Origin of the sequence: Granulosicoccus antarcticus IMCC3135, assembly GCF_002215215.1 — a bacterium.
Lineage (GTDB): Bacteria > Pseudomonadota > Gammaproteobacteria > Granulosicoccales > Granulosicoccaceae > Granulosicoccus > Granulosicoccus antarcticus.
The window spans coordinates 6,380,356-6,495,698 of record NZ_CP018632.1; the positions used below are offsets into that span (position 1 = coordinate 6,380,356).

Below are 115,343 nucleotides of genomic sequence, written 5' to 3' on the forward strand. Positions count from 1 at the left end.
ACGACAGGCAGGTAGCACAAGGGTTTAACCAGCGCATCATGATCGATTGCAGTCACGCCAATAGCCAGAAGGATCACAAGCGCCAGATTGAGGTTGTTACTGATGTCGCTGCACGTCTGTCCTCCGAGGCCAGCATGATTGCGGGCGTGATGATCGAAAGCCACCTGGTGGAAGGCAAGCAGTCCATCGGCTCGCCCGAGTCCCTGAACTACGGACAGAGCATTACCGATGCCTGCCTGGGCTGGGAAGACACCGAACGAACACTGGAAATACTGGCAGAGGCATCCAGTCGCCTACAGCATTAATTGATGTCGTTGGACGATGTGTGACAGATTCCAGAGCCTGCTCAGCAGGATCAGCATCGGTCACACATCGTTCAATCACGACTGCGCTGCACCATGAAGACGGCCAACAGAATCAGGCCGGCACCCAGCCATGCCACACCCGGCAGTCTCTCCCCCAGAAACAGATAACCTGCCAGGGCTGCAAAAACGGTTTCCATCGACAGAATGATGGAGGCTCGGGGTGCAGGCACACTTTGCATGGCAATCGCCATCAAGCCAAAGGTGAATGCGCTGGAAAGCACACCCACATACAGGATGGGCACAAGCGCAGCCCGGATGGCCTGGTATTCGATAACCTCAAGAATACTGGCTGCCAGCAGCCCCAGTACAGCAACCACAACAAACTGGACGCAGGTATAGCTCAGCGGCTGAGCATGTCTGGACGATTGTCCGGATACGATAATCAGGCAAGCCCAGAATACTGACGAGCAGGCGACCAGAATATCGCCGCGGCTGAACGAGGCAAGCGCCCCGCCACTCAAACCCCAGACGCCCAGAAACGCCAGGCCAACTGATATCCAGGTAACCCTGCCCGGACGCTGACGTCGCACAATCCAGAAAAGAAACGGGGTAACCACCACATACAGAGCGGTCAGGAATCCGGTGTTGGTAATGCTGGCAGTCACCAATCCCGTCTGCTGGGTAGAGCCTGCCAGAAAGAAGATCACACCTGCCAGCAAACCAAACGGGACGATACTGCGCTGGAAAAAGCCCGCGCCAGCGACAGCATCAGGAACCCCATCATGAACTCTGCGATGACATATCCGACGTTGCTCAACAAACGCAAATGGCAGCAGAGCCAAGGCTGCCACCGCACCCCGTATGCCTAAAAACAGCAAAGGTCCCATCTGCAACATGGCGATTTTCTGATAATAGAATGCGACACCCCAGATGAAGGCTGCCAGCAGGATCAACAGATCACCGCGGGTTCTATCGCTCATGGAGCCCAGTCACCGTCTTCAGTCAGACAGCTTCTGCCAGGCGGCATCCGCATCCACCTTGTAAGTCGCCCAGTTACCATCGTTCCATCGATCACGCCCCTGACCTGCATAGAACAGATACAGCTTGTCTTCGAAAATCTCCCAATGCGTGCCATCGGTCTTTACCAGACCTTCACCCAGACTCAAGGCATTGGCACAAAAACCATTGTAGGCGGGAGAATACTTGCCAGGATCAGCCTTGAACAGCTCACTGCTTTCCTGAGATTCAAAACGCCATTTAGCGCCCTTGTATTCTACCGTGTAGCGTTTAGCCCCTTCAACCGCTGCAGCCTGAGGCTCTCGTTGCAACTGCTGGTACGCCACCGTGTCATGCCCATCGATAGCGACACCACCAAAGCGAGATTTTGAAACCGGTTCGGCCGCCGCTACCAGCGTTGACATCAGTACTGAAAAAACCAGCAAAAGTTGCGCTACTGGACGGCTGTATCGAGCAACATTCGAAATCATGGCAACTCCTTCCGTTTGACGAAACTGGAGCTCCAGGGCTCCTTGAACAACAACTCAGCCGTTTGACCAGCCCCTGATTGACCGCCCCCAGCTGTATTAGTTCGAATACCGTCCCTGGCCATAGCTCCCTCTCAGACTGCTCGAATCACCCATTCATCTCAGCTGCCAGGCCTTGCCCACACCGCTGTGTCATGAAAAACTGCGCCACCATCAGGCTGTGCCGGCTCACTACTGACCAGCGTGTTGATTCCCAGACCTCCTGCAAAATACCGGTTTGGCCACAGGCTTTCAACGACAACCGTGCCCGGCTGCACCCCATCAAACGCCATGGCCTCCAGACTCACCTCGCCCTGATCGTTACCCAGCGTTACCAGCGCACCGTCTTCAATGCCGTAGCAGGCCATATCGTCCGGATGCAACCTGGCCAATGGTTTCTTTTCCATACGACGACTCGACGGAGTTTCGGTGAAACTTGAATTCAGAAACTGTCTGGCAGGAGCTGCCACCAGTCGCAGCGGACACGCCTCTGTCGCCGAATCAATCACGGCCCAGTGATCAGGAAACGCCGGCATACCCTCGGTATTGTTGCCCACAGAGGACCAGTCAGGCGAAAAATGGAATCGTTTGTCAGGAGTGCCGAAGCCATTGAGAAAATTGGCATCGCGGAACGAGGCATGAGCACAGTCCAGCCCACCACTGGCGAGCACCGCATCAAAGTCGGGCAGACCCGATGACAACAACATGTCGTTGATCAGTTCCCGCTCGCTGAGCTGAAAACCGGCATGCGACAGTCCCAGCCGTTCAGCCAGTGCCTGCATCAGGGCATGATTGCTGCGGCATTCGCCCGGAGCGTCGATCAGCTTCTGACCAATTTGCAGATGCGTATGACCACTGGCCGTGTAGATATCATCGTGCTCGAGAAACATGGTTGCGGGTAGAACGATATCGGCATATTCAGCCGTTTCAGTCATGAACTGCTCGTGCACAACGCTAAACAGGTCATCACGTGCCAGCCCTTGCAGCACCAGGCGTGTTTCCGGTGCAACCACCGCCGGATTGGTGTTTTGAATGAACAGGGCTTCAATAGCAGGCCCACCCTGCAGATCTGCAGCATTGCCCGTCAGCACTCGGCCAATACGGGATTGGTCAATCGCTCGTGTGTCAGGGACAATATCCAGGCCCTGGATTTTTGTTCTGTCCAGCTTGTAGATACTCGAATTACCATACAAGGCCCCACCCCCTTCATACTGCCAGGCACCGCTCACCGCCGGCAGGCAAGTGACGGCGTGCAGATTGACCGCGCCATTGCGTGAGCGGGAAAAACCGTAGCCGATACGCAGGAAGGATTTTTTCGTGCGACCGTAGAGTCGGGCAAATTCGACGATCTGTTCAACCGGCAAACCGGTAATTTCAGCAGCCCAGGCCGGTGTGCGAGTCGCAAGATGCTGCCGCAGATCATCAGCTTTTGCGGTGTAGGCCGCCATATAGGCCTGATCGGCCAGCCCTTCTTCGAACAGGACATGCATGACTGCGCAGGCCAGAGCCCCGTCAGTACCAGGCTTCAGCATCAGGTGCAGGTCAGCCTTGTCTGCCGTTTTCGTGCGATAAGGGTCAACAACCACGAATTTGGCGCCATTGAGCCGTTTCGCCTGCGAGACATGGTGCATCACGTTGACCTGTGTGCTCACAGGATTACCGCCCCAGACCACGATCAGATCGCTCTGATGCATCAGGCGTGCATCACTACCACTCTTGACCCCGGCTCCGGCCTTGAATCCGGCATCCGCAACAGACACACAATAAGTTGAATGCTGCCGTGAGGTGCCATAGGCATGTCGAAACCGGTCCAGTCCGTCGCGCTGCACCAGTCCCATGGTACCGGCGTAGTGAAATGGCCAGATGGCTTCAGCACCGCTGTTCTTGCGGATACGCTCAAAGCGTTCGCAAATGGTGTCCAGCGCATCATCCCAACTGATAGCCTCAAAGCCTGCCGAAGAGGACTTGCTCCCTTTGCGTCGCAGTGGCTTCATCAATCGATCCGGATGATGCACGCGTTCGGCATAGCGAGACACTTTTGCGCAGATCACACCCTGTGTGTAGCTGTGATCCTTGGCACCATAGATACGACCGATGGTGCTCTGGGATACCACTTCCACATCCAGCGCACAGACACTGGGACAGTCATGTGGGCAGACACTGCGCATACGGGTAGTCATGAGGCAATCAAGTATTCAAATTAGTGAAAACTAAAAAATGAGGCTCACATTCAGCTTATCGACCTGCCATCGCATCGAATGTCATAGCTTGTGAGCTGTATCCCATAGTGCCAGTGTTACCCAGCCGATGCAGGGGTTCTCGTGTCCAAAGACACATCTTTCGACAGCGAGGTTTCAGTCCATCTGGTACTTTACGCAGCTATCGACTCCACGGGATGTGTCATCACACACCTTATGAAACGAACTCTTTATTCAGGGCAGAACCTGCCCCTTCCAACACGAGCTGACAAGCTCATGTCTGGCCGCTGGCTGATCGGCGCTCTGCTGAGCGTGATTCTGGTGCTAAATGGCTGCAGTGACGGCGGTGTTGTCATCGACAATGCAGATTCAGGCAGCAACCCGGGCAGTAGCTCAGGTGGCAGCTCGGGCAGCGGTAATGGTGACGGTACGCCCACCGGCGGTGACCTGTCAGAACCTGATGGTGGCGGACCGACTGGTGAATTGCCACCCGTGACCAGCGTCTCCAACCTGGATCCGGATGACGTTGAGGCCTCACGCCTGCTCGCACAGGCCACCTTTGGCGCCACCCTGGCGGATATCGCCACTGTAAAAGAATCAGGCTTTGAGGAGTGGATTGACGAGCAGATAAGCCTGCCGGTTTCTCTGACAGAGCCCTACACACGGGCAAACAGCAACGGCAGCAGCGGCGCGGAACGTCATGAAGTCTGGTGGAACAATGTTTTAGAGCAACCTGACCAGCTACGCCAGCGAGTCGCCTTCGCATTGAGCGAAATATTCGTGGTCTCCGACCTGGACTATCTGCTGGCCAACAATCAGTGGGGCATGGCCAGTTATTACGACATGCTCAGCCGCAACGCATTCGGCAATTATCGTGACTTGCTCGAAGATGTGACCCTGCATCCGGTGATGGGTGTATTTCTGAGCATGGTCCGTAATGAAAAAGCCAACGTGGAGGAGAACATTCGTCCTGATGAGAACTACGCACGCGAAGTGTTGCAATTGTTCTCAATCGGTCTCTACGAACTGAATAACCGCGGAGAAGCTCTGCCACTGGCCAGTCCGGTACCCGCCTATTCGCAGGATCAGGTAGAGGAATTTGCGCGCGTTTTCACGGGCTGGAATTACGATCTGGTGACTTCCTGGGAGACTATAAACCTGGGCGGTGGCGATACCTTTACGACCCCCATGGTCCCTGACGAACGATTTCACGACACGGGCAGCAAAAATTTGCTTAACGGTGCCGTTGCACCCGCAGGGCTCAACGTACGCGAGGACATGGCCTTCGCACTCGATAACATTTTCCAGCACGCGAATGTGGGTGTACTGATCTCCAAACAATTGATCCAGCGTCTGGTCACCAGCAATCCCACACCTGACTATGTAGAGCGTGTCGTCACTGTCTTCAACGACAACGGCGCCGGAGAGCGAGGCGATCTGGCCGCTGTCGTCAAGGCCATCTTGCTGGACGATGAAGCCCGCAATGGCTATCTGGACAATCCTGATTTCGGCAAACTGCGTGAACCGGTCGTGCGACTGGCCCATCTCTGGCGTGCACTCGATGGCACCCCCGGCCCATTAGCCGATGACGTACACAACACACCTGATTTCACACTGAACCGCGTTGATGAAATGACCGGTCAGGAAGTCATGCAAGCACCTTCAGTCTTCAATTTTTTCGATCCGGACCACCCGGTCGTACCCTCGGGCACCACGCTATCGCCCGAACTGCAAATCATGACTGAAGCCAATCTGGCGGCCACCCACAACAACTATCACCATCAGGTATACCGCTTCAATGACCGCTCGGATCTGAGTGATGACAACCCGCGTGTGACCGTTATCAATCTGCAGCCTCTGGTCGATCTGGCAGCGGATCCGGACAAACTGCTCGACTGGTACAACCTGGTTCTGTTCGGTGGTTCGATGCCTGACACCATGCGCCAGACCCTGTTCGATTACATCGGCAACCTGGGCTCCGATGATGCAGGTCGCTTCGCCGCCGTTCAGGACTCATTGTTCATGCTACTGGTCGCACCTCAATACCACCTACAGCGCTAGTCTCATGCCACTCTTTGAACCTCTTGAACTCATGAGCAAAAACCTCAGGCTCAACACCGAACGCCAGGACTCACAACATGCGTAATCCGATCGATAAAGAAAAACGCCGATTGCTGAAAACTCTGGCAGCTCTGCCACTGGGTGCGGGTGTATCCATGATGGCGGGCAACGGCCGGGCCAATGCGGCAACTTGTGATGATGCCAGGTCACTCGTCTGCATTTTTCTCGCAGGTGGTGCTGACTCCTTCAATATGTTCGTGCCCGGTGGCAGTAGCTACACCGACTACCGCAACTCACGCAACGAACTGTCAGTCGCAGAGTCAGATTTGCTGACAGTCAGTGATGCGCAACAGGGGGAGTTCGGCTTCAACGCAATGTTGCCCAACCTTGAACGCTTGTATAGCGATAATCGACTCGCAGTACTGAGTAATACCGGCACACTGATTCAACCCACTACCAAGGACGACTACCTGGGAACCGTGGCCTTGCCACAATCGCTGTTTGCACATAACACGCAGCAGAAACTGTGGCAGACAGGCGCTGGTATCGTCAATGGCAGCAATGCCTTTGGCTGGGGTGGTGCAATCAGCACTCATGCGGCCAACTGCAATGGCAACATCGCCGTCGCACCGGCCTTCTCCATGAGCGGCAGCACCGACTGGCTGGCTTCGGCCGATACCAACTACGTCACCCTCAACGCCGATGTCGCTGTACAACGAATGTTTGGTTACGACAACATCAGTGACTGGATTCCACCAGCCAGACTCAGCAATGTTGGTCGCACGCTCAACGAGCTGGTGGCACAGGGCCAGGACAGCGGCAACCCACTGATCATGCGCGCCATTGCCAATGCCGTGGGACGAGCCTCGGATGCAACCGCATCATTGTATACAGCCCTGGAAGCCAACCCTTTGCCACAGATGCAGTACAACGGCAGTAACAAGCTTGCCAAGCAGTTGCACCTGGTAGCAAGGCTGATTGCCTCACGTGAGGAGCTGGGGATGCAGAAACAGGTATTTTTCGTGATGATGGGCGGCTGGGATACCCATTCTGATCAGGTAGAGCGCATGCCGGATCTGCTGGAGGGTCTGAACGAGGCGATTGGCAGCTTTCAGGACACCATCGATGGCATCAATATGGCCAACAGTGTCACCTCCTTTACCGCCTCGGATTTTGGACGCACCCTGACCAGTAACGGCAATGGTACAGACCATGGCTGGGGTGGTCACAGCTTCGTCTTCGGTGGTGCCGTGGACGGTGGCCGCGTCATTGGTGATACACCTGACTATTCTGCCAGCAACAATCCTGACGATGCCGGTGAGGATGATGGCAGTTTTGCCGGTCGTCTGATTCCGAAAATTTCTGTCAATCAATACGCCGCCACCCTGTCACGCTGGATGGGAGTATCGGAAGCCGAGTTGAGCGAGGCCCTGCCCGATCTTCAAAACTTCGCAGAAACAGATCTGGGCTTCATGCAAAGCTGATTGAACTCATGCCGCCCCCTGTGGCTACACAGGGAGTCGGCATGCATTGCATTTAGAAAAAGTCCGGGATTCAGCTATCCCAGAGCACATTTTCCTTAACCGCAGCCGCCGCCTCGAGAAGCTCAACCAATGGGCCAGCACGGGTATGCAAGGCAACGGGCATCTCTTCCTCATCATCGGAGAAACCGTCATGGGGATCGTTGCTCGATGCTGGCGCTGAAGAACCTGCCTCTTCAGCCTCCAACTTTGCCAATGCTTCGTGTAAAGTTTCCAGAGCTTTCGGAACATCCGCGGCGAGTATCGCACCGGGCACATTGCCGCTCTGGCCCATCAATTTCAGCAGAGCTACAGCTGGCTCTCCGAACATGGTGATATCAGAATATGCGCTTGTCTTGAAGGTTACTAGCACGATGACCTCATTTAGGAAAACCCAATAGTGGCCGACTTTAACACACACGTTTTTGGTGCAGCAGCCGTTGTTAGCCTGGGGGCAACCTGTTGTACCAAACTGCTGTCTCTGGGCATGACCGACGGACTCATGCTGACCGTTGCTGGCATGGTCGGAGGCATCTTGCCCGACATCGATCTTAAACAGTCGCAGCCTTCGCGCGCCCTGTTCTCGGGACTTGGCACCATTGCCGCGCTTGCCTGGTTATTTGCCAACGTTGATGCATTTACCGGACTGGAACTCTGGCTGGGAGCCATTACCGTCTTCTTGCTGGTGCGTTTTCCACTGTGGTGGATGTTTCATTCAATTACCAAGCATCGCGGCATTCTGCACTCTCAGATTGCAGCCATCATGGCTGGCGTGCTCATGAGTGCCGCCGCCTGGCAGCTTCTGGAGAGCAACGAGTTGCAAAGCTGGTTGCTGGGAATATTCATGACACTGGGTTACCTGATCCATCTGATACTGGACGAGCTATACAGTGTCGATTTTACCGGCGTTCGTGTTCGTCGCTCTTTTGGCAGTGCGATGAAGCCTCTGGACATGCAGCAACTGCCCGCCAGTTGCCTGGTTATCTTCATCACACTGGTTGCCTGGTTCTGGACAGCTCCCTACGACACAGCATGGCAACAGTGGCAGGCACTGTATACCGACTGGCGCCCTGCACTGATACCTCACTGGATCTGGAACAACCTCTAAAAGGGCCCCTCTGCTTACAGTTTGATGTTGAGACGTTCAAGCAGCTCAAGCGTGATTCCACCACGATCAATGCCTTCTGCTGTCTGGTATTGCTCCATCGCCTTGAGAGTGCCCTGGCCTACGATGCCATCCGCAGGGCCTGGATCATAACCTTCAGTCTTCAGTGCACTTTGCAGTGAGCTTATGATCTCTTCCGTCATATTGACTTTACACAGAACCTGTTTCCACTCGACCTGTGCCGGAGCGATTTGAACCTGCCGACTGATCGACTTGGTTTTCTCAGGCATCGAGATGCGACGTTCCGTCGCCGGTGTTGCCAATCGTTGTACCGCGATGGTCTCGGATACTGCCGGGATCTCCGATATCACGCTCTTGGCCGGCTCGCTGACCACTTCGCGATCCACAGTAACAAACTCTGCAGGGCGTTCAGTCAGGCAGATTTCACGACCGGTAGCAATCGCACTCTTGTCAGCATCTTCGCCCTTGGCCAACCAGAAAAACCGGGCTTCGGCCGACAACACCTGTTTTGTGATCGTCGTATATTCAGCTGGAATGTCCACCATCTTCTCGGCGGCAGGGCTGACCAGGCGTTGCACCTGAACCGTCTGGTATTCAGCAGGAACGTTAACGGTTTGGGTGGTTGCAGGTTTTACCAGCACTGTCTTTGTCAGCTCCTCATAACGTGCAGGAACCTCAACCAGACATAACACGTCGCCGGTGGCATTCGCTACCTGCTCAATGACACCACAATCCTCTTTCCAGACACTGCGGGCAGGCTCCACCATTACAGATTCGGTCTCTGCTTTGAAGATCGCCGGTACATCAACGATGACGCTGGAGGCCTCCTTGATCAACACCTGCTCTTCATCCGTTTCAAACACAGCAGGCTCAATCTCAATAACTTGAGTGGCCTCCTTGATCAGCACTTGCTCGGACTCGGCTGTGTACTGCGCCGGCGTGACATACTCGACAAAGCAACTATCAGGCTCGACCGCATCGGTATCAATGCCCGACGCTGCAAGTTGTGCAATCGCTTCGGGGTTGATCGGCAAACTGTTGCCACCCACCTGCGTGGTCCAGCTCAGCGTGGCCGCGCGCACCTGCAGCTGCTCGACTTCTCTGGCGAAGACTGTTGGCGTCACCGTGATCTGTTGTGACGCTTCCTTGACGACTACGCTCTGATTAACAGCTTCAAAGCTTGCAGCATCTGTCTCGATACGCTCAGCAGCCTCCTGAACGACCAGATCTTCACTGCTCGTTTCAAAGCGTGCCGGCGTAATGACCTTGGCATAGCATTCACCCGGCTTGGCATCAGGCAGAGTAAGACTGTTGTCGAATTGTTGAGCCGTTGCAGGCAGAGCCACAAAACAACTACCCAATACGCCCAACAGGGACAATGTCAATTTACGCACAATGAAATACCTCAATTGTTCGAAAGCACTGCCTCTCGGCACAAGCGCAATTGTCGTATGCCCAGCAACATTATTCAATGCTTCTGTAAGTTAGCTCAGCAGTTAAATCCGAAAGCTCGACTATTTCGCAACAATCGCCCCTGAAATTCTCCGACGTCGATTGACACCGACGATTGCCAGCACCGCCAATAACCATGTTAACGCACCACCACCGTTACCGCCGGTAACGACTTCTGTAGGCTCTGTAGGCTCCACCGGGGTAGTCGGGTCAGTGGGCTCTGTCGGATTCGTCGGTTCAACCGGCTCAGTAGGCTCGACAGACTGAGGTGTCAATGGCTCAGGATCCTCGGAGTCGTTCAGGCCATCATCGTCCGTGTCTGATTTCAGCGGATCAGTTCCAGCGATGATCTCTTCACTATCACTGAGTCCATCCGAATCAGAATCGGCCACATTGATGTCCGTACCTCGCTCCACCTCGTCAGCATCAGCCAGGCCATCGTCGTCCGAATCGCGCTTCAGTGGGTCAGATTCCCATATCAAGACCTCAGCACCGTCCCCCAGACCATCCTCATCCGTGTCCACAATCACCGGGCTGGTGCCATGGGTATTTATTTCCTCACCATCACTCAGGCCGTCATCATCGGAGTCCACCTGATTCGGATCGCTGCCGGCATCCACTTCATCACCGTCGTTAGCCCCATCCCCGTCGCTATCAGGGTCCAGAGGATCGGTATTGTAGATTGAGGTCTCAGCAACATCGATCAGGCCATCACCGTCCGAATCCGTGTCCGTGCCCAGCTCGAGCATTTCATGTGAATCCATCTCACCACCACCGCCAGTCACATTGCTGCCAGCGACCAGATGCCACTGCGAACCAATAACAGCACCACCACCACTGTGTCGCCCGGTATTGAGCGACTTGAGACTGCGCCAACTGTCTGCTGTCACATCGTAGGCTTCGGTGGTACTCAGCGCCTCACTGCTGGTGTTGATCTCGCCACCCGCTACCAGCACCTCGTTGCCGGCAGCGGCGGCCAGGGCGCCGGCTCGCACCGTGGGTATGTCTTTTCCAACGCTCCAGGTATTGGTCGAAAAGTTGTAAATATCCGTCGCCTTTACAGCGTTCGTGAAGGGGTTGGGTTGCTCGGTGGTTCTACCAGCTGCCGCCACCAGCCGACCATCGACAACAACCGCTGCGAAATGATCTCGCGCATGCGGTGCGTTTGGCAGAATGTCCCAATCCTTGCTGACCGGATCATAGCGATCAAACCAGTTCACAGCTCCCCCGGCATGCCCCTTGGTATTGCCGCCCAGCACATAGATTTCCCCATCGAAAACCACGGCGGCAGCAGAACCCCGGACACGCCCCGAGGGCATTGTGCCGTCCGTTGACCATGTCTCAGTAACGGTATCGAACACATATATAGTCGAAACACTGGGCTCATCCGGATAGCAGCAGGTGAAGGCGGCGAGTGCATATATCTTCGAACCGATGGCGACGGGCTGAAAATGGTGCAACTCCATTGGCGGATCGCCAATAACCCGCCACCGATTGCTTACCGGGTCATACACTTCCACCGGTCGAGCCGAGCGCCCCCCCAACAGGTAGTAAAGCCCGTCCACCACCACAGCGGCCGCCTCGTGTCGATCGACGGCCGTACTGTCATCACTGGTCGTGACAATTTGCCAGGGGGTATCGGCACTGGTGGCTGCCAGCCCCTCCGCACAATGCAAAGACGAAGCAAGCAGTAGCCACAATGGCATGAGACGGAACAGGGGCATGATTCACGTTTGCGGGGTATCAGCCCCCCACGTTGCAATAAACCGGCCTGCCGATCACTTCAGATCAGATCAAGCCTCAGCTAATTGCCTGACCAGACCAGCCAAACGATCGATACCTGCATCGATACGATCCTCGGGAATGGAGGAGAACCCCAGGCGACAAAAATTGCCTGGCCCTTCTCGACTGGCAAAGTAATGATCACCGGCATTGATCACGATGCCGTTTTCGGCAGCCAGGACTTCCAGCTCCTGCGCCGAGACATTGGCCGGCAACTGGACCCAGAACGAGGATCCTCCGAAAGTCGGTGTTGAGGCAGAGAAAACCTCATGCCGCTTCAAGGCCTGCTCCATGACCTGCCAGCGGGCCTTGAAGGATTGAGTCAGACGCAGCAAAGCCGAATCATGGTGTCCCAGTGACAGAAAATGGGCAACCGTGCGCTGGTTATTGGTCGGCGGATGACGGTACATCAGTCGACGCAAGGCACGCGCCTGACGGATGAACTTCTTCGGCCCCACCATGAATCCGACACGCAAACCCGGCGCCAGAGTCTTGGACAGACTACCGACATAGATAACCCGGTGCTCGGTATCCAGACTTTTCAAAGCCGGGGTCGGCTTGCCGACAAAATTGAGCTCGCTCTCATAGTCGTCCTCGACGATGGTGACATCGTGCAGAGCAGCCTCGCTCAACAGCTTTTTACGCGACTCCAGAGGCATGGTTGCGGTGGTCGGACACTGGTGGCTGGGAGTGACGTAGATCATCTTGCAGCCACCTAGCCGTTCATCGGTCACAACACCCTGCTCACCCACTGGAAACAGGACTTTATGCTCGGTGAACAGTCTGAAAATATTTCTTGCATCGACATAACACGGATCTTCCAACCCCACAGTGCTTTCACTATTGAGCAACAGCTGGGCGATGAGAAACAGTGCATTCTGTGCACCTGTCGTAATGAGAATCTCGTCCTTGTCAGCCCACACGCCCCGGCGCGGCAGGACACGCGTATGTATCTGCTCAATCAGCAGATCATCATCGTGATCCACCCGGTCCTGAGTCCAGCGACTGATGGCATCAACACGCAAAGACAATCGACAGGCTTCTCTCCAGTCATTGACTGGGAACAGAGATGAATCCGTCTGCCCGTAGATAAAGGGAAATTCGAACTGTCGCCAGTTCAATGGCCGATTGATGCTGCGCCGATCAAGCACGTCCAGCACGACTTCCGGCCCTTGATCATGGTTGGCAAGTTCGCCATCCAGCAGTGCAGCACCCTCAGCGGGCCTGGGTGTATCCACACGACCGTCAAGGATTTCCGGATTGACAAAATAGCCTCGTCGCTCGTGCGATATCAGGTAATGCTCATCAATCAGATGCTGATAGGCCAGCACGACGGTATTGCGTGCAACGCCAAGCTGGCGAGATAGCTCACGCGACGATGGCAGCGGAATATCCACTGGAATACGGCTGTCAAGAATGGCTTTGACCAAGGCCTGTCGCAATTGCGCCTGAAGGCTTTGATCATCATCAGAGTCCAGCCTGATCAGCTGATACCACATGGGTTTGTCGTGTGCTCTACCCACGTGACTGCTCTCCGCTTGCATCCAGATCCGCCAGTTCGAACTTCAATTCATCGACAGAATCTGGCAGTTCTGACTCGGCCAGAGCCGGAATGTCCAGCTCTCTGGACAACGGGCTGCTCAAGCCATTGGGATTACGCGGTGATACTCGCGAGCTTCCATCCGCTCTGGAACGTGGAGCTGGAGACTGAGTGCCGCGTTTGGCCACAGGCTCGACGATGCGCTTCTGCAGCACCGGAAGTTCATTGATACCGGACCAGGCATCGGGTTTGTTCTTGGCCAATTCAAGCTCTCTGGACTTGTTGGATTTATAACTTGCAAAATCACGTTTCAGACGAATCTGCTGCTCCTCATAGGAGGACACTTGAGACTCCAACGTCTGGATACGTTGCGCCTGCAATTGTGAATGCAGCTCCAGCGCGGCTTCACGCTTCAAAGCTTTATGTGCCTGTTCGGTCGCCCGGACTTGCGTACCGCGCTGATCGGCGAGCATGGCTTGCACCGATAGCAGCTCGGTTTCAGCGGTGGTCTGCTTTCTGGCAAGCTCCGAACGCATGCCATTGATTGCACGACCTGCTCGTCCCTTGGTGCGCAGAACCGCAATGCAATAGCCCATGAAGGCGCCTAGCAGCGTAGCTCCCACCAGGTAGATCAACAGAGATATAGGTGTATCGACCATCATTAACGAACTTCCTCTGCAGACACTTTGACATGATATGTGCCTTCCGACAAATCTTCGCCGGATTCGATGAGAATTTGAAACCGCTCTTTCTCTAACCCTCGATTGATCAGGTAGGAGGCAATTGCACGGCCACGATCACGACTCAACAGGCCATTCTTCGCCGTTGTATCGTACTCATTGCTCGCAACCGATACCAGTACAGGGACCTCAGAGCGGAGATAGAGTACGTTGAAGATATCATCGAGCACCCGTTCCGTTTCGCGCGACAGCGTCACAGAATTGGCCGCAAATTTCATCTGTAAAGACAGTTCATCCAAGACCACCAACTCACGATCTTTACCGCGAGCGTTATCACGCTGCTGCCTGGCAAGCGCTGCGATCCTGGAAGCCTCGGCGGCGGCCGCTCGTCGAGCTTCTTCTTCAATTCTGGCTTTTTCATTGGCGAGCCTGGCCTGCGTTAACGCTTCAGCCTCAGCAGCAACCCTGGCCTGCTCCGCCGCCGCCTCAGCCTCTGCCGCCACTCTGGCCTGCTCCGCCGCCGCTTCAGCCTCAGCCGTAACCCTGGCCTGCTCTGCTGCCGCTTCAGCTTCAGCCGCAACCCTGGCCTGCTCTGCTGCCGCTTCAGCCTCAGCCGCGACCCTGGCCTGCTCTGCTGCCGCTTCAGCCGCAACCCTGGCCTGCTCTGTCGCCGCTGCCTCAGCAAGCCGCCTGGACTCTTGCTCAACCAGTTCCTTGGCCTTGAGCGCTGCCAATCTGGTCTCTTCTGTTGCAATCTTGCGACGTTCAGCCGCCTTGCTCTGCGCTTCCAGACGCACTTGCTCTTCCGCTTCGAGTGCTATCCGTGCCAGCTCCGCCTCGGCAGCTAACCGCGCCTGCTCTGTCGCTTCAGACTGTCTGGATGCCTCCTCAGCTTCAAGCTGTTGCAATCGGAGCTGCTCCTGACTCAGCTCTGCCTGCTCGGATGCCTTGCTCGATTCAGAAGCTGCCCCAAAGTCGGTGGCAACAAAAGCCCAGGCAGACAGCGCTACCCACAAAATCGCGGCAAATGCCAGCATCAGCCAGGTGCTGCGAGTTCGGGTAAATGCGTCGTATCTGGTTTCGCTATTCATCAATACATCAGGTTGGCTGGCAATTAGCTTGTTTGACTCTGACAACACAACTGAGAAGAAGCCAGCAATTTGACTAAACGGGGCACAGTCTCATTTTTCAACGCGACCACTTTGAGAGCAAGACCACGGACATTCTGAACCAGCCCCATAAGATGCACATCTCACCTGACAAGTCCGTTGGACACCCTGCCATGTACAACTTCACAAGGACCTTCACAGCTCGATTACCGGTCGTCCTGTTACTCATGAACGTGTCCGCCTGCGGCTGGGTAGATTCTACCGGAGTGCAAGGCACAACAGTACCCGTGACTCTGCGCAATGCTCAGCCAGTCGCCGTTATTGAAGGGACCTCGCTGACCGCACCGCTAGCCGGGGAAGGCACCGAGCTACGTAACTGGAGTTGGAGGATTGAGGAAAGCGATGCCAGAGGCAGCTGTGCCAGCATCAGCGACTTTGATGAGAACCTGTCGACAACTTCTTTGAACGATGCCTGCAGCCAGGAAGGCGGCGACTGTGCAGTTCTGATGGAAGAGTCGGTCGATGAAAATAATGCTACCCAATTCAAACTCACCATGCCTGCCTTGCGCTCGCCTGTGGCCCTGAACTATCGGCTCAGCGCCGTGCGGGACGATGGAGCGATCGTGGAGCGCCAGCAATTGCTGTGTGGCTTGTCGGTCAACGAGGCTCCCATTGCCAATGATGACAGCTACCTGGTCATGCTGAACAATCTGCTGGTCATCAACCCTTCCGACAACAACAACTTGCTGGCCAATGACAGCGACGATGACGATATAAGAAACACTCAACTAACCGTAACCGGAATCACGCAGGCGCCCCAGCATGCCTCCCAGTTTTCATTCGACCAACAGGGCGGCTTCATCTATGCCCTTGCCGAGTCTGCACCGGTATCCACCAATGGCTATACCGAGGACAGTTTCGTGTACAGCATTTCGGATGGGCTTCATGAAACTCAAGCCAGCGCCGTGATTCGTATCGTCGCCGGTAATACCTTGCCTGTGCAGCTCCAGAAAATCCCCGATCTGTCTATCGACGCCGCCCGCACATCTTCAACTGCGCAAGCACAGCAATTCGATCTGTCGCAGTATTTTATCGACATTGATGGCGACTCACTGAGCTTTACCATCCTCAATGATCAACTGCCCTCTTCGGGCAGCGTCACACTCGACACGGACGGACAACTACACACACTGGCAAGCCTTCAGGATATCGGTAGCTACCGCCTGGACATCAATGTCAGTGATGGTATCGACTCCATCAGCGACGCATTCATATTGCAGATATTCGAGCCTGAACAACTGGCCCGCAATCACAGCCCTGATGTGATCGACATCAGCAACAAGACGGTGAAAAACTCTTTCAGCTACGACGTCAGCGGCTTTTTCTCAGATTCGGATGGTGATGAACTGACGTTCAGCGCCACCGGATTACCCGAGGATGTGACCATTAGCACCAACGGCATCATCAGCGGCGAGTCGAGCAAGGATAATCGCGGTAAGTGGATCATTCGAGTCAGCGCCGATGATGGCAATGGTGGAACGGTCGAAGATGGCTTTCAGTTGCAGATCAAGTGATCTGCAGCAGACTCAGTGCCTGGGCGTGGAGCTGTCTGGATCCCGCCGCCACAACGTAGCCGCCATCCACGGCACTGTTACCTTCCCAGTTACTGACAACGCCACCGGCTGCCTCGATCAACGGGATGAGCGCCAGAATATCGTAGGGCTTCAGATCACAGTCCAGAACTACATCGACATGACCTGCTGCCAACATGGCATAGGCGTAGCAATCGCCACCGTAGCGAGTCAGTCGAGCAGTTTCGCGAACCCGCTGAAAAGCCGCCTTTGATTCAGCTGTGTCGAACATATCCGGCGTCGTGCAGTACATTGTCGCCTGCTCCAGAGTCACGTTTTTTCGAGTCTGCAAACTGTGCAGCCCATCTCTGGCCAGCAGATTCGCCTGTGATCCAATCGCCGTATAACGCTCCGCCATGAACGGCTGATCCATCAACCCCAGAATGGCATCGCGCCCGTTGAACAGGCCGATCAAAGTCCCCCACAAAGGCATGCCACTCATGAAGGCCCGTGTGCCATCGATAGGATCCACAACCCAGGTCAGCCCACTGCCGCCGGCAATAGCGGCATGTTCCTCACCATGGAAACCGATATCAGGAAAATCAACCTTCAGGCTTGCACGTATGGCCAGTTCCGCCAGGCGATCTGCCTCGGTAACCGGGTCAAAGGCATGCTCACCGGCCTTGTTCACCACGTTCATATCACTGCGAAAATAGCGCAATGTGACATCCGCAGCGGCATCTGCAGCCCTCTGGGCAGCAGCGAGCAATAGCATCAGTTTCTCGTCGGAAACAGCCACGGGGGAGCTTTTGATCAGACTCATAATTCAGTACAACTCGCATAGGTCACAGGGAACTACCTGAGATAGCCTTAAGTGGAAATAACCTGGCAATGATAAGCATAATCCGATAAGTCGGACAAAGGCAGTACCTGTTATCCGGTAGCCAGTAAATCGCCTTCAATTGCCGCTCTCATCGGCCGATACAACAGAGCCAGATTGTTTTTTCAGGACTACCGCCAATGTAAACAATGTTAGCCGATAGCCAGATTTCCTTGATTTGCCTGAGCCTGACGCCTATACCTGTTTGCCGCTGATCATATTCTTCTACATGACTTCACTTTACTCAATATTCCGACCCACCCGCGTCGGCCTGACGATGATGATCGCCAGCTTTCCTTTTCTGGAAGGCTGCGCCCATATCAACGTCACGCAGATTGCCTACGAAATGTTGCGTCAGGAAGACTGCAAGATGAACCAGTTGGAAAGTTTCTGTACTCGCACCTTTGCGCGTGAGTATCAGGAGTATGAACTTGTCAGGCAAGAATTCATCAGGAATCAGACGCAACGTGCGTGGCGAGTCAAGCGAGACGAGCCTACACTAACGGCCTATTCTGACTACTTCTAAACTGCTTTCATGATTGACGTCTCAGGCCCCGCACTACTAGCGCGTATCATCGCCCATCGTGGCGCTTCAGGCAATGCTCCAGAGAACACTCTGGCAGCACTCTCCCTGGCTGCTGATGAGGGCGCAAGCTGCGTCGAAATCGATGTATCCATCAGTGCCGACCATATCCCCTTCGTGCATCACGATGACACCCTTGAGCGTTGCACAACCGGCACCGGCTTATTGTGTGACAGCAACGCTGCAGACCTGGACCAGCTGGATGCCAGCAAGGGTATGGCGAATTTTATCGGCGAACCCCTGCCCAGGCTCAGTGCCGTGTTTGATCTGCTTGAAGCTCGCGGAATGGGCCTGAATCTGGAAATCAAACCTCGCAAGGGACTGGAAAAAGAAACGGTTGAAGCCATCTGCTCTCTGGTAGGAAAAAGCTGGCCCAGCCACTTGCCGCTGGTCTTTTCAAGCTTCAGCAGACTTTCACTGGAGCTGGCCAGAGATCGATTACCCCAAACTCCACGCGGATTGCTGGTAGGCGGCATACCATCAAACTGGCAATCGCTCATGAGCGAACTTGAATGCCGCAACATCCACTGCGATGGGAATGCCTTGACGCCTGAACAGGCTGCAGAATTACTAGCCGCCAATGTGGGCATATTCTGTTACACGATCAATGACGTTGATCGGGCACGCATGCTTCTGGAGATGGGAGTTCATGGCGTGATTACCGACTTTCCGAAGCGTCTAGCAAGCTATCTGGATACTTGAACTGACGCGCTGGAATTCTTTTCGGCTCATCAAGCGCCAAAGCCTCCAGCACCTCTGACCAAACCAGCTGCCAGCAACAACCGTGCGAAAAGCGATCAAATTGAAACCCGCTCGCCTGCGATTGACGCATGATGAATGGGCGTACAAGCGGTGGGGGTATCACCGCATCACGCCCTCCAAGCAGATGCCATTGCCAGACACTTTTGCGTAAATCCGGCTGCTTTACCGGGTTAAGGGAGCTGAACAAAGGCGTGTAACCGTGATGTCTGGTCCAGGCCTGCGTATCCAGGTTACCCGCTATTGTCACTATCCGTGTCACATCAGGCAGCCTGGCGGCCAACAGCATAGCCAGCGCCCCACCACCACTGTGACCAAACAGCCACAGTTCGCTCGCCTGGTGACGACGCTGTAAATCATTCAAGCCCGAAGCCATACTCTCAATGACAGCCGGCGAGTAACGGCCGGAGGTCCACAATGCATTCGTGCAAGGCTTCTCCATCGAGGTACCGTTATAGCAAGGCCGCCCCAGGTAGACCGACGGCTGCCGATCCAGCTTCATCAACTCCAGCATCAATGGTCGGCGTGGCGTGGGATCGGCCATGATGAAGACACGGTGTCGCCATGGTGAGCCATCACCTTCCAGATAGACGTGCAATATGGAATTGTCAGCATTTGCAGGGAAACCCGCAACAGCTTGCCGATTCTTGTAGACCAGCAGCTTGTAGCCTGCCGCATTGACCGTCTCGCGCGAAAAACCCTGCTCCTGTGCCAGTTTATTCAGATTTCCAGCCGGGGTTGCACAGGCTTGCAATGCCAGGCAGACAAGCATCAGGCAAGCATAGCGGGCACTCGCTGAGACCTTGAAGCCAAGCCATTCACACAGAGCGCGTGCAAACATCATGCATTACTCGCCATTGCAGGTTATTCAGGGAAATTCGACTAGTGTGACTGCGCCGCAACAAACACGCCACCAACACCCGCCTTCAGGTTCAACCACTATACTGTAGCCAGATCCCCTCTGGAGTGAGATATTCGTGAACAAGTCATGGCTTGCAGCCGGCGCCGTGGTCATTGTCCTGAGCCTCTGGATGGCATCTGGTCTGCTCAAGCCCGATGATTCGGGAATAGCAGAAAATGACAAGACTGACCCCTTGATGACTGTTGAGGTACAGCTTGTCGAGTTGGCAAGAATGGCTCGAGAAATCTCGTTACAGGGCCAGCTTGAACCCGTTCAGTATTTGCAGCTCAAGGCGGAGACCCACGGCAAAGTGGAAAATCTGCCCATCAGCAAGGGCGTTCGAGTCAACGCCGGTGACATTATCGTGCAACTTGATCAAGGCAACCGGCAGAACATGCTGACGGAAGCCAGCGCACGCGTCAAATCGGCACGCAGCGAACAGGAAGCGGCAGCATCGCTGCGCCGCCAGCGACTCCAGTCCAAAGTGCAGTCCGAGCAAAGCGAAGCAGCACTGGAGTCCGCGCTTGCGCAACTACGTTCGATCGAACTGGATATCAGTTACACCGCTATCAAGGCACCGTTTGCAGCCGTTCTCAACGCATTGCCAGTGGACAAGGGCGCTTTGGTAGAACGCGGCGATGTGGTTGCCGAACTGGTGGATGACAGCGCCTTTGATGTCACCGCCAGAGCCTCGCAGAATGTATTGGCCAAGCTGACAGTCGGACAAAGTGTCAGCATCAGACTGATCACCGGAGAAATACTACCCGGCACCCTGACGTTCATCTCCTCGGTCGCCGATGCTCAGACCCGCACCTTTCTGGTAGAAGCACGCGTAAGCAACACCAACGGTGCGACAGCCGCTGGCATCAGCGCATCTCTGACGATCCCCATCGAACAGGTGGAAGCCGCCTTCATCTCACCCTCTGCCCTGTCGCTGGGCCTGGATGGCGAACTGGGTGTCAAGGCTGTGGATGAGGACAACCGAGTCCTGTTTCTGCCGATCAAGCTGGTCAGCACCGACATCGACGGCGCCTGGGTCAGTGGCATTCCTGCCGGCACCCGAATCATCACACTGGGCCAGGGCTTCGTCAGTGTTGACGAACAGGTAAACCCACAAGAAGTTGCAGGTGCAAGTGCGGCTGCAAGCGAGGATGCAAGAGCAGCTTCATCTGCGGATGCACCCACAGATGAAGCTGTTGATACGGACAAGGCTCAGCCAGCTTCTGACGGAAACAGCTGATATGTACGCTCTCATCGATGCCGCATTTGATCGTAATCGCACGGTCATCATGCTGATGATTTTCCTGATGGCCAGCGGTATCGTTGCCTATCGCAGCATTCCCAAGGAATCCGAGCCTGACGTGCCGATCCCCATCATCTATGTGTCCATGTCACACGATGGCATCTCACCAGACGATGCCGAACGATTGCTGGTGCGCCCCATGGAGACAGAGCTACAAAGCATCAGTGGCCTGAAAGAGATGAGCAGCACAGCAAGCGAAGGTCATGCATCGGTGTTGCTCGAATTCGATGCAGGCTTCAACGGTGACACAGCCCTTGCCGATGTGCGGGAACGTGTCGACATGGCCAAGTCCAAGCTACCGGCCGCCACCGACGAGCCCACCGTTAACGAGGTCAACATCGCCTTGTTTCCGGTACTCAACATCAGCCTCTCAGGCCCCATGCCCGAACGCACGCTGATCAGCATTGCCCGCGCCTTGCAAGACAAGCTGGAAGCCCTGCCCGGTGTACTGGAAGCCGATATCGCCGGCGAGCGCGAAGAGGTGCTCGAGATCGTGGTCGACCCACTGGTCATGGAAAGCTATCAGCTGGACTTCGACTCACTGTTCGGGCTTATCAGAAACAACAATCTGCTGGTGGCGGCAGGCGCTATCGATACCGGCGTCGGGCGCATGGTGCTGAAGGTGCCAGGAGTCATCGAAAACATTGAAGATGTCATGAAGCTGCCGGTGAAGGTCACAGAAACCTCCGTCGTAACCTTCGGTGACGTGGCCACCATTCGCCGAACCTACAAAGACCCGACAAGCTTTGCCAGGCTGGATGGCCAGCCGACTCTGGTACTTGAGATATCCAAACGTCTGGGCGCCAATATCATCGAAACCATCGACGAGGTGCGCGCGATTGTCGAACAGGAACGTCAAAGGCTGCCATCAACATTGGTGGTCGGCTTTCATCAGGACAAGTCGGAAGAGACACAAATCATGCTCACCGATCTGCAGAACAACGTCATTTCTGGTGTTGTGCTGGTCATGATCGTCATCATGGCAACTCTGGGAATTCGTTCATCGATCCTTGTCGGCCTGGCCATACCCGGATCGTTCCTGACCGGCATTCTGGTGATCTACGCCATGGGCTACACCATGAACGTGATCGTACTGTTCAGCCTCATACTGGTGGTTGGCATGCTGGTTGACGGTGCCATCATCGTCTCCGAGCTGGCCGACCGGAATATCGATGCCGGCATGAGCACTGCGGATGCCTACGCCAATGCCAGCAAGCGCATGTCCTGGCCCGTCATCGCCTCCACTTTTACCACCCTCGCCGTTTTCTTCCCGTTGCTGTTCTGGCCAGGCCTGATCGGTCAGTTCATGCGCTACATGCCCATCACGGTTATCAGCTGCCTGCTGGCCTCGCTGGCCATGGCGCTCATCTTCATACCGGTTATCGGCAAGTTCATCGGTCGCAAGAACCTGCAAAACACAGATACTGCAACGGCATCACAGGGCCACGAAGATCGGCTGAATCCTGACAAGCATGCCATTGCACAGCTTCTGGAGCGCACTGAAGGCTTCAAATCACGCTACCTGAGGGTGTTGCATACACTACTACTCAAACCGGTAACAACACTACTCTCGGTGCTCGCCTTCACTATCGCCAGTTATGCCCTGTATGGCGTACTGGGCAAGGGCGTGGATTTTTTCCCCAGTGTTGAGCCTGAATCCATGGCCATTCAGGTACATGCCCGTGGCGATCTGTCGATCTACGAAAAAGACAGGATTCTGAAACGGGTAGAAAAGCGATTATTCAATCGCGATGAAATCGAATCGGTCTACACACGCACCGGCACATCCGGCCAGGATGATGGCGGTGACATCATCGGTACCATCACGCTGGAACTCACCGACTGGGACCAGCGCAGGAAGGCAGCCGATATCACCACCGAGCTGCGCGCCGAACTGAGTGACATTGCGGGCATCCAGGTGGAATTCGCCGCCAATGAAGGCGGACCCGATGGTGGCGGCAAACCGATCAACATCCAGCTCAGTGCACCAGCCGACAAGCTTGACGGTGCCGTGAATACCTTGCGCGACATCATGCGCAAACAGGGCAACTTTGTTGATATCGGCGACAACAGGGCCCTTCCAGGTGTGGAGTGGCGCCTGCAGGTAGACCGTGAAGAGGCGGCTCGCTATGGTGCTGATGTCGCTTTGATCGGCAATGCCATCCAGTTGATAACCACCGGCATTCGCCTCGCCGGCTACCGCCCCGACAACGCCACCGATGAGCTGGATATCAGAGTTCGCTACCCTCTGGCGCAGCGCAACCTTGACCAGATCTCCCAGCTTCGGGTGCCTACCAGTCGCGGCATGATTCCCATATCCAACTTTGTAACGACTACCCCGGCACCCAAGACTGGCGTCATCAAGCGTGCTGATGGCCGACGTGTCATCACGGTGGATGCCGACGTAGCCGAAGGCAGCCTTGCCGATACGGAACTCAAGACTTTGCAAGAGTCGCTACTGGCGCAGGCTAACGATCCTGAGATCAATGTCGTATTCAAGGGTGAGGCTGAAGAGCAACAGGAAACCATGACGTTTCTGCTGTCAGCTTTCGTCTCGGCCATTTTCCTGATGACGCTGATACTGGTCACACAATTCAACAGCCTGTATCAGGCCTTTCTGGTACTCACCGCCATCCTGTTCTCGACCTCCGGCGTGCTGATCGGCCTGATGATTACCGGACAGACCTTTGGCATCGTCATGGTAGGCATCGGCATCATTGCCCTGGCTGGCATTGTGGTGAACAACAACATCGTATTGATTGACACCTACAACAGCTTCATTCGCCAGGGGGCACCAGCTATTCAGGCAGCCCTGATCACAGGCTCGATCAGAGCGCGCCCTGTCCTGCTGACAGCCGTCACCACCATACTGGGGCTGGTGCCCATGGTCTTTGCCATGAACGTGGACCTGATCGACCGTGAGCTTACGTTTGGCGCCCCCTCAACACAATGGTGGACACAACTATCCAGTGCCATTGCCGGAGGCCTGGCTTTCACGACATTGCTGACTTTGTTTCTGACACCTTGCCTGCTGGTACTGGGAGAGCGGGTATCGGAGTCACGGGCACGACGCAAGCAATCCAGACTCATCAAGAAGGCAGCCATCGCGGCACCGGCCAAAGGATGATCTTGTAAGCGGATCGTGAAAGGAAGGCTCGAGCACAGGAGCAGCTCATGGGCCTTCCTCACGCAATGTTCCTGAAGAACAGAATGGTGAAAAAGCCAGAGTCTGGCAAGTACAAGATTGGTTGAGGGTGAGCGTCAGACCTGTAGTAATACAGGTTGATAAACGATAGTGGCTCGAGAGTAATGGTGACGCTTTATCATCGTTGCGCAGATCACTTTGATTACTACGTGATCTGCGTAAATCGCAACGAAAGATGGCGTCCCCTAGGGGACTCGAACCCCTGTTACCGCCGTGAAAGGGCGGTGTCCTAGGCCACTAGACGAAGGGGACGCTGTGTTGCCGGTGTTACCCGACGCCTTCGAAGGACCGTAGTATACGCAAAAAAAAGAGGCTGTGTGCATTTGTTGTGAAAAAAATCAGAATTCTTTTGAATCATCGTTCTCGCAGACAACCTCAGCCGCGATGGCACGTACCTGATTAGGCCCCAGCTCACTCGCTACGCGCAGTGCCTCGCCGGCTCTGGCCAGTACCGAAACAGCATCATCGGCCTCACTCAATTCAGTGACACCCGCATTCGCTGTCAGAACAAACTGCACATTGTCGAAACTGACACAGTGATCCACCACCTGCCGCAAACGCTCTGCCAGTATCAGAGCTCCCTCCAGATCAGTCTGGTTGAGCAGGATGCAGAAGTTATCGTCATCGCTGCGAAAGATCAGATCGCTCTGGCGCAGTCGACCACTCAGAGTGGTGGCAACCGAAAGCCATGCATCCTTGCCAACGGCTTCGCCATGATCCGATGCAATCGAATCCAGATAATCAACTGAGAGCAGGATCACAGACAAGGGCTGCTCAACCCGACGCACCAGCCGGATCTCTCTGGGCAGCATATCGTCCAGCGCCAGCTGATTGCGCAGCCCGGTCGCAGGATCGGTTGTTACCTTCATGATGGCTTTGTGATGCTCAAGAGCATTGTCCAGCGGATACACAAGACTTTCCGCCAAACGTTCAGCGTCGCGTGCGTCACGTGCCGTGAAGGCCCTGGAGCGCATCAGGATGACTTCACCCAATGAGTGCTCACCCAGCTTCAATTCGAAGCGTTGACGGTGCTGACGACTGAATCCGAGCATGATATCCACGCCGCGATCAGCGGCCAGATATTGCAACCCGTCAAATTTTACGAAACTCTGCCCTTCCGTCAGCAGACATTCGAACAAGCGTTCGAGGTCCAGCTTGCGAAATAGCAAGGCGTTGAACTCAAGTTGCTTCAACTGAGTATCCAGGCGCTGTTGGCTCAGGATATCGGATGGGGTTACTGCGGTCTGCTTCGAACTGAGAGCGATCATGAAAACCACGTCAGGATAGAGGATTCAGGGAAGCATAATCCTGCAAGCAGTGGACCAAAAAAGAACTGGACTATTCACAAAAATGAACTACCCCGTTACACCAACGACCGCATTCAGGTAGAGAACCACTCCCAGAGCGGCCAGGGTAATTCCCAATAATGACCACGGCAGCACACTTTGTGACATGGGCGGCGGCGGCGCCTGCCATTCGTCACGCAGTTGTTGCGGCACCGGGTCGGGAAAGGTTCGACGCTCTTGTTTGACAACGGTGTCACTGCGGCGCTCATCTTCGCCTTCGCGCACTTTCAGAAATGTATTCCAGCCATCGTCTGACTGTAGATTCAGGAGTTCTTCGGGAATCAGTTCGGGCACCTGCGTTACCGGCTCCCAGAGTTCGCCGTCGCGGCTGACACGATCGGTATTCCTGACGCGCCCCAGCAGCAAAAAACGTCCGACTTCTGTCGTCGAAAAGGGACCCTGAACGCGGGAGCCTTTCTGCACATACCATTGAGATTCATCAGTGACCATAATAGTGACCTACTTCATTGTCCATTCAGTCATGCGTGCCTTCAGGCGAACCAGAGCCTGACCATGAATCTGACAAACCCTCGATTCACTGACGCCCAGAATATCGCCGATTTCTCGAAGATTCAGATCATCATCGTAGTACAGCGACATGACGAGTGCTTCACGCTCAGGTAAGTTCTTGATCGACATTGCCAGAGCTTCGCGAAAGGATTGATACTCGACCTGGTCGCCTGGACTGGCCTCGGCACTTTGCGGCAAAGCGATCGTCTCGCCGGTATGCTCATCAGGTTGATCGAAGCTGAATATATGAGCAGCCGAACTTTCAGTGAGTATCAGATGATAGGCCGACAGCGCGATGCCCAGTTTATCGGCAACCACTTTCGCCTTGGCCTCACGTCCACTGCCTTGTTCGATGTCACGTAACACCTCGGCAGCTTCGCGCGACTTGCGATGCACCGAGCGAGGCGTCCAGTCCGAACGACGTATTTCGTCAAGCATGGCCCCCCGTACCCGGATCCCGGCATAGGTCTCAAAGCTTGCGCCCTGCGACTTGTCGTAATGTTTGTGTGCCTCCAGCAGGCCGATCATCCCGGCCTGTATCAAGTCTTCGGCCTGAACACTGGGAGGCAGGCGATTCATCAGATGAAACGCTATTCGCTTGACCAGATTGGCGTTGGCGGCAACGACCCCATCCGGATCAACCGTGGTAACTTCGTTGTACATCGCGTGTGCATTCATACGGACTCTTCTCTCACCGTGTACCGTCGGCGACTTCAATAAGTCGCTCTACGAAAAATTCGATATGCCCACAGGGCGTCTGAGGCTGTGGCCAGCGTGCGACTCTGGTTGCAAGCTTGCGAAATGCCAGTGCGGAGGCTGAGCGAGGAAATGCTTCGACAACCGCGCGTTGCTGGCGAACCGCCTGCTTCAAATGTGTATCAAGCGGAATAGACCCGCAATAATCGAGCAGGACATCCAGGTGTTTATCTGTCAGATCACTCAGAGCCGCATAAAGATCCAGGCCATGACGAGAACTTTCAGTTTTGTTAGCCACCACTCGAAAACGTCTGACGTGGCAACGTTCGTGTAACGCCCGTATGGTAGAAAAGGCGTCCTGTAATGCTGGTGGCTCATCAACGACCACTATGATGACTTCCCTGACAGCGCGACAGAAGCTCACAACACTCTCTGAGAGCCCCGTAGCAATATCCACTATCAATGTGTCAGCCTCGGTGGGCAACTCACTGAAAAGCCCGATAAGGCCTGCGTGCTGGACATTCGACAGATGTGACATACCCACAGCACCACTGGCACTGGGTATGACAGAGACACCGACAGGCCCCTGCAGAACCACCTCGTCAAGCTGGCAAGTTCCTGCGAATACGTCGATCAGGGTATGTGTGGGACGCAAGTTCAGAAGACGATCAATGTTGCCCAGCTCAAGGTCGCCATCGACCAGCAGGACTTCATGATCAACCACTCCCAGTGCCGCAGCCAGATTGACTGCCACGTTGGACTTGCCAACACCACCTTTGCCACCGGCAACGGCGATCGTCTGCACCGGCCGACGGTGCTGTGACAGCTGTGGTGGTAGCTGGAAATTCACCGGGCAATAACCCGCAAGGTGGACTGGTAAGAGATCAACGCTAACTTCCTCGACAGTTCGTGTCGACATCAGCCCAGTGGCAGGATGACATAACGACACGGTTTCAAGCTGTCTGGGAGCAAGTCTCGAACCACCAAGAGCCAGCTAACCGTCAGTCTCGGCACTGGCAAGGGGTAAATGATGCGTTTTGGGAAGCATCCCTCAAATTGGATGTGAACCAGCACCTATCCTGTGAGGCCTGATTCTCGGATCGCTACTGCTGGCATGGAGCGTAGATGGCAGCTACATACAGTACTGAACCGGCAACCGAGGTGGTCCCAGAGCTGTTAGCCGGAAACCCGACGCAGCTCTGGTACCGCCTTTGTCAGACTTACGACACCTCTTCGGGGCGTTGAATGCTGTACTTGCGCATTTTCTCGACCAACGTGGTGCGTCGGATCTTCAACCGGTTCGCAGCGTGAGCCACCACCCCGGAACATTCATCCAGCGCCTGTTCGATCAGACTGATTTCGATATCAGTCAGGTGCTGCTTCAGATCGATACCTTCACGCGGCAGTCTTGGCTTGTTGTTCAAAGGCACAGCCGGCATCCCTGAGACCATCGGCAGAACACTGGCCGTGCTCGTCGTGGCGCTGGTAGTGCTGACATCCGAGTCAGCCTGACTATCATTATGAGCACGTCCATGAGGTGCCATCTTGGGTGGTAGATCACCCGCATCGACAACGCCATAGGGATGCAGGATCGTCAGCCTTTCCATCAGATTGGCAAGTTCACGCACATTACCCGGCCAGTCATAGTTGCACAGTGCCATCAGCGCGGCAGGCGTCAACCGTACCGAGGACTTCTTCTCGTGCTCCAGACGGGTGATCAGCTCATTGACCAGCAGTGGCAGATCCTCGGCACGGCTGCTCAATGGTGGCATCTCGATGGGGAATACATTCAGTCGATAAAAAAGATCCTCGCGAAAGCGCCCATCTTCGATGAGTACTTCCAGATCGCGATGGGTTGCCGCCACGATGCGCACATCACTCTTGATGCTCTTGTTACTGCCAACACGTTCAAATGAACGTTCCTGGATCACTCTCAACAGCTTTACCTGCATGGCCAGAGGCATGTCACCGATCTCGTCAAGAAAGATGGTACCGCCTTCTGCCATTTCGAAACGACCCTGACGAGCGCCAACAGCACCGGTGAAGGATCCTTTTTCATGACCGAACAGTTCGCTCTCCAGCAACTCGCCGGGAATAGCCCCGCAGTTAATGGGGACAAAGGGCTTGTTGCGCCGGTTCGAGTAGTAGTGAATGTTACGCGCCACCACTTCCTTACCGGTACCAGACTCGCCCAGTATCAGAACGGTTGCTTCAGTGGGAGCAACCTGGTCGATCATCTTGCGAACTCGCTGCACAGACCGGCTGTTGCCGACCAGAGAGCGGAACAGTTCGGGGTTCTGCGTGCCCTCCTTCGCCGGTGCGGCCGAATTGGCCGGACCACGCACTTTGGAGCGATGCAGGATGTCGGACAAGGTCGCAAAACGAACCGGGGATTTCAGACAACCCACAAAATGGGTATCGATCTCCTCTTGCGATATATCGGCCGGCTGGCTGCCCAGTAGCAGCACCAGTGGTGGGAAGTTCTCATGGCTGGCGCGCAGCTTTTCCGCCCACGGGACGATGCCATGGAAATTGGCCACGAGTATGGAGGCGTAGTCTGACAGGTCACCCATGCTGTCAAGCAGCTCTGGTGAACTAAGCGATTTCGCTTCGTACTCGATGAACTCCAACTGGTGTGAGAGACGTTGGGCATTGTCAGCGTCCTGATCCAGAATCAGGATTTTTCGGATTTCTTTTCTTGCACTCATTTTGACGCTCTCCGCATTGCGGCCGTGTCGAAGTTTAAAAAGGACTCCCAGAGGATAGAAGACAGTTTACAGAAGACAAAGAATTGACGAGCAAATCACAGCTTTTCGCAACCATTGACACCCGTCAGGACGCCGTCGGTTTTTTGTCAGCAATGGCGTAATTCAGATCGGTTCAAGCTTTTCATTGAACTTAATGGCCCTGGCTCCGATTATGACCTCATGCTTTGTGACCTGTCCGTGTGTCCAGCAATTTGGGGTTACATAATAAAACGACCACGCCGATCCCTTGGTTTATCCGGCCTAGATACGGACAGACTGAACGGTTTCAAGTACATACCCGTCTACGAAACCGTTCTTTCCAGTCAGAATCCGGACGGCTAAACATAAAAACTAGAATAATCCGGCTAGTCATCGGCAGAGGTGCTGGCCAAAGGATTGCGAAGAGGACGAACAAAATGGCTCTATCCAAGAGCGGAAAGTCGAGCAGTAATGTCTCGAAACTGGATGATGCACGAAAGAAGCGCTCAAAATCAGGCCCGTCGACCAAGTCGACTGCAGCACAAAAAGAAGAAGAGCCCCCCCAACTCGCTGATACGGAGGTAAAGAAACCGGTTGCAAAGGCCAAAACCAGCAGCAAACCCAAGGTCAGTAATCGGCGCTTCGACACCGTCAAGGTCGAACGGCTGAAATCCGAAATTGCCAGTGGCACCTATCAAATCAACTTCCTCAACGTCGCTGACAAGTTCATCGAGCACGAACGTTACGCCTGAGACTGACCCCGCATACAAGCCCAGCTCAAACAGAGCGCCGTGCCCCACCGGGCAGGGCCTCGACGGCGTTCTGAAACTAATTGTCTGCGTGGTAGTCTCTAAACTGTTCTAGCCACTGCCTTTGAGCTCTGAATCATGAAATACGCGCGTGCTGTCGTCTCCTGGGCCATCGCTTTATGGATGTGCTATGTCTTTTTGAGCTCTCTGCCCTACAAGTTCACTCAGCACCCGGACACCCAGCACATATTCGGCACCATCGGAGACTGGTTAGGCACGTTCCTCGGCACGGGTATCGGCAATTTGTTCACTGAACTGGGGGGGTATGTCATCGGTAGTTTCGAATTACTGACTTCCATCGTATTACTGCTACCCGCCTTGTTGTGGGTCATATCCCGCCTGAACGGCTCCTTCTTCGGCGTAACCCGCCGCAGATTTCACATGATAGGTGGGCTGATGGCCTCTGCTGTCATGGCCGGTGCCGCCTTCTTCCACCTGGTATCACCATTGGGAGTGGAGGTGCTGCACGAGGGGAAAAGTGATGGCGGCAGCCTGTTCTATGCAGCCGTCTCCATTCTAGTGCTCGGTCTGGTGTTGTTTGCCATCAATCGGGGCTGGACTGACGACGATAAATTCTCTCAGCTCTGAACTGCAAGCTGCCCGCTCACCTCATTGACGGGCAGACTTATCTCTTGTCTGTCGTTGCGGCCTTATTGCTGTCGTCTCCCTGTCCGCCCATATCAACTGATCTCAGCCGGCTTTCTCTGGTCGGCTGCATCTGACTATGTGTGGCCAGTGGATTGGCTCCGCAGTCCACCACCTCGGCGACCAGCTTGAGCCTCACCTGGCGGCCACTGACATCCCTCACACCCATGATGTACTCGCTCTTGACATTACCCTGAGCAATGGCTTCAAACAATGGGGGGATGCGCAATGCCAGGCGCTCCAGAAAATCTTGTTGCTGCTTGTTCATGGTCAGATAACTGTTGTTACATACAGTGTTTCTGGCCAGACTACAGCAATTCTCATGCTCAGAGGTTTACGTGTGGCCTCACGATACCCCCAGTCATTGAGGATACGAGCGCTCAGAGAGTCAATCCGCCTGCGTACTCAACAGGGGATCAAACGAGCCTTCAGCCAGACGGTTCCTGATGGATGACTGGAAGGCATCCAGCACCAGGCTTCGCTCCAGACTGCGCCGGAAGATGATGCCCGAATCAAACCCCACCTCGGCGATGTCTGTACTGATGATCTGCAGATCAAAACCGGGCATCAGCGTTATGAAGGTACTTGGCAAAAAAGCCAGATAATTGCCATTGTTCAGCAGATTCAGCGCAGCGAGCATCGAATCGCAGAATACGACAGCCTCCTTGCGTTGCCCGGTTGCCGCCTGGACCTTGTCCATGAGCATGCCCAAATAGGCTCGATCGCTCATATAGGAGACCCAGGGGTAATCCAGCAGCGGATCCAGTCGAGCCAGCGGCCTGGACAGGATCGGATGCCCCTTGCGTGCGACCACATTCAACCGTGTACCGAACAATGGCTGGCTAACCAGAAACGAGGGCATTTTCTCGGTTTTCTGAAAACCACCACAATAGATATCCAGCCCGCCATTATCCAGCTCTTCGAGGGCTACCGTGAACTTCATGGAGCTGAGCTGTATCTGCAAGTCCGGATAAAGCTCGTGCATGTCGACGATCACCTGAGGCAGGATAGTTGACATCCAGACGGGAGCCCCTGCCAACCGTATCAGCCCCATTCCACCTCCGCTCAGAGCCGTCAGGTCGTCCTCTGCCAGTTGGCACTCGCGTAACAAATGACGGGCATGCTGGCAGGCTCGCTCACCAAATGGCGTCAGTCGGAGTCCACGAGGATGGCGTTCGAACAACTGTACATTCCATTCCTCCTCGAGTAGACGAATGGAACGCGACAGAGCCGGTTGCGTCAATGACAGCATTTCTGCCGCAGCGTGCACAGTACCGCAATCGGCAATGGCAACCAGCCTTCGCAGTGCCTGGAGATTGGCAAACATCAACAAACCTTTATGTAAGAGCGATCATGACACTGATAACGTTTCGTTATCAATACCACATAATATGTGATTGGATTTTATTTGTCGCTCATGGCATTTTTCTATCACCACTCAGGAGCCGCAGGAATACACCATGTCGAGCGAATACCCCATGTCAGCCTCTCGCCGCCGTTTCATTCAGCAGATGGCAGTCGGTGCAGTCGGGCTGGGTGCAGGAGCGGAGTCACTGTTTGCACAGTCAGCCGCCACCCTGCCACCTTCAATCAATGATCTGACACCCGACAGCGTTCTACGCTGGATCGACAGTGGCGACCAGAAAGCAGTTTTCTTCAAAGCTTTCTTCGAACAGTACGCACGCGAAAGAGGTGTTGAAATCGTCTATGACCCCCTGCCCTGGAACGAGATTGCCAAAGTTGTCCCCCTTGGCGTCCGTAACAAGACCGCTCATGATGTTTTTGTACTGCCACAGAACTCGAACCCTGCCGATGCGGTGCGCGAAGGCTGGGTTCAGCCCTACGATGATTTCATCCCAGATATCGAAACCTGGAAGGCAGGCTTTCCTGAAGGTGCGTTTCTGCCGGGCATCAACGTGTTCGACGGCAAGACCTACGGTTTGCCCTTCACCTCCAACAAACGTCAAACCACACACTTGTTATTCAACCGTGCCTACCTGCACGACGCCGGCTTCGACCCTGAACAAAAAGCGCTGACACACAGCGAGTTCAGAGAGGCGGCGCTGAAGATCACGCAAAATGGCAAGGGCCGCTACTTCGGTTTTATTCTGGGTGGGAGCCAGATTGGCCGTTGGGCTGCCATCACACGGGATATTGGCAGACTCGCCGGTGCCAGTGCAGGCGCCGACAGCGTGATCGAAGCTGATATCGATTTTCGCACTGGACAGTTCGTATTCGACAGTGATCAGTATATAGAGGCGGTTGAACTACTCATCGCCTTGCAAAAGGATGGCAGCATGTTCCCCGGCGTCATGGGCGTCAATGCCCCGCAGGCTCGCGCATTCATGCCACAGGGCGCTGCAGGAATGATTCTTCAGGGACCGTGGAACATCCCCACCTGGGAAAGCCAGAACCCGGACTTCGACTTCGGTATCGGCTCAGCGCCACTGCCGGACGAGGGTCCTGCCAGCATGCTGACAATTGGTCAGGGTGCCACCACCACCAACACCATGTGGTTGTGGAGCGGGTCTCAGAACGGCGCCATCGCCGGCGATATCTTCCATTATCTAGGCACTCTGGAAGGACAGATTGCCTGGGCCAATATCGTGGGCGCCGGTGACCCGCCCATCATGCCGGAAGCTATCGAAAAGGCAGATATGTCCGTGCGCGCCAAGGCGATACTCCAGCAATTCAACGAACAGATCCGTGTCGGGCCCAACCCGGTTGTTGGCACACCGGCTCTGGCTGAAGTGGCCAGCGCATTCCAGGCACCTGACCAGAGCTTTGCCCTGACCGTACAGGGATTGGTGGGTGGCCAGCTGACTGATGTTGCCAAACAGATGAAAGCACTCAAGGTCAGCTACGAGGATGCCATGGACCAGGCCTTTGACAAGGTCCGGGCTAATGGCACGGATGTATCTCGTGACGATCTGGTGTTTGCCAACTGGGATCCTGCCAAGGATTTTGGCAGCAAGGATTATTGATCAAGCTCCGTTCAACTCACCACTAACCAGCTGAGAATCATGCCGTGTCCAACCTGAGACGAAATCCGCGCGCCCTGTATCTGGCGATGGTGCCCGGACTGGTATTGGCCGGCATGTTTACTTTCTACCCGATTCTGGCGGCAGGCTACTATGCCCTGTACGACTGGTCAGGATTCAACTCCCCACGCATTTTTGTCGGCCTGGATAACTTCACCCGACTGCTGAGCGACCCCTTTTTCTGGGGCGCGTTCAAACGATCGCTGATCTTTCTACTGGGCACGGTCCCCCTACAGATGTTCATCTCCTTGTGGTTGGCTGTGTTGCTGAACAACCAGATGCTGAAGTTGTCGAATGTATTTCGGACCCTGATATTTCTGCCCGTTGTGACCCCTGTGGCTGTCATCGGCATTGTATGGACTTTTCTGCTGAGTCCATTCAATGGACCGATCAACGGCTTGTTGCTGGATCTGGGCCTGGTGACACGCCCCATCGACTTTCTGGGCTCCTCCAGTACCGTCATGCCCTCCCTGGTCATGGTCTATGTCTGGAAGTGGCTGGGGCTTACGATGATCTACTGGCTTGCCGCATTACAAACCGTCCCCGATGATGTCTATGAAGCCGCAAAGCTTGACAACTGCAAGGGTGGCCGCCTGTTGCTTCTCATTGTTTTTCCTATCATCCGCCCCTTTGCACTGGTCATATTCCTGATATCTGCAGTGGGAGCCCTGAACGTCTTTCCGCTCATCATGAGCATGACTAACGGCGGGCCCTTCTTCTCCTCGGAAGTCATCGAGATCTTCATCTATCGCTCGGCGTTTGCAACAGCGGAAGGCACACGTACCCAGCTTGGCTACGCTGCCGCCGCCGGCGTGCTCTTTGGCCTGTTGATCATGATGTTGACGCTGCTGCAGGCCTTCATATCCCGCCACTCAGGCAAATCCCGATGAACAGACTTCTCACTCTGCCAAAACGTCTGGTTTTCGGAGATCGGAAACCTACAACACATATTGCCGTGACCAGCCTGTTATTGGCCGCTCTGTGTTGTATCTGGATTTACCCTTTTCTGTGGATGATTTCAACCAGCCTTAAAACCACAGCAGAAATATTCATGGGCACCGGACTCATACCCGAGTCCGCCGTTGTGGAAAACTATTCACGGGCCTGGACAGAGGCCCATATGGGCTCCTACTTCATCAATACCGTACTGGTCACCGTCGGCTCGCTGATCATCGTTACCATTTGTACCTCGCTACTTGGCTATGTACTGGGGCGTTATCCTTTTCGAGGTAAGTCATTGCTGATCGGTGCTTTTGTAGCCACCGTTTTCATACCGCAGGGTTTCACCATCATTCCGATTTTCGAGATGCTCAGTTTCCTTGGGCTCTCGACCAGTCTCTGGGGTCTGACGCTGGCAACCAGTGGCCATGCCATGACGATCTACGTACTGCTGTTCGCCGGTTACTTCAAGCAATTGCCCGACGAGCTCGAGGATGCTGCCATCGTCGATGGCGTCAGCTTCTTCAAGACCTTCTGGTATGTCATGTTACCGCTGGCCCGGCCCATTGTCGTCACCGTGATCATCATGCAAGTACTGCATGCCTGGAATGATTTTCTGCTGCCATTGGTCATCACGCTGGCCAACCCTGCCATCCGCACCTTGTCGGTCGGCATCTACGCCTTCAAGGGTGAACAATCGATCGACTGGTCAGGAATGGCCGCCGCCTCCACCATCTCTGTATTGCCTATCGTTCTGCTTTTCATTGTTCTGCAACGCTACTTCATCAATGGGCTAGCGGGTGCGGTCAAAGGTTGAGCCTCTCGCTTGCATCCTCTTCAAACTGAAAACTCCATGAGCGATAAAACCAATATCTTGCTGATTTCCACAGATCAGCAGCACTTCAACGCCCTGGGCGCAGTCAATTCGGACATCAAGACACCCAATCTGGACAGACTTTGCCGTGAAGGCACACGATTCAATCGTGCCTACTGCCCCAGCCCGGTTTGCACACCGTCACGGGCCAGCATGATTACCGGCCTGTATCCGTCTCATCACGGCGCCTGGACCATCGGCGTCAAGCTTGATGAGAATGTTGATACGATTGGCAGCAAACTATCAGCTGCAGGTTATCAAACCGGTTTGATAGGCAAGGCTCATTTCCAACCGCTGGCTTCCCGCCCTGGCTCCGAATCTCTGGAGGCACAGCCAACCCTGCGTGACCTGGATTTCTGGCGCAATTTTCATGGCCCCTGGTATGGCTTCGACCATATCGAGCTATCACGTAATCATGCTGACGAAAGTCACGTCGGTCAGCACTATGCAATCTGGCTCGAAGAACAGGGCTTGATGAATTGGCGGGACTATTTCCAGCCTCTACCGGGCGAGAGTGCCAAACATGCCCCGGATACAGGCACCGGCCTCCCCTATTGGGCACGCGAACAGCGACATTGGGAGCTACCGGAGAATCTGCATTACACGCGCTGGACAGCAGAACGCAGCCTTGCCTTCATCGACAAACACGCCGCAGCAGAAAAACCTTTCTTCCTGTGGTCCAGCTTCCATGATCCTCACCCCCCCTATGTCGTCCCCGAACCCTGGGCATCCATGTACAAGCCCGAGGATATGAATCCGGGACAGTTGGTGCCAGGAGAACATGACCGTAATGGGCCCCACTTCGCCAAGACTCAGGAAACCAACCCGGATTTTGGGCAGTGGCATACCCCATTCGAGGCTCACGGCTGTGGTAGCCATCTGTACTCGATGGATGCGCTTAGAAAGGACATGGCCATCTACTACGGCATGATGAGTTTTGTCGACCAGCAAGTGGGTAGAATCCTCGACCGGCTGGACGAGCTTGGCATAGCCGATAACACGCTATTGGTGTTTACCACCGATCACGGTCATTTTCTGGGCCAGCATGGCCTGGTTGCCAAGGGACCATTCCACTATGAGGATATGTTGCGCATTCCCATGATCGTACGCTGGCCAGGCAAGGTCCCAGAAGGAAAAGTCAGCGAGGCGATTCAAAGCCTGGTAGATCTGACACCCAGTTTTATGGACGCCGCAGAGCTCGGGGCTCCCGATGATCTTCAGGGCATATCCCAGATTCCTGTATGGACAGGCGAAAAATCGGAAGTTCGTGATTTTGCACTTTGTGAGAATCGACACAATCCGCATATGCCTCACCTGGTGACGTATATCGGCAAGCGCTACAAGATCACAGTCTATAAGGAAGGCGAGTTCGGGGAATTGTTTGATCTGGAAACCGACCCGGACGAGCTGCAGAATCTATGGGATTTACCCTCGGCAGCTAACATCAAAAAGGCCTTGCTTCAGGATTTTGTGCAGGGACTGCTGAAGTCAGAGCCTATGAGCATGCCGCGCATCGCGCATGCATAGACTATTTTAAATCAGCCCGGGGCGGTGTTCATGGACACCGCCTCGGGTTTAAAAAATCTGCTACTGGAACTCAGCAGACAGACCCGAGATCACGATCAACTCTCTACGGCATTCTCGATTGCCTGAGTTGTATTACCAACCGGAATCTTGCGTGGCTTCATAGCTTCAGGAATTTCCTTGACCAGAGATATTTTCAGCAAGCCATTGTCCAGTTGAGCATTGACGACTTCGACATGGTCAGCCAGGTTGAACTTGCGCTCGAAGGAGCGGGTCGCTATGCCACGGTGCAGATAACGTGAATCCTTTTTGGCTTCATCTTTTCTGCCCCGAACAGTCAACACGCCCAGCTCTACCTGAACATCAATTTCGTTATCCTGGAAACCTGCGACTGCGAGTGTGATGGCGTACTTGTTCTCGCCTACCAGTTCGATGTCATAAGGGGGATAGCCCGCGGATTGACGATCTGCGCTGAGCGCAGCGTCGAGCAGTGATCCAAATCGGTCAAAACCAACTGTGTTTGCGTAGAGGGGAGTCAAATCGATCTTCATTACAGTATTCTCCAATAGAAGCAATATGATTTAGTGCGCCGACTCTCATAGAGACCTCGGCACAACAACAAACTAGGGATTGAGAATCTTATTTTCAAGTGTCTGATCGTTCACGATTCAGGCCACTTCCAGACGCTCCAGTTTGTTGACAAAGCCTATGATTGGGGACTATTGGGAAAGTTCAAGTATATTGAATACCAAAGCTACCTACCCGGTATCTTGCTCTTCTGAACAGGTAGTAAACATGAGATTCGGGGATACAGTTCCATTCACCCCGAAAGCATGAAAACTGTCGATGGACGAGTGCTGATGGGATCAAAGCCCTGACGCAAGCAAGACAATATTCCTCGTTTTGATGCCCGCCTGCTCTGCTATCCTAGAAACACTCGAATCCCTAAACTAAGTCGTCATGGACCTATGATTGGTCTCTCAGGTGCAACACTGCGCCAGATGTTAACCATACCCTACGTGGCCCTGGTCCTGATCGCAGCCTCCATTATCGGCCTGCTTTCCTACCTGGCGGGCCTCAATGCGGTTAACACCTTGTCCAACTACGCGTTGAGCGAAACCGTGAGCCGTATCGCGCAGGCGGTTGACAAGCACATAGAGGGTTCCGAGGCGGTGCTGGAAACAGCCTTTCCGACCGATATGCTTCCTCCCACTTCCGTCAAGGATGATCTGACTGCATTACGCACTCGCCTCTGGCTAGCCACGACCATCCATCGTAATCCGAACAATTATGCCTATTACGGTGACAAGGACGGACAGTTCATCGGGCTGTACCGATTCAATGAAACAGACGCCGAACTACGCCTGCGAACCAACGGCGAATCGCCGCGATCCATTTACACGTTTTCTCGCATTTTCGGCCAACTGGGAACCCCGGTAACTGAGGAGCGTATTTTCGAACCTCGCGAACGCCCTTGGTACAAGGCAGGTCAAAGCACGACCGAACAGACCTGGACCGCCATTTACATAGACTTCAAGACACTGGAACTGGTCAGCACCAGAGCCCGTCGAGTCAACAATGCAGAGGGGGAATTTCAGGGGGTTGTGGCAACCGATGTGTCGCTGGAACTTTTGAATGACTTCCTCAGGAGCCTGACGCTTACGCCCAATGGTTTTGCCTTTATCGTAGAACCTGACGGCAATCTGGTGGCAACATCACGAGGCCCGCACATCCAGACAGGCGTAAACAACGATAACAGCCGCCTCAACGCCGCACAGAGCTCCGATCCCCTGCTAGCCGCTGCCTTCCAATCTCTCCGCAAACAATCAGAACCGCATAGTCCGCAAACCAAACCCATGACCAGCTCTTTTGAAGGTCCCGATGGCAAAATCGTGCAAACGGGCTATTTCATGTTACGCGACTCGGCTGGACTGGACTGGACGATCGTGGTGGCCGTTCCCAGAAGCGACTTCATGCACAGTGTTGAACAAAATGTGCAACGTACCGCCTGGCTCTCCCTGGCCGTCTGCGCGCTGATCGCCCTCGTCGGCCTGGTGGTCCTGAATATCATCTCCAGAGATCTTCGTCAGTTAGCCAAGGCTGCCAAGGCACTAGGTGAGGGCAACAAGTTTCCGAACATCCCGGTTCACAGAAAAGATGGTATCGGTGAGCTGGCAAGATCATTCGCCGCCATGCAAGAACGCCTGCTGACCGACCGTTTGACCGGCATTCCCAATCGAGAGGCCGTCATCCGCCGCATTGAAGATCGCATCATTCAAAATCGACGACGACGTGACAGCCTGCCGTTCGTGGTGATGTTTGTCGATCTGAACGGTTTCAAGGCAATCAATGACCGTTATGGTCACGAAGTGGGTGACCGGGTACTGGTGGAAGTCAGTCAGCGACTGGAAGCCAGCCTGCGCCTGGATGACTTGGCTGCACGCTACGGCGGTGATGAATTCATCGTCATGCTCAATGAAGTGTCCGACAGAAATGATGCAATCAAGGCGCGCACCAAGCTGGAAATCGTGCTGGCTGAACCATTGCAATCATTGGCAGAATTTGGCGAGACTGCCGCTATAATGACGACGGGAGCGGCAATCGGGCTGGCACTATGTCCCGAAGATGGCAATGATCTGGATACCTTGCTCAATCACGCCGATCAGGACATGTACCAACGCAAGCAAATCACCTCGAAAACGCCTGTTTAGGCGAATTCATGAGCGTCAAGAGTGCCTTCAAGCGCCGCCACTCCGGCGGGCAGATCAAGCGACATGCCCATTGATTGAAGACTGCTGCCCAGCGCGTGCAAAGTGCGAAACAGATTATGAGTACGACACTGCTCACCCATCTGCCCGATACGGACAATATTGGCACCAAACGAGCCGGATATCTCGACGCGATAGCGTTTTGACATGTACTGGAGCAGCGCCCCTGCATCAATACCGTCAGGTACGTGGATGCCAAGCACCGATGTCAGACGGGCACTCTTCTCCACATAAAGCGACAAGCCCAAGGCCTGCACGCCGTTCTGCAGCGCTTCTGAACAGCGCATATGACGCTGAAATCGAACCGGCAGGGTTTCATTGCAAATCAAACGCAGAGCTTCATGCAAGGCAAGAATGCCGGAGACCGGTGCCGTGTAGTGATAGGACTTTTCATACCAGAAGCGATTAGCCAGGCGCGCATCGAGGCACCAGTGTTTCAAGGTATCGTTGCGGCTCTGAATGAACTGCCAGGCACGCTCGGAGAACGCCACCAGCGACACACCCGGAATACAAGAAAGACCCTTCTGACCACCTGTAATGACAGCATCGATATTCCATTCATCCATATCCAGTGGCATTGTGCTGAGAGTACACACCGCATCAACGATGATCAGGCAGTCATGCTCATGAGCAAGACGCGCAATTTCGGGCAGATGGTGGTTCCATGTCGTGTTGGATGTCTCCCCCTGCACGATAGTCAGAACATGTGGCTTGTATTGACGCAGATATTCTTCAACTTGCTCAGGCTGGGCAGCCAGGCCCTCCCCCACCGGTAGACGGGTAACTTCAGCTTCAAGTCGTTCCGCCATATCAGCCAGACGACCACTGAACAGACCATTGACGATGCTCAGTACCCGACTACCAGGCCTGACCAGATTGGCGACGGCCATCTCCATGGCAGCCGAACCAGGACCTGCCACACCAAGTATGCGACCGTTCTCTGTCTGAAAGACATAACGGGACATCGACTTAACTTGCTCGACAATCTGGGACATGGTCTCGCCCAGATGATTGATCACGATGCCATTAGCCGCAGCCACTCGAGCCGGTACGGGTACGGGACCAGCACCCATCATGAGCAGTGGTTCCTCTGGCAGAATGCTGTCCAGAGGGACTAGATGTTCGGGTACTTTGATACGCACTGGAAACTGCTCACCTGGATCAAGACCGGCAATTGTACTCCTGTGCCAGAACCGTGCAAAGTGTGTCTATCGATGCTCAGATTTTACCGGTTTCTTGCAAGCGTGCTTGACTGGGTGATTGACCATAGTGCTGTGTGAACAGTCGGCTCAAGTGCGCGCCATTGGCAAAGCCTGTTGCCACAGAAATATTTGCCAGCGACCATGAGGTTGATGTCAATAGCTCTTGCGCCTTTTGCAGTCGCAGGCGTCGATAGAACTCAATGGTGCTTGTGCCCAGCTGTTGATGAAAGTGCCGATTCAACTGCCTGCCTCCCAGTCCCGCCAGACTGGCCAATTGAGTCAGTGCCAGAGGGTCGGCCAGATGATTCTCCATTGCCTCGATGCTCTGTATGACGACACTGTCCACGATGTTGTACCTTTCCGCAATACTGGCACGCTGAGTCAGCTCGCCAGGCCTGATGTCGGTATGCATGAACCATTCGCTGATCTGTCGGGCAAGTGCCGGCCCGTGATGTTCGGTAATCAGGGCGTGCATCATGTCCAACGCAGCAGAACCTCCCGCACACGTCAGACGATCGCGATCCCGAACATACAGGGAACGCTCAATGGTCAGTTTCGGTGACACCTCTGCCAATTCCTGGGCATGCTCCCAGTGGACCGTCATGCGGCGGCCCTCCATGATCCCCGCACGAGCCAGAATCAGAGGGCCAGCTGAGACGCCGCCGATCAGAATTCCCTTATCTGCCTGCTGCCGCAACCAATGAATCAGTGATGGCGTGAGATGACTTGAGGGATGTCCACCGGCGACCACCAGCACCAGATCAAGTTCAGTCTGGTTGTGTAGAGCGCGTGTGGCCGGTACCAACGCATCGGAAGAACTGCGTGCAAACGCACCTTTCACTGCCATGTTGCAGATCTGGTAGAGCGGATGCTCTGACAGCAGATTGCAGGCTCGCAGTGGCTCCATGGCGGAGGCATAGGACATCAGAGAAAAACCGTCCAGCAGCAAAAATCCGACGCGGTAGGGGCGATTCACGATTGTGGCAGACAGAATGTCCATATTAGACAACCTTACGTCCATCGTAGACAAACACAAGCTCGAGAATATCATGCATTCTCTTTGTTCAGTTAAACCGCCTGTGACCGTTATGCGCTATTCCGCATTGAAAGTTCTCAAAGAAGGCCTGACCGGTAATCGCGGCTGGCGCCCGGTCTGGCGAGAACCAGACCCCAAGACCCACTACGATGTGATTATCGTCGGTGGCGGTGGACATGGCCTGGCAACCGCCCACTACCTGGCAAAAGAACATGGCATCACCAATGTGGCCGTGCTTGAGAAAGGCTGGATCGGTTCGGGCAATATTGGTCGCAACACCACGATTGTGCGTTCCAACTACCTGCTACCAGGTAATGAGCCGTTCTACGAGCTGTCCATGAAACTGTGGGAAAACCTGGAACAGGATCTGAACTACAACGCGATGATGTCCCAGCGCGGCATCGTCAACCTGTATCACAGTGATGCCCAACGTGACGCCTACGCGCGGCGCGGCAACACCATGCGCCTGGCCGGTGCCGACTCGGTCTTGCTGGATCAGGCTGGTCTACGGGAGATGTGCCCCTTTCTCGATTATGACAATGCCCGCTTTCCCATCAAGGGAGGCTTGTGGCAACCACGTGCCGGCACCGCTCGTCACGATGCCGTGGCCTGGGGTTACGCTCGAGCCGCTGACAGCCGTGGCGTCGACATCATCCAGAACTGTGAGGTGACCGGTTTCACCATCAATAACGGTAAATGTTCAGGCGTGGATACCAGCCGTGGTCGCATCTCTGCCAATAAGGTCGCTGTTTGTGTCGCCGGCTCGTCCGGGCGAGTCATGGCTCAGGCAGGGATGCAACTGCCTATCGAAAGCCACGTTCTGCAGGCATTCGTAAGCGAAGGTCTGAAGCCTGTCATTCCGGGCGTGATTACCTTCGGCGCTGGACACTTCTACGTCAGTCAATCGGACAAGGGCGGTCTTGTTTTTGGCGGCGATATTGATGGCTACAATTCCTATGCACAACGCGGCAACCTGCCGGTCGTGGAAGATGTTTGCGAAGGTGGCATGGCGATCATGCCCATGATTGGCAGAGCCCGCATGCTGCGCATGTGGGGAGGCCTGATGGACATGTCGATGGATGGCTCCCCCTTCATAGACAAGACGTCAGTGTCAGGCTTGTATTTCAATGGCGGCTGGTGCTACGGCGGCTTCAAGGCAACCCCTGCCAGCGGCTGGTGTTATGCACATCTGCTTGCTACCGGTCAGCCGCATGAGAGCGCAGCCGCCTATCGGCTGGATCGTTTCATGAGCGGCGCTGTCGTCGATGAGCGCGGTGCCGGCGCTCAACCCAACCTACACTGAGCGCTATCCGCCATGTTGATCAATCACCCCCTGCTGGGTCTCCGCGATGCCTCCGAGTTTGTCTACCTGGGCGATGCCAATCTGCTGAACAGGCCCGAGGCGGATGCCAGCGATGCCTTGCAACAGTTCCATGACTATTTGCATATCCGCAAGAATGCAGCCGGCGAGCATCGCGAACTGTGGTACCACGAACAGGGCGATCGCTCTTGGCTGATCGTCACCAGAAATACCCTCACCCACGACATCAGCAAGGTCGAGCTGGCAAGAGATGTAGCCCTCGCACGCAATGTCCAGAACCAGGGAGCGCGCACATGAGCCCCTCTCCAGCTGAACCCAACCGTATAGGCAATGGGCTGCTTGATCCGCTCAAGTCGATCTCTTTCCAGTTCAACAAGACCCACTACACCGGACTGGAAGGCGACACGCTGGCCTCCGCCCTGCTTGCCAATGGCCAGCGCCTGGTTGGACGTTCCTTCAAATACCACCGGCCTCGCGGCATCTTCACAAGCGGTCCTGAAGAACCCAACGCCCTGGTAGAACTAGGCGTCGGTGCACACCGCGAGCCCAACACTCGCGCCACCGTCACAGAGCTCTACCAGGGCCTTGAGGCTCATAGTCAGAATCATCGAGGACCGTTGAGCTTCGATGTCATGGCCATCAACGATAAACTCTCATCCTTTCTCAGTGCCGGCTTCTACTACAAGACTTTCATGTGGCCAAAGGCTTTCTGGGAGAAACTCTATGAACCGATCATTCGCGCCGCTGCAGGTCTCGGGTCGCTGTCAATGGAGGAGGATCCTGACACCTACGACAAGGGCTATCTGCATACCGATCTGCTGGTTATTGGCGCAGGCCCCACAGGGCTGGCCGCAGCACTGAGCGCAGGCCGTGCCGGACTTCGGGTCATCATTGCCGATGATGATTTTCTGGCAGGAGGCCGTCTCAATGCCGAACACATGATCGTGGATGGCCAAGCCTCTGCACTCTGGGCGGCCACCACCTACGCCGAGCTCCTGTCCCTGCCCACGGTTCGCTGTCTGTCGCGCACCAGTGTCTACGGCGTATTCGATCATGGTACCTACGGAGCACTGCAGCGTTGCACCGACCACCTGCCTGGCAAGAACAGCGACAAACCCCGACAGGTACTGTGGCGTATCTACGCCAAACAGACTCTGTTAGCGGCAGGTGCAACGGAACGCCCCATCGCCTTTCCTGACAATGATCGCCCCGCCATCATGCTCGCCGCTGCCGTACGCACCTATGTGAATCGCTTCGGTGTCGCGCCAGGCAAACAGGTGGTGATCTTCACCAACAACGATGATGGCTGGAGAACGGCAGCCGATCTGTCCCGGGCCGGCGTCAGCATTGCAGCGCTCATCGATACCCGAGAAAACCCGGTCCTGGGCCGCCCGGTCCAGGGCCGCCCTTCCCTCATGGATATTCCCGGTGCCCGGATTATCACCGGCGGCCAGATTGTCGCAACGCGCGGACGCCTGGGTATCCAGTCGATAACACTGCGCGATGGCCAGAGCATAGACTGTGATTGCCTGGCTGTCTCCGGTGGCTGGAGCCCCAATGTCCATCTGACTTGCCATCTGCGTGGGCGACCGCAATGGCGAGAAGATATCGCCGCTTTCGTACCCGGCACAGAGCTACCCCGGGGCATGCGTGTGGCGGGGGGGGCCAGCGGATCGCTCGGGCTGGCGGACGCATTGAACGAAGGCCACCAGGCCGCTCTCGATGCTTTAGCCCATTCGGGTGTCAAACCCACTGCCAGTCAAGCACCGGTTGCCGATCAGGAATCAACCCGCATCAGTGCCTTCTGGCAAGTCCCCGACACTAAAGGTCGTGCGTGGATCGACCTGCAAAATGATGTCACGACCAAGGACATCGCACTCTCATTCAAAGAAGGCTTCCGTTCAGTTGAACATCTCAAGCGCTATACAACGCTTGGCATGGCCACCGACCAGGGCAAGACCTCCAATGTACTGGGATTGGCGGTCATGGCTCAACTCAGTGGCCAGAGCATAGAACAGACAGGCACGACGATTTTCCGACCACCCTACACACCGGTTCCCATTGGCGCGCTGGCCGGAAGATCCCGTGGCAAACACTTTCGCCCGACCAGGCTCACACCCAGTCATCAATGGGGTCAGGACAATGGCGCAGACTTTGTTGAAACGGGCATGTGGATGCGTGCTCAATGGTATACAAAACCAGGCGAGACGCACTGGCGACAAAGTGTAGACCGGGAAGTGTTGCAAACCCGTGGCTCGGTTGGCATTTGCGATGTCACCACCCTGGGCAAGATAGACATTCAGGGCAGAGATGCTGCCGCATTCCTCGATCGTGTCTATGCCAATACCTTTTCAACGCTCGCGGTCGGCAAGGTGCGCTATGGCCTGATGTTGCGAGAAGACGGATTCGCCATGGATGATGGCACCACCGCCAGGCTGGCTGATACACATTTCATGATGACAACTACCACGGCCAATGCGGTCAGTGTCTTCCGTCATCTGGAGTTCTGCCGTCAATGCCTGTGGCCTGAAATGGATGTACACCTGATATCAGCCACCGAGCAATGGGCGCAATACGCCATCGCTGGCCCCAATGCTCGCGCCCTGCTCAAAACAGTCGTCGATGCCCCTTTTGACATCTCAAACGAAGCCTTCCCCTTCATGGCTTGCGCCGAACTGACGGTATTCAACGGCACACCCGCTCGCCTGTTCCGTATCTCGTTCTCCGGTGAAATGGCCTATGAATTGGCGGTACCAGCCCGCTATGGCCATGCTCTGATGCAGGCTCTGGTGGAGCACGGCAAACCCTTTGATGCGGTTGTTTATGGCACTGAGGCCCTCGGCGTCATGCGTATCGAGAAAGGTCATGCCGCTGGCAATGAACTCAATGGACAAACGACCGCCGCCAATCTGGGGCTGGGCCGAATGGTGTCAAGCAAAAAGGATTGCATCGGCGCCGTCTTGTCAAAACGTGCGGCGATGAACACGGACGACTCGATTCAACTGGTCGGTTTCATGCCCGAAGACACCACCCGGAAATTGAACGCCGGTGCCCATTTTCTACAGCAAGGAGCGGAAGCCACTCTGGACAACGATCAGGGCTGGATGAGCTCAGTGGCATATTCACCCACTCTGGGCAGTTATATCGGCCTGGGCTTCATCAGTCGCGGCGCCGAGCGGCTGGGTGAGAGCGTCATTGCACACGACCCGGTACGAGATGACAGCTACACCGTACGTATCGTATCCCCCCATTTCGTCGACCCTGATGGAGAACGCCTGCGTGGCTGAAATTACTCTCAAAGCCGTTTCTGCACTGAGTGGATTCGACACCCGTATTGGCGACACCCGCCTGGTCGCCATCGAAAATCTGGATATTCTGTCTATCGCCTTGCCACGCAGCATGCAGGCAGAGCCACCTGTGGACACGCGCTCGGCTCTGAATAACAGAATGCAGGAAGCATTCGGCATCGCTCTACCAGATCCGGGCAAGCTGAATAGCACGGATGAGACGACAACCCTCATGGGGCTGCAGAGCGACCAATGGTTCATGACGACGAACAAGCAGGCAATTGATCCGGTCAAGTCATTCAAATCAGTACTGGCAGATACCGCCTACCTGACCGATCAATCCGATAGCTGGGCAATTCTTGAAATTAGTGGCCCCAATGCTCAGGCAGCTCTAGAGCGCATTTGCCTTTTGGATCTTGCCAGCGATGTCTTTGATGATAAAAAAGTTGCCCGTACTGCAATGGAACACCTGTCGGTCATCATCCACCGTCCCGAGCTGACCCGCTTCCGACTGTACTCGCCTCGTTCATCGGCACAGAGCTTTTTGCATGCGGTGCAGCTCTCATTGCAGAATGTGTCCTGAGCTTCGAGTAGCCATAGCGGAGTGCGGCATCGAAAAAAAGTTTCAATACCAGCGTTGCCATCGTCACCATGATGAGCGCAAAGGGATGAATTAACTTCGAATCATTTGTTCATCCACATGAATACTTGTTTCCCTACTTGAAACACTAGTCGATCAATGGTACCGTGATTCAACTGTCTAACTCGGGCTTTCGAATCATGTGCGGAATCGTCGGTTTATATCTGAAGAACGAGGCTCTCTACCCTCAACTGGGAGCCTTGTTCAAGCCCATGCTCATTTCCATGACCAGTCGTGGTCCGGATTCGGCAGGTGTCGCCATCTACAGAAACCCCGTTGCCGAAGGTCAGGTGAAGTTTTCACTGGCCCATGAGCGCTCGGACCATGACTGGAATTCTCTATCAACAGCTCTGGCCGAAGCTCTCGCATGCGCCAATACCATCGTGCAGCGAGACACTCATGCCATTCTGGTTACCGATGGCGACGAAAGATCAGTGCAGTCCTGGCTGGCCGAACACGCACCTGACGTTCGGGTGGTAGGACGTGGCAGTAGTGTCGAGATCTTCAAGGAAACAGGCCTGCCAGAACAGGTCTATGATCGATTCGATCTTGCCAGTGCTCAAGGTCGTCATATGATCGGGCATACCCGCATGGCCACTGAAAGCGCGGTGACCACGGCAGGCTCACATCCGTTTGCGACAGGGGCAGACCTGTGTCTGGTACACAACGGCTCCCTGTCCAATCACAATCGACTGCGTGAAGAGCTCAAGCGCCGTGGCGTCAGCTTCAGTACCGAGAATGACTCCGAGGTTGCAGCAGCTTATCTCACTGCCAAATTACAACAAGGTATCTCACTCAAGGATGCGCTGGAACAGGCACTGGATGACCTTGATGGCTTCTATACCTTTTGCATCGGCACCGGTAACGGTTTTGCTGTATTGCGAGACCCCATTGCCTGCAAGCACGCCATTCTTGCCGAGACCGATGACTGGGTCGCCATGGCAACAGAGTACCGAGCTATTGCCACTTTGCCCGGAGCTGAAAATGCCCGCACCTGGGAGCCTCGCCCAGCGACCGTCTACGCCTGGGGTGCAGAGACTCTCGAAGGTCTGAGCGTCAATGATGAAAACCACATGACGGCGGGAGTTGCCTGATGAAACAACTGGATTTACAGGAACTGGGACTACGGCAGATAAACAGTACCCTGCAAAGCGCGATCCCGGAAACCGATGGCCAGCAATGGTCGGTCAGCAACCCCATGGGATTGCATGCCATTGCCTGCGGGCTCAATTCGAAACTGTCAGTCACTATTGATGGCAATGCCGGATTCTACTGTGCAGGCATGAACCAGCAGGCCGATGTCACCATCAAGGGACATGCCGGTGTTGGCGTGGCCGAAAACATGATGAGTGGCATGGTCAGGGTCACCGGCAATGCCAGCCAATCTGCCGGAGCAACCGGTCACGGTGGCTTGCTTGTCATCGAAGGCGATGCCTCCTCGCGCTGCGGCATCTCCATGAAGGGTATCGACATCGTGATCGGCGGATCTGTTGGTCATATGTCAGGTTTCATGGCACAACTTGGCCATATGGTTATCTGCGGTGATGCCGGAGAAGCATTGGGAGACTCCATCTACGAGGCGATTCTGTATGTGGCAGGAGATGTCGAAAGTCTGGGAGCCGACTGCATCGAAAAGCAGATGACGCCCGAACATGAGAAGACATTGGCAGAGCTGTTATCACGCGCAGGCATGGACAAGGATGTAAAGAGTTTCCGCCGTTATGGTTCCGCGCGAAAACTGTACAACTTCAACATTGATCATGCCGGTGACTACTGAGACGACTGTCATCAGCGGCACACTCTTCTACCTCACATACTAGCCGGCGCGCTAATCGGATCTACGGGCACAGAATAATGGACGAGAACATTCCACGCGTTACCCCTCGGCAATCGGCCACTTTTGACGCCTATACAACGTCGGAAATACGCCGTGCTGCCAGTACCGGCATCTATGACATCCGTGGTGGTGGCGCCAAACGTGTACTACCGCACTTTGACGATCTGCTGTTTCTCGGCGCCTCCATCTCACGCTACCCACTCGAAGGCTATCGTGAACGTTGCGGTACGGATGTGACTCTGGGTGGCCGATTTGCCAGCAAACCTTTAGAACTGAAAATCCCGATTACTATCGCCGGCATGAGTTTCGGCTCTCTATCTGGCCAGGCGAAAGAAGCTCTGGGCCGTGGTGCCAATGCGGCAGGCACATCCACAACGACCGGTGATGGTGGCATGACCCAAGAGGAACGGGGACATTCAAAGTTGCTGGTCTATCAATATCTGCCTTCTCGCTACGGCATGAATCCGGACGATCTGCGAAAAGCTGACGCCATTGAAGTGGTGGTTGGCCAGGGCGCCAAACCCGGCGGCGGCGGTATGTTGATGGGACAGAAAATCAATGACCGGGTTGCAAAGATGCGCAGTCTGCCAAAGGGCATCGACCAGCGCTCGGCCTGCCGCCACCCGGACTGGACGGGGCCGGATGACCTTGAAATCAAGATACTCGAATTACGAGAACTGACCAACTGGGAAAAACCGATCTATATCAAGATCGGTGGCTCACGGCCCTACTACGATACCGCCCTGGCGGTCAAAGCCGGTGCTGACGTTATCGTATTGGATGGCATGCAGGGCGGAACAGCGGCAACTCAGAATGTTTTCATCGAACATGTAGGATTACCGATTCTGGCCTGCATACGCCCTGCCGTTCAGGCACTACAAGAGCTGGATATGCACCGCAAGGTACAGCTGATTGTCTCAGGTGGTATTCGCAACGGTGCAGATGTTGCCAAAGCCATGGCCCTGGGAGCCGATGCGGTTTCCATCGGTACGGCAGCCCTGATCGCCATGGGTGACAATGATCCTCGTTTTGAAAGTGAATACAACAAGCTTGGCACCACCGCAGGCGCCTACGATGCATGGCATCTGGGACACGACCCGGCTGGCATAACCACACAGGATCCAGAACTGGCAGCGCGCCTGGACCCCGAAGCCGCAGGACGTCGCCTGGCCAACTATCTGCAGGTCATGACTCTGGAGGCACAAACCATTGCCCGTGCCTGTGGCAAGAACCATCTGCACAATCTGGAACCTGAAGACCTGTGCGCACTGACAGTGGAAGCCTCCGCCATGGCGAAAGTTCCGCTGGCCGGTACGTCCTGGATACCCGGACAAACACCTTTCTAAACGCTATTTTTTGTCCCTCACACGGCAAGAATATTTCAACCACACTGCTGCACAGTTACCGGGAGACTTATCTGCATGACAATGGACCTGACCGACCATGCTGAAAAACACGGGATAAAGTTCTTCCTCTTCAATTTCACCGACCTGACGGGGACGCAACGTGCCAAGCTGGTCCCTGCCGGAACCGCCAGCCGCATCCAGAAAAACGGCGCAGGCTTTGCACCCTTTGCCAGCTGGCTGGACTACACCCCCGCTCACCCGGACATGCTGGTAACACCCGATACCAACTCATTGATCCAGCTCCCCTGGAAGCCCGACGTTGCCTGGGTAGCCGGAGACTGCTGGATGGACGGAGAACTACTTGCACAGTCTCCCCGCAATATATTGAAAAAGCTGCAGGGCGAGTCGTTTGAGCACGGTATGTTGATGAAGTCCGGTGTGGAGCCTGAGTTTCATATTATTTCCCCCGATGGACTGGATATTTCCGATGCGCGAGATACCCAGATGAAGCCCTGCTATGACCAGTCGGCCATCATGCGCCGCATAGATGTCATCAGTGAGATCAGCCTGGCCATGACTCAGCTGGGCTGGAATCCTTATCAGAATGATCACGAGGATGCCAACGGGCAGTTCGAGATAAACTGGGATTTCAATGATGCTCTGACCACTGCCGACCAGCTGGCCTTCTTCAAGTTCATGGTCAAATCCATCGCAGAAAATCACGGCCTGCGCGCCACTTTCATGCCAAAACCATTCTCACACCTGACCGGTAACGGTTGCCATGTACATATTTCCATGTGGTCACCGGATGGAGAAACCAATCTGTTCAGCGATCCGGCAGGTGAATTGGGACTCTCTGAATCAGGCTACCACTTTATAGGCGGCCTGCTGCAGCACTCTCAATCAATGGCAGCCATCACCAATGCTACGGTCAATTCCTATAAACGTATCAACGCAGCACCGACCCTCTCAGGTGCGACCTGGTCACCCAGCTCGATAACCTATGGTGGCAATAATCGCACTCACATGATCCGTATTCCGGACGAAGGCCGGATAGAACACAGACTACCGGATAACAGCGCCAATCCCTACCTGCTGATGGCAAGCATTCTGGCCGCAGGCCTGGATGGCATCAAGAAAAAAACACAACCTGGCAAACGACTTGATATCAACATGTATTCCGAATCCCACCTGGCCGGTGAAGTGAAGAAGTTGCCACTGAACCTGCTCGACGCCATTCGGACCTTTGATGACAACACTGTGCTCAAGCAGGCCTTGGGCAATGAGCTCAGCCAGGCTTATATCAATCTGAAAAATGCCGAATGGGATCGATATTCTCAATCAATCTCGGATTGGGAACGCGAAACCACGCTGGATTGCTGACAAGGTTGACTCAACCCTTTCGCGGCAAGCAGCGAAAGGGTTGAACACACTGTCAATCGGTATCCATCGAAGCACTCTGCTGCGAGCCTGATTTCGGGTAGGTAATGATCGATAGATAGCGGGCGGGCAATTCCAGCAATTTGTGTGGCCCGTGTGGAGCATCTGCATCAAAATACAATGAGTCACCCGGCTCCATAAGATAGATTTTATTCCCGTGACGGTATTCCAGACGCCCCTCGAGAAAATAGAGAAACTCCAGGCCTTCATGCTGAAAGGTTGGAAAAACATCTGACTCTGTCGTCAGGGTGATCATATAAGGTTCTGTGACCACACCGCTCTGGTTCGGCCCCAAAGCACCTAACAGCTGGTATTGATGCCCTGCACGACTACCGCGACGCTCGGCAGTCAGACCATCGCCGCTTTTGACCTGTACCGACTGACGATCCTCTTCAAATCGACGCAACAGCTGGGAGATGGGTATTCCAAGAGCCTGCGACACCGAGTTCAGTGTCGTCAGCGAAGCCGACGTCAGCCCGTTCTCGATCTTGGACAACATACCAATTGAAATACCGCTCACTTCAGCCAGATCGGCAACCGTGATGCCTGCATGTTTGCGAGCCGTACGTATTTCATGCCCGATAGCCACCTCCAGTTGCCGTTCACCCTGCACACGAACAGCATGCGGATCCTGCTCCAGCGGTTGCCGGGGCAGTTGCCTGGACAATTGTCGAGACTTGCTGTTAGTGGCAGTTGCCACAGTACGTTTCTTGACCATAGGCTCCAGTCTGCCATAAACACTCAGACCGGGGTCAACTCACGTAATGCAAAAATGGGGTAGCGTTCTGGTGCCTCCTCAAGAATCTAATGGCATCTGTGCTACCTGTGAACTCAACGCGATGGATACCAGCGATACGCCGGTGGTCAGCAGGTTGACCCCAATCAGCAAACCAATGGCCCAGGCAGCAGATCCAGGCCAACCCAGCATGATAAAAACAGCCAAGGCCAGGGAACTGATGCCACTGAACACCATCCACGTCCAGCTCCTGACACCTGTTCGGCGTAACTGAGCACTTAACCACAGAGAGGCCAGTCCTTCCAGCGCGAACAATGCAATAAGAAATAGCGTCATGGTGGCAACCCCGGAAAAGGGGTAGACCAGGAACACCAGGCCGAGAATCAGAGTCAACAGAAAGGTGACGCCTGTGTACCACCAACCCAGAAATCCCCGGGCTCGCCAACTGAATAACAATCCCGAAGCCCCTGCGACAATCAGAAGCCACGCCAGCAATATTTCAACGGCGAAAGTAATGAGCTGCGGAATCAAAATGGCGATGACACCCAGACCAGACAACACCAGACCGACATTGCGCAAATGTCTTTTTGTCTCCGGATCGCTCAACATCGGTATAGCATTTAGTGTTTTCATGGCGATCATTATCGCGCGTATGACTGAACTCAGATTCTCACAGTTCTTACATCTGTGTAAACCAGAAGCATTCGACAGAATATACAGGCGCGATGTAGAATCGCCCTGCTACAGCCTATGCCGACAACACCCAAGGCGGGTGATGTCATTTGCCGCGGCCCAGGCAATGTCCGCTATTGTTCCTATATCGAGAACACTCATGAAGATTCTCGTCGCTGAAGACGATCAACGCACCGCCGACTTTCTCCGTAAAGGGTTGATTGAAATTGGCTACACCGTGGATTGCGTGTCCGATGGTCGTGATGCATTGAGCCATTGTCTCTACAACAACTATGACTTGGTGTTGCTCGATCGCATGATGCCCGGCATGGACGGCCTGGATGTGCTCAAGGCACTAAGGGCAGCCAAGAGTCAGGTCCCTGTCATTTTTCTTACAGCTCTAGCCGATGTGGATGATCGGGTGGAAGGATTGGTTGCCGGTGGTGATGATTATCTGGTCAAGCCCTTCGCATTCTCCGAGTTGCTAGCCAGAATCACGGTCGTGTCACGACGCCCGAAAGCCACCGAAGTGACTACCAGCCTGAAGGTCCACGATCTGACACTGGATCTGCTGACCCGAACGGCAATGCGCGGAAATGTGAAGATCGAATTGCATGCGAAAGAGTTCGCGATGCTCGAAATTCTGATGCGCAATAATGGCAAGATCGTTACCAAAACCATGTTGCTCGAACAGGTGTGGGATTTTAATTTCGACCCTCGCACCACGGTGGTCGAAACTCATATCAGCCGCCTGCGCGCCAAGATAGACAAACCCTTCGATATACAACTACTGCATAACACACGTAATTCTGGCTACTCTCTGTATGCCCCTTCGTAACGTTCTATCCGGAGCGGCTTTCAAGACCGCTCTGTGGTCTCTGCTAGCCTTTCTCATGACCTTGTTCCTGACCGGCTTTGCGGTGTACCGCATGGTCGAGACTGCCATGTATGACGAGTTGGCGGAGCAGATGGTCGAAGAAGTCATGCTGTTCGAGCAGATTGAACAGGAAGGCGGCAAGCAAGCCCTGATCACAGCCATCGGAAGCCTGGAATCACCTGCTGCCGGCTACTATCGTCTGCTTGGCCTGTTCGATTCTGATGGTAACCACCTGGCAGGCAACAGCCAGATAGCGCCGGATTTTATCGGTTGGCAATCGGTGACACTCAGCGCACTGATGCCGGCCAAGAATGGAGAGTACTACAGCCATGTCATGACGCTGAAGAACTCCACATTGGTTATTGGCAGAAACACCCAATTCATCACATCAGTTCTGAACAGATTCCAGCGCTATATGCTGATTGCAGGTATCGCTGTACTGATATCGACCATCGTTCTGGGTTACACCCTGAGCCATCGCGTCAACAGCAAGCTGGGACGTATGACAAACACCCTTGATGCGGTTGCACGCGGCGACATGGACGCTCGTCTGGAAATTGGCTCGGGCAATGATCAGATCGATCGCGCTTCCAGACAGATCAATCTGCATCTGGAGCAGCTTGAAGGCCTGATGAAAAGTACTCGCAACACCATTCAAGCTATCGCTCATGATGTGCGTACACCTTTGAACAGAGCATTTCTGCAGCTGCAAGACTCATTGCAGAACCCGGCACTTGACGAGCCTCGGCAACAACAGCTGGAAGAGGCTGTAGGCGAACTTGAAAACGTTAGTGAGATTTTCGATACGGTGCTGCGAATCTCGAAGATTGCGGCTAGCCACAATAATCAGAATTTCACGGTGTTTCCAATTGGCCCCTTTCTACAGGATATTGTCGATCTGTTTGAGCCCGTTGCAGAGTCAAACGCTCAGAGCTTGTCCTGCTCGCTGGATAGTTCAGGCTCTGCCAACATTCAGGGTGACAAACGCATGCTGCGGCAAATGATGGTGAATCTGGTGGAGAACGCGATCTGCCATTGCCCAAAAGGCGCCCACATCACTCTTGCTGCAACCATGAGCTCAACAAAGAATCCAGGCATCGTGGTTGTCGATGATGGCCCCGGCATACCGTTGGAGAAAACGGCACAGGTTCTGGAACCATTCTATAGACTCGACGCCAGTCGCAGCTCGCCTGGCAGTGGCTTGGGCCTGGCACTCGTCGACGCTATCGCGAATCGCCATCAGGCGCAGTTGCGACTGGAAGACAATCAGCCGGGTCTGCGTGTGTCAGTGATATTTCCGGCACTCTCAAACAGCCATTGATTAAAGAAACTCCCTTTGCACAACTTGCAAAGGGAGTAAAAATGACTCAATACTGGCGGAAAAACACGCAGTGGTAGAAGGCTGTTGACCCTATTCAGTAGTAATCAGATCTCTTACGTCTGTGATGCCATCAGTCTTTTGTACAATTTGTACAATCTGCTCTCTGATAGCGCCATCCTCAACATTACCTGAAAGGGTGGCAACACCATCCTCGACATTCACTTCCATCGAACCCGTATCAAGCCCCGCTGCTTGAAACGATTTCATCAGCATTTCATTTTGTGCCTGATCAGCCATGGCCACACCTGAACCTGCAAGAACCATGGATACAACCAACAACGTATTACGAATAGTTTTGTTCATTTTCCTGATTTCCGTGTTTGTAGGATGATTGACTTGGAAAATACCGCCCTTTCGGAGTGCTAGCTTCGGCGGGGTGATAACACGATGCCAACCTCGATTAACAGCAGGTATTCACGAAATATACGCCGATGCAATGTTCGCTACTGAGCAGTCATATTTGTATATTTCATGTCCAGGTAGTGTCAGGTTAGAGGTTCATCGTTGCCCAACGATGTTAATCACCAGGGAGAATTCATTATGCTTATCAGCCTGAAAAACTTGAATGACTTTACCATTGCCGCCTCCGACGGCCCTATCGGACATCTGACGAATTGCTACTTTGACGACGCAAGCTGGGTAACGCGTTATCTGGTCGTCAAAACCGATGGAACCTGGTTCAATCGCCAGAGTCTTCTGGTGTCACCGATATCCATTCGAGTTGTCGATATAGAGACCCGGACGATTCATTTGACCCTCACTCGAGAACAGCTCAAGCACAGCCCGGACATTGACACCGAGAAAACGGTATCAAGACAACACGAAATCGAATACCACAAATACTACGGCTACCCAACCTACTGGAAGGCTCTGGGTATCTGGGGCTACGGCGATCACCCCTACGAGCTGAATTCTGAACATGCCCTTTACGATCCCACTTGCGCTGAAGGCCGTCAGTCATCATCCGATGAAGTTCCCGACGGAAGCAAGACAAAGGCTCACCACAATGATCCCCATTTGAGAAGTACTGAGGAGGTACTCGGATATTACATTTACGCCACGGACGGTGATATCGGGCACGCTGATGACTTACTTATCGACAATGAGTCCTGGAGCATCAGGTACCTCGTTGTAAAAACCGGTCACTGGTGGAAAGAAACCCGTGTACTGATCGTGCCGCGTGCCATCAAGGAGGTCAGCTGGGCTAAATCGGTTGTAACGGTTGCAATGACACGTGAAGGTATCAAGCATGCAGCGCAGTTCAGCTCTATTGCCAAGCTGAACCTGTCAACCTTACCGGACTAGTCTCAAAGAGTAGATCGCAACGCATTTATTCCGGTTTACATGAAAGTAAAACTCATATAACTCTGGTGACAATCCACTGCCCTAAGCTGCGGTCTCTGCTCTGGACGAGCCGGCAATCAGCATGAAGACTTGAACCACCTGTATCGGGTGCTTCAAGCCTTCGGAGAATAATCATGCCCAATCCGCAAACCATAAAAAATGAGCAATCCGTTCTCGTATTGCAAGGCGGAGGAGCATTAGGCGCCTATCAGGCAGGCGCCTATGAATGTCTCGCCGGAAACATGGGAGGGGTCGACTGGGTTGCTGGTATCTCGATTGGCTCGATCAATGCCGCCATCATTGCCGGCAATACTCCGGATCTGCGTCTTGCACGTCTACGACAGTTCTGGGAACGAGTGACATCCGGAAAAGTGACCACATCAATGTTCAACAGCGGCTGGATCAGCGCTTTAGTCAATGAGGCCAGCGCCGCTGCAACAACGCTCACCGGTGTACCGGGATTCTTTGATCTGCGATTCCCGCCAGCCTCGGTAATGCCTCCGGGAACTCCCGGTGCTATCAGTTTTTATGACACATCGGCTCTGAGGAACACGTTGCAGGAGTTAATCGACTTCAGGCTGATCAATGAAGGTGATGTGCGATTGAGTGTCGGTGCCGTTAACGTCACAACGGGCAACATGACCTGGTTTGACTCAAACCTGTGTTGCATTGGTCCCGAACACATCATGGCCTCAGCGGCACTACCGCCAGGTTTTCCAGCCATTGAAATCAACGGAGAACACTATTGGGATGGTGGTCTGGTATCCAACACACCACTTCAGTACGTGCTGGACACACCCGACATTCAGGACGATCTTTGCATCTTCCAGATCGATCTATTCAACGCCCGAGGCGCACTGCCCAACTCGGTCTGGCAAGTCGAGGCCCGTGAGAAAGAGATCCGTTTCTCCAGTAGAACTCGCCTCAACACCGACATGATGCAACGACTGCAACTCGAACGCGATGCCCTGCGACGACTGTACGACAAGCTACCGACTGAGCTGCGAAACGATCCAGAGACCGAGGCATTGCTATCCAGTAATCGCAATCCGCGTATCACCATTGCGCACTTGATCTACCGCCAGAGTCGCTACGAAAGAGGTTCGCGAGATTACGAGTTCTCACGCTCCTCTATGGAAAACCACTGGGCTGCAGGTCATACCGATGCACAGAAAACACTAAACAATCCCGCCTGGAAGAGACGCCAGGCGAGCCACGACCGGGTTCAGGTCTACGATCTGAGCGCTGCATGAATCATAGGCAACAGGAGTCATTCACATGAAGGAAGAAGATGTAATCAGAAACGCGTTCGCCATGCCATTGACCAGTCCATCCTATCCGCGTGGCCCCTACCGATTCGTCAATCGAGAGTTTTTCATCATCACCTACCGCACAGATATGGACGCACTGCGCGCCGTCGTCCCCGAACCGTTGCAGCTGACAGAATCGATTGTCAAATACGAATTTATCCGCATGCCTGACAGTACCGGGTTCGGCGACTACACCGAATCCGGACAAGTCATACCGGTGGAATTTTCAGGTCGCACCGGTAGTTATGTCCACTCGATGTTTCTCAACGACGACAGCCCTATCGCAGGTGGTCGCGAGATCTGGGGCTTTCCGAAAAAACTGGCCAACCCTCGGTTAAGAAAGGTCGTCCATGACTATCTGGCCACACCTCAATAACCTCGACTCGACAATTCCTTAATCACATAACCGAACAGGAACTGAAAATGATGAATCTGACTGATAAACGATGCCTGATAACAGGCTCTGCCAGTGGTATTGGCAAGGCTATCGCTGAGCGCTTTGTGGCTGACGGAGCAAAGGTGGCTATTGCAGATATGAATCTGGATGCGGCACAGACAACAGCGACGGCTCTCAACCGGATGGGACCCGGGCAGGCGATGGCAATCGAGATGAATGTCACCGACGAGACTGCCGTCAATACGGGTGTGCAGAAGGTGGTCGACACCTGGGGCGGGGTCGATGTTCTGGTCTCCAATGCCGGCATTCAGATTGTTCACAAACTACAGGACTTCCCTTTCGACGAGTGGAAGAAACTGCTCTCGATTCATCTGGATGGCGCTTTTCTCACCTCCAAGGCGTGCCTGTCTCATATGTATGAAGCAGGCTCTGGTTCGGTAATTTTCATGGGTTCAGTTCACTCCAAAGAGGCTTCCCCTCTGAAGTCGGCCTATGTCACAGCCAAGCACGGTCTGTTGGGTTTGTGCCGGGTCATTGCCAAGGAAGGAGCCCAGCATGGTGTACGGGCCAATGTAATCTGCCCCGGCTTTGTCAAGACACCATTGGTAGAAAAACAGATCCCTGAACAGGCCAGGGATCTGGGAATTTCTGAAGAGGATGTAATCAACAAGATCATGTTGGGCAGCACGGTCGACCAGGAATTCACAACCGTTGAAGACGTTGCCGAGATTGCACACGTGTTTGCAGCCTTCCCCACCAATGCACTGACCGGGCAGTCGATGATTGTCAGCCATGGCTGGTTCATGGAATAGGATGACCGATCCAGGAGCCCCGGAACCATCAAAAGACGATAGACCCATAGTCAGACAATGAAGATTGTCAGAAACGTAAATATCGGGTCAAGCTTGTGTTAATCCCTGACCTCATAGTATCAACTGTCCACTCAGGACAGCCAACACACTATGAGGACTTGGATCATGAATCCACGTAAACAACTACTCACCCTGGCCATAGCCGGAATCCTCGGCAGTTCTACCCTTATCCTTGGCAGCAGTGCTTTTGCACAAAGCACCACGCCGGCCACTGACAAGCCCGTCGCAGAAGTCGTCACTCCTGCGCCCTCGGACGTCGCACAGAGCACCAAGGCAGCGACTGAGACAACGGCCACTGAGGCGGAAAAAATCGCCTCAAGCAATGAGGCAAAACCTTCGCTTATCAAGACGGTAGACGAGGCTTACAAAGCGCTGCAGGAGATTCGGGGTGCCCGTATGGCGATCTTCAACGGCTCACCTGAGCAGGCAGTAAAACTCACAGGCGAAGCTCGTACGGACCTGGCCGCGGCGAATGATTCAATGCAGGAAAACGCGCTTGCAACACAGAAAAAGGTTGATGACAACGAGACCTATATTCCATTCGATACAAGCATGTCGCTGGCCGAAGGTTTTGTACCCGATGAGGCCAAACAGGCGGCTCTGACCAAGGCGAACGAGCACCTGGCCAAGGGTGAAAAACAGCATGCAGTCGAAGCCTTGAAGCTGGGCAATATCGACGTTGCGGTATCAGCCGCCATGATTCCAGCGTCCAACAGCCTGAAGCATGTGGATGAGGCCGTAAAGCTACTGAACGAGAAAAAGTACTACGAGGCCAATCTTGCGCTCAAGGCGGTCGAGGACTCAGTCCTGATCGAAACCTATGACATCAACAGCATCCCGGTACAGGGTGTTGCCAAACAGGGCTAGTGATACAAGCCCACAACCTCTTTGACTTGATAGTGAAGCCCAGACGACAGGTCTGCTGTTGTCTGGGTATCCGGGGCTCCAGGCGAGTGATTCTACGGATCTCCAGATTTACACAAAAGTATATTTCGTGGCAAACCCCTGTTAATCACCCATCCGATATTGACAAGAATACCTCCATCATCAATCGAGTGTCACCCTCATGAACGCAGCCAGCACCGCCCTTCAACCGGACCATAACCGCGATACGATCGAGCATCTGCTCTCCTATATGGAAAAGTCCATTGTCGGACAACGAGATTTCGTCGAACGACTAATGATTGGACTGCTCGCCGACGGTCACCTGTTGCTCGAAGGTGCACCAGGATTGGCAAAAACCAAAGCAGTCAAAGTGCTCTCGGAGGCCATTGCCTGTGATGCCCAGCGTATCCAGTTCACACCCGACTTACTGCCAGGCGACCTGACAGGTACCGAGGTCTATCGCCCCGAGTCTGCCACTTTCGAATTCCAGCGTGGTCCCCTGTTTCACAACCTGTTGCTGGCAGACGAAATCAACCGGGCACCCGCTAAAGTGCAATCGGCACTGCTCGAAGCCATGGCGGAAAAGCAGGTAACTGTCGGCGGCAAGACCTACCCGCTGCCGCACCTGTTCATGGTCATGGCAACACAGAACCCGATCGAACAGGAAGGCACCTACCCACTGCCCGAAGCGCAACTCGACCGCTTCCTGATGCACGTGAAAATCGACTACCCGGACATGGAAGCGGAACGCCAGATACTGAGTATTGTCAGAAATGAAGCGATGGCGACACCGATCGAAAAGCCTGAGCCTGTGCCGCAGGAAGTCATTTTCCAGTGTCGCCAGCAAGCACTGGATGTACACGTATCTACCGCCCTGGAAGACTACATTCTGCAACTGATCTTTGCCACCCGCCAACCTGCCACCTATGGTGAGGATCTGCGCGAGTTGATCGCCTACGGTGCCAGCCCTCGAGGCACGATCGCGCTGGTGCGTTGCGCCCGTGTACATGCCTGGTTACGCGGTGCCGATTTCGCGACCCCTGCCGATGTGCAAGCGGTCATTCCTGATGTGCTTCGCCATCGAATTATCCTGAGCTTCGAGGCAGAAGCTGATGGTGTCACACGTGATCAGTTCATTGCAGAGTTGCTGAAGCGCGTACCCGTGAGTTGATGCATCCATCGTTTTAAAACGCCTGAGAATCCTGATACAACGAGCAGACAGCCATGAAACCAATCGCGCAACCCAATGACTACGGCGTGGTGGCAAGCGTCCACGAACTGGTACGCGCCCGCCCCGACCGGGCAGTGACCGGTTTCGCCCCCGGAGGCAAGGTCAGTACCCATCAATTCGGCACCAACCACTCGGTGTTTCGAGGACGTGGCATGGAATTCGATGAGTCTCGGCTCTATCAGCCAGGTGATGACAATCGCAGCATTGACTGGCGTGTCACAGCCAGGACGGGCAAAGTGCACACCAAGCTGTATCGTGAAGAACGCGAGCGACCCGTCTACGTACTGATCGACTGTCGCCGCATGATGCAGTTCGGTTCTCGTGTGAGATTCAAGTCTGTACTGGCGGCCCATATGGCCTCAATGCTGTGCTGGGTAGGTATTGATGATGGTGATCGTGTCGGCGGTTTTCTGCTGACACCGACCGGACTCAAAAGCTTTCCAGCCAGTCGCAGTCGTAGCAGCATGCTTGCATTCCTGCACGCCATCAGCGACGCCACCCAAATAGTTGAATCATCAGGCAACAGTACGCAAGCAGAAGAGAACTCCGAACCTTCACTTGCGCACGCTCTGGTTCGACTGCGCAAAGCCTGCCTGCCCGGCACACTCGCCTTTGTCATCACCGACTTCAGTGATTTTGATGCTGCGGCGGAAACGGAGCTCAAGCGACTCAGCGTGCGTGCGCACGTCACCAATCTGCTCGTATATGATCCACTGGACGCAAAACTGCCTACACAGGGTGACTATCGAGTCAGTGATGGCAATCAGGTGCTCTCATTGGAGCAACTGAATATCACGCAATCCGAAGCTCATGAAATGGCATTCGCAACACGCAAAGAGCGCGTTGCCCAGTTATCACGTCAACGCTCGATGGCCTTTCTGTCTGTGTCCACAGCCGACAAGCCAGAAAGCGTATTACATCCACACAGAAAGCATGCCCGCCGGGCGCATACGCTCGGAGCCTCCTCATGAGCACTCAACCACCGGTAGCTGTACCCGTTGATATCAGCGCGCAACTGGCAGCATTACACGACATTCACCTGCCCGACCCAGTAGCGATGTGGCCACCAGCCCCTGGTTGGTGGATTTTGATGCTCCTTGCAATAGTCCTCATTGCCTCCGCTGCCCTGCTTCGACATTATCGACGACACTCGATCAAGTTGGCGGCTTTGCGCGAGCTGAGCATACTGGAACAATCACTGGATGATGAAAACAATGTTCAGTCACTGGCAACCTCAGTCGGTGTACTGATTCGCCGGGTGGTTCTCAATCTGCCAGACGGTAAAAGATACGCCAATGTACATGGTCAGCAGTGGAGTGATTACCTGGCCACCGTGCCCAAAGGAATGCCGGCATCGGTTGCCACGCTACTGGCGGCGGCTCCCTATGCGCAGCCGAATACGATGCAAGCCTCTGGTGCCGCCGGGCAGAATATCATAGAGCCTGTACCCAGTTCCGCCATCATCGCTGAAGCCAGAACCTGGATCAGGAGACATGCATAATGGAATTTCTCTTCCCCATCGTCTTCATTCTGCTGCCCCTGCCCTGGCTGGTACGACGATTCGCACCCGCAGCCCCCTTGTCGACAAATGGTGCATTACGTGTCCCCTTTTTCCGCCAACTGACGCACGATGGCAAGCCTGACAATAGACGCAAACCCTCCAGATCGTGGCGCCTGATCGGCGCCTCATTGATCTGGTTACTGTTGCTGTGCGCGGCGGCCAGACCCGTGTTTGTTGGCGACGAAATATCGCTACCCGTAGAAAGCCGAGACTTGATGTTTGCCGTGGATCTGTCCGGCAGTATGGCACGCGAGGATTTCACTCTCGATGGCCAGGCCAGCGATCGATTGACAGTCGTCAAGGCCGCCGCCGATGATTTCATCACTCGCCGCACGGGCGATCGAATTGGACTTGTATTGTTCAGTGATCGCGCCTACCTGCAGGCTCCTCTGACCCTGGATCGTCAAGTAGTCCGCTCGCTATTGGATGAGGCCCAGGTTGGTCTGACCGGAACTCAGACCGCGATAGGTGACGCCATTGCCATTGCCATCAAGCGTTTGAAAGATCGCCCGGTACAGAACCGTGTCTTGATTCTCATGACTGACGGCGCCAGCAATGCCGGTGTCTTATCCCCCATGAAAGCTGCGACACTGGCCAAGGAGCTGGGTGTCCGTATCTACACTATCGGTGTCGGTGCCGAGCAAATGGTCGTTCAGAGCTCCATGGGCCAGCGTATCGTGAACCCATCGGAAGATCTCGACGAGGAAACACTAGCAGCAATCGCTTCGCAAACCGGTGGCCGATATTTCCGCGCCAATGACACCAGCGGACTGGCATCGGTTTACAAACAGCTCGACAAACTGGAACCCGTCTCGGCAGACCCCGTATTCGTACGCCCGTCCGTCAGCCTGTTTTTCTGGCCTCTGGCAGCCGCCGTGCTGCTAACTGCGCTGATGATCATCTCCATGCTACTACCCGGAATGGTAGCTGCCTTCAACAAACGAGGCAGCACAACATCCAACACCCGCCGCCGTTCGACCGGACAAGCGACATGAACCTTGACAGCTTCTTCTTCCTGCGCCCGCTGTGGTTGCTACTGCTGCTCCCCCTGATAGCACTGCTGTGGTATCTACTGCAGATCAGTCGACACAGTATGACTAGCCCCTGGCAACGATTGGTTGATCCACACCTGCTCAAGTACCTGGTGGTGAAAAATGGCAGCAACCATGAATCATCCTGGCACAAGTCCGTACACTCGATACATTTGGCTGCCTTGGGAACCGCACTTCTAGCTGCAACCTTTGCGCTTGCCGGCCCAACCTGGGAACGCAATCAAATACCTACCTACAAGGCGCGTATGCCCGTTGTCATGGTATTGAGTCTTGCACAGTCGATGAATGCCACCGACCTGTCGCCCAACCGACTGGCACGCGCCGAACACAAGGTGCGCGATATTCTGCGTCGCAATAAAGGCGGTGACCTTGCCCTGGTGGTGTACTCGGACCAGCCATTCGCCGCAACGCCGCTGACCAGTGACGCCAAAGTCATCAGTGACATGCTGCCCGAATTATCAACCAATCTGATGCCAGTGCTGGGCAACCGGCTGGACCTGGCCATTGAACAGGCCACCACACTGCTACAACAATCCAGTGCCCGCAAGGGAGAAATACTGGTACTGGCAGATGACGCCGGTCAGCAGCCAGAACTGGGCGTCGCAGCCGCTGAAAAAGCTGCCGACGCAGGCTATCAGGTCAGCATTATGGGTATTGGTACAGAGGCCGGTGCAGCGTTGCAAACAGCCTCTGGCCAAAGCATTACCAACTCATCAGGCAAAGGCTATACCACTCAAATGGCTACAGCTGATCTCACCAGAATCGCGGCCGCAGGTAACGGCCACTTTGCGATACTGACACCCGATGCCAGTGATCTGGACACCCTGTTGTCGGATGCCCCCATAACAGACACAACAACATCGCAGCTGGAGCCTGCATTTCATGCCGACACATGGAACGACATGGGCTACTGGCTATTACTCATTCCCCTCTTGCTGGCGCCTTTGGCGTTTCGCAAAAACCTGTTGCTATCCATTTTTCCACTGGTGCTGGTACTAAACCTGTCCGTTGGCACACCCGATGTGCAGGCCGCCGAAGAGGCAACCACAAGCAGCAACATCGACAGCGTCACCTCCGACAACGCACAAGCTGCCATCAAGAAGAATAGTGATTGGTCCACGCATTGGAAGAACCTATGGCGCACCCCCGATCAACAGGCCGAAAAAAACTTCCAGACAGACGATTTCAAAAGCGCAGCCAACAACTTCAGCACCCCCGACTGGAAAGCAAGCGCCCTGTATAGAGACGGACAATTCGAACAGGCAGCCACACTCTATGGTAGCCAGTTAGCAAGCTTCAACGACCACTACAATCACGGCAATGCACTGGCGATGGCTGGTCAATTGGAACAGGCGCTGACAGCCTACGACCAGGCACTCAAGCTGAAGGCAGATGATGAAGATGCACTGTACAACCGAAAATTAGTCGCAAAGCTCATTGAGCAGCAAAAGCAAGAACAACAACAAGAACAACAACAACAACAACAACAACAACAACAACAACAACAACAACAACAACAACAACAAGAACAACAACAAGAACAAGAACAAGAAGAACAAGAACAACAAGAACAACAAGAACAAGAACAACAAGAACAACAAGAAGAACAAGAAGAAGAACAAGAAGAACAACAAACCGACGGCAGCGAGCAGCCTCAGGATCAACAACAGCAATCCGAGGAGCAACAGCAGCAGGCCGAATCGGGTGAGCCATCTGAAGACCAGCAACAACAGGCCGATGCCAGAAACGCCTTCCAGAAAGCCATGGACGAGATGCTTAGTGGCAACCGCAATGCAGCCGACGCCAGCGATACAGAACAAACAGCCGATCAAAAACAACCTATAGCTGGGCATGAATACTCGGAGCAGGATCAGGCAATTGAGCAACAATTGCGCGCGGTGCCAGACGATCCATCAGGCTTGTTACGAGCCCGTATTCGCCAGCACTATGCACAACAACGTGCTGATCGCAGTTGATAATCAGCTTCAGGAATCGATCATGAAAACTAGAATCGTTATTGCTCAGTGCTTGCTCGGCGCACTATTGAGCATCAGCAGTCTGATGCAAATGGCAGTGGCCGCAGATGGGTTACAGGCCCGGCTCAGTACAAACACGATCGGATTGGGTGACACCGTGACTCTGACTTTGTCAGCCGATGCCGAGCGTGTAAAAAGCAATCCGGACCTTTCACCGTTACAAGCTGATTTCGACATACTCAGTCAATCAAGCAGCTCCCAGACCACCATCATGAATGGTGATCGTAACGCCACAATCAGCTGGTCGATAACACTGGCTCCCACATCCCAGGGCACATTGGATATACCGCCGATTTCAGCAGGTACACTGAGCAGTAATGCACTCAGTCTCGATGTGCTCGAAGCTGGCAGCCTACCCGCAGGCACCTCAGCTTCGCAAGACATTACTGTCGAATTAGTCGTGGATAACAAACCTCACTACGTTCATGGCGAAATTCCGATCACTGTACGCATCACCGACGGTGCAGGTTTGACGGATGCATCACTGCAAGTGCCAGGCAGCCAGGACTTCACACTGCAACAAACCGGTGAGGACGACTTTTCTCAATCCGAGCAGGATGGTAAAACTGAATCCGTGATGCAACGCCACTATCTGCTGACGCCATTGAAAAGTGGTGAACTGATGTTACCCGCAGTTCTGTTGCAAGGCTCGATTCCCGCCCCTGCCAATCAGAGCACAACGTCATCGAACCCCGGCATGCCAAGTGTTTTCGGGGGTTCGCCTTTCGGTTCATCCTTGTTTGATCGCATGTTCAACCCAGGTCAGCAGGTACGTGTTCTCTCGAAGCCTGTCACACTGGATATCAAAGCCAATCCTGTCAACGACAGTAGCTGGTTCCTGCCAGCAAAAGAGGTAAAACTGAGCGCCAAATGGTCTTCGCAAAAACCGACATTCAAAGTCGGCGAGGCCGTACCACGCACCATTCAACTCTTTGCACTAGGTGCGGCACGTGAGAAATTGCCGACTCTGGAATTTGCCGGAACGGATGGCGCCAGAATGTACCTGGACCGATCAGACGACAAGTCAGTTGATACGGCCCAGGGTACCGCGGCTGTTCGAGAATTCAGCGTCTCTATTGTGCCAACGCGCTCTGGTGAAATCACTCTTCCTGCCATTGAGGTGAACTGGTGGGATACTCAGGCCGATGAACAACGTACTGCCAGTCTGCCAGCTGAAACCATTTCCGTTACAGGGGGAACTTTGGATACCACGACCGACATTGCCGGCTCTACTCAACCATTGGCTAATGCGACTCCACAAGATGACATACGGCAAACACCAGACACCCCTGATAGCTTTGACACCAGAGCACCAACCAGTCAGTTGTTGCTTTGGAGTGGTTTGACTATAGCCGCATTGACAGGCGGTGCTCTACTTGTGCTGCGTTATCGACGCACACCACTGCAACCCGCAGCTTCAGGCACACTCAAACCTGGCAGCTTGAATCGTCGGCGTGAGAAAAAACTTCAGCAACAAGTATTGAGACAGCTGCATAGTCAAGTGGTCAATTCCAGCAAAAACAACCAGCCAGAAGCAAGCTATGCCGCTTTCAGAGCGTGGCATGCAACAGCAATTCCCGGGGAACCCTTGAGTTCTCTGAGTCTGCAGGATCACCATCCGGGCTTGGCAATCGAATTCGATAAACTTGAGTCGCGCTTCTATCAAGCAGGCGCATTGCAGACCTGGGATGGCAATGCTTTTCTCAATGCCTTCCAGGAGTCAAGTACGCAATTGGAAAAACATGAACAAAGTATCAGCCATACTACCTATGTGCCAGCACTGTACCCTGCTTGACCCAGCGTAATACCAGCGACAAGCAAACTGTCGTCAAGGAAACCCAGCAGGCAAAGATACAGGGCCGTCTGAAATAGATAATAATTTTTCACGAGCCCTTGATCTCAAACTGACTGCAACTCGATAACCGTCATTTCACAACGTGTACCAAATCTCATCAGTGGTCCCCAGGTTCCTGTGCCTTGTGAGACAAACAAGTGATTGAGTGATGCCTGGAAATGACCAGCCACATGTGCATAACGCGTTCTTACCAACAGGCCGAATGGCCAGATCTGCCCCTTGTGAGTGTGCCCGGATAACATCAACTCAATACCATGACGTTTCGCATCATCCCAGATATCCGGCTGGTGATATAGCAGCACCGTAAAGGGTAAAGCGTTAGTGTCATCAATGCTTGCGCCAGTATCCGTACTGGATACGAAAGTATTCAACTGGTCAAGAGCCGCAGTGGCCTCATGCCGCTGCTGACGATCCTCCACACCGATGACTCGCAAGCCCAGTATCTCGACTGACTGATCACTCAGAACCTGGACTCCGTGCGCGGCAATATCCTCAAGCACCTGTGCATAGTTGATATACCGCTCATGATTTCCACTGCAATACAGCACCGGACATGACATCGAAGCCAGTGGTGCCAAATCTGCCATGGATACATTTTCATCGACAAGATCGCCGGTAATGAGCAGTAAATCCGGGGATTGCAGACGTACTTGCTCTATGACTTTTTCCAGAAATACAGGTTTTCTTGAACCAATATGAACATCACTGATCTGTACTAGCCGCAGGTTTTCTTGAATCTTTGGATTGCTGATGTTCAGCGTGACCGTATGAATCCTGTGAGCTGAGTAGAACGCCCAACCGCAGAAAAGTATCGCCAGAAATACGGCCCAATAACCGGCAACGGCATTGGAAAGGAACAAAGAGAGAATCACCCCGCAAGCAGCTGCCGTGAAGCAGACAGCACTGACACCCAGATACTGGAAGACCCACCAGCGAAACGATCGGCTACGTGTGCGAAACACCGCAAGCAACAGCAGAAACATGGCAGGAAGTACCCATAAACTGATACTCCAAAAAGAGTAAAAGGATGCCCCAGACAACAATGCGGCCAGGGTGATGGGCGGTGCGATCATGCTGAGCCACAACAAACTGATCATGGCGGCAGGCCACTTCAACTTTGAAAACAACTGTCTTTCTCTTGCGGGGCTTGCGGTAACACTCATTGGTTTAGAGACATCCTGAATAGTCTGCGTTGGATCGATGCAATAGTACTGCCCAACCGGCTGCGGGTGTTGCCTTACAGATGGCAGCGCCCCTAAGGTGCCAGCGGTGGATTCTGATCTGGCGCTTGCCCGATCAGCAAACGATAGAAAGCGGCCTGTCGATTGACGAGTGACTTTTTGCGTGCGGCCAGCGAACTGTGCGTGATGACCGCCAGACTGAAGTAGGACCATGTCGTATCGTCAATCCGATTGATGAACAGGACCGAGCGGACTTCATCAGGTTTGAACAGCGTGACAGGACCAAGCCGGATAGACGATATATTATTGCTCTGCAACACCAGTTTATCGGGTGATGAATCTATCGCCTTGATACTGTAAACGTTCGAGCCCCAGGAGCGCGAATCGTTTTGAGAGAAATACAACGTCTGCCCACTGAGCATCTCCTGCGCGGTGAAGTCAGATCTCGCCGAGTTCGTATCAGGTGATACTACGGCAAAGGCATCTGTTACCAGTTCGCGCCAATCTTCATCCGTCACCGACCAGTAAGGTAACCCTTTAGTCGTTGAAATGGCACCGAGCCGAATCGCGATATCATCAATCGATCCTGTTTCGGTGAAACGCCCGGCAAGTGCTATCGTCAGCGCCGCCGGCGCTTGCAGCTCAACGTGGCAATTCTTGGGCAATACCGACAGGTCAACCCAAGACGCTACGGAGGGCGAATTGCCAAGCTCTCCCAATGACGGGTATGGGGCATCGACACTGCTGGGGCAGACGGGCGTGGATGCTGCTTGCAGTGCAGGTGATACCAGCCAACAGAGTGCGGCCGGCACCAATAGCACGCAGAAGCGCACGGACATGGCGATACTGCCGAGACAACGTGTCTGCATAAGGGTTTCTACTCTAAATAGCATTAGTAACCTCATGAATGGTCACTTACACTTGCATTGGTTGACAGATTACGTTGGAATCGTACCTCTTCCGCGTTATCAGTGGCGGTGGTATGAAAACAACGCAGCATAGAGCCAAGGAACGACATGGATGCAAAGCAGTCGCTAGATACGTTTTTCCACTTACCGGAACCTGCGACGCTGGACAACTGCGACAGAGAGAAAATCCACCAGTCTGGAGCCATCCAGAATATCGGAGCGCTCCTGGTTATCGATCCGGAGAGTCATTGCATCATCGGCGCGTCCCCGAATGTAGCCGCAATTCTGGGCATCGAACCGGCACAGCTTTCCTCCGCCAAGCTTGAAGAAGTCGATGCCACGCTGGCTGCGCAAATCAGTGAAGTGGTGGACGGGACCCACATACTTCACGAAGCAATAGACTTTCAGCCAGAGCATGCAGGTGTTGTCTACGACACAGTAACCCACTGTCACGCCGGGCGTCGACTGATTGAGTTCGTCCCCAACAGCAGCAACTCCATCAACAGCTGTCGCAGGAACATGCGCTGCTGCAGTAAAGCATGCACCACGATACTTCACACCGACAACTTCGAGGAGGCCATGCAGATGGCTGTTGATGCGGTGAGACAGATAACGGGCTTCGCCCGAGTAAAGATCTACCGTTTTCTGCCAGATTGGTCTGGAGAGGTAACTGCTGAAAGCAATGATGGTCAAGTGCCCTCCTACCTCGGGCTGCATTTTCCCGAACGCGATATCCCTCAGCAAGTACGTCACCTGATGACTTTAGTTCCCTACCGGGGAATCGGAACAATATCCAATGACAACATCCCTGTGCAAACCTCTACACAGGAAAGCCAGAAAGAACTGGAACTCGACCTTACCTGGTCCCTGCTCAGATCGGTCTCTCCGATGCATACCCAATACCTGTCCAATATGGGCGTTGCATCGACTTTCTCTACCAGCTTGATGCATCAAGGATCACTTTGGGGACTAATTGCCTGTCACAACACCTCACCGGGAATTGTCCCATTTGACAACTGGGGGTTATTGCATGAGATTGGCACGGCGCTGATGGTCAATCATGCACAGAAACAGTATTCCGAAGTTGCTCGAATGTCTCATCGACTCAGGGCAATCGAAAGTAACTTCACGTCGGCCTTGCAGCACGAAGGCCGTGCCGAGACGATCATCGAAGTGCTGGCACCCAGTCTTCAGGGGTTTCTGAAAGCCGATGGATTCGCTTTTCTTTTCGGCTCCCATATTCACGTTTCGGGCAAGACACCACCGACAGACTTTATCCATGAGCTGCTTGAATGGGCCGGCAATTCCCCTGAAAAAATGAATCAGTTTCATTCAGAAAAATTGCACGAAGAATGGCCCGCCGCCGCCTTACATGAAGAGACGGCCTGTGGCGTTCTGGTTCAATCAACGTCCATGCACCGCGTTTGCAAACTTGTCTGGTTCAGAGGCCGCATCACTCAGAACGTGCACTGGGCAGGTCAGCCAAACTCCAAAAAACCAAGTCCGCATGCAAAGGCCTCTGTTCTGACTCCCAGAGTTTCATTTGATCAGTGGGTGGACGAACATACCAGGCAAAGTGCTATCTGGCAAGAGTGTGAGCTCATCATGGCGAAAGAGATACTCCGGGACTTTATGGATATCATCACATCGCAGACACTGCTGAGTCAGGAAAACCAGTCACTTCGACAGTTTGCGGCTTCAGCAGCTCATGACTTGAAGACACCACTGCGTGGGATCAATGCAGCACTGGATATCATGGATGAAGAAAATTTCGATGAGAGTGTGGTCAAGCAAACGCACGCCATTGCAAAAAAATCTGCCAGACGCTTATCTGATCTGATCTCAGGGCTTATGGAATTTTCCATGACAAGCGAACAGGCACATGAGTTTCACTCGACAGATCTTGCAACTACTGTCAGCGACGCGCTGGAACTCCTGGCCTTGTCTATCAAGGAGTCAGCGGCTGAAATCACCGTCAGCGAGATGCCTGTTATCCATGCAAACGAGATTTTGATGCTTCGACTTTTCCTCAATCTCATCTCCAATGCGATCAAGTACAAACACCCTGATCGCTGTCCTGTCATTCACATCAATTCGCAAACAGCCGAAAATGGATGTACCGTCATTACGGTAACGGACAACGGTCAGGGAATTGAGGCGCAATATGCCGCTCGTATCTTTTTGCCACTGGAGCGACTACATTCTCATTCAAGCGTTGAAGGATCCGGTCTGGGTCTGGCCATCTGTCAACGTGTCGCGCAGGTACACTCAGGCACCATAAAGCTGGATACTCATTATCAGGAAGGCTCTCGATTCATCTTCTCGATTCCAGCCCATGGCTGAAGCAATGAAAGGCACACAATTCACCGTGCAATCGGTCAGACAGGTGCTTGCCACACGCACCCGACAGGCTCACGAAGCCCTGCATGAACACCCTTGGATTGCTTCGCTGCTAGATCCTGAATTGACAATCAGTGGTTATTGCACGGTACTAGGCGCCTATCACGGTTTCTACCAGCATGTGCAAGAAGCCTGTTCAGTTCATTCAATCAAATCAGGCCTGTCGCTCGCACTGGCAAGAGATCGACTGAAGTACGACCTCGACTGCTTGCACCAATACCACCAGAACAAGCCACAAATTCCAGTCGAGCTGATAGTCGAAGAACCGGCCGAACTGCTTGGAGCCCTCTACGTATTGCACGGCTCAAGCTTCGGTGCCTCGATACTGAACAAAAATGTACGCCGAGTACTACCTGATGCCCCTCGACACTTTCTTGGCTCTGGCACAACACGTGAATCCTGGCAGCAGCTGATCAATGAGCTTGAACAGTTCAGAGGCGACGATCTGGCCCGCGAGAAATTGATCAACAGTGCCAGCGCCACTTTCCACGCATTCGGTTCGCACGTTACACGATATTGTGAATCACGTCGATCAAGCCTGGTGCAGACTCGATAGCCTGGCTTATGTCATCGGCAAGAAAATATCGTTTGTCGAACAGACTGCTTGCCCCTAGTCTCTACGCGTCCACTCAACAAACGTAGAGCTCTCACAATGCAACGGCCCACTTGCAGTCTAGAACACTTGATCGATCAGATCGATATCACCGAATCCGAGCGTGAAGCTGTCAAAGCGCAGGTCCGGCTAGCAGAATCAACTGTGGATGCATTGGCAGCGGTTGCGTCGGGCATCAGCAAACTGCTGAAACCGCTGATTCATTGGAAAGCCGGAAAAGCCAATTTGGCAAACAGGTAAACAGGCCAACAACACTCGCAGCATGGCTTTGTCAGCCCGGCTCTGACTGCACAGACGAATCTGCTTTTCGCCAATCCTTCAACAACAAGATCAGTCCGAACAGACTCAGGGCTGCCAATGCAAACCAGGTTAGCGCATAGACCAGATGCGTATTGCGAAAAGCGACGACCGTCAGTCCCGCCCGAGGAAACTCCTCAGCCCAATCGACAGTATTTTCAAAGATACCTGCATTTTCAGTTGCAGCGTCGATGTCGCTGGCATCATCACGACTCTCGACATCGACAAAAAAAGGCGCTATCGGCCCCGCCAGTTTCATCGTCTGAGCAATGGCAGCAGTGTCACGTGAATACCAACGTCCGGCTTCGGGGGCGTTTTTGCGTAGAAAGCCGCCCACAGGCTCACTGAGACGTAACAACCCTGTGATCTCTACACGGCCCACAGGCTCTGGTGTCAGGCGCATCGCCGGCTCACGCATCGCTTGCGGAACAAAGCCTCGGTTTATCAACACCGTTCCACCAGCGTCCAGCAGCAGTGGTGTCATGACCCAATAACCGCTGCCCAGCTCGGTGACGGCAAGCGACTGGACTTCGGCGGCATGATCAAAAACACCAGCCAGATAAATGCGCTGATAAACCAGTTCTTCCACCTTCATATCATTCCAGTCAGCGGAATCTGGAACCGGCACAGACTCTGCGTGAATGCGTGCATCCACGGTTGCGATCAACTCCTGCTTCCAGGCCAGCCTGTGCAATTGCCAACTACCCAGCCCGCTGAACAACACCGCCAGCGATACCAGCAACAGCAGCATGGCCGCTCTTTGCCAGAGCGGTCGTGCAGCTACCGAGTCATTGTTCGTCAAACGCTTTGGCACGACAGTCGATGAGTGCCCTTACTTGTTCGGCGACATGTCCTGGCCCGGCACATCAGACTCTCCGAGTCCCGGTTCGCTCATCCCCTGACCATTCATGCCCCCATCATCCATGACTTCCATCATATCGGGCATCATGTTGCTGTCCATATGGTGCATGACCCACATCGTACCGGCAAGGCAGATGACCAGAACGATCAGTGTGAACACCAGGGCCGTCATGTTCCAGCCACCTTCTGCCTGCAAATCCATATGCAGGAAGTAGATCATGTGTACCACAATCTGCACCACGGCAAACAAGAGCACGATCACAGCCGTCAGAGCACGCGATTCCAGCCCACCGGACATCACGAGAATGAAGGGAATTGCCGTCAGAATGACTGACAGGACAAAACCTGTCATGTAGGAACGAAAGTCGCCGTGCGGAATATGACCGTCGGCTGATGGTGCATGTTCTGCGTCAGTCATCAGATTGCCCCCATCAGATAGACAACAGTAAAAACGCCAATCCAGATGACGTCGAGAAAATGCCAGAACATCGACAACGTTTCGACACGACGTCGATTATCGTTGGTCAGACCATGTTTTCTGATCTGCGCAAGCAGTACAAACAACCACACGATACCAAATGTCACATGCAGACCATGTGTACCGACCAGTACGAAAAATGATGACAGAAAGGCTGAGCGTCCGGGGCCATAGCCAGCATGAATGAGATGATAGAACTCATAGAGCTCAATCACCAGAAAAGCTCCACCGAAGGCAGCCGTAATCAACAGCCATTTGCGCAAGCCGGCCTGATTACCCCTACCCATCTGCAGCATGGCAAACCCGTAAGTGATCGACGACAGAAGCAACATGCTGGTATTTAGTGCAATCAGCCAGAGGTCAAACAGCGCCTTCTGATCAGGGCCACCGCCATAGCGATCCCCCAGCACGGCATAGGTGGCAAACAGGATGGCAAAGATGAGACAGTCACTCATCAGATACATCCAGAATCCAAGCGGCGTGCTGTGGCCTGCCGCGTGATGGGGCTCCTCCTTCAGATGCCAGACACGTGTCTGTTCAGGACTGGTTTCAATTGAGCTACTCATTATCTGTTCACCTATCCGTCAGTCGCGATGGCTGAAGGCGCGAGTTGTCGCGATTCTGTCGTGATCACCGTCTCGACCGGAATGTCGTAGTCGCGATCGTAATTGAAGGTGTGCTTGATCGCCGCACCGATCATCGCGATGAAAGAGAAGGCGGCCAGCCACCAGATATGCCAGACCAGTGCAAAACCGAGCACCAGTGCGATGCCGGACATGATGACGCCGGCACCCGAACTTCGTGGCATGTGAATCGGACGAAAGCCCGACGTCGGTGCGGTATAACCATGAGCTTTCATATCCGACCAGGCATCCACGTCATAGACCACGGGTGTAAAGGCAAAGTTGTAATCCGGTGGCGGAGACGAGGTCGCCCACTCCAGTGTGCGCGCATCCCAGGGGTCACCATCAACTGCCAGTTCCTTGCGATTTCTGATCGAGACGAAGATCTGCATCAGCAAGGCAAATATGCCGCCTGCGATGAACAGGGCACCAAAGCCTGCAATGATGAACCAGATATGCAACGAGGGATCATCGAACACCCGCATCCGTCGTGTCACACCCATCAGGCCGATAATGTAGAGCGGCGTGAAAGCCACCCAGAAGCCGATCACCCAGCACCAGAAACTGACAAGTCCCCAGAAGCGATCCAGTTTGAATCCGAATGCCTTGGGGAACCAGTAGTTGATACCGGCAAAGACACCGAACACAACGCCCCCGATGATCACGTTGTGAAAGTGCGCAACCAGAAACAAGGAGTTGTGAAGAATGAAGTCGGCGGGCGGCACGGCCAGCATGACACCCGTCATGCCGCCGATGGCAAACGTCATCATGAAGGCTATCGCCCACATCATGGGCAGCTCATAGCGTATCCGCCCACGGTACATAGTGAACAGCCAGTTGAACAGTTTTGCACCGGTTGGAATCGAGATAATCATGGTCGCGATACCAAAGAAAGAGTTCACCGTCGCCCCCGATCCCATGGTGAAGAAATGATGCAACCACACCAGGTACGACAAAATGGTGATACAGATCGTTGCATAGACCATCGAGGAGTAACCGAATATGCGTTTGGCTGAGAACGTTGCAACAACCTCAGAGAACACACCAAACAGCGGCAGAATCAGGATATAAACCTCAGGGTGACCCCAGATCCAGATCAGGTTGACGTACAACATCGGATTGCCACCAACATCATTCGTAAAGAAGTTAGAGCCTATATAACGATCGAGCGCCAAGAGCGTGAGCGTTGCCGTCAAGACCGGGAAACTGGCAACGATCAGGACATTGGTACACAGAGAGGTCCAGGTAAAGATCGGCATGCGCATCATGGTCATGCCCGGCGCACGCATCTTGATGATCGTGGCGAGCAGATTGATGCCCGAGAGCGTCGTCCCCACCCCGGCAATCTGCAGTCCCCAGATATAGTAATCGACCCCCACATCCGGACTGGAGGATATTCCCGATAACGGCGGAAAGGCGAGCCAACCCGTCTTGGCATATTCGCCGATGAACAACGAGACCATCGTCAGGCCCGCACCACTGGCAGTCATCCAGAAACTGAAGTTATTCAGAAACGGAAAGGAGACGTCACGTGCACCAATTTGCAGAGGCACAGCGTAGTTCATCAGGCCCGTGACGAAAGGCATCGCCACAAAGAAGATCATGATCACCCCATGGGCGGTGAACACCTGATCGTAATGATGCGCATTGAGATAGCCTTCTGAGCCATTGAATGCCAGGACCTGCTGCAAACGCATCATGAGAGCGTCGGCAAAACCGCGCAGGAACATCACCAATCCCAGCACCATGTACATGATACCGATCTTCTTGTGATCAACGGTGGTAAACCATTCCCGCCACAGATAAGTCCAGAGCTTGTAGTACGTCAGAGCGCCAAACAGCGCCGCACCGATAACCACAACGCCGATGAAGGTGCCGATGAGGACGGGTTCGTGAAACGGTATCGAATGCCAGCCGAGCTTCCCGAACAGGAAAGTCGGATCGTAGGTTTCCGCAGTGGCCATATTTGCCATACCTTCAGTTCTGTTGCTCGGTGTGTTTGCCGTGCGAGGTTTCTGTCATGGGCTCTTTCTCCGGCTCTGCCGCCTCGGTCGAGCTTGCATCATGTTCGCTTTCATCACTTCCGTGATCGCCGTGTTCTGTCGCGCCCTGCTGAGCACCATGCTTCATCTGCGCATCCATGCAAACCTCCCCCTGATGCAGACAGCGGTTGAGAATATCGTGATAAAGCTCTTCATCCGCCAAATAAAAGAACATGGGTTCCACGTTCTCACTCGGCTCGGCCAACTGGAAATAACGTTGCCTGTCTAGAGTTTCACCGTCCCCCACCTTGCTTATCCACTGGTCAAATTCACTCTGCTCCAGCACAAGAAAATCGAAAGACATGCCTGAGAACCCGGCGCCGCTGTAATGGGAAGAGCGCCCGTGATACACACCCGGATCGTTACCGACGGCCCAGAGTGTCGTCTGCATCGAGGGCATGGTGTAGATCATGCCGGCAAGTGCGGGAACATGAAATGCGTTCATGACCTCGGTTGAGGTCAGCTCGAATTTGATCGGGCGATCGATCGGTGCTGCCACCTCGTTAATGGTAGCAACGCCGTATTCGGGATAGAAAAACATCCACTTCCAGTCCATCGATACGGTCTGAATGATGAGCGGTTCGACCTCGGGGTCTACCGGTGTGTGTGCATCAATCTTGTCCAGGGGGCGATAAGGATCAAGCTGATGGGTGCCGACCCAAGTGACAGCTCCCAACCACACGACGATAGTCAGCGGTGCGGCCCAAGTGAGCAGCTCCAGCGATGTCGAATGGTGAAAATCCGGATCGTACTCGGCGCGATGATTCGACGCTCGATAATGCCAGGCAAAGATGCCTATCGCTACCATCACTGGAATCACGATCAGCAGTATCAGGAAAGTGCTGATGCCCATGATATTGCGTAGCTGCACGGCGACATGACCAGCCGGGGCCATGACGTCTGAGCTACATCCGGACAGCAGCATGACCAGGGCCGCCGCGCCAGACCATCGCCAATGAGCCAGCAACGGTTGTCGAGGGAAACAAAAACTGCGTAGTGTCGTCTGCATCATATCTGTCTTCATTCAGCGCCACGAGGCATCATGTTCACGGCGCTCTTCATTGCGACGTGTGAACAGGCTCAGTGCAAGCACCGTTGCTACGGCGCCAGACAGCAGATATCCACCAGCCAGCCAGATGCCGAAGTGCTCACTCAGATAAAGAGCAACGAATGGCGCAAAGCCAGCTCCGAAGAGCCAGGCAAGATCGGTTGTCATGGCCGAGGCCGTATACCGGTTTTTAAGGGCTGTCCCCGAAGCTGTAGCACCCGATGACTGACCAAACGACAGACCTAGCAGAATGAACCCTATAAGCACGTAGAGTGCCTCGCCAACTATGCCGCCACGCCCCAGCAGTAATGGCGATACAACGGCGAATATTGCAATGGCAATAGCCATCCGTAACAGCAGTCGTCTGCGACCGATCCTGTCGGCAATAGGGCCTGAGGCGAGAATGGCAACCAGGCCAAACGTTGCCGCAATGATCTCTATGACTATAAAGAGTTCAAGATGTTCACTGGAGTTCAACATGATCCAGCTCAGTGGGAAGACGGTCACCATATGGAACAGCGCAAGACTGGCCAATGGCGTAAAGGCACCGATGATGATTTGCTGCCACTCTTCGCGGATAACATCCAGGGTACGAGCCGGAGCGAGCTCATTACTGGTATACAGCGTTTTGAACTCGACACTTTCCGTCAATCTCAAGCGGGCGAACAGGGCAACGACGTTGATTGCAAAGGTGACGAAAAAGGGATAACGCCAGCCGAAGAGAAGGAAATCCTCATCGGACAGGCTGACGATCAGAAACAGATAAAGTGATGCTGCCAGTATCAGTCCCAGCGGAGCGCCGATCTGCGGCAAAGTGGCATACCGTCCACGGCGATCCGGCGGCGAATTCAGAGCAAGTAATGAAGCAGTTCCATCCCATGAACCTCCCAATGCTGCTCCCTGCCCGCAACGAAACAGACAAAGACTCGCAATGACCAGCCAGCCCTGTGCCTCGTAGCTTGGCAGGAAAGAGATGGCCACAGTGGAAAGGCCCATCAGAAACAGCGCTATCGTTAAACGGGTAGCGCGTCCGTATCGACGATCGATTTCGGTGAAAAACAGGGTACCAACGGGGCGTGCCAGAAAACCCAGAGCCAGAACCGCGAATGCATACAAAGTGCCTTCCACGGGTGAGACGAACGGAAAGATCGTATAGGGGAATACAAGTACACAAGCTATGGCGAAAACAAAGAATTCAAAGAATTCCGACGCCCGTCCAATGACCACCCCAATCGCGATGTCCGCCAGATGTACATGCCCTGACAAATGCTGTGCCTTGTCTGCTTGTGCACCGGCTTGCGCAGGCTCTGTCTCCGATACCATTGTACTAAGTACTCCTGTGCGACTTTGTGATCCATAAGATCCGTCGGAACTGAAGATTCGCCAGATATTCCAGAACCTGTCACTCTCCTACGAAAACAACAGGTTTTGGGATCTGTGAACTGGACCGGATAAAAGTAACACAGGAGAGGATTTGGCAAAAGGCGTAAACGTAAAAGGATCGTGGAGACATCATCACCAATCGTCTGGCCTGACAAACATCCTCAATCAGTTCATCGAACTCAACTATACCGGGCCCCGGTCAGACGCATCGTTCGTTATGAAGTCATTGATCGCGGTATCGGCCTCTACAATGGCAAGAGTCATTTCATCAGCATGGCTGTCAAGTAAAGCAAGCTCACCTTTGATGCGGGCGGATTCAATACGCTTGCACAATTTCCAGACTTCCAGCGCACCGGTAGACAAGGATGAGGATTTCAGGCGATGAGCCAGCTGATCAACCGAGTCCCAATCCTGATTCTTGATAGAACTCACCAGCGTGTTGCCCACCCCATCCAAAGACACCACGAATTCTTGCAGACATTCGATTATGATTTCCGTCTCATCCCCCAGAAGCTGTTTCAGTACCTCTGGATCAAAGACCTTGATCTCGTTACCAACAAGCTCCGATTGCTCTTTCAGGTCGTCTGGCAACTCCAGCTCATTGCCGATCGGCAAGACAAGGTACTGGCTGACAGCATCCTTGAGAGCACACAGCTTCAACGGTTTGATCAAATAGCCATCAACGCCTGCCTCGGCGGCTCGTCGAGGTTCACCACTCAGTGCGTTTGCCGTGAGTGCGACCACAGGAATATGCTCACCCTCCGGCTCTTCCTCCCTGATTGCTTTGGTCATTGTGTACCCGTCCATGATGGGCATATGCAGATCAGTGAACACCAGACCGTAACTCCCAGCTCGCCATTTCTCCAAGGCTTCACTTCCATTCTCTGCAAACTCGGCGGTTTGTCCCAATATTGCCAACTGTCGCTTGATCACCATACGATTGACCGAATCATCTTCCACCACCAAAATACAGGTTCCAGCGGCCATCGCCGCATTCACGCCCAAAGGCACCAGCGTCGGCAATATGTTTTCTTCAGCAAAGGTGTGCATGACTTCGGGTGAGGCACGGCCAACAGCGATGGCCACCGCTTCAATCAGTGATTTGCGTCGAAGCGCGTTATAGTCGACAACGACAGCGCTGATAGTTTCATTGCTTCCACTATGCGTTGTGGGCAAACGTCTGATATGCATACCCAGTGTATTTTCCTCGCGGCTCAACACCACATGGCCCGTCTCGCTGGAAATCGGTTTATCGATATCTGCTTTCGACTGCTTCAGGTGTGCAGCAGTGCAAAGTAGCACTGCAAGGTGCTCAGTGTCGTGAATCGTTGCAGCAGCCTGGCTAAAGTCTGCAACCTCATGGACACTGGCACCGGCAAGCTGCAAATATTCCGTGATGTCTGCAGAGTTATATTCTGCAGATTCAATCAACACACAATCAACATCTTCGATGTTTTCAAACTCGGCGGCATTTTCCTTAGTCGACAGCACCTCAAGCGACAGCAACACCCTGAACCGGGAACCTTCTCCAAGCTGACTTTCGACCACCATCTCACCATGCATCATCTCGACGATGCGCTTGCAAATAGAAAGGCCCAGACCAGATCCACCAAAACGTCGGGTAATGGATGATTCAGCCTGTACGAAAGAGTCGAATATATGCTCCTGAGTGTCTTGCGACATACCGACACCATTATCGATTACATCCAGTTGCAGGCTCAAAGATTCTGCCTGCAGTACCGATGCCCGTATTTCCACATGACCACTACGTTCAAGTTGTTTACCACTGAACTTTACGGCGTTTCCGACAAGATTGGTCAACAACTGCCGAAAGCGCGTAATGTCTACCAAGACACTGTGCGGAACTTCCGGGTCGATATACAGGCTTACGGTGGAGTTGCCTTTTCTGGCCAAAGGCACCGATGCTCGAACCACGCTCTCAATCAACTCCGTGATATTGCATTCAGTGTTTTCAAGTTCGAATTGACCGGCCTCTATTTTCGAAAAGTCCAGGATGTCATCTATTATTTCCAACAGCGAAAAAGCCGAGTCCAGAACCATCTGCAAGGACATTAACAGATCGTTGTTCCGTGATTCGTTCATCAACACCTCGACCATGCCGACAACACCGTTCATGGGAGTACGAATTTCATGGCTCATTACGGCAAGAAATGACGATTTTGCAAGATTGGCAGCCTCGGCTATCTGAGTCGCCTCCTCCAGTTTACGGTTGGCTTCCTCAAGACTGGTTGTTCTTGCTACGACACGGCTTTCCAGTTCCTGATTCATGGTACTGATTCGCTCTTCACTGATCTTCAATTCAGTGATATCCGAAGCGACAGTCAGTATAATGTTCTCGGAATTCTTGTTCGATCGAATCGGCAGCTTGCCTATACTGAACCAGCGTTGCTGACCATCAAGCAGGGTCAGGGCTCTGACATACTCGAGGCTCATGTTTTTTTCGATAACGGCCACAGCCTCTTGCATTTCATCAACATCGGGTGATGAATCATCTATGGCGCCGGTGACACAACCAGCAATCAATTCCTCTGGCGACATGCCGTAGATGCTTTCGGCATAAGCTTTGTTGGCCAACACATGATTGCCTTCACGATCTCGCGCACTAATCAGATTCGGTATGTTGTCTATGACATCTGCCAGAAATGCCTGCTGCCGTTCAATATTCTTCATGGCAAGACGATGTTCGGAAATGTCACGTAGCGACAAGACCGCACCTGATTTTTGACCGTCAATATCGGGCAGCGGCCCCCCTGTTACCAGAACAAAACGGGACTCTTGTCCTGGTTCAGAAATACATATCTCCTCACTCTGAATGGTTGCCCCTGCAACCGCTCTAAAGAGCGGGGATATTCCCGGAGCAATAGGCGTAGTTCCATCTTTTTCGAACATTCGAAGCCGATTGGTCCAGTTCATGTCAACCTCCCTGGAGGGGTCTGTCTGGAACCATTCTCTCGCCTTTTTGTTCATTAGAACATCGGTCATATCAGCGTCACAGGCAACGACGCCTTCCGCCAGATTCTCCAGTAATACCGAATTTATATCCGACTGTTTGCGCAGCTCATTGGTCCTTTGCACTACTCGCATTCTGGCAGAGAGCAACATCCACGCAACGATGGACATCAACAAGCTGAGCAATGTGCCGGTAACCAGCAATATCCAGGGAAGCGCTGAGTCCGTTGTTTTTGTGAATGAAGGGGTTGAGGTGTAGTTGATAGTCCACAACCGTCCCGCAATAATGACTGTTTTCGTCGTTTCAAATTGAACAGGCGTGGATTGTCGATCTATCTTGAGCTGGCTCGCTCCATCATAGAGCATGGATTCATCTGACAACGATGGGCCGTCATAGATCTGAAAGTTGATACTGGATTGGCCCGGACGCAAAATGCCCTTCATCAGGTCGGTAGCGCGAAACGGACTCATGACAAAGCCGAACAAGGTCTCGCGCCTTCTGGCTTCTGTAAGCGGAGCTCCCGTCTTCGAACTATAGACTGGCATATAGAGTATGAAGCCAGTTTGCTCTTCGCCCGCGACCTCCTTGAGCAAATCCAGCTTGCCGGATAGAGCCGGCTCCCCCGTGTCTCTCGCCCTTTCCATGGCCGATCGACGAACAGGACTGGTAAACATGTCATACCCGAGGGCTCGACGGTTTCCCCCTGTAAACGGTTCAAGATAGATAACGGCGGTATATTGCTCTCGAGCTTCGACAGGTCTGATGGCATAGTCTGGAAAACCTTCATCTCTGATTGCCTTTTCAAAAGAATCAACGTTTTCCCTGCCGCCCACCCAGGCAGCGAATCCAACCCCTCGAATGGCCGGAAAGTACCGGGGTAATTTCAACCCGGAGACGTATTGATGCCACTCTTCCCGGGTGACGATATCCGAACTATTGAACAGACCAACACCACCACGCAAAACCTGGGCATAGGTATTGAAACGGGCTTCAATCTGCTCGTGTAAATGAGTTGCATCTTGCTCAAAACGACTCTGTGACTGGCTATCGAGAGTTTCACTGGCAAACTGCCAGCCAGCTATCGAAATCATCATCAACACCACAAATACAAAGTGCGGAACAAGGAAGTTTCGAGTTTTCAAATTGGGCATTGCTTGCTTCTGTCGCTATCTTGCGAAAATGGCGAAGAATCCAACAGCCTTGAATAGCATCGCAGAGCTCTATTGCTGTTAGCTATTTGCATTTCATGTGCCCCAAAGCCAGTAGAACCCCTTCATAGCGAGTTCAATGGTTAGCTTTTCAGGCTCACTTGTGACTTTCGTGTCGATGTAACGCTCAGGATCACCCTTGCCTGCCTGACGCCCGGCTGCCAGGATCCAGTCCACAGGACTCAAGAATCGGCAGAATTGTTTCCACATGCTGACGAGGGGCCGACGATAGCCATGTTAAAAGCGTGCCGGATCATGTCTGAAATCACCCGACAACCAGCTTGCCACTTGAGACTCCACGTAATGAAGCTCTGTGATCATCAAACTACCGCCGTTAACCGGGAACCCCTCAAGCGCAACTGGAACACGCCATAAAGCCGAGAATTCATCACTGGCGATCGTCGCGTTGGCAATCGACTTTGCCAGACCTTCGAACTTGACCTTGACGGCGACAGCCAGCTTCTCTGCCAGAGCCTCACTGTTTCTACTTTGCAACTGCGCGATGCACTCTGGTGCAAGTTGCAAGAACGCCAGATCAGTGAAGAGGCGTTGGGATGCGGGGGCAACCTTGCCCAGAATACTGTTCCGCTCACCGATCACCTCGCCCAAAGCGCAATCGTAGAGCCGCAAGAAATCCACAATAGAGATGGTCGAGCTGGATTGTTCGAGCACCATATCTCGCTTGCGGGGACGTCGCGCAGGGGCGATTGGTTCAACCACTGTGTCTGCATCGAGCTTCAGCGATCGCGCCAGTCTTGTTCTGTAATCATCAAACCGAAACTGCGCGACATCGCCACTACACCCACAAAGAACTGCGGTACACAGAACCAGACTGAACTTCCAGATGCCGCAGCGGCGTGGGAAAGGAGCGGGCTCTCTCTTCACAATAGATGCACGTAACAGTGATGGGATTGAAGACTAACGTGATGAGCACGCCGCGACAACGTTCACCATTCATTCGAAAAACTGCTGACTTTGGATCAGGCTCTGAGCCTTAAAGGTGCGTTAAGACTGGCTTGCATGTTTGCAATCGTCGGATTTTTCTGTAACTCTTCAATAAAAACGGGCTTGGAAAAGTAATACCCCTGAACCAGCCTGATCCTCGTCTGATCACGCAAGTACTCCAGCTCTTCAATGGTTTCCACGCCTTCAGCGACCATTTCAATATCCAGCGCAGTACACAACGATTCGATGGCCCTCAGAATCCCCTGGCTTCGCGGCCTGTCGTGAATCGCCGTGATAAAAGCCCGATCAACCTTGACCTCATCGGCAGTGATGTCAGCAAGGGTGGATAGTGAGGAGTAGCCGGTACCAAAATCGTCAATCGACACACGCACGCCCAGCGAGCGAAGCTCGGGAAGAACCTGATGCTGAAATCGCTGGGTTGCAACCAGGGCGTCCTCGGTGAGTTCAAGAACGATTCTTTCGGCAAATCCTGTGGCAGCCAGTTCCTTGATGAACGATCGCATGAATGTGACATCGCCGGCCTGTGGCGCGGCAACATTGATACTGACGGTAATATGATTGCCATAGAGTGTCGACAAGATCGGAATATTGCAAACCACGTCCTGCAGTGCGAACCGGGTAATGTCATCCAGTAATCCCAACTCTGAGGCAAGCTCGATAAAGTCGCCGGGCATACGAATAGTACCGTCCTCCTCGACCCAACGGATGAGTGCTTCGAAGGCATCAACCGTGCCGTTCGTTATATCCACCTTGGGCTGAAAGGCGACTACAAAACGCTTCTCTCGGATCGCCACCCGAAGACGCTGCTCCAGATCCATTCGTGCGGTCAGCGTCTCGCGCATCGATTCATCGAAATAGCTGACGCTGCCCTTGCGACTACTCTTGGCGCGATACATGGCACTATCTGCACAACGGCGCAGGCTTTCGTAACTATCGCCGTGCAACGGATAAATGCTGGCCCCCACTGATGCTGAGGTCATCACCTCATGCCCTTCAATGCAGAACGGCTCTTTCAGGGCATCAAGAACCCGGTTTATAACCAATGACAAGGTTTCCGAGTCTTCCAGCGGGTCGATCAGAATCAGGAACTCATCACCACTGATTCTTGCCAGCGTATCGCCGTTGCGGATGCTCTGGCTGACCCTGTGTGACATGGCCTTGAGCAATCCGTCACCAATAGCATGACTGTAATAGTCATTGACCTGTTTGAAGTTATCAAGATCTATGAAGGCGAGCGCAAACTGCCCTGAGCCTTCGTGAGTACGCAATGCCACATCAACCAGCTGATGCATGAGCTCCCGATTAGGTAGCCCAGTCAGCTCATCATGAAACGCTCGATGGGAAAGCTCTTCTTCGAAATGTTTGCGATCCGTTATATCCAGCGACGCCGTGAGTAACAAGGACTCATTGTTAATGGAAACAGGCTTCTCGGTTACCAGCAGGGTATGCTCTATGCCAGCCAGATTAACGGTTTTCTCTCGGGTTTTCTGTTTGCCGCTACGTAGCTGATCGCTATACCGGCGATGTTGTGCGGAGACAAATTGCGGATCATTACTACCCATCGCAATGGGCACTGTACCGATAATCTCGTCAGCTGAAAGCCCGTAAATAGATGAAACTGCATCGTTGGCAATCAGCAATCTACCCAGCTCGTCCTGGACCGCGACACCGACCGGCAGCACGTTGACCATTTCCTGTAACAGACTTGCATTACGCTTGGCCAGCTGTTCACTTTGCTTCAATTGCTCGGTCAGCTCACGCAGGCGGTGGCCTTCAGCAGCAGTTTCACTGGCAAAGCGAGTCGCCAGAGCATGCGATGCAAGCAATGAAAAGCGTCGCGCCAATTCAATATGGTTGCGGTTATAACCCTCCTCACCCAAAGCTCGCAACAGGACCAGTATTCCCCGACGCCCCCTGACGCCGACTGGCACGTACAGCGCTGATTGCTCCACTGAGAGAACACTCGGGCCGATGCCAGACCATTCGACAACGCCGACATTGGAAAAAGTTGCAACAACCCGACCCGCCAAAACTTTTCGAAACAGTGGACCCACGGACCATGTCGAGCTGACCAGGCTGGCAGGTTCTGCCACGATGCATTCCAGAGGGTTGCCTGCATCGGCAGCGACACCAGTAGGCTCAGCAAGCATCATCGCTTCGGAAAATGTGAAGATTTTGCGCAACGAGGCAAATACCCGGATAAAGGGATCATCCGCAACATCCAGATCCAGCAGCGAGTCCAGAGCGTCGAGCAATTGTTGCCCCTGCGAGTTTCTTTCAAGCAGCGCATCATGCTCATGCCTGAGCGCGAGCAATGCTTCGCGCAGCTGCTCGGCGCTTTCGATCGAGAGTTGCTCAGTCATCAATCACCAAAAGCTACAGTCGAGATCATCAGATTACCGTGTACATTGCGATTTATAAGGCGGCCTTGTTCACCAAAGGTGAAGCAGGCGATGAACGGGACATCGCCAAGGCCTTCGGCGACAGCATCAGTCACTTTATTGATTTCATCGCCAACAGCAATCTTGCAACCGCCGCAATAGACAACCAGCCCACCGGCGACTCTCTTGCCGCCTGCCTCAACGGCTTTGCGTGCCTGCTCGGCAACTCTGCCAGCACGATTGACCAGGCGCTCGGTCTCCCCTTTCATGGCATAAACCCGTGCGCCGACCTCCAGATTGCAGAAGGTACGCAAGGCTCCCTCCTGCCCTAACGACTCGGGGTGAATCAGTAGGTAATGGGTTACGCCATCCACTTTGCCCGCATCCGTTGCAAGCGGAAACATGGTGGTGTCGGCCAGAATACTGCCCCCGTCTCGTATACGCTGACCTATAAGATCTCCCGCCCAGCGGTTATAGACTTCGGCAGCAGGCTCATTGTCGATACTAAGAATCTCACGCCCGGAACTACCGGTAACAACCCCACTGTCTCCTGCCGGCTGATAGCCGATGCCGGTGACAATGCCATTCGGTCCAACGGGTTCATAGCCGCCCTGGAACCCGCAACCCAGTGGCGAGGAAGGGAAAAGCACACCCAGAACGAGCCCGTCTGTAAGTGGCCCATCAGGTCCCATTTGGGACCACTGCCCTGAAACATCGTTGTCGGCGGACGATCCACCGACTATCGGACAATTGTCGCCAACGACTCGCCGCAGACCTTGAATAACATCTTCCTCGCGACCCGGTACCTGATAAACCCAGATGAGCTCTGGAAGTTGTCCCGTGCAATCACAGCTATCCAGCGCTTGTTGCAACAAACTCTCGGCCGCCTGTGCGGGATCATCACCCAACGAACCTGCTGCGACGCCATAGTCACCTGACTTATCGTCAATAACCAGCAAACCAACACCCTGCTGATCCATGAAACCCTTGTCGGTGATAAGACCGCCTGATGAACTACCGCCGATCAGAGCGGCCTGCGGAAAGCTTGCTGCCGCCCACTCGTAAAGTGCCTTTTCATCATGCTCGCAGCCATAGAACATGAACACAATGCTCGCCTCCAATGGATCAGCCTTCAGAGCCAAGTCCAGGTGTTCTATTGCCTCCTGAGTGGAGACAGCGCACGCATTGAAGGTTTTCAGGCTTGGCATTCGAGTGATAGCTCTCGTTACGATGCCTTACTATCGGCCTGAGAAGAGTGAACCTTACTCCGGCGACGACCAAGGCTGGTGAACGGAGAACACCAGTTACTTTGTTGTGGTCACAATGCGTTCACAATAGCCAACGGATTGAACAGGAAAATCACCATGCGAAAGTTCCGCTCCGGCGAGAAGAGGGATGCAGCCCGCTGCTTTGAAATCGAAACCCTGGCCTATGAAGGCGATGAGGCTGCGACCCTGGAGAAGATCACCCAGCGCTTGACCCAATATTCACAGGGCTTCCTGATTCTTGAAATCGAGGAAAAAGTGATCGGCTTCATCAACAGCGCTTGTGCCTTTGAGGTCGAAATGGCCGATGAAGAATTCAAGGAACTCATCGGACATGACCCCAAGGCACCTAACGTGGTCGTACTGTCTGTCGTGGTTGATCCGGCCTATCAGCGACAAGCTCACTCCGAGGCACTGATGGTTGAATTCGTAAAGCGCATGTCAGAGATGGGAAAATCGAGCATTCATCTGATGTGCAGGGAGCAGCACATCCGCCTCTATGAGAAATTTGGCTACCGCTATATCCAACCCTCAGCATCCGACCACGGTGGCATGGTGTGGCACGAAATGATCATGACGCTTTGATCTGCCCGCAGTGCTCAGACGGATGGCGACAACGCCTGATCAAGATCATGAATCAGATCATCAACATCTTCTATGCCCACGGCCAGGCGTAGGAGATTCTCTGGCACACCAGTTTCCGGTGGTTCGATACTGTGACGATGTTCGATCAAAGTCTCGACACCGCCTAATGAAGTTGCTCGGACGAGCAGCTGCAGTCGACTGACAACGGCCAGTGTCTCAGCCTTGTCACCCTTCACCAGAAATGACATCAAACTACCGTAACCACCAGACATCTGTTCTCGGGCGACCTTATGACCGGGATGAGACTCCAGACCCGGGTACAGAACCTCCTCGACGTGCTCATGTTCATGCAGAAACTCGGCAATACGCGCAGCGTTCTGACAGGCCCGCTCAACACGCAGCGACAGAGTTCGCATGCCACGCAGCAGCTGGGAGGCATCGAACGGGCTGATGATAGCGCCGGCATCATGCCGTTCGGTGACGATACGCTGCCAATGCGAGTGATTTTCCCGCGTAACCAGCGCCCCTGCAATCACATCACTATGACCGTTCAGGGACTTGGTGGCTGAGTGCATCACAATATCGGCCCCCAGATCCAGCGGACGTGTCAGCAGTGGCGTGGGCACCGTGTTATCGACAACCAGCAGCGCGCCTGCCCCATGAGCAAGCTGGGCGGCAAGGCGGATATCTGTGACGTGCATCATAGGATTGCTGGGCGTTTCCACCCAGACAATATCTGTGCTTGCCTTGTCCTGTAGCGCTTTGCGCAAGCTGGCCGCATCATCGGGTGCGTAGTAACTGACCGTTATTGACGCTCTCGCACAGTACTGCCGGGTCCAGCTGAACACCCCCCAGTACATCGAGTTTGGCAACACCACATGAGCACCGCTTTGCAGCGTATAGAATACCGCCGCAATGGCCGCCATACCAGAGGCAAACAACAGAGCTTGCTCACCGTTTTCAAGCTTTGCCAGTACGCGCTCTGCCTGCACAAACGATGGATTGTTGTCCCGGGCATAGACATGCGCCGGATTAAACGGTTGATTTCCGGTATCTCTGGCATAGGTGGTCGAGGTATGGATCGGCGGGACGATACTGCCACTCAGGGCATCCTCGTAATGATCAGCCTTGGCGGCGATGGTAGCGGGGGCAATAGCTCTGGTCATGTTCAAGGCTCGGCTCGATGGATATGATTCTTGCCAACAATAACGGATTATCAAGATGCATAGAGGCTGCAGCGATGTAATCGAATGCCAGTGTGATCAATTCAGGCTGATTTCATCCAGGGCGGCCACGAATCACCGTCGGCAGACTAATACATATTATTAATGCGATAAATTTCCATTAAAAACCACACTTTTTAGTCGCCTATTACCACCTGAGCCTGCCGAAACTCGGTCTACCTCGCAGACTCCTAGTATAATTCTGACTCCTTGTGTTATTTCCCGAAGGCATGCCCATGAGTCTGTATCTCGAATACATCAACGAAATTGAAGATAGAAAAGGTCAGGGATTGCATCCTCAGCCGATTGATAGCGGCGAATTGCTTGCAGAAATCATCTCTCAGATCAAAGACGCTGGGCATGAGCACAGGGAAGATTCTCTTAAATTCTTTATTTACAACACCTTGCCTGGAACTACCAGTGCCGCTGTTGAAAAAGCCGCATTCATCAAGGAGATCATTCTGGGTGAATCCGTAGTCGAGGAAATCTCGACAGAATTTGCCTTTGAACTGCTTTCTCATATGAAGGGCGGGCCTTCAATGAAGGTTCTTCTGGATCTGGCCTTGGCCGATGACGCACCAATAGCCAAACAAGCCCTTGAAGTCTTGAAGACCCAGTTTTTTCTGTATGAAGCGGATACAGATCGACTGGCGAATGCATTCAAGGAAGGCAATCAGATTGCCAAAGAGCTTCTCGAAAGTTATGCCAAGGCAGACTTCTTTACCCAACTTCCTGAAGTAGACGAAGAAATCGAGGTCGTTACCTTCATCGCCGCAGAAGGCGATATTTCCACTGATCTGCTCTCCCCCGGCAACCAGGCACACTCTCGCTCGGATCGTGAGCTGCACGGCAAGTGCATGATCTCCGAAGAGGCCCAGACACAGATTCAGGAACTGCAGAAACAGAACCCCGGCAGACGGGTGATGTTGATTGCAGAGAAAGGCACCATGGGCGTAGGCTCTTCCAGAATGTCAGGCGTTAACAACGTTGCTCTCTGGACTGGCAAACCTGCCAGCCCGTACGTGCCCTTCGTGAACTTTGCTCCCATTGTTGCGGGCACAAACGGTATTTCACCCATCTTTTTGACAACCGTTGGTGTCACAGGTGGTATCGGATTAGATCTGAAGAACTGGGTCAAAAAACTCGACTCCGACGGCAAACCAGTGCTTGACGCCAATGGCGACCCTGTTCTCGAGCAGACGTACTCAGTGGAGACGGGGACTGTGCTCACCATCAACACAAAGACAAAGAAGCTTTATAGCAGCGACGGCAAAGAACTTGTCGACATCTCTTCGGCCCTGAGCCCTCAAAAGCTGGAGTTCATCAAGGCCGGCGGATCTTACGCCATCGTCTTTGGCAAGAAGCTGCAAAGTCTGGCAGCCGCAACGCTCGGTACAAAACTGGTACCTGTTTTTGCACCATCCAAGGAAATAACCCTCGAAGACCAGGGCCTGACAGCTGTTGAGAAGATCTTCAACAAAAATGCAGTCGGCGTCACTGAGGGAGTCGTTCTACATGCTGGATCCGATGTCAGGGTCAAGGTGAACATCGTCGGCTCTCAAGATACAACCGGCCTGATGACATCTCAGGAACTGGAAGCAATGGCAGCTACTGTCATTTCTCCGACCGTTGATGGCGCCTACCAGTCAGGCTGTCATACCGCCTCTGTTTGGGATAAGAAGGCACAGGCCAATATACCCAAGCTCATGAGCTTCATGAACAAGTTTGGCCTGATTACGGCTCGAGATCCAAAAGGGGCTTACCACCCCATGACCGACGTCATTCACAAGGTGTTGAATGACATTACCGTTGATGAGTGGGCCATCATCATCGGTGGTGACTCGCATACCAGAATGTCCAAAGGTGTCGCTTTTGGCGCTGACTCTGGCACCGTGGCACTTGCTCTGGCCACCGGTGAGGCCACCATGCCTATCCCCGAGTCAGTCAAAGTCACCTTCAAAGGTGATTTGAAGGACTATATGGATTTCCGTGATGTTGTACATGCCACGCAGTTGCAGATGCTGAAGAAGTTTGGCGATAACGTCTTCCAGGGCCGAGTCATTGAGGTGCACATCGGCACCTTGCTGGCAGACCAGGCATTCACCTTTACAGACTGGACCGCCGAAATGAAGGCGAAAGCCTCCATCTGCATCTCTCAGGATGACAAATTGATCGAGTCTCTGGAAATCGCCAAGAGCCGCATCAAGATCATGATCGACAAAGGCATGGATAATCATGTCAATGTCCTTCAAGGCCTGGTTGATATCGCTGACAAAAGGATTGCGGACATAAAGTCTGGCGAGATTCCAGTTCTGATGCCAGATGACAATTCCAAATATTTTGCAGAATTAGTCGTCGATCTGGATCAGATTGTAGAGCCCATGATTGCTGATCCTGATGTCAACAATGACGATGTTTCCAAGCGATATACCCATGATGTCATCCGCTCGCTCTCATACTACGAGGGCAAGAAAGCGGTAGATCTCGGCTTTGTCGGCTCATGTATGGTTCACAAAGGAGATCTGAAGATAATCTCCCAGGTTCTACGCAATGTGGAAGCAAAGAACGGCAGCATTGAATTCAAAGCCCCTCTGATAGTGGCAGCCCCGACTTACAACATCGTTGATGAATTGAAAGCTGAGGGTGATTGGGATGTGTTACAGAAATACTCGGGTTTCGAGTTTGACGATAACGACCCCAAGCAGACAGCCAGAACAGAATACGAGAACATGATGTATCTCGAACGACCGGGCTGTAACCTGTGTATGGGTAATCAGGAAAAGGCTGCAAAAGGCGATACGGTACTGGCAACCTCCACACGTCTGTTTCAAGGTCGCGTGGTAGAGGACTCCGAGCGTAAGAAGGGTGAATCCTTGTTAGCCTCGACTCCTGTGGTGGTTCTGGCGGCGATTCTTGGGCGTACGCCGAGCATCGAAGAGTACCAGGAAGCAGTTGCCGGCATCAGCCTGACAAAGTTCGCCCCACCACTCAAGGAAATGAGCGTAACGGCAACACCGTTGAATTTCATGCCCATGAACAAAGGCTAGGATTCCACAGCGAATGTTGTTGCTGTAAATTTTATTACAGGTCACCCCTCCTCCTCCTCCCCCCAGCTTGGAGGAGGAGGGTGACACTTTAAAAACCGGAGTTCACTCACTTTCCAGAAGCAGGGAACCCCGCCAAACCCGGAGGCCTTGAGCGAACATCAGTGCCTGGTATTCAAGAACAAAAACACAACGCTGAATCATTGGCCCTTTCAACAAGCCAGTGGAGACATCATGAGCATAGAGGTGCAAAGCCAGATTGTCACAGACGACGGTCGTGCACTGGTTGATATGGCACGTCTGGGACTAGGCATTATCATGGTCGACCCACTACTTATCAAAAACAGTCTGGATAGCCAGCAGCTGGTCCCCATTCTGACCAATTGGCAACATCCGGAAAGTCAGCCTATCAATCTTATTTGTCTGGGGAAAAATATCTGAGCAGAGCATCCACCGTTATCTGGAACGCTCTGTCAACACAGTTGCAGGACGCCTTCAAAGACTCAAGGCGTACCCAGAACACCTGACCCCTGATCAGGCATTTCTGTCAGCGCCAAGGCATACGCCAACCCCGCCGCAGCGCCGACACCATCAATGACCGGTAGCTGATGCCTGGTTGACAGGCGAGAAGCCAGATCGGTCATGCCAGCACACCCCAGAATAATGGCATCGCAATCATCCTCCACGATGGCAAGCGCTATCTCATCAGATACTCGCTGTTCGGCTGCAGAACCGGGCTTTTCAAGATCCAGCACCGGAACATCACTAGCCCGGACGCTACAACAATAGGGATAGACCCCGAAGAGGCGTATGTTGTCTTCCAGTACGGGGACAGAAACCGACAACGTGGTCACCACGCTAAAACGCAGTCCTCGTAGCATGCTGACGTGATAGGCCGCCTGACCGATGCCCACGACAGGAACCGGAAACATCTTGCGAGCCTCGTTTATGCCGGTGTCGTCGAAACAGGCGATGACAATGGCATCAGCGCCCCGTGCCAGGCCCTGTTCCATTTCCAACAACATTCCTGGTACGGCCCTGTCGCCATCTGTCGGCCCCTGAATGGAGGCGGGACCTTGCCGGTTACTCACCGCATCCACCGTGACGGTTTCGGGCAGCAAGCTCATGGCCGTCTGCCGAACCTTGTCAGTCATTGAGCTTGTGCTATTCGGATTGACGAACAGAATTCTCATCTGGCTCATTGACGTTGCATGCTCTGTTTCAGCATTGCTGCCCAATTCATGGTCAAGATCATTCGGCTTCCTGAACGACAATGTCTATCACGCCACGACTACGCCTTTTAAGCCATAGAAAAATGCCCATGAACAAGGCAATGATGAAAAAGGAAAACAACGTTGTCAGCGTGCCCAAGGCATACAAAACCGGAGTCGTGACACTCGTTGTCATGCCGTAGATCTCCAACGGCAGCGTATTGTAGGAGCCTGCGGTGAGCAAGGTGCGTGCGAATTCATCATAGGACAAGGTAAAACCGAACAGGCCTACGCCGATCAGGCTCGGTGCGATCAGCGGCAGAATGACATGCCGGACCACCTGCCAGCTGCTGGCACCCAAGTCGCGAGCAGCCTCTTCGTAGCGTTCATCAAAGCGGTTGAATACGGCAAACATGATGAGCAGTCCAAAGGGAATCGTCCAGGTCAGTTGTGAACCCAGAGCTGAGGTCGACCAATGAACATCCCAATCCAGAATATTGAACAAGATGCCGACTCCGAGTGAAATCAGGATAGATGGAATAATAAGACTGGTAATGATCAGATAAAACACCACGCCTGAGCCAAGGAAGCGACGACGAAATGCCATGCCTCCCATCAGTGATACGACAATGGTGATCGTCATGACAATCAAACCCAAAGCCAGCGACCGTCTGAACGAACCCCAGATATCACCAACCGCCTGTTGTTCAAACAGATCATAAAACCAATGTAACGACACGCCGTTCATGGGAAAGGTCAAACCACCGGAGGGTCCTTGAAACGACAGAATGGCGATGGTAATGGTCGGCCCGTAGAGGAACAGGACAAACACGGCAAAAAATAGCGCTAGTAGATAAAAACTTAATGGTCGTCTATCACTCATCACTCAAAGCTCCTTTCGGATATCGACGAATCGCAACATGATACTGATCATGATGAGTACTGTTGCAAGCAACACCACAGCGCTGGCAGAGGCTGCCGGATACTGCAACAAGCCGATCTCATTGGAAATCAGGCGCCCGACCGATGCGCTCTGACCACCACTCATGAATCGCACAGTGATGAAATCGCCCATGACCAGGGTTACGACAAAAATCGAACCGATCATGATGCCTGGCTTGCTCAGCGGAATAACCACATTAGTCAAAATCTGAAAACCACTGGCACCGGCATCCCGTGCTGCCTCCATGAGACTGTGATCAATACGCATCATGGTATTGAAAATAGGCACAATCATGAACAGGGTAAATAGATGGACGAATGCCAATACAACTGCAAAGTCTGAGAAAAGCAACCATTCCAGCGGTTGATCGATCAGGCCCAACTCCAGCAAGGAACTATTGGCAATGCCATTCCTGCCCAGAAATGGTATCCAGGAAATCATGCGGATGATATTGGAAGTCCAGAAAGGAACAGTGCAAAGCAGAAACAGCCCGATCTGTGTGTAGAGCCCACGGACATGAAAGGCCAGAAAATAGGCGACGGTGAAACCGATGGCCAGCGTCAGCGACCAGGTCATGAACGTAAACATGAAAGTCTTCAGATAAACCGAATACGTGACATGCGAGCTGAACAGGTACTGATAATTCTCGACGATGAAAGCCGGAAAGTAGCTGTACTCGGTTGATCCCCAAAAGCTCACCGTGACAATCGCGATGATGGGCAGCACCAGAAAGAATCCCAGTATCAGCACGATGGGCGATAGCTGCAACCAGCTCAAGGCTGTATGGCGTAGGCTTTCCAAATTCAACTAGGGTCTCCCGAAATATTCCGAACGGTTTTCAAGAACAGATCAGATGAGCCAGCCACCTGCCCTACTCTCAAGGACTCGACAGGCGTCACGCAATTCTTGCGAACACCTGTCGATTAATCAGGCAAGAGTGCCTGCACACATCACTCAGGCAGCGATGAATTCATTCCACTTTCTGAGCATATGCTGGTTTTCATCCATGACAGAATTCCAACAGGCAACGCTGCCCATGCGTTGCTCAAAAGATCCACCATCACGCAGCGCACCCGCCTGCTCCATGACCACACCCTGTGGATTGACGATCTCGCCTTCGGCAGGCTTGCCCTCGAACCAGTAGCCCCACTCATCGGCACTCATGAATTCCTTCGACGTTTCCGGAACAGCGGAATAGTAGCCTTGACGCATCAGATAGCCACCGACCCAGCCGGAGAGATACCAATTGATGTACTCGTAGGCCGCATCCAGTTCCAACCCGCTGAGGTTTTTCGACAGGCCGATACCACCGCCCCAGGAACGATAGCCTTCCTTCAGTGGTTGATAAACACACGGAATGCCCTTGGCTCGTACCGCAGAGATGGCTGGCGACCACATGGACTGGATGACCACTTCCCCAGAGGCCATCAGATTTACACTCTCGTCAAAGCTTTTCCAGAAAGCACGAAATTGCCCGTTGTTCTTCGCTTCAGTCATGATCGCCAAGGTCTTGTCGATTTCATCGCGGGTCATATTGCCCTTGTCACCATAGGCAATCTCTCCCATCGCCTCACACACCATGGCTGCATCCATAATGCCGATGGATGCGATGTCAAGAATGGAAGCCTTGCCCTTGTATTTTGGATCAAGCAACTGTGCCCAGGAACTGACTTCCTCGTCGATGAGATCAGGACGAATGCCCAGCGTATCGGCATTGTAGATAGTGGGAATAAGCGTCATCCAGCCAGATTCTTCTGCTACAAAATCCTTGCCGTCCGGGCCATCCACAAAGCCAACGGTATGAGGTGCCGTGCCCTGAGCAATGACACTCTCTTCAGTCAACTTGCCACTCTTGAAAATGCCGGCAATCTTGTCGTAGTTGTCGATCTTGCTGGTATCCATTGGCTGCAGATTGCCCGCAGGCCAAACCTTCTTGCATATCCAGTACTCGATGTCGGCAATATCAAATGACTTGGGCTGTGTGGCCGCACGTTGAGCGACCGAGTCCGAATCCAGTGCAGTCATCTCCAGAGAAAAACCCAGATCCTCCTTGACCTTGGTACCCACATCATTGAGATTGGACACGCCAGTGCCGAACTGGCGCAGAGTCACATCCTTGATATTCTGAGCCCAGATTGTCGGAACACCAAACACTGTGGATGCAGCCACAATCCCCGTTGCGCCCTTGAGCAGTCGACGCCGCTGGCGATCATGAGCCGATAAACCCTGACTTAAAAGACCACCTGCATTAGTTTGCTTGTCTGCTTTAAAACTACCTTTCATGTACTTCTCCCTCTTTTGAATAGGATTCTGGATACGCCCGAAGGCACGCTCATAGACACTGGCAAATAACAATCAAGAGAGCTCAACAAGATCTTCCCTGTTCCATTGAACCGTGACACCATCTCCCTCACGAACGCTGTTGTTCTGGAAGTCGTCGTCCGTCATGGACACGACCAATTCGGTGCCGTTACTGTCCAGCGATACATCCACTGTCCGGCCAAGGAATTCCACATTCACCACTTGTGCAGATACACCAGCCTGCCCGGGTGAGATTCGAGTGCGATCTGTACGTACCGCAAAGGCTTGTCCATCAGCTTCAACAATGTTGTGGCCTCCCATGAAACGCGCAACGAACTCAGTTCTGGGCGAGTTGAAAACGTCAAACGGAGTTCCAGACTGCTCGATAACCGCATTGTTCATTAATACAACCTGATCGGATAACGCCATTGCCTCATCCTGGCTGTGCGTCACATGAATGAAGGTGATGCCCAGTTCGCGTTGCAAACGAGACAGCTCTGCTCGCATGCGAATGCGCAGGAAAGGATCAAGCGCCGACAAAGGCTCATCAAGCAATAGAACCGACGGTTCGGTGATCAGGGCACGGGCCAGTGCCACCCGCTGCTGCTGACCACCGGACAGTTGGTCAGGGCGACGCTGTGCAAAGTCACCCATATGCACCAATTCGAGTAACTCATGAGCCTTGCGATCGCGTACAGCAGCCTCAGTGCCACGCATCTTCAGACTGAAGGCGACATTGCCCAGCACGCTCAAATGCGGAAACAGGGCATAACTCTGAAACATCATGGAAGTACCGCGCTGCGCCGGACGCAAGCTGGCAATACTTCTACCATCGAGTTGTATTTCGCCTGTGCTGACAGACTCATGACCGGCAATCATCCGTAGCGTAGTGGACTTGCCACAACCCGACGGTCCCAGCAGGCAGACATACTTGCCTGCTGCGAAATGCTGATCGAATTGGCTGACTGCAATCTCATTGCCGAATTGTTTGGAGACCTGTATCAGTTCCAGCTCCCCTCTCAGTGATTGTTCGCTCAAAACAGCTCCCGTCTGGTGCATTAATTCTTGCCACCGCACCCGCAAGGTGCGAAAAATCTGCGTATTCAACAGAACAACAGGCTTTCAAATGACTTGTGTAACCTGTATGACAAGATTCATACCTGCTTGCGCAAGTAGCGCTGATTAATTGACCAATGCCACTTTCCCAAGCCAATAATTCAGGTGCTAAAGCCGCCCGTGTCCATGAGGAGTACAACGTTTTGGGAAGTTCAGTCACGATAAAGACAGCCGACCTGTCAGACATGCAGCTCTTGATGGATTGGGCTACCAGAGAAGGATGGAACCCAGGGCTTGAAGATCATGAGCTGTTCTTCCAAAGCGACCCGGGAGGATTCTTGATGGCATTTGATAAAACGGTGCCAGTTGCAGGCATTTCAGTGGTCAGAACAGATAAGCAGTTCGGATTTCTCGGCTTGTATATCTGCCCGCCGCAGTATCGGGGTCTTGGTTATGGATGGGCAGTCTGGCAAGCAGGAATGCAACACCTTGATGATCGAATCGTAGGTCTTGACGGCGTGGTAGAACAGCAAGCCAACTACGCAAAGTCAGGCTTTGAAAGCTTGTACCGGAACATCCGGTATGCGGGCAGCACAACCAAGCTGAAACGCGATGCTGCTGCGAACGAACTAGAGACGGGAATGAGGTGCCGCCCAGTCTCTCAATCTGATCGCGAAGCCATCATCAGACTGGATGCGAAGGTGCACGCTCATCGGCGAGAGCAAATGCTCGATAGCTGGATTTGCAAGACCAAAACCCGGTTTTCACTGGTTTGTCTGGTGGATGATTGCATCGAAGGTTTTGCAACGATTCGACAATGCCATGAAGGCTACAAGGTAGGACCACTGATAGGACTGTCTCCCCAGATCGCACAAGCTTTGCTGATCGAACTGGTCAGAGAGTCCGAGGCTGACCAGATTGTACTGGATGTGCCTGAGCCCAATCAGGCAGCAGTGTCACTGGCAGAGAAATACGGACTATCGCCCGTGTTCGAAACGGCTCGCATGGTGAAGGGTGGACGACCCGAATATTGGCTTGATGGACTGTTTGGCGTAACCTCATTTGAACTCGGATAAGCTACACGTTTATCGAATTCGACACGACTGAGCAGCAACAGAGCAGTGCGCAAGTCGGTAACAGCTGGATGCCAATCGATCAGTTTTTCTGGCGTCAAGTTGCCCGAGCCCATAGAATGGGGTTTATTTCGACGCGCAACAGTGCAGCTGCTCCGAGGTGGTGCACACAGGCGCTCGTGACCCCAAGCTATCCCGGCAATTTCCAATGTCTGATCACAATAATTCCCGCACTCGCCGCAACATCATCGTGCTGGTCGCGGCACAGGCATTTCTTGGCGCGCAAATGCCCATGATATTTGTCGTTGGAGGCTTGGCCGGCGGCATGCTAGCCGGCAATGCCTGCTTTGCCACGCTACCCATTTCACTCATTGTTTTCGGATCAATGACAACAGCGCCATGGCTGTCACCCTTGATGCAACGCAAGGGCCGCCGGTTCGGATTCTGCATCGGTGCTACCGGAGGGGCTGTCGGCGCCGCCATAGCCGCTTACGGCTTGTATGTCGACTCTTTCCCGTTGTTACTTCTAGGCTCCTATTTCACCGGCATTTATATGTCGGCACAAGGCTTCTACCGCTTTGCAGCAGCTGATTCAGCCTCTGAATCATTCCGCCCCAAGGCTATCTCCTATGTCATGGCCGGCGGACTGCTGTCCGCCATCTTTGGCCCACAGCTGAACAAACTGGTGTTCGACACTACCTTCCTGCCTGTCTTTGGAGGTGTTTTTCTGCCCAATCCCTTTATCGGAACTTACCTGACGATCATCGCCATCAATCTTTTCGGCATGCTGCTGTTCCTGTTTCTTGATTTGCCCAGGGATGATCAGTCAACAAAATCATCGGGTGCTGAGCCAGTGGTATCCCGATCAAAACTTGAATTGCTTCGCAGCCCAACCGTGCTGGTTGCCATTATCTGTGCCATGGTCTCCTACTCACTCATGAATCTGGTGATGACCTCCACTCCACTGGCGGTGATTGGCTGTGGCTTTACCAGTGACAATGCCAATGACATCGTATCCTCCCATGTACTGGCGATGTTTATTCCTTCGTTCTTTACGGGTCATCTCATCGTGCGTTTCGGCGTCATACGCATCATATCGACAGGCCTGATCATTCTTGGTCTTGCGGGCGCCTTTGCATTGACCGGTGTACAGCTGGAAAATTTCTATATCACGCTTGTCTTGCTCGGCATTGGCTGGAACTTCGCTTTTATCGGTGCAACGACTCTATTGGCCAGCGCCCATGGCGTGCATGAACGAGGACGAACGCAGGGACTCAACGACATGATGGTGTTCGGCTCTGTCACCATAGCCAGCCTTGCATCCGGTGGCCTGATGAATTGCTCTGGCGGCACACCGGCAGATGGCTGGAACGCCGTCAACCTTGCCATGATTCCATTCCTGCTACTGGCTGGTGGCGCCCTTTATTGGCTGAAAATTCAAAGCCGCCGACAAGCTGACATCATTGGTTAAGCCCCTCAGATCAATGCGTTAACGCATACACGACATAGTTGATGCCCAAGCGGTATGCCTGTGTCGTGAGCCGAGCTGGATACAGTGCCTCGTCTGCATGTTCCCATGCATCACCGATGTCCTGATTGAAATTGATGGCTACCATGACACGCCCCTGATCATCCAGAATACCTCGCCAGAAGGGATAACGCCCCCCCTTCTCCCAGGTTCGACCATTCATCAGTGAGCGTATTCCGGGTATTTGCTCACGCTCCGACAAATCGTACAAAACGTGAAAGACTTCGTTATCGCTGGACAGTTCCTCAATGGCACGATCCGGAAAAACCTGCGCCATGACATATTCAAACTGTCGCCATTCGGCACGACCATGAAAGTCGTCGACCATCAGAAACCCACCGCGTAACAGGTACTCCCGAAGCCGTGTAATTTCACCAGGTGACAAGCTGAGATAACCCACTTCGACAACGTATATCCATGGGTAATCGAAGACCTCGCTACCTGTCATACGAACCAGCACGCCTTCCGGGGCAACGTCGATCAACGTCAGCCGATCCAGGCCGCGAGAAAAATGTGTTTCGGCCTCAGGCCAGTCTGCCTGCCAGCGAGGCCAGTTATCAAACCCATCATCTCCATAGACTAATCGGGCAAATGCGAATTCGTTAGCGCGCACAGGGCCTGACGGCAACCACGCTAGTACCAGAACAAGAATCAGAACGCCCGGAATATGCATTGCAATACCATAACCATTTCTGCAATCAACAATCAGACTTCAAGCACTACCTCGATCTTGCGAGGCACGGACCTCAGACACTTAAAATGATTATCCGAGATCCGTGCTACTCGCGGGCGTCACTACTTTGCGCCCACGCAATCGACTTCTACTTTCGCACCCACAGCCAGACCATTGGCACCAAATGCGGCTCTTGCAGGGAATCTTCCCGCTTCAAAATAGGTTTTATAGACATCGTTGAACGCGCCCCATTCCTTGATGTCGGCAAGCATAACGGTGCATTTCACCAGATTAGTCATCGCAAACCCATTCGCCTCCAGGCTTGTCTTTATATTCTCCATCACTTGTCTGGTTTCAGCTTCGACACCACCTTCCGCCAGCGTCAAAGTACCCGGCATATTGCCAATCTGACCTGACAGAAACAGCATGTCACCGACAACCACCACTTCTGAAAAAGGCAGATTGGTGGGCAGTACCGCACCTGAGTTCAGAAACTCCGGATCACTATCCGCGTTGGCCATTCCTGATACAAGTACTGTAGCCATTACCATTGATTGCAAAACGTGTCTTATTTTCATGGTTACTTGTTCTCTACATTTAATGTTGATGGAATTGACCCAGCCTGGAACTTTGATGTTACGAGTCTGTTCAGGCAACCGGCATCCGTGATTCCGTCATCTCGATATACCAGGAGCTACCAGCTGGAATAGTCTCGTCATTGAAGTTGTACTTGGGGTGATGAATCATGGCCGAATCCCCATTGCCGACCAGCACGTAAGCACCCGGGCGTGCTTCGAGCATATAGGCAAAATCTTCACCACCCATAACCAGTGGTGCATCAGCGCAGCTACCCGATACTTTTGTTGCCGCCTCTATGGCGTAACGTGTTTCCTGTTCATGATTGACCATCGGTGGATAACCGGGGATGAAGTTGACCTCGACCTGAGCACCAAACGTGGCAGCGATGCCTGCCGATATTTCTTTCAAACGCTTTTCACCCAACGCGCGCATCTCTGGCGTCAGGGTTCGCAATGTGCCTTTGAGTTTGACTTTGTCAGGTATGACATTGAAGGCATCTGTGGCTGTTCTGAAAGAGGTGACCGACAGCACGATTTGTTCAACCGGATCCGCATTGCGTGATGCAATAGTCTGCAACGCCGTCACCAGATGAGCCGCAATAACCGTACTGTCGATGCTCTCATGAGGCTTGGCAGCATGCCCCCCCATACCGCTGACCTGAATTTCAAATTGATCAGCGGCTGCAAAAAAAGGTCCCAAGCGAATGGCAAATTTACCCACTTCCTGACCCGGCCAATTGTGCATGCCATACACTTCCTGGATATTGAATCGTTCCATCATGCCCTCTTCGCACATGACCCGACCACCACCACCACCCTCTTCTGCCGGCTGGAAAATCACGGCAACACTACCATCAAAATTGCGGGTTTCTGCCATATAGCGCGCAGCTCCCAACAACATGGCGGTATGCCCGTCATGTCCGCAGGCGTGCATGACACCAGGATTGGTGGAAGCGTACTCAACACCCGTTTCTTCTTCTATGGGTAGCGCATCCATATCGGCTCTTAATCCGACAACACGACCGGCGGTATCAGTACGCCCTTTGATGATTCCGACAACTCCCGTGCCGGCTATCCCTGTAACGACTTCATCGCAGCCAAACTCTTTAAGCTTGTCAGCGACAAATTGTCCGGTGCGGACCGTATCAAATAGCAGTTCAGGATGAGCATGAATATCCTGACGCCATTCAGTGATGTCTGATACCAGCTCGGCAATACGATTTTTAACAGGCATTGTTTTTCTCAGTTTGACCAGTCGCCCTGCAAGACGAAATGACCGGGCTCGACTTCATCGTACTTCGATGGTCCCGGCTCATAACCGACAGGGTGAATGGGTGACGGTATGGGAGTGAAATTCAGTTCCTTGTCCAGCTTGCGCATCGCAGGGTCGGCGATAGGTACAGCTGACATCAAGGCACGGGTATAAGGGTGTTGCGGATTTTCAAAGATACTCTGTCGCGAGCCAAGTTCAACAATTCGTCCCAGGTACATGACACCCACCTGGTGGCTGACGCGCTCGACCACCGCCATGTCATGACTGATGAAGAGCATGGAGATGCCCAGATCGGCCTGGAGCTCCATCAACAGATTGAGCACCTGCGCCTGCACACTGACATCGAGCGCACTGACAGCCTCATCGGCGATAATCAGTTTCGGATTCAGCGCCAGTGCACGTGCAATAGCGATACGCTGACGTTGCCCTCCCGAGAGTTCATGCGGGTAGCGATGCAGGAATGATCGTGGCAATTCAACGCGTTCGAACAAGGCCGCAACTCGATCATGCAGCTCAGAACCGGACGCCAGTTTGTAATTGCGCAATGGCTCAGCTACCTGCTCCAGCAACTGCATCTGCGGGTTAAGCGATGCAAATGGATCCTGAAAGATCATTTGCATGTCGCGTCGCGCCTTACGCAGTTCATTGTCATCGAAAGCCATGACATCGCGCCCTTCCAGCAGTATCTGTCCGCGTTGTTCCAGCGGGTCCAGCAGTCGCAGAATTGAACGTCCACAGGTGGACTTGCCGCAACCGGATTCCCCGACAAGGCTCAGGGTTTCACCCGTACGTATTTTAAAAGACACGTCCTCGACGGCATGTACACGAGCGACGAGCCGACGAAAGAAGCCACCCTTGACTGCAAAGCGCGTCACCAGGTGCTCGACATCCAGCACCACGGACTCATCTGCAATCGGAATCGGCTTAAGGTTCTGCCCTTCGACATTCAACAACCGCAACGGCTCCGGTGCCGACTTGCCGCGCATGTCACCCAACCTGGGCACAGCCGCCAGCAAGGATTTGGTGTATTCATGCTGAGGGTTGTTGAAGATCTCCTCAACCGTACCCTCCTCCACCTTTTCACCACGGTACATCACCACAACACGATCGGCCATCTGCGCCACCACAGCCATATCATGGGTGATGAACAACACCGCTGTGCCATGCTCTTTTTTGAGGCGATTCATCAGAGCAAGAATTTCAGCCTGAATGGTTACATCAAGTGCGGTTGTCGGTTCATCAGCAATCAACAGACGTGGCTCGCAGGCCAAGGCCATGGCAATGACCACACGTTGACGCATGCCCCCGGAAAGCTCATGCGGGTACTGGCCCAGCCGCCGTTCCGGCTCGGGAATACGTACCTGCCGAAGTAGCTCGATGGCGCGTTCGCGCGCAGCCTTGCGGCTCAGCTTCAGGTGTAAACGCATACCTTCAGTAAGCTGACGGCCGATGGTGAACACCGGATTCAGGGAGGTCATCGGCTCTTGAAAAATCATGCCGATCTCATTGCCGCGTATCTGTTTGACAACCGTCTGATCAACCGATGCCAGGTCTATCTGGCCTTTGTTATCGCCACGATCAAACAGCAGTCTGCCGTTGGCAATGGTGCCACCACCGTATTCGACAAGACGCATAAGGCTCAGCGAGGAGACAGATTTGCCCGATCCGCTTTCGCCCACAATGGCCACAGTTTCGCCAGCTTGAATATCGAAGCTGATGTCTTTTACACCGACCACAGTACCGCGACGAGTCTGAAATTCGACACGCAGGTTTTCTATTTTCGCTAACGGTTCAGTGAGTGCCGGAGTGTTCAAACGCTTGCTCATCAGTGTGCCATTACCAATCACTATAAGTCGCTTTTGATGCCGCTGGTAAAATTTCGATGACATCGACTCGAACTTTTACCTCGCGGATAGCAGACAATTTTTGAACCCGCTTCAATCATTTGGTGATTACTATTCATATATCTGTCTGTTTGACGCAACAGGCACTTGATGTCAGTCTTTGCCTCGATTCGTCTTTCTCAGTCACTGACAAGACGATGAACCTTGATGCAATATAAACTCGGAGAGTTCAAGCACCATGAATAGAAAGTCGCTACTTTGGACTGCAATTGCAGGCGTGCTCGCATGCAGTACTGCCTACGCCGCTGACGAACGTGGTCGAGACGGCCAAGTCAATATCATTTACTGGCAAGCACCCTCGACCCTCAATGCCTATTTGTCTGGTGGCACCAAGGACACCCAAGCTGCATCAATGGTATTGGAGCCATTGGCGCGGTATGACGAGAACGGTGAGCTGACCGCCTGGCTTGCCGAGTCCGTACCCACCGTTGAAAATGGTGGCGTTGCCGAGGATCTGACCTCGATTACCTGGGTACTCAAGGAAGGCCTTCTCTGGTCTGATGGCAGTCCGGTTACCGCGGCTGATGCCGTGTTCACTGCCGAGTACTGCATGCATCCGGAAGGTGGTTGTGCTCAGCTGAAAAATTTTGGCGGTGTAACCAATGTCGAAGCCATTGATGATCGCACCATCAAGGTTAATTTTGAGGCACCCACACCCTTCCCCTATGGACCGCTGGTAGGCGTTCAAAGCCCGATACTGCAGAAGGCACAGTTCCAGGATTGTCTGGGACCCAAGGCTCCGGAATGTACCGAACAGAATTTCGGTCCGATCGGTACCGGCGCATTCGTCGTCGAGGACTTTCGTCCCAATGACGTTATTATCCTTGCCGCTAATGAAAACTACCGGGAGGAAGGCAAGCCTGCTTTCGCCAAGGTAAACTTCAAAGGCGGCGGTGATGCAGCATCGGCAGCACGTGCAGTGCTGGAAACAGGTGAATTCGACTATGCCTGGAACCTGCAACTGGCTCCGGAAGTTTTAGAGGACATGCAAGAAGGCGGCAAGGGTGAAGCCATCGAAGCCTTCGGCACACTGGTCGAGCGCATCATGGTCAACCACACCAACCCTGACCCCTCTCTGGGAGCAGATGATCGCTCAGTCGTACGCCCTCATCCCTCTTTGGATGATCCAGCTGTCTACAAGGCATTGAGCCTGGCTATCGACCGCCCACTACTGGTGGAAATCGGTTACGGCAAAGCTGGTCGTGTTTCATGCAACCTGGTCCCTGCGCCGCAAGCCTACGCATCCGATACCTTTAGCTGTGATGTTCAGGATATTGATGCTGCCAACAAGATGCTCGATGAAGCGGGCTGGGCACGTGGAGGCGATGGCGTCCGAGCCAAAGACGGTGTCCGTCTGAACTATCTGTTCCAGTCTTCAACCAATGCGGTTCGCCAAGACTTCCAGGCACTGATAAAACAGTGGTGGTCCGAAATCGGTGTCGAAGCAGAACTACGTAATGTCTCCGGCTCCGTGTTCTTCGGTGGCGATCCGGGATCACCCGATACCATGCAGAAGTTCTATGCCGATGTCGAGATGTATGCCAATAACTTTGACGGTACAGATCCACAAAGCTACCTGGGTCAATATACCTGCGACAAGGCACCTGGCCCCGACTCTCAATGGCAGGGCGAGAACATTTCCCGCTTCTGCATGGAGGAATACGACACGCTCTACAAACAACTGGAACGTACCGCCGAAACTACAGAACGCCATCGGATCTCCAAGGAGCTTAATGACATGATTGTCAGCAATGGCGCATTGATTCCTTTGGTCCATCGTGGACGCGTATCAGGCAAATCCAATTCGCTGGGCGGCGTAGTACTGAACGTCTGGGATAGCGAGCTATGGAATGTCGCTGACTGGTATCGCGTGAATTGATGTAATGACTTGCAGAGCCTGATCCGCGCTCTTGCGGGTCAGGCTCCTCAACAGCCAAACTGCAACCATGCTGACTTATACTTTCCGGCGATTGCTAACGTCTATCCCGACGCTGCTATTCATCGCCCTGACGATTTTCCTGCTACTCGAACTGGCACCCGGCGACCCCATGTCCCAAGTGCCGCTAACGGTTCCCCCCGAAGTCAAAGAGAAGATGCGCCTGGCGCTCGGTCTCGGGGAACCCGCCCCGGTTCGTTTCTGGAAGTGGATGGTTCAGTTTTTCTGGGTCGAACCACTTACCTTTATCGATTGGCTTTTTGGTAGCCAATTCTCTGATGGAATGCAACGCGTCATATCCTGGCAGACACGTTCACCGGTCATGGATATCGTTATCCAACGTCTTCCGCAGACTCTCTGGGTGGTTGGCATGTCCTATATCGTCGGCATCCTGATTGCCATTCCCATCGGCATCTACTCAGCTTACAAACAGTATTCAACATTCGACCAGGTAGGTACCTTCATCACGATGGTCGGCTACTCCATTCCACCTTTTTTCTCAGGTGTTCTGGTCATCGTTATCTTCTCGGTGCAGCTGGGCTGGTTTCCCTCCATCTACGACACTACCCATCAGGTCACCAACTGGGACAGCTTCCTTGTGCAGCTCAAACAGATGATACTGCCCGTGATGGTGCTTGCATTACAGACCACGGCACAAATCAGTCGCTTCATGCGAGCCTCCATGCTCGACAATCTCAATCAGGATTATGTGCGTACAGCCAGAGCCAAAGGACTGGGAGAATCAGTGGTCGTCATGAGTCACGTATTACGCAACTCGCTGATTCCTGTCGTCACCGTTATCGCTCTTGGTGTACCTGGCATTTTCGGCGGCGCCATCATAACCGAGCAGGTTTTCAAGGTGAACGGCATAGGCCAGCTATTGATAACATCCATTGAGGCTAACGATCTGCCGATGGTGCAAACACTGACCTTCATTTTTGCCATCCTGATCATTACCTTCAACCTGATAGCCGATCTGCTGTATGGCATTCTTGACCCGAGGATCCGCTATGACTGAGCCTGCAACTGTCGCACCTACCAGCCTGGCCGATACAGAAGATACACTGGATTACAAACCACGCAGTCAATGGTGGGATATGTGGGATCAGTTCAAGAACCACAAAGGCGCATTGTTTGGCGGTGGTTTTTTCATACTGATCGTGCTTGGCGTATTGTTCGGCCCCTGGCTCTGGAGTATCGAGGCGACTCAGATAGACATCCGTTCACGCAATCAGGGACTGAGCCTGGCACACCCCTTCGGTACTGATCAGCTCGGCCGCGATATGCTCGCTCGCATGATCGCCGGTGGTCGTGTCTCTCTGGCCGTTGGCTTTGCAGCCATGTTGCTGGCATTGTCACTGGGCACACTGATTGGCGTTACTGCCGGTTACTTCAAACGGCTCGATGGCATATTGATGCGCCTTACCGATCTGTTCCTGGCCCTGCCACTACTACCCTTGTTGCTGGTAATGGTCATGCTGTTTCGCCAACCGTTGAGCAATGCCTTCGGACCGGAAATCGGGATTTTTCTGCTTATCGTGACCGCTATCGGTTTCACCTCCTGGATGCCCACAGCGCGAATTGTGCGAGGCGATGTGCTGGCACTCAAGGAGCGTGAGTTCATTCTGGCAGCACACTCTATCGGCACATCCAACAGTGCCATGGTACGCAGACATATACTGCCCAACGTACTGTCGCCCATCATGGTCTCAGCGACTCTGGGTATTGCCAATGCCATCATTACCGAGTCCGCTCTGTCCTTCCTCGGTCTGGGCTTCCCTCCCGATTTTCCCACCTGGGGACGCATACTGTTTGATGCAACAGACTATTTGCAACAGTACCCCTCACGCGTCTTGTGGCCAGGGCTGGCCATCTCACTCACTGTACTGAGTGTGAATTATCTCGGTGATGGTCTGCGCGATGCACTTGATCCGAGAATACGAGGCCGGTAAGTTCATGTTGAATAAAAATTCTTCCGCAAACGAGTATCGTCACGCTGCTGAAGCCATTGGCGGGGTTGAGGATGTCTACGATGGCCATTTGACACCCGATATGGCCGTCAGCACTTTTCGCAATATCGATCGTCTTTTCCCGACACGCATCATCGTCAAGGGCAAGTCACGTCATATGCCAGAGGCATTGGTTGATTTGCCCGGCAGGGTGAGACTGAACGAAGAAAAGGAAAGTTATGACCTCTATGATTTTCTGGCGCTCGATAATGTAACTGGCCTGATCGTTCTCAAGGATGGCAAGATTGCTTATGAGACGTACCAACGCGGTAATGGTCCAGATACGCGCTGGATGTCGATGTCGGTTGCCAAATCAGTGACATCGACACTAATCGGAGCTGCAGTGAATGATGGTTTGATTTCACTGGATGATCAGGTTGTGGATTATGTACCCGCCCTGCTCGGTTCAGCCTACGATGGTGTGTCCGTGCATGATGTACTGATCATGTCATCGGGTGTGACATGGGATGAAACCTATACAAACCCTGAAAGCGACAGACGCGATCTGTTGAGGGCACAGATCGCACAGCAGCGAGATGCAGCGATGAAAGTTATGGGAGCTTTGCCACGGGCAGGTGCCCCGGGCTCCATACATAACTATTCAACAGGCGAAACCCAGGTGTTGGCCGAGATTGTATACGGCGCCATCAAACGCCCCTTGGCAGAGTATTTGTCGGAAAAGATCTGGGGCCCCTATGGCATGCAAGCCGATGCACATTGGTGGCTTGATAGTCCGGATGGCTTGGAGATTGGAGGCTCCGGATTAAGTGCCACTTTGCGTGATTTTGCCTTGTTCGGACAATTTTTCCTTGAGGGAGGCAAAGGTGTTTTGCCCGACGGCTGGACAAGCGAAGCGGGTGCACGACGCAAACTGCCGGATGGGTCAGAGCTGGATTATGGCTATATGTGGTGGCCTGGTTCGACAAAAGATTCGATCGCCGATGGTGCCTTTGCGGCCAGAGGCATTCACGGACAACACATTTACATTAACCCTGCAAAGAATATCGTGATCGCAACTCATATGTCGCAACCAAAACCTCTGGATAAAGCGCCCATCGACCCGTTGGCATTCTTTGATGCGATATCCGAGGCACTGGAATAGAAATCAGAGCAAAGTACAACGCGAGGCGGTTCGTTGAACCGCTGCTTGAACGGTAGATACAAGCTTGTGATCGTGAGCAATGATTCTCTATTCGAGTACCAGTGCCCCGTATCGCTCCTTGTTGGTCGTATTGATCACCTCTTCGATATAAGCCAGAAACACCTTCAAGCGTGCAGGCATCAAACGCCCCTGCGGACGCACGGCCCAGATACTGGTTTGCGGCCACAACTGGTAATCAGGTAGAACCCGTACCACTCTGCCTGCTTTCAACGCAGGCCCGGCATGCCAATAGTAGGCCTTGCCAATACCGACACCTGCCTCAACCAGATCACTGATGGCATCGCCCCAGTTCAAGGCAACAGGCCCCTTCACTGATACTGCATGTTCTTTGCCCGCGTTGTCCTTGAAGCTCCACTCCTTCAAGTTACCAAATGGCAGGCAGACATGCTGCTGCAACTCTTGTGGGGTTTGCGGGGTGCCGTGCTCTTCCAGATAGGCAGGTGATGCCACCAGCAAGGCGGGATTGTCTGATAGTTTGCGCGCCAACAAACTACTGGATTGCAGCTCGCCGATGCGAAAGGCAACATCATAGCCGTGCTCGATGAGATCCAGCATCCCATCATTGAAATCGATTTCTATTTCCAGTTCGGGATAGCGTTTTATCAACTCGGGAATGAACGGCACGATATAAATTCGTCCGTAGGAGGATGACACGGTGATACGCAGCTTACCCTGCACGTTTTCCGCCCCACCTTTGAACACGATTCTCGCCTCTTCTACATCGTCAAGAATGCGTTTGGCATGCTCCAGAAAGACCTCACCGTCGTGCGTCAGCGTCACAACCCGTGTAGAGCGATGAAAGAGACTCACCCCGATCTCGGACTCAAGCTGTCGGATGCGCTGGCTCGCACTGGTCGAAGAGTAACCGAACTCCTCCCCTGCTTTGGCAATTTTGCCAAGCTCGGACACCCTCAGGAACAACGCCAGATTCTGCAGGTCAAGATTCATTCAATACCTCAACACATAGTCCCGTTTTTCAGGATTATATATCCCGAACCAACTCGATGATACCGTTTTACAAAACAATTACATTAAGCCCTATCACTTCAGACAAAAACAAACAGAGAATTACCGACATGAAAGCAATCATCATTGAACAGGCCGGCGGCGTTGAAAACCTGCTGATGTCCGAGCAGCCCAAACCAGCGATAAGCGATAGCGAAGTGCTGGTGGCAACCCGCGCACTGGGCATCAACCCTGCGGACACCAAAGTCAAGTATGACAACGAAGCACTCACTCAGTTATTTGGTGAAGAGCGTCCCATGATACTGGGCTGGGATATTGCCGGCACCGTGGTCGAAACCGGATCAAAAGTCAGCAAATTCAAAGTCGGCGACAGAGTTTTCGGCATGGTGAATTTCCCCGGTCATGGCAAGGCCTATGCCGAATACGTCGCATCGCCTGAATCCCACCTGGCCTTGATCCCCGAATCCGTCAGCTTTATCGATGCTGCGGCCACCACCCTGCCAGCCTTGACGGCGCTTCAAGCCCTCAATGGTCGAGTCAAAGCCGGCGACAAGGTACTCATTCACGCAGGCTCCGGAGGCGTTGGTCATTTCGCGGTGCAGATCGCAAAAAAACTGGGTGCTCATGTCGTGTCTACCAGCTCGGTGAAGAATCGTGATTTCGTGCTCTCACTCGGTGCAGATGAGCATATTGATTATCACAGCCAGGCCTTTGAAGAGGTATTGTCTGATATGGATCTGGTTTTTGATACCGTAGGACCGGAGATTGCAGAAAAATCCTTGAATGTTCTGCGCAAAGATGGCGAACTGGTTTCAATTACCATCATGGGTGCTGAAGAGAAATTGCAAAAAACAGCTGATGCACTTGAGGTAAAAATCACCTCTATGCTTGTGCATTCGGATGGCAACGACATGAGTGCCTTGAAAGAGATGTTGGCAGAAGGTTCCATCAAACCCCATGTCTCAAAGATTTTTGACTTCGCCAATCTGGCTGATGCACACACCGCAATCGAAAGCGGTCGTACTATCGGTAAAATAGTTGTCATCGTTTGATTGCCAATTCCTGTTACCGGTAGATCTGATGAAAATCAAAACAGCAATGATAGGCGTGCTACTGGCTATCAGTGGCAACGCTATAGCGGATGTGCAGGGCAGTGATTTTGCCCTGTCCACGAAGTGGGAAGTGTCAGGGTTCAAAATGCCCGAATCGGTGTTTTCCTCTGCGAACCACCCTTGGCTTTATGTCTCTAATGTCAATGGTTCCGAACCAGGCTTTATCAGCCGTGTATCCAAGAATGGAATCATCGACAAGCTGGAGTGGGCAACGGGGCTGAGCTCCCCCACCGGTTCAGATATTTATCAGAACACACTGTATGTTGCCGATGCAAAACAGTTACGAGCGATCGATCTGTCGACAGGCGCCATCAGCGCTAGCTTCCCTGCTGACGATGCCATCTCACTCAACGATGTCGCGATTGATCAAAGCACGGGCGATGTGTACATCTCGGACGTGCCGGGCGGAAAAATTTTCATTCTGAAAGACGGCAAGCTGTCGGTCTGGTTCGAGTCTCCTGACATCCCCTTCCCTAACGGCGTTCTGGTGCAAGACGGCAGCCTGGTTGTTGCAAACTACGGCCTTGAAAACGGAGAAGGCTTGGCACGCAAGCAGTGGAAGCCTGATGACTTTGGCACCTTGTACAAGATTGATCTTGCGACAAAAGCACTAAGCAGTATTGAACCATCGAAGAAAAAGGGCGTTTACGATGGCGTGATTGAATTCAATGGTGCATTGATTGCCAGCAGCAATCCAACAGGGCAGATTCTCGCCTTTGACAACGACAAGAGCTATCTGATTGACAGTACAGACAAGGGCGTTGCCGATATCAATACCGATGGTCAGACCCTGTATGCACCGTATCTTTTCAACAACAAGCTGACGGCCTTCGAGCCCGTTGCCTGGGACAGAATCACGACGAGGCAGGAGTATCTGGAAAAAGGCGCAGATAACTACTACGGTGATGAAGGCGGCAAATCCATTGCGACACATGATGGCATCATCAAAGGCATGTTTGCGGGTCAGCAACTGACCGGAACATGGGACTGGGAAGGAGAATACTTCTGCCGAACCAGTACATTGGGCAAAATGGATCTGGGATCAGACTGCATTCAGATCGATGTGACGCAGAGCAAGATGCGACTGGTACTGGACAAAGGTGAAGGCATGTCTGTGGTCTACGACAAAAAATCCCCATGACAATCCGAGAGGCATAGTTTCGTGAGAAACATCATTTCAGTAAGCTTTGCACTGCTGCTGATTGCAGCTGTCAATGTCAGTGCGCAATCTGACGATAAGGCTGCGACTACCAATCAAGAGGAGAACAAAATGATCCAGATGCTGGGACGGTTTCATATGAAGCCAACAGGCAAGGCCGAATTCAAAGAAGCCATGATGGAAGTACGCAAAGGCACTGAACACGAGGCAGGAAGCCTCGGTATCCGCATGTTCAGCGACACCAACAATCCTGATCTACTTTTTGGGTATGAGCGTTTCAAGGACTTC

Annotated in this window: 98 protein-coding genes, 1 tRNA gene and 1 pseudogene (2 of these 100 only partly in view); 51 read left to right on the plus strand and 49 right to left on the minus strand. The window is 53.4% G+C overall.

Going from position 1 to position 115,343, the window contains the following annotated elements; genetic code table 11:
• A protein-coding gene (locus IMCC3135_RS27540; RefSeq protein WP_088920517.1) for a 3-deoxy-7-phosphoheptulonate synthase crosses the window boundary here: on the plus strand, nucleotides 1–305 show its end. Its footprint begins 748 nt before the window's first position; the window shows 305 of its 1,053 coding nt (coding positions 749–1,053); its start codon lies off the left edge, out of view; its stop codon occupies nucleotides 303–305.
• 71 nt (nucleotides 306–376) lie between these two features.
• Here the strand turns inward: IMCC3135_RS27540 and IMCC3135_RS27545 are convergent, their stop codons facing one another.
• From IMCC3135_RS27545 to IMCC3135_RS27555, 3 genes are all read right to left on the minus strand, one after another.
• A complete protein-coding gene (locus tag IMCC3135_RS27545; RefSeq protein WP_088920518.1) occupies nucleotides 377–1,285 on the minus strand; it encodes a DMT family transporter in 909 nt (302 codons plus the stop codon).
• Nucleotides 1,286–1,303: 18 nt separating this feature from the next.
• The gene (locus IMCC3135_RS27550; RefSeq protein WP_205737735.1) at nucleotides 1,304–1,792 is read right to left on the minus strand and encodes a YHS domain-containing (seleno)protein; all 489 of its coding nucleotides are present in this window, start codon (nucleotides 1,790–1,792) and stop codon (nucleotides 1,304–1,306) included.
• A gap of 158 nt (nucleotides 1,793–1,950) precedes the next feature.
• Nucleotides 1,951–4,008: a molybdopterin oxidoreductase family protein gene (locus IMCC3135_RS27555; protein WP_088920519.1), complete on the minus strand. Its 2,058-nt coding sequence runs from the start codon at nucleotides 4,006–4,008 to the stop codon at nucleotides 1,951–1,953.
• A 294-nt stretch (nucleotides 4,009–4,302) separates the two neighbouring features.
• Here IMCC3135_RS27555 and IMCC3135_RS27560 point away from each other — a divergent pair, with 294 nt between their 5' ends.
• Together IMCC3135_RS27560 and IMCC3135_RS27565 are read left to right on the plus strand one after the other, a co-directional pair.
• Complete coding sequence (locus IMCC3135_RS27560; RefSeq protein ID WP_169727535.1) at nucleotides 4,303–6,087, plus strand: DUF1800 domain-containing protein; 1,785 nt, start codon at nucleotides 4,303–4,305, stop codon at nucleotides 6,085–6,087.
• 77 nt (nucleotides 6,088–6,164) lie between these two features.
• Nucleotides 6,165–7,571: a DUF1501 domain-containing protein gene (locus IMCC3135_RS27565; protein ID WP_088920521.1), complete on the plus strand. Its 1,407-nt coding sequence runs from the start codon at nucleotides 6,165–6,167 to the stop codon at nucleotides 7,569–7,571.
• Nucleotides 7,572–7,641: 70 nt separating this feature from the next.
• Here IMCC3135_RS27565 and IMCC3135_RS27570 read toward each other — a convergent pair whose 3' ends face one another.
• Nucleotides 7,642–7,980 (minus strand): DUF1840 domain-containing protein, encoded by a 339-nt coding sequence (locus IMCC3135_RS27570; protein ID WP_088920522.1) that lies wholly within the window; start codon nucleotides 7,978–7,980, stop codon nucleotides 7,642–7,644.
• A 27-nt stretch (nucleotides 7,981–8,007) separates the two neighbouring features.
• Between IMCC3135_RS27570 and IMCC3135_RS27575 the strand changes: the two genes are divergently transcribed.
• Nucleotides 8,008–8,715: a metal-dependent hydrolase gene (locus IMCC3135_RS27575; protein ID WP_157736308.1), complete on the plus strand. Its 708-nt coding sequence runs from the start codon at nucleotides 8,008–8,010 to the stop codon at nucleotides 8,713–8,715.
• A gap of 14 nt (nucleotides 8,716–8,729) precedes the next feature.
• Here IMCC3135_RS27575 and IMCC3135_RS27580 read toward each other — a convergent pair whose 3' ends face one another.
• The 5 genes from IMCC3135_RS27580 to IMCC3135_RS27600 form a co-directional block, all read right to left on the minus strand.
• A complete protein-coding gene (locus IMCC3135_RS27580) occupies nucleotides 8,730–10,127 on the minus strand; it encodes a peptidoglycan-binding domain-containing protein (protein ID WP_157736309.1) in 1,398 nt (465 codons plus the stop codon).
• A 120-nt stretch (nucleotides 10,128–10,247) separates the two neighbouring features.
• Entirely contained in the window at nucleotides 10,248–11,909 is a 1,662-nt protein-coding gene (locus IMCC3135_RS27585) for a Kelch repeat-containing protein (protein WP_088920525.1), read from the minus strand.
• Nucleotides 11,910–11,978: 69 nt separating this feature from the next.
• A complete protein-coding gene (gene pdxR, locus IMCC3135_RS27590) occupies nucleotides 11,979–13,490 on the minus strand; it encodes a MocR-like pyridoxine biosynthesis transcription factor PdxR (protein ID WP_205737736.1) in 1,512 nt (503 codons plus the stop codon).
• The gene (locus IMCC3135_RS27595; protein WP_088920526.1) at nucleotides 13,483–14,169 is read right to left on the minus strand and encodes a hypothetical protein; all 687 of its coding nucleotides are present in this window, start codon (nucleotides 14,167–14,169) and stop codon (nucleotides 13,483–13,485) included. The genes pdxR and IMCC3135_RS27595 overlap by 8 nt, the downstream gene beginning before the upstream one ends.
• Nucleotides 14,169–15,278, minus strand: coding sequence for an OmpA family protein (locus tag IMCC3135_RS27600; protein WP_157736310.1), 1,110 nt, complete (start codon nucleotides 15,276–15,278; stop codon nucleotides 14,169–14,171). Before IMCC3135_RS27600 ends, IMCC3135_RS27595 begins: the two co-directional genes overlap by 1 nt.
• A gap of 191 nt (nucleotides 15,279–15,469) precedes the next feature.
• Here IMCC3135_RS27600 and IMCC3135_RS27605 point away from each other — a divergent pair, with 191 nt between their 5' ends.
• A complete protein-coding gene (locus IMCC3135_RS27605; protein ID WP_157736311.1) occupies nucleotides 15,470–16,870 on the plus strand; it encodes an Ig-like domain-containing protein in 1,401 nt (466 codons plus the stop codon).
• On the opposite strand, the gene hisN is transcribed toward IMCC3135_RS27605, so the two are convergent.
• Complete coding sequence (gene hisN / locus IMCC3135_RS27610; protein WP_205737737.1) at nucleotides 16,863–17,690, minus strand: histidinol-phosphatase; 828 nt, start codon at nucleotides 17,688–17,690, stop codon at nucleotides 16,863–16,865. The two genes, IMCC3135_RS27605 and hisN, sit on opposite strands and share 8 nt — an antisense overlap.
• A 334-nt stretch (nucleotides 17,691–18,024) precedes the next feature.
• Between hisN and IMCC3135_RS27615 the strand changes: the two genes are divergently transcribed.
• Nucleotides 18,025–18,273 (plus strand): hypothetical protein, encoded by a 249-nt coding sequence (locus tag IMCC3135_RS27615; protein WP_205737738.1) that lies wholly within the window; start codon nucleotides 18,025–18,027, stop codon nucleotides 18,271–18,273.
• Between the two features lie 9 nt (nucleotides 18,274–18,282).
• Nucleotides 18,283–19,032, plus strand: a complete 750-nt coding sequence (locus IMCC3135_RS27620; RefSeq protein ID WP_088920530.1) for a glycerophosphodiester phosphodiesterase family protein — start codon at nucleotides 18,283–18,285, stop codon at nucleotides 19,030–19,032.
• Here IMCC3135_RS27620 and IMCC3135_RS27625 read toward each other — a convergent pair.
• Nucleotides 18,989–19,933 carry a lipase family protein gene (locus tag IMCC3135_RS27625; RefSeq protein WP_088920531.1) on the minus strand — a complete coding sequence of 315 codons (945 nt, stop codon included), beginning with the start codon at nucleotides 19,931–19,933 and terminating at the stop codon, nucleotides 18,989–18,991. The two genes, IMCC3135_RS27620 and IMCC3135_RS27625, sit on opposite strands and share 44 nt — an antisense overlap.
• 133 nt (nucleotides 19,934–20,066) lie before the next feature.
• Here IMCC3135_RS27625 and IMCC3135_RS27630 point away from each other — a divergent pair, with 133 nt between their 5' ends.
• Nucleotides 20,067–21,230, plus strand: a complete 1,164-nt coding sequence (locus IMCC3135_RS27630) for an efflux RND transporter periplasmic adaptor subunit (RefSeq protein WP_088920532.1) — start codon at nucleotides 20,067–20,069, stop codon at nucleotides 21,228–21,230.
• Nucleotide 21,231: 1 nt separating this feature from the next.
• Nucleotides 21,232–24,420 carry an efflux RND transporter permease subunit gene (locus IMCC3135_RS27635; RefSeq protein ID WP_088922113.1) on the plus strand — a complete coding sequence of 1,063 codons (3,189 nt, stop codon included), beginning with the start codon at nucleotides 21,232–21,234 and terminating at the stop codon, nucleotides 24,418–24,420.
• Nucleotides 24,421–24,674: 254 nt separating this feature from the next.
• Here IMCC3135_RS27635 and IMCC3135_RS27640 read toward each other — a convergent pair.
• The 6 genes from IMCC3135_RS27640 to IMCC3135_RS27665 all read right to left on the minus strand — a co-directional run bounded on the left by IMCC3135_RS27640 (nucleotide 24,675) and on the right by IMCC3135_RS27665 (nucleotide 29,758).
• Nucleotides 24,675–24,750 (minus strand) — tRNA-Glu (locus IMCC3135_RS27640).
• Between the two features lie 86 nt (nucleotides 24,751–24,836).
• Nucleotides 24,837–25,766, minus strand: coding sequence for a GGDEF domain-containing protein (locus IMCC3135_RS27645; RefSeq protein ID WP_088920533.1), 930 nt, complete (start codon nucleotides 25,764–25,766; stop codon nucleotides 24,837–24,839).
• A gap of 87 nt (nucleotides 25,767–25,853) precedes the next feature.
• Complete coding sequence (locus IMCC3135_RS27650) at nucleotides 25,854–26,294, minus strand: DUF4339 domain-containing protein (protein WP_088920534.1); 441 nt, start codon at nucleotides 26,292–26,294, stop codon at nucleotides 25,854–25,856.
• 9 nt (nucleotides 26,295–26,303) lie between these two features.
• Nucleotides 26,304–27,032 (minus strand): RNA polymerase sigma factor FliA, encoded by a 729-nt coding sequence (locus IMCC3135_RS27655; protein ID WP_088920535.1) that lies wholly within the window; start codon nucleotides 27,030–27,032, stop codon nucleotides 26,304–26,306.
• 13 nt (nucleotides 27,033–27,045) lie between these two features.
• A complete protein-coding gene (locus IMCC3135_RS27660; RefSeq protein WP_088920536.1) occupies nucleotides 27,046–27,969 on the minus strand; it encodes a MinD/ParA family ATP-binding protein in 924 nt (307 codons plus the stop codon).
• A 301-nt stretch (nucleotides 27,970–28,270) separates the two neighbouring features.
• Nucleotides 28,271–29,758 carry a sigma-54 dependent transcriptional regulator gene (locus IMCC3135_RS27665; protein WP_088920537.1) on the minus strand — a complete coding sequence of 496 codons (1,488 nt, stop codon included), beginning with the start codon at nucleotides 29,756–29,758 and terminating at the stop codon, nucleotides 28,271–28,273.
• A gap of 455 nt (nucleotides 29,759–30,213) precedes the next feature.
• Here IMCC3135_RS27665 and IMCC3135_RS27670 point away from each other — a divergent pair, with 455 nt between their 5' ends.
• Nucleotides 30,214–30,528: a flagellar biosynthesis anti-sigma factor FlgM gene (locus tag IMCC3135_RS27670; RefSeq protein WP_088920538.1), complete on the plus strand. Its 315-nt coding sequence runs from the start codon at nucleotides 30,214–30,216 to the stop codon at nucleotides 30,526–30,528.
• A gap of 135 nt (nucleotides 30,529–30,663) precedes the next feature.
• The gene (locus IMCC3135_RS27675; RefSeq protein WP_088920539.1) at nucleotides 30,664–31,173 is read left to right on the plus strand and encodes a hypothetical protein; all 510 of its coding nucleotides are present in this window, start codon (nucleotides 30,664–30,666) and stop codon (nucleotides 31,171–31,173) included.
• 37 nt (nucleotides 31,174–31,210) lie between these two features.
• Here the strand turns inward: IMCC3135_RS27675 and IMCC3135_RS27680 are convergent, their stop codons facing one another.
• Together IMCC3135_RS27680 and IMCC3135_RS27685 are read right to left on the minus strand one after the other, a co-directional pair.
• Entirely contained in the window at nucleotides 31,211–31,498 is a 288-nt protein-coding gene (locus tag IMCC3135_RS27680; RefSeq protein WP_088920540.1) for a hypothetical protein, read from the minus strand.
• Nucleotides 31,499–31,618: 120 nt separating this feature from the next.
• Nucleotides 31,619–32,557: a LysR family transcriptional regulator gene (locus tag IMCC3135_RS27685; RefSeq protein WP_088920541.1), complete on the minus strand. Its 939-nt coding sequence runs from the start codon at nucleotides 32,555–32,557 to the stop codon at nucleotides 31,619–31,621.
• Between the two features lie 133 nt (nucleotides 32,558–32,690).
• On the opposite strand from IMCC3135_RS27685, the gene IMCC3135_RS27690 reads away from it, so the two are divergent.
• The 4 genes from IMCC3135_RS27690 to IMCC3135_RS27705 are packed head-to-tail and all read left to right on the plus strand — an operon-like array spanning nucleotide 32,691 to nucleotide 37,611.
• Nucleotides 32,691–34,214, plus strand: coding sequence for an ABC transporter substrate-binding protein (locus IMCC3135_RS27690; RefSeq protein WP_088920542.1), 1,524 nt, complete (start codon nucleotides 32,691–32,693; stop codon nucleotides 34,212–34,214).
• Nucleotides 34,215–34,258: 44 nt separating this feature from the next.
• Complete coding sequence (locus tag IMCC3135_RS27695) at nucleotides 34,259–35,161, plus strand: carbohydrate ABC transporter permease (protein WP_205737739.1); 903 nt, start codon at nucleotides 34,259–34,261, stop codon at nucleotides 35,159–35,161.
• On the plus strand, nucleotides 35,158–36,027 hold the full coding sequence (locus IMCC3135_RS27700; RefSeq protein ID WP_088920543.1) for a carbohydrate ABC transporter permease: 870 nt from the start codon (nucleotides 35,158–35,160) through the stop codon (nucleotides 36,025–36,027). The genes IMCC3135_RS27695 and IMCC3135_RS27700 overlap by 4 nt, the downstream gene beginning before the upstream one ends.
• Nucleotides 36,028–36,063: 36 nt before the next feature.
• Nucleotides 36,064–37,611: a sulfatase family protein gene (locus IMCC3135_RS27705; protein ID WP_088920544.1), complete on the plus strand. Its 1,548-nt coding sequence runs from the start codon at nucleotides 36,064–36,066 to the stop codon at nucleotides 37,609–37,611.
• Between the two features lie 95 nt (nucleotides 37,612–37,706).
• Here IMCC3135_RS27705 and IMCC3135_RS27710 read toward each other — a convergent pair whose 3' ends face one another.
• Nucleotides 37,707–38,159, minus strand: a complete 453-nt coding sequence (locus tag IMCC3135_RS27710) for an Hsp20 family protein (RefSeq protein WP_088920545.1) — start codon at nucleotides 38,157–38,159, stop codon at nucleotides 37,707–37,709.
• A gap of 417 nt (nucleotides 38,160–38,576) precedes the next feature.
• On the opposite strand from IMCC3135_RS27710, the gene IMCC3135_RS27715 reads away from it, so the two are divergent.
• Nucleotides 38,577–40,319, plus strand: coding sequence for a sensor domain-containing diguanylate cyclase (locus IMCC3135_RS27715; RefSeq protein ID WP_088920546.1), 1,743 nt, complete (start codon nucleotides 38,577–38,579; stop codon nucleotides 40,317–40,319).
• On the opposite strand, the gene IMCC3135_RS27720 is transcribed toward IMCC3135_RS27715, so the two are convergent.
• Entirely contained in the window at nucleotides 40,316–41,518 is a 1,203-nt protein-coding gene (locus IMCC3135_RS27720; RefSeq protein ID WP_088920547.1) for a pyridoxal-phosphate-dependent aminotransferase family protein, read from the minus strand. The two genes, IMCC3135_RS27715 and IMCC3135_RS27720, sit on opposite strands and share 4 nt — an antisense overlap.
• A 76-nt stretch (nucleotides 41,519–41,594) precedes the next feature.
• Nucleotides 41,595–42,578 carry a GlxA family transcriptional regulator gene (locus IMCC3135_RS27725; RefSeq protein ID WP_205737740.1) on the minus strand — a complete coding sequence of 328 codons (984 nt, stop codon included), beginning with the start codon at nucleotides 42,576–42,578 and terminating at the stop codon, nucleotides 41,595–41,597.
• A gap of 49 nt (nucleotides 42,579–42,627) precedes the next feature.
• Here IMCC3135_RS27725 and IMCC3135_RS27730 point away from each other — a divergent pair, with 49 nt between their 5' ends.
• From IMCC3135_RS27730 to glnT, 8 genes are all read left to right on the plus strand, one after another.
• Nucleotides 42,628–43,917 carry a sarcosine oxidase subunit beta family protein gene (locus tag IMCC3135_RS27730; RefSeq protein WP_418251409.1) on the plus strand — a complete coding sequence of 430 codons (1,290 nt, stop codon included), beginning with the start codon at nucleotides 42,628–42,630 and terminating at the stop codon, nucleotides 43,915–43,917.
• A gap of 12 nt (nucleotides 43,918–43,929) precedes the next feature.
• Nucleotides 43,930–44,232, plus strand: a complete 303-nt coding sequence (locus IMCC3135_RS27735) for a sarcosine oxidase subunit delta (RefSeq protein ID WP_088920550.1) — start codon at nucleotides 43,930–43,932, stop codon at nucleotides 44,230–44,232.
• Complete coding sequence (locus IMCC3135_RS27740) at nucleotides 44,229–47,222, plus strand: sarcosine oxidase subunit alpha family protein (RefSeq protein ID WP_088920551.1); 2,994 nt, start codon at nucleotides 44,229–44,231, stop codon at nucleotides 47,220–47,222. Before IMCC3135_RS27735 ends, IMCC3135_RS27740 begins: the two co-directional genes overlap by 4 nt.
• Entirely contained in the window at nucleotides 47,215–47,805 is a 591-nt protein-coding gene (locus IMCC3135_RS27745) for a sarcosine oxidase subunit gamma (RefSeq protein ID WP_157736313.1), read from the plus strand. Before IMCC3135_RS27740 ends, IMCC3135_RS27745 begins: the two co-directional genes overlap by 8 nt.
• A 197-nt stretch (nucleotides 47,806–48,002) precedes the next feature.
• Entirely contained in the window at nucleotides 48,003–48,956 is a 954-nt protein-coding gene (locus tag IMCC3135_RS27750) for a class II glutamine amidotransferase (RefSeq protein WP_088920553.1), read from the plus strand.
• The gene (locus IMCC3135_RS27755; RefSeq protein ID WP_088920554.1) at nucleotides 48,956–49,639 is read left to right on the plus strand and encodes a GltB/FmdC/FwdC-like GXGXG domain-containing protein; all 684 of its coding nucleotides are present in this window, start codon (nucleotides 48,956–48,958) and stop codon (nucleotides 49,637–49,639) included. Before IMCC3135_RS27750 ends, IMCC3135_RS27755 begins: the two co-directional genes overlap by 1 nt.
• A gap of 77 nt (nucleotides 49,640–49,716) precedes the next feature.
• Nucleotides 49,717–51,045, plus strand: a complete 1,329-nt coding sequence (locus tag IMCC3135_RS27760; RefSeq protein WP_088920555.1) for an FMN-binding glutamate synthase family protein — start codon at nucleotides 49,717–49,719, stop codon at nucleotides 51,043–51,045.
• 75 nt (nucleotides 51,046–51,120) lie between these two features.
• Entirely contained in the window at nucleotides 51,121–52,428 is a 1,308-nt protein-coding gene (gene glnT / locus IMCC3135_RS27765; RefSeq protein ID WP_088920556.1) for a type III glutamate--ammonia ligase, read from the plus strand.
• 52 nt (nucleotides 52,429–52,480) lie between these two features.
• Here glnT and IMCC3135_RS27770 read toward each other — a convergent pair whose 3' ends face one another.
• Both IMCC3135_RS27770 and IMCC3135_RS27775 read right to left on the minus strand, forming a co-directional pair.
• Nucleotides 52,481–53,203 carry a helix-turn-helix domain-containing protein gene (locus IMCC3135_RS27770; RefSeq protein WP_088920557.1) on the minus strand — a complete coding sequence of 241 codons (723 nt, stop codon included), beginning with the start codon at nucleotides 53,201–53,203 and terminating at the stop codon, nucleotides 52,481–52,483.
• Between the two features lie 78 nt (nucleotides 53,204–53,281).
• Entirely contained in the window at nucleotides 53,282–53,854 is a 573-nt protein-coding gene (locus IMCC3135_RS27775; RefSeq protein ID WP_169727536.1) for an HdeD family acid-resistance protein, read from the minus strand.
• A 199-nt stretch (nucleotides 53,855–54,053) separates the two neighbouring features.
• Here IMCC3135_RS27775 and IMCC3135_RS27780 point away from each other — a divergent pair, with 199 nt between their 5' ends.
• Together IMCC3135_RS27780 and IMCC3135_RS27785 are read left to right on the plus strand one after the other, a co-directional pair.
• Nucleotides 54,054–54,731 (plus strand): response regulator, encoded by a 678-nt coding sequence (locus IMCC3135_RS27780; RefSeq protein ID WP_088920559.1) that lies wholly within the window; start codon nucleotides 54,054–54,056, stop codon nucleotides 54,729–54,731.
• On the plus strand, nucleotides 54,718–56,091 hold the full coding sequence (locus IMCC3135_RS27785) for a sensor histidine kinase (RefSeq protein WP_088920560.1): 1,374 nt from the start codon (nucleotides 54,718–54,720) through the stop codon (nucleotides 56,089–56,091). The genes IMCC3135_RS27780 and IMCC3135_RS27785 overlap by 14 nt, the downstream gene beginning before the upstream one ends.
• A gap of 90 nt (nucleotides 56,092–56,181) precedes the next feature.
• On the opposite strand, the gene IMCC3135_RS27790 is transcribed toward IMCC3135_RS27785, so the two are convergent.
• Nucleotides 56,182–56,454 carry a BON domain-containing protein gene (locus tag IMCC3135_RS27790; protein WP_088920561.1) on the minus strand — a complete coding sequence of 91 codons (273 nt, stop codon included), beginning with the start codon at nucleotides 56,452–56,454 and terminating at the stop codon, nucleotides 56,182–56,184.
• Nucleotides 56,455–56,691: 237 nt separating this feature from the next.
• Here IMCC3135_RS27790 and IMCC3135_RS27795 point away from each other — a divergent pair, with 237 nt between their 5' ends.
• The 11 genes from IMCC3135_RS27795 (at nucleotide 56,692) to IMCC3135_RS27845 (ending at nucleotide 68,634) form a co-directional block, all read left to right on the plus strand.
• Entirely contained in the window at nucleotides 56,692–57,456 is a 765-nt protein-coding gene (locus tag IMCC3135_RS27795; RefSeq protein ID WP_088920562.1) for a PRC-barrel domain-containing protein, read from the plus strand.
• A 173-nt stretch (nucleotides 57,457–57,629) separates the two neighbouring features.
• On the plus strand, nucleotides 57,630–58,748 hold the full coding sequence (locus IMCC3135_RS27800; RefSeq protein WP_088920563.1) for a DUF3734 domain-containing protein: 1,119 nt from the start codon (nucleotides 57,630–57,632) through the stop codon (nucleotides 58,746–58,748).
• A gap of 25 nt (nucleotides 58,749–58,773) precedes the next feature.
• Nucleotides 58,774–59,181, plus strand: a complete 408-nt coding sequence (locus IMCC3135_RS27805) for an acetoacetate decarboxylase (RefSeq protein WP_205737741.1) — start codon at nucleotides 58,774–58,776, stop codon at nucleotides 59,179–59,181.
• A gap of 47 nt (nucleotides 59,182–59,228) precedes the next feature.
• Nucleotides 59,229–60,014, plus strand: coding sequence for a 3-hydroxybutyrate dehydrogenase (locus tag IMCC3135_RS27810; protein ID WP_205737742.1), 786 nt, complete (start codon nucleotides 59,229–59,231; stop codon nucleotides 60,012–60,014).
• 165 nt (nucleotides 60,015–60,179) lie between these two features.
• The gene (locus tag IMCC3135_RS27815; RefSeq protein WP_157736314.1) at nucleotides 60,180–60,941 is read left to right on the plus strand and encodes a YfdX family protein; all 762 of its coding nucleotides are present in this window, start codon (nucleotides 60,180–60,182) and stop codon (nucleotides 60,939–60,941) included.
• A 199-nt stretch (nucleotides 60,942–61,140) separates the two neighbouring features.
• Nucleotides 61,141–62,130: an AAA family ATPase gene (locus tag IMCC3135_RS27820; RefSeq protein WP_088920565.1), complete on the plus strand. Its 990-nt coding sequence runs from the start codon at nucleotides 61,141–61,143 to the stop codon at nucleotides 62,128–62,130.
• A 53-nt stretch (nucleotides 62,131–62,183) separates the two neighbouring features.
• Nucleotides 62,184–63,161, plus strand: a complete 978-nt coding sequence (locus IMCC3135_RS27825) for a DUF58 domain-containing protein (protein WP_088920566.1) — start codon at nucleotides 62,184–62,186, stop codon at nucleotides 63,159–63,161.
• Nucleotides 63,158–63,691: a DUF4381 domain-containing protein gene (locus IMCC3135_RS27830; protein ID WP_088920567.1), complete on the plus strand. Its 534-nt coding sequence runs from the start codon at nucleotides 63,158–63,160 to the stop codon at nucleotides 63,689–63,691. Before IMCC3135_RS27825 ends, IMCC3135_RS27830 begins: the two co-directional genes overlap by 4 nt.
• The gene (locus IMCC3135_RS27835; protein ID WP_236994675.1) at nucleotides 63,691–64,746 is read left to right on the plus strand and encodes a VWA domain-containing protein; all 1,056 of its coding nucleotides are present in this window, start codon (nucleotides 63,691–63,693) and stop codon (nucleotides 64,744–64,746) included. The genes IMCC3135_RS27830 and IMCC3135_RS27835 overlap by 1 nt, the downstream gene beginning before the upstream one ends.
• Nucleotides 64,743–66,779 carry a VWA domain-containing protein gene (locus IMCC3135_RS27840; protein WP_088920569.1) on the plus strand — a complete coding sequence of 679 codons (2,037 nt, stop codon included), beginning with the start codon at nucleotides 64,743–64,745 and terminating at the stop codon, nucleotides 66,777–66,779. Before IMCC3135_RS27835 ends, IMCC3135_RS27840 begins: the two co-directional genes overlap by 4 nt.
• 22 nt (nucleotides 66,780–66,801) lie before the next feature.
• Complete coding sequence (locus IMCC3135_RS27845) at nucleotides 66,802–68,634, plus strand: BatD family protein (RefSeq protein ID WP_157736315.1); 1,833 nt, start codon at nucleotides 66,802–66,804, stop codon at nucleotides 68,632–68,634.
• A 104-nt stretch (nucleotides 68,635–68,738) separates the two neighbouring features.
• Here the strand turns inward: IMCC3135_RS27845 and IMCC3135_RS27850 are convergent, their stop codons facing one another.
• Together IMCC3135_RS27850 and IMCC3135_RS34330 are read right to left on the minus strand one after the other, a co-directional pair.
• On the minus strand, nucleotides 68,739–69,857 hold the full coding sequence (locus tag IMCC3135_RS27850; RefSeq protein ID WP_157736316.1) for a metallophosphoesterase: 1,119 nt from the start codon (nucleotides 69,855–69,857) through the stop codon (nucleotides 68,739–68,741).
• A gap of 92 nt (nucleotides 69,858–69,949) precedes the next feature.
• Nucleotides 69,950–70,744: a DUF6675 family protein gene (locus IMCC3135_RS34330; protein WP_157736317.1), complete on the minus strand. Its 795-nt coding sequence runs from the start codon at nucleotides 70,742–70,744 to the stop codon at nucleotides 69,950–69,952.
• Nucleotides 70,745–70,891: 147 nt separating this feature from the next.
• On the opposite strand from IMCC3135_RS34330, the gene IMCC3135_RS27855 reads away from it, so the two are divergent.
• Entirely contained in the window at nucleotides 70,892–73,126 is a 2,235-nt protein-coding gene (locus tag IMCC3135_RS27855; protein WP_088920572.1) for an ATP-binding protein, read from the plus strand.
• Nucleotides 73,119–73,739, plus strand: coding sequence for a biliverdin-producing heme oxygenase (locus tag IMCC3135_RS27860; RefSeq protein ID WP_088920573.1), 621 nt, complete (start codon nucleotides 73,119–73,121; stop codon nucleotides 73,737–73,739). The genes IMCC3135_RS27855 and IMCC3135_RS27860 overlap by 8 nt, the downstream gene beginning before the upstream one ends.
• Before the next feature lie 328 nt (nucleotides 73,740–74,067).
• Here the strand turns inward: IMCC3135_RS27860 and IMCC3135_RS27865 are convergent, their stop codons facing one another.
• From IMCC3135_RS27865 to IMCC3135_RS27910, 11 genes are all read right to left on the minus strand, one after another.
• Nucleotides 74,068–74,907 (minus strand): SURF1 family protein, encoded by an 840-nt coding sequence (locus IMCC3135_RS27865; RefSeq protein WP_205737743.1) that lies wholly within the window; start codon nucleotides 74,905–74,907, stop codon nucleotides 74,068–74,070.
• Nucleotides 74,908–74,925: 18 nt separating this feature from the next.
• Nucleotides 74,926–75,372 carry a cytochrome o ubiquinol oxidase subunit IV gene (gene cyoD, locus IMCC3135_RS27870; protein ID WP_088920574.1) on the minus strand — a complete coding sequence of 149 codons (447 nt, stop codon included), beginning with the start codon at nucleotides 75,370–75,372 and terminating at the stop codon, nucleotides 74,926–74,928.
• The gene (gene cyoC / locus IMCC3135_RS27875) at nucleotides 75,372–75,998 is read right to left on the minus strand and encodes a cytochrome o ubiquinol oxidase subunit III (protein WP_088920575.1); all 627 of its coding nucleotides are present in this window, start codon (nucleotides 75,996–75,998) and stop codon (nucleotides 75,372–75,374) included. The genes cyoD and cyoC overlap by 1 nt, the downstream gene beginning before the upstream one ends.
• 11 nt (nucleotides 75,999–76,009) lie before the next feature.
• Entirely contained in the window at nucleotides 76,010–78,019 is a 2,010-nt protein-coding gene (gene cyoB, locus IMCC3135_RS27880) for a cytochrome o ubiquinol oxidase subunit I (protein WP_236994676.1), read from the minus strand.
• A gap of 13 nt (nucleotides 78,020–78,032) precedes the next feature.
• On the minus strand, nucleotides 78,033–79,109 hold the full coding sequence (gene cyoA, locus IMCC3135_RS27885; RefSeq protein ID WP_205737744.1) for a ubiquinol oxidase subunit II: 1,077 nt from the start codon (nucleotides 79,107–79,109) through the stop codon (nucleotides 78,033–78,035).
• Nucleotides 79,110–79,121: 12 nt separating this feature from the next.
• Nucleotides 79,122–80,468 carry an MFS transporter gene (locus IMCC3135_RS27890; RefSeq protein ID WP_088920577.1) on the minus strand — a complete coding sequence of 449 codons (1,347 nt, stop codon included), beginning with the start codon at nucleotides 80,466–80,468 and terminating at the stop codon, nucleotides 79,122–79,124.
• 243 nt (nucleotides 80,469–80,711) lie between these two features.
• Entirely contained in the window at nucleotides 80,712–84,650 is a 3,939-nt protein-coding gene (locus tag IMCC3135_RS27895) for a CHASE domain-containing protein (protein WP_088920578.1), read from the minus strand.
• A 93-nt stretch (nucleotides 84,651–84,743) separates the two neighbouring features.
• Complete coding sequence (locus IMCC3135_RS34340; RefSeq protein ID WP_157736319.1) at nucleotides 84,744–84,893, minus strand: hypothetical protein; 150 nt, start codon at nucleotides 84,891–84,893, stop codon at nucleotides 84,744–84,746.
• 51 nt (nucleotides 84,894–84,944) lie between these two features.
• Complete coding sequence (locus IMCC3135_RS27900) at nucleotides 84,945–85,592, minus strand: DUF3080 family protein (protein WP_157736320.1); 648 nt, start codon at nucleotides 85,590–85,592, stop codon at nucleotides 84,945–84,947.
• A 95-nt stretch (nucleotides 85,593–85,687) separates the two neighbouring features.
• Nucleotides 85,688–88,036, minus strand: coding sequence for a putative bifunctional diguanylate cyclase/phosphodiesterase (locus IMCC3135_RS27905; protein ID WP_088920580.1), 2,349 nt, complete (start codon nucleotides 88,034–88,036; stop codon nucleotides 85,688–85,690).
• Nucleotides 88,036–89,262 carry an FIST signal transduction protein gene (locus tag IMCC3135_RS27910; protein WP_088920581.1) on the minus strand — a complete coding sequence of 409 codons (1,227 nt, stop codon included), beginning with the start codon at nucleotides 89,260–89,262 and terminating at the stop codon, nucleotides 88,036–88,038. Before IMCC3135_RS27910 ends, IMCC3135_RS27905 begins: the two co-directional genes overlap by 1 nt.
• Before the next feature lie 156 nt (nucleotides 89,263–89,418).
• Here IMCC3135_RS27910 and IMCC3135_RS27915 point away from each other — a divergent pair, with 156 nt between their 5' ends.
• Nucleotides 89,419–89,904: a GNAT family N-acetyltransferase gene (locus IMCC3135_RS27915; protein WP_088920582.1), complete on the plus strand. Its 486-nt coding sequence runs from the start codon at nucleotides 89,419–89,421 to the stop codon at nucleotides 89,902–89,904.
• Between the two features lie 14 nt (nucleotides 89,905–89,918).
• Here the strand turns inward: IMCC3135_RS27915 and IMCC3135_RS27920 are convergent, their stop codons facing one another.
• Entirely contained in the window at nucleotides 89,919–91,070 is a 1,152-nt protein-coding gene (locus IMCC3135_RS27920; protein ID WP_088920583.1) for a trans-sulfuration enzyme family protein, read from the minus strand.
• 293 nt (nucleotides 91,071–91,363) lie between these two features.
• On the opposite strand from IMCC3135_RS27920, the gene IMCC3135_RS27925 reads away from it, so the two are divergent.
• Nucleotides 91,364–94,174, plus strand: a complete 2,811-nt coding sequence (locus tag IMCC3135_RS27925) for a bifunctional aconitate hydratase 2/2-methylisocitrate dehydratase (protein ID WP_088920584.1) — start codon at nucleotides 91,364–91,366, stop codon at nucleotides 94,172–94,174.
• 132 nt (nucleotides 94,175–94,306) lie between these two features.
• A pseudogene (locus IMCC3135_RS27930) lies at nucleotides 94,307–94,612 on the plus strand (LysR substrate-binding domain-containing protein); the annotation flags it as partial.
• A gap of 62 nt (nucleotides 94,613–94,674) precedes the next feature.
• Here the strand turns inward: IMCC3135_RS27930 and IMCC3135_RS27935 are convergent.
• The 5 genes from IMCC3135_RS27935 to IMCC3135_RS27955 all read right to left on the minus strand — a co-directional run bounded on the left by IMCC3135_RS27935 (nucleotide 94,675) and on the right by IMCC3135_RS27955 (nucleotide 99,664).
• Complete coding sequence (locus IMCC3135_RS27935) at nucleotides 94,675–95,373, minus strand: aspartate/glutamate racemase family protein (protein ID WP_088922118.1); 699 nt, start codon at nucleotides 95,371–95,373, stop codon at nucleotides 94,675–94,677.
• A gap of 49 nt (nucleotides 95,374–95,422) precedes the next feature.
• Nucleotides 95,423–96,265, minus strand: coding sequence for an ABC transporter permease (locus tag IMCC3135_RS27940; RefSeq protein ID WP_088920586.1), 843 nt, complete (start codon nucleotides 96,263–96,265; stop codon nucleotides 95,423–95,425).
• Between the two features lie 3 nt (nucleotides 96,266–96,268).
• Complete coding sequence (locus tag IMCC3135_RS27945) at nucleotides 96,269–97,132, minus strand: ABC transporter permease (RefSeq protein WP_205737745.1); 864 nt, start codon at nucleotides 97,130–97,132, stop codon at nucleotides 96,269–96,271.
• 147 nt (nucleotides 97,133–97,279) lie between these two features.
• Nucleotides 97,280–98,608: an ABC transporter substrate-binding protein gene (locus IMCC3135_RS27950; RefSeq protein ID WP_088920587.1), complete on the minus strand. Its 1,329-nt coding sequence runs from the start codon at nucleotides 98,606–98,608 to the stop codon at nucleotides 97,280–97,282.
• A gap of 72 nt (nucleotides 98,609–98,680) precedes the next feature.
• A complete protein-coding gene (locus tag IMCC3135_RS27955; protein WP_205737746.1) occupies nucleotides 98,681–99,664 on the minus strand; it encodes an ABC transporter ATP-binding protein in 984 nt (327 codons plus the stop codon).
• A 155-nt stretch (nucleotides 99,665–99,819) separates the two neighbouring features.
• Between IMCC3135_RS27955 and IMCC3135_RS27960 the strand changes: the two genes are divergently transcribed.
• Complete coding sequence (locus IMCC3135_RS27960) at nucleotides 99,820–100,758, plus strand: GNAT family N-acetyltransferase (RefSeq protein WP_088920588.1); 939 nt, start codon at nucleotides 99,820–99,822, stop codon at nucleotides 100,756–100,758.
• A 205-nt stretch (nucleotides 100,759–100,963) separates the two neighbouring features.
• A complete protein-coding gene (locus tag IMCC3135_RS27965) occupies nucleotides 100,964–102,226 on the plus strand; it encodes an MFS transporter (protein WP_088920589.1) in 1,263 nt (420 codons plus the stop codon).
• A gap of 10 nt (nucleotides 102,227–102,236) precedes the next feature.
• On the opposite strand, the gene IMCC3135_RS27970 is transcribed toward IMCC3135_RS27965, so the two are convergent.
• From IMCC3135_RS27970 to IMCC3135_RS27985, 4 genes are all read right to left on the minus strand, one after another.
• Complete coding sequence (locus tag IMCC3135_RS27970; RefSeq protein ID WP_088920590.1) at nucleotides 102,237–102,956, minus strand: DUF4159 domain-containing protein; 720 nt, start codon at nucleotides 102,954–102,956, stop codon at nucleotides 102,237–102,239.
• Between the two features lie 122 nt (nucleotides 102,957–103,078).
• Nucleotides 103,079–103,501, minus strand: a complete 423-nt coding sequence (locus IMCC3135_RS27975; RefSeq protein ID WP_205737747.1) for a RidA family protein — start codon at nucleotides 103,499–103,501, stop codon at nucleotides 103,079–103,081.
• A 103-nt stretch (nucleotides 103,502–103,604) separates the two neighbouring features.
• Nucleotides 103,605–104,768 carry a M20 aminoacylase family protein gene (locus IMCC3135_RS27980; RefSeq protein ID WP_088920592.1) on the minus strand — a complete coding sequence of 388 codons (1,164 nt, stop codon included), beginning with the start codon at nucleotides 104,766–104,768 and terminating at the stop codon, nucleotides 103,605–103,607.
• Between the two features lie 8 nt (nucleotides 104,769–104,776).
• The gene (locus IMCC3135_RS27985; RefSeq protein WP_088922121.1) at nucleotides 104,777–106,633 is read right to left on the minus strand and encodes an ABC transporter ATP-binding protein; all 1,857 of its coding nucleotides are present in this window, start codon (nucleotides 106,631–106,633) and stop codon (nucleotides 104,777–104,779) included.
• A 256-nt stretch (nucleotides 106,634–106,889) separates the two neighbouring features.
• Between IMCC3135_RS27985 and IMCC3135_RS27990 the strand changes: the two genes are divergently transcribed.
• The 4 genes from IMCC3135_RS27990 to IMCC3135_RS28005 all read left to right on the plus strand — a co-directional run bounded on the left by IMCC3135_RS27990 (nucleotide 106,890) and on the right by IMCC3135_RS28005 (nucleotide 111,758).
• Nucleotides 106,890–108,590, plus strand: coding sequence for a peptide ABC transporter substrate-binding protein (locus IMCC3135_RS27990; protein WP_088920593.1), 1,701 nt, complete (start codon nucleotides 106,890–106,892; stop codon nucleotides 108,588–108,590).
• Nucleotides 108,591–108,657: 67 nt separating this feature from the next.
• A complete protein-coding gene (locus IMCC3135_RS27995; protein WP_088920594.1) occupies nucleotides 108,658–109,665 on the plus strand; it encodes an ABC transporter permease in 1,008 nt (335 codons plus the stop codon).
• On the plus strand, nucleotides 109,658–110,599 hold the full coding sequence (locus IMCC3135_RS28000) for an ABC transporter permease (protein ID WP_205737748.1): 942 nt from the start codon (nucleotides 109,658–109,660) through the stop codon (nucleotides 110,597–110,599). The genes IMCC3135_RS27995 and IMCC3135_RS28000 overlap by 8 nt, the downstream gene beginning before the upstream one ends.
• A 4-nt stretch (nucleotides 110,600–110,603) precedes the next feature.
• Nucleotides 110,604–111,758 carry a serine hydrolase domain-containing protein gene (locus IMCC3135_RS28005; protein ID WP_205737749.1) on the plus strand — a complete coding sequence of 385 codons (1,155 nt, stop codon included), beginning with the start codon at nucleotides 110,604–110,606 and terminating at the stop codon, nucleotides 111,756–111,758.
• A gap of 87 nt (nucleotides 111,759–111,845) precedes the next feature.
• Here the strand turns inward: IMCC3135_RS28005 and IMCC3135_RS28010 are convergent, their stop codons facing one another.
• Nucleotides 111,846–112,766, minus strand: coding sequence for a LysR family transcriptional regulator (locus IMCC3135_RS28010; RefSeq protein WP_088920597.1), 921 nt, complete (start codon nucleotides 112,764–112,766; stop codon nucleotides 111,846–111,848).
• 128 nt (nucleotides 112,767–112,894) lie between these two features.
• Here IMCC3135_RS28010 and IMCC3135_RS28015 point away from each other — a divergent pair, with 128 nt between their 5' ends.
• The 3 genes in view from IMCC3135_RS28015 to IMCC3135_RS28025 are tightly spaced (at most 28 nt apart) and all read left to right on the plus strand, a layout consistent with a single transcriptional unit that may run on beyond the window.
• Nucleotides 112,895–113,836 carry an NADP-dependent oxidoreductase gene (locus IMCC3135_RS28015; RefSeq protein ID WP_088920598.1) on the plus strand — a complete coding sequence of 314 codons (942 nt, stop codon included), beginning with the start codon at nucleotides 112,895–112,897 and terminating at the stop codon, nucleotides 113,834–113,836.
• Between the two features lie 28 nt (nucleotides 113,837–113,864).
• The gene (locus IMCC3135_RS28020; RefSeq protein WP_088920599.1) at nucleotides 113,865–115,037 is read left to right on the plus strand and encodes a hypothetical protein; all 1,173 of its coding nucleotides are present in this window, start codon (nucleotides 113,865–113,867) and stop codon (nucleotides 115,035–115,037) included.
• 21 nt (nucleotides 115,038–115,058) lie between these two features.
• A protein-coding gene (locus IMCC3135_RS28025; protein ID WP_088920600.1) for a putative quinol monooxygenase crosses the window boundary here: on the plus strand, nucleotides 115,059–115,343 show its beginning. It continues 453 nt past the right edge of the window; 285 of the gene's 738 nt are visible here — the first part of the coding sequence; it begins with the start codon at nucleotides 115,059–115,061; its stop codon lies beyond the right edge, outside the window.

What these genes read in the sequence shown, in the direction of transcription:
- IMCC3135_RS27860 (WP_088920573.1), top strand. Translation starts at nt 73,119, where the DNA reads ATGGCTGAAGCAATGAAAGGCACACAATTCACCGTGCAATCGGTCAGA.
- IMCC3135_RS34330 (WP_157736317.1), bottom strand. Translation starts at nt 70,744, where the DNA reads ATGCAGACACGTTGTCTCGGCAGTATCGCCATGTCCGTGCGCTTCTGC.
- hisN (WP_205737737.1), bottom strand. Translation starts at nt 17,690, where the DNA reads ATGAGTCTGATCAAAAGCTCCCCCGTGGCTGTTTCCGACGAGAAACTG.
- cyoC (WP_088920575.1), bottom strand. Translation starts at nt 75,998, where the DNA reads ATGAGTAGCTCAATTGAAACCAGTCCTGAACAGACACGTGTCTGGCAT.
- IMCC3135_RS27675 (WP_088920539.1), top strand. Translation starts at nt 30,664, where the DNA reads ATGAAATACGCGCGTGCTGTCGTCTCCTGGGCCATCGCTTTATGGATG.
- IMCC3135_RS27970 (WP_088920590.1), bottom strand. Translation starts at nt 102,956, where the DNA reads ATGCATATTCCGGGCGTTCTGATTCTTGTTCTGGTACTAGCGTGGTTG.
- IMCC3135_RS27750 (WP_088920553.1), top strand. Translation starts at nt 48,003, where the DNA reads ATGTGCGGAATCGTCGGTTTATATCTGAAGAACGAGGCTCTCTACCCT.
- IMCC3135_RS27980 (WP_088920592.1), bottom strand. Translation starts at nt 104,768, where the DNA reads ATGCCTGTTAAAAATCGTATTGCCGAGCTGGTATCAGACATCACTGAA.
- IMCC3135_RS27735 (WP_088920550.1), top strand. Translation starts at nt 43,930, where the DNA reads ATGTTGATCAATCACCCCCTGCTGGGTCTCCGCGATGCCTCCGAGTTT.
- IMCC3135_RS27595 (WP_088920526.1), bottom strand. Translation starts at nt 14,169, where the DNA reads ATGATGGTCGATACACCTATATCTCTGTTGATCTACCTGGTGGGAGCT.
- IMCC3135_RS27585 (WP_088920525.1), bottom strand. Translation starts at nt 11,909, where the DNA reads ATGCCCCTGTTCCGTCTCATGCCATTGTGGCTACTGCTTGCTTCGTCT.
- IMCC3135_RS27845 (WP_157736315.1), top strand. Translation starts at nt 66,802, where the DNA reads ATGAAAACTAGAATCGTTATTGCTCAGTGCTTGCTCGGCGCACTATTG.
- IMCC3135_RS27600 (WP_157736310.1), bottom strand. Translation starts at nt 15,278, where the DNA reads ATGAATAGCGAAACCAGATACGACGCATTTACCCGAACTCGCAGCACC.
- IMCC3135_RS27625 (WP_088920531.1), bottom strand. Translation starts at nt 19,933, where the DNA reads ATGATGTTTGCACGCGCTCTGTGTGAATGGCTTGGCTTCAAGGTCTCA.
- IMCC3135_RS27915 (WP_088920582.1), top strand. Translation starts at nt 89,419, where the DNA reads ATGCGAAAGTTCCGCTCCGGCGAGAAGAGGGATGCAGCCCGCTGCTTT.
- IMCC3135_RS27700 (WP_088920543.1), top strand. Translation starts at nt 35,158, where the DNA reads ATGAACAGACTTCTCACTCTGCCAAAACGTCTGGTTTTCGGAGATCGG.
- IMCC3135_RS27680 (WP_088920540.1), bottom strand. Translation starts at nt 31,498, where the DNA reads ATGAACAAGCAGCAACAAGATTTTCTGGAGCGCCTGGCATTGCGCATC.
- IMCC3135_RS27775 (WP_169727536.1), bottom strand. Translation starts at nt 53,854, where the DNA reads ATGAAAACACTAAATGCTATACCGATGTTGAGCGATCCGGAGACAAAA.
- IMCC3135_RS27715 (WP_088920546.1), top strand. Translation starts at nt 38,577, where the DNA reads ATGATTGGTCTCTCAGGTGCAACACTGCGCCAGATGTTAACCATACCC.
- IMCC3135_RS27620 (WP_088920530.1), top strand. Translation starts at nt 18,283, where the DNA reads ATGATTGACGTCTCAGGCCCCGCACTACTAGCGCGTATCATCGCCCAT.
- IMCC3135_RS27565 (WP_088920521.1), top strand. Translation starts at nt 6,165, where the DNA reads ATGCGTAATCCGATCGATAAAGAAAAACGCCGATTGCTGAAAACTCTG.
- IMCC3135_RS28005 (WP_205737749.1), top strand. Translation starts at nt 110,604, where the DNA reads ATGTTGAATAAAAATTCTTCCGCAAACGAGTATCGTCACGCTGCTGAA.
- IMCC3135_RS27660 (WP_088920536.1), bottom strand. Translation starts at nt 27,969, where the DNA reads ATGTCGACACGAACTGTCGAGGAAGTTAGCGTTGATCTCTTACCAGTC.
- IMCC3135_RS27960 (WP_088920588.1), top strand. Translation starts at nt 99,820, where the DNA reads ATGCCACTTTCCCAAGCCAATAATTCAGGTGCTAAAGCCGCCCGTGTC.
- IMCC3135_RS27840 (WP_088920569.1), top strand. Translation starts at nt 64,743, where the DNA reads ATGAACCTTGACAGCTTCTTCTTCCTGCGCCCGCTGTGGTTGCTACTG.
- IMCC3135_RS27935 (WP_088922118.1), bottom strand. Translation starts at nt 95,373, where the DNA reads ATGAGCCAGATGAGAATTCTGTTCGTCAATCCGAATAGCACAAGCTCA.
- IMCC3135_RS27605 (WP_157736311.1), top strand. Translation starts at nt 15,470, where the DNA reads ATGTACAACTTCACAAGGACCTTCACAGCTCGATTACCGGTCGTCCTG.
- IMCC3135_RS27645 (WP_088920533.1), bottom strand. Translation starts at nt 25,766, where the DNA reads ATGATCGCTCTCAGTTCGAAGCAGACCGCAGTAACCCCATCCGATATC.
- IMCC3135_RS27805 (WP_205737741.1), top strand. Translation starts at nt 58,774, where the DNA reads ATGAAGGAAGAAGATGTAATCAGAAACGCGTTCGCCATGCCATTGACC.
- IMCC3135_RS27905 (WP_088920580.1), bottom strand. Translation starts at nt 88,036, where the DNA reads ATGACTGAGCAACTCTCGATCGAAAGCGCCGAGCAGCTGCGCGAAGCA.
- IMCC3135_RS27795 (WP_088920562.1), top strand. Translation starts at nt 56,692, where the DNA reads ATGCTTATCAGCCTGAAAAACTTGAATGACTTTACCATTGCCGCCTCC.
- IMCC3135_RS28015 (WP_088920598.1), top strand. Translation starts at nt 112,895, where the DNA reads ATGAAAGCAATCATCATTGAACAGGCCGGCGGCGTTGAAAACCTGCTG.
- IMCC3135_RS27990 (WP_088920593.1), top strand. Translation starts at nt 106,890, where the DNA reads ATGAATAGAAAGTCGCTACTTTGGACTGCAATTGCAGGCGTGCTCGCA.
- IMCC3135_RS27685 (WP_088920541.1), bottom strand. Translation starts at nt 32,557, where the DNA reads ATGTTTGCCAATCTCCAGGCACTGCGAAGGCTGGTTGCCATTGCCGAT.
- IMCC3135_RS27770 (WP_088920557.1), bottom strand. Translation starts at nt 53,203, where the DNA reads ATGGTCAAGAAACGTACTGTGGCAACTGCCACTAACAGCAAGTCTCGA.
- glnT (WP_088920556.1), top strand. Translation starts at nt 51,121, where the DNA reads ATGACAATGGACCTGACCGACCATGCTGAAAAACACGGGATAAAGTTC.
- IMCC3135_RS28020 (WP_088920599.1), top strand. Translation starts at nt 113,865, where the DNA reads ATGAAAATCAAAACAGCAATGATAGGCGTGCTACTGGCTATCAGTGGC.
- IMCC3135_RS27690 (WP_088920542.1), top strand. Translation starts at nt 32,691, where the DNA reads ATGTCGAGCGAATACCCCATGTCAGCCTCTCGCCGCCGTTTCATTCAG.
- IMCC3135_RS27725 (WP_205737740.1), bottom strand. Translation starts at nt 42,578, where the DNA reads ATGGACATTCTGTCTGCCACAATCGTGAATCGCCCCTACCGCGTCGGA.
- IMCC3135_RS27975 (WP_205737747.1), bottom strand. Translation starts at nt 103,501, where the DNA reads ATGGCTACAGTACTTGTATCAGGAATGGCCAACGCGGATAGTGATCCG.
- IMCC3135_RS27820 (WP_088920565.1), top strand. Translation starts at nt 61,141, where the DNA reads ATGAACGCAGCCAGCACCGCCCTTCAACCGGACCATAACCGCGATACG.
- IMCC3135_RS27920 (WP_088920583.1), bottom strand. Translation starts at nt 91,070, where the DNA reads ATGACCAGAGCTATTGCCCCCGCTACCATCGCCGCCAAGGCTGATCAT.
- IMCC3135_RS27755 (WP_088920554.1), top strand. Translation starts at nt 48,956, where the DNA reads ATGAAACAACTGGATTTACAGGAACTGGGACTACGGCAGATAAACAGT.
- IMCC3135_RS27655 (WP_088920535.1), bottom strand. Translation starts at nt 27,032, where the DNA reads ATGAATGCACACGCGATGTACAACGAAGTTACCACGGTTGATCCGGAT.
- IMCC3135_RS27790 (WP_088920561.1), bottom strand. Translation starts at nt 56,454, where the DNA reads ATGAACAAAACTATTCGTAATACGTTGTTGGTTGTATCCATGGTTCTT.
- IMCC3135_RS27835 (WP_236994675.1), top strand. Translation starts at nt 63,691, where the DNA reads ATGGAATTTCTCTTCCCCATCGTCTTCATTCTGCTGCCCCTGCCCTGG.
- IMCC3135_RS27985 (WP_088922121.1), bottom strand. Translation starts at nt 106,633, where the DNA reads ATGAGCAAGCGTTTGAACACTCCGGCACTCACTGAACCGTTAGCGAAA.
- IMCC3135_RS27825 (WP_088920566.1), top strand. Translation starts at nt 62,184, where the DNA reads ATGAAACCAATCGCGCAACCCAATGACTACGGCGTGGTGGCAAGCGTC.
- IMCC3135_RS27560 (WP_169727535.1), top strand. Translation starts at nt 4,303, where the DNA reads ATGTCTGGCCGCTGGCTGATCGGCGCTCTGCTGAGCGTGATTCTGGTG.
- IMCC3135_RS27850 (WP_157736316.1), bottom strand. Translation starts at nt 69,857, where the DNA reads ATGAGTGTTACCGCAAGCCCCGCAAGAGAAAGACAGTTGTTTTCAAAG.
- cyoD (WP_088920574.1), bottom strand. Translation starts at nt 75,372, where the DNA reads ATGACTGACGCAGAACATGCACCATCAGCCGACGGTCATATTCCGCAC.
- IMCC3135_RS27910 (WP_088920581.1), bottom strand. Translation starts at nt 89,262, where the DNA reads ATGCCAAGCCTGAAAACCTTCAATGCGTGCGCTGTCTCCACTCAGGAG.
- IMCC3135_RS27635 (WP_088922113.1), top strand. Translation starts at nt 21,232, where the DNA reads ATGTACGCTCTCATCGATGCCGCATTTGATCGTAATCGCACGGTCATC.
- IMCC3135_RS27615 (WP_205737738.1), top strand. Translation starts at nt 18,025, where the DNA reads ATGATGATCGCCAGCTTTCCTTTTCTGGAAGGCTGCGCCCATATCAAC.
- IMCC3135_RS27670 (WP_088920538.1), top strand. Translation starts at nt 30,214, where the DNA reads ATGGCTCTATCCAAGAGCGGAAAGTCGAGCAGTAATGTCTCGAAACTG.
- IMCC3135_RS27780 (WP_088920559.1), top strand. Translation starts at nt 54,054, where the DNA reads ATGAAGATTCTCGTCGCTGAAGACGATCAACGCACCGCCGACTTTCTC.
- IMCC3135_RS27810 (WP_205737742.1), top strand. Translation starts at nt 59,229, where the DNA reads ATGATGAATCTGACTGATAAACGATGCCTGATAACAGGCTCTGCCAGT.
- IMCC3135_RS27730 (WP_418251409.1), top strand. Translation starts at nt 42,628, where the DNA reads ATGCATTCTCTTTGTTCAGTTAAACCGCCTGTGACCGTTATGCGCTAT.
- IMCC3135_RS27940 (WP_088920586.1), bottom strand. Translation starts at nt 96,265, where the DNA reads ATGAGTGATAGACGACCATTAAGTTTTTATCTACTAGCGCTATTTTTT.
- IMCC3135_RS27890 (WP_088920577.1), bottom strand. Translation starts at nt 80,468, where the DNA reads ATGGTATCGGAGACAGAGCCTGCGCAAGCCGGTGCACAAGCAGACAAG.
- IMCC3135_RS28010 (WP_088920597.1), bottom strand. Translation starts at nt 112,766, where the DNA reads ATGAATCTTGACCTGCAGAATCTGGCGTTGTTCCTGAGGGTGTCCGAG.
- IMCC3135_RS27665 (WP_088920537.1), bottom strand. Translation starts at nt 29,758, where the DNA reads ATGAGTGCAAGAAAAGAAATCCGAAAAATCCTGATTCTGGATCAGGAC.
- cyoA (WP_205737744.1), bottom strand. Translation starts at nt 79,109, where the DNA reads ATGATGCAGACGACACTACGCAGTTTTTGTTTCCCTCGACAACCGTTG.
- IMCC3135_RS27830 (WP_088920567.1), top strand. Translation starts at nt 63,158, where the DNA reads ATGAGCACTCAACCACCGGTAGCTGTACCCGTTGATATCAGCGCGCAA.
- IMCC3135_RS27545 (WP_088920518.1), bottom strand. Translation starts at nt 1,285, where the DNA reads ATGAGCGATAGAACCCGCGGTGATCTGTTGATCCTGCTGGCAGCCTTC.
- IMCC3135_RS27785 (WP_088920560.1), top strand. Translation starts at nt 54,718, where the DNA reads ATGCCCCTTCGTAACGTTCTATCCGGAGCGGCTTTCAAGACCGCTCTG.
- IMCC3135_RS27995 (WP_088920594.1), top strand. Translation starts at nt 108,658, where the DNA reads ATGCTGACTTATACTTTCCGGCGATTGCTAACGTCTATCCCGACGCTG.
- IMCC3135_RS27555 (WP_088920519.1), bottom strand. Translation starts at nt 4,008, where the DNA reads ATGACTACCCGTATGCGCAGTGTCTGCCCACATGACTGTCCCAGTGTC.
- IMCC3135_RS27760 (WP_088920555.1), top strand. Translation starts at nt 49,717, where the DNA reads ATGGACGAGAACATTCCACGCGTTACCCCTCGGCAATCGGCCACTTTT.
- IMCC3135_RS27550 (WP_205737735.1), bottom strand. Translation starts at nt 1,792, where the DNA reads ATGATTTCGAATGTTGCTCGATACAGCCGTCCAGTAGCGCAACTTTTG.
- cyoB (WP_236994676.1), bottom strand. Translation starts at nt 78,019, where the DNA reads ATGGCCACTGCGGAAACCTACGATCCGACTTTCCTGTTCGGGAAGCTC.
- IMCC3135_RS27650 (WP_088920534.1), bottom strand. Translation starts at nt 26,294, where the DNA reads ATGGTCACTGATGAATCTCAATGGTATGTGCAGAAAGGCTCCCGCGTT.
- IMCC3135_RS27925 (WP_088920584.1), top strand. Translation starts at nt 91,364, where the DNA reads ATGAGTCTGTATCTCGAATACATCAACGAAATTGAAGATAGAAAAGGT.
- IMCC3135_RS27800 (WP_088920563.1), top strand. Translation starts at nt 57,630, where the DNA reads ATGCCCAATCCGCAAACCATAAAAAATGAGCAATCCGTTCTCGTATTG.
- IMCC3135_RS27815 (WP_157736314.1), top strand. Translation starts at nt 60,180, where the DNA reads ATGAATCCACGTAAACAACTACTCACCCTGGCCATAGCCGGAATCCTC.
- IMCC3135_RS27895 (WP_088920578.1), bottom strand. Translation starts at nt 84,650, where the DNA reads ATGCCCAATTTGAAAACTCGAAACTTCCTTGTTCCGCACTTTGTATTT.
- IMCC3135_RS27710 (WP_088920545.1), bottom strand. Translation starts at nt 38,159, where the DNA reads ATGAAGATCGATTTGACTCCCCTCTACGCAAACACAGTTGGTTTTGAC.
- IMCC3135_RS27740 (WP_088920551.1), top strand. Translation starts at nt 44,229, where the DNA reads ATGAGCCCCTCTCCAGCTGAACCCAACCGTATAGGCAATGGGCTGCTT.
- IMCC3135_RS27705 (WP_088920544.1), top strand. Translation starts at nt 36,064, where the DNA reads ATGAGCGATAAAACCAATATCTTGCTGATTTCCACAGATCAGCAGCAC.
- IMCC3135_RS27965 (WP_088920589.1), top strand. Translation starts at nt 100,964, where the DNA reads ATGTCTGATCACAATAATTCCCGCACTCGCCGCAACATCATCGTGCTG.
- IMCC3135_RS27855 (WP_088920572.1), top strand. Translation starts at nt 70,892, where the DNA reads ATGGATGCAAAGCAGTCGCTAGATACGTTTTTCCACTTACCGGAACCT.
- IMCC3135_RS28000 (WP_205737748.1), top strand. Translation starts at nt 109,658, where the DNA reads ATGACTGAGCCTGCAACTGTCGCACCTACCAGCCTGGCCGATACAGAA.
- IMCC3135_RS27950 (WP_088920587.1), bottom strand. Translation starts at nt 98,608, where the DNA reads ATGAAAGGTAGTTTTAAAGCAGACAAGCAAACTAATGCAGGTGGTCTT.